Source organism: Arcanobacterium hippocoleae (assembly GCF_031456295.1).
GTDB lineage: Bacteria > Actinomycetota > Actinomycetes > Actinomycetales > Actinomycetaceae > Arcanobacterium_A > Arcanobacterium_A hippocoleae.
In genome coordinates this window covers 576715-692057 of the sequence record NZ_JAVDUJ010000001.1, presented here as the reverse complement: position 1 = coordinate 692057, position 115343 = coordinate 576715, and the positions used below count along the sequence as shown (strand labels likewise).

Sequence of the window (115343 nt, the reverse complement as noted above, 5' to 3'; positions counted from 1 at the left end):
TGAGGAGCTGCGTTCGTATGTGGCTGGGTATGAGGCGATTCCGGAGACGGAGCGCGGGATGGTAGTGGAGCTGCTTTCAGTCGGCAATCGGTCGGTGGAAGAAGTAATGACGCCGCGTACGGAAGTGGAATTTATTGATGCTTCTGATTTGATCACTGACGTGCAGGAGCGCGTTTCAAAGATGGAGCATTCGCGTTATCCGGTGCGGGCAAATTCAAATGATGACGATATTATCGGCTTTATTCACATTCGTGATTTGATTAACCCGGATCCGAAATTGCGGCAAGTGCGTGAACTTGTGCGGCCAGTACTTTTCTTCCCGGAAGGGAAGCCGGTACTTGCGGCACTTACGGAGATGCGTGCACAGAATGCGCATTTGGCGATTATCGTTGACGAATATGGTGGCACTGACGGGCTGATCACAATCGAGGACGTGGTGGAGGAGTTCGTGGGAGAAATCCGCGATGAATATGATCGTGAACTGCCAGTAAAGATTGAGATTGCTACCGGTGGGGAAGTATCTGGTTTATTAGGGCGTTCTGAGGTGCAAAAATATTTGGATATTGAGTTGCCGGACGGGCCTTTTGATACGCTTGCCGGTTTTATCGTGAATGAACTTGGGAAAATGCCGGAAGTTGGTGACCGTATTGAGAAGAATGGTGTCCGGTTCACTGTAAAAAAGCTCGATTCGCGGCGGATTGACCGGGTATTTGTGGAAGTTGTGAAACCGGTAGGGGAAACCGTCGAAGTCTAAAATTTATTTGTTTGTTTGCCTTAGTTGCAATGAAAGTGGTGTTTTTGCAGCGGTCAAGCCTGACCGTGATACAAAAACACCACTTCGATGCAAACAATAGTTGATGCCGCTGGGGATCCTGAAAAATACTGGATCCGATCTTCTGAGAAAACCTGCGGATCGCGTTTATGCTTCGATTTCCTGCACTAAGGTGGGGAGTCTGCCGACATCTTTCCGCGACTGTTTATCTGCGACTACCTGGAGTACTTGCTCTAAGCCTTTCCACCACGGATCGTATGGCAACCGCTCATCCATATCAATCATATCTGGCATATGCGTGACCGGATATGCATGCATTTTGCCTGCTAGTTGCCCTACGTAGAAGGATTTCTTCTGGTCAGCGGGTTTTGTGGAGTTTAGCGCGGCTGCAAGTTCATCAATCGCTTTATGCACCATCCGTACTGCCAGCGTACGGTCGAATGGGCTCGGGTTTCCGCCTTGCTGCAGATGCCCGATAATCGAGGCGCGGACATCAAATAAGCCGCCGCCTTCTTCTTCAAAAATTCGCCGCAGCAAATCAGTGGTGTAATATTCGGAAGCATTTTCGTTGCGTACTACGAGGTAGAGTTGGCGTCCGTTTTGGAAAGATTCCGTCATCCGGCGTGTATCTTCAGAAAGTTCAGCCAATGTGACCCCATTTTCGGCTAAGTAGACTTTCTCAGCGCCAGTGGAAATCGCGCTCATTAAAGCAAGATATCCATTCTTCCGCCCCATCGTTTCCACCACGAAGCAACGTTGTGAGGCAGATGCAGATTGCCGGATTCGGTCTATTACGTAGGCATTATTATTGATTGCAGTATCCACACCGATCGACATTTCCGCACCGGGAAGATTGTTATCGATCGAAGCGGGTACGCAGGCAATCGGGATCTCGAAGGCAGGGTAGCGGTCGCGTTCGTGCACCATCGAATATGCGGCCTTGTATCCTTTGAAACCGCCAATGATGAGCAGTGCATCAAGCCGTGCATCTTCAATCGCACGCGAAAGCTTATAATATTGGTCTACTGACGGGATCGTGCGGCGGGTGCCTAGCTCAGCAGAGCCGTCTTCTGCCCAGCCTTCGACGTCTCCCCATTTTAGCTCGTGTAAATCTCCGGCGAGTAGCCCTGGGAATCCGCCTTCGATGCCGATCATTTCAAAGCCGCGATCGATTCCGAGTTTGACGGCGGCGCGTGCTGCCGGATTCATGCCCGGTGCGAGCCCGCCGGCATGAATGATTCCGACCCGTGGTTTTGGTAGTGATTCATCCGATTGCGTAGGAAGTGGGGCGGAAATTGTTTCAAAAAGATCGATCATTTCGCGGTAACCGGTGCCGCGCGAGGCGATTGCTGCATCCCAGTTTTTTTCTTTGATATATTTCTTCACTGCCCGCGTATTGGCAATCGTTTCCATCATTGGCAGGCGCATTAGCCGATTTGAGCGGGTGCCGATGATCATTGGTTGTACTGATTCGTCAGCGTGGATCATTTCCCAGGCAGCGGTATAGCCAAGCAGGGTGGGCATCCAGCGGTCGTATGCTGAGGGGGTGCCGCCGCGCTGCACGTGCCCGAGAGAGGTTAAGCGCACGTCTTCGCCAAGTTCGGATTCGAGGAGCTCTTTCACCATTTGGGAAGTGATCGGCTTTCCTTCGCGGTCGATTGCGCCTTCGGCGACGATCACGAGTGAATCGCGCCGTCCGTGTGCTCGCCCAGTGCGCAGTTTTTCGCACATTTCTTCGCGCCAATTAGCAGCGGGGGGAAGCTCTGGAATGAAGACGTAATCGCAGCCGCCGGCAATTGCGCTCATGAGTGCCAGGTAGCCGCAATTACGCCCCATTACTTCGATGATGAAAGTACGTTGATGGGAAGCTGCTGTGGAGGCGATCGCATCTATTGCTTCGATGATCCGGTGTAAGGCTGAATCTGCGCCTACCGTCATATCGGTACCAACAAGATCGTTATCAATCGATCCCACTACACCTGCCAGGTATAGTTTTTGGTGGCGGGCACCAAGGCTTTCGGAGATTGCGCCTTCTGCGATCAGCTCTGCAAGGAGTTCTGGCCAAAGTTCGCGTAGTTCGTCAGCTCCGCTGAGGGTGCCGTCGCCACCGATCACGACCAGGCGGTCGATGCCTTTTTCGACTAAGTTTTGGACGGCTTTTTTGATTCCGGCGCGTTCGCGGAATTCGTCGCAGCGGGCGGTGCCGATCGCGGTGCCGCCGCTATTGAGGATATTGGAGACATCGCTCCAGGCGAGTTCTTCAATGAATTTTCCGCCTTCTACTGCGCCTTTCCAGCCTTCGCGGATTGCATATGGGGTTGCGCCTTCATGCACGGCAGTGCGGACCGCGGCTCGGAGCGCGGCATTCATTCCTTGCGCATCTCCACCGGAGGTGAGCACACCGATTTTTACACCAGTTGCTGGCTGGATGCTTTGATTTTTGAATACTGGATCGGTATCTGCTGAATTTTGTGTATTCACGGGAACTCCTCTTTGAATCGAGCGGAAGCAGTTTGCGCGAAATGCCAATAGCTGCCTTAATTGTACTGGATTTTTTGCTGCAGGGTCTGGGCTGAAATGAGTTTTAATCTTTTCTTCACAAAAAATTCACGAATCGCACTAAAGGCTTAGGTTCGCAGCGGAAGAGTGAGTAGAATCTACTTTGCGGGGTGCAGATATTTGATTCCCCGCGAATGCGGTGAAATTGTTGGCACGGATGCCACATAAAATGCATTTGAAAGGAATCGCAATGACGGATTTGCATAAAGTAGTGGTTTTGGCGCGCGGTTTGGGTACGCGGATGCGGAAAGCTGCTGCAGGAGCGGAGTTGACGGGCGCTCAGGCTGAGGCAGCATCTCTTGGCGCGAAGGCAATGATGCCGATTGGTCGGCCGTTTCTTGATCACTGCTTGCATGCTTATGCTGATGCAGGAATCACGGAAGCGTGTTTGGTGATTGGTCCAGAGCATCAGGGGGTGCGGGATTATTATGATTCACTGCAAACTACTCGCATCAAAATTTCGTATGCGATCCAGGAAGAGCCGTTAGGTACAGCGAATGCGGTGCTTGCTGCGAAGGAGTGGGTTGGCACTGATCGTTTTGTGATGGTCAATGGCGATAATTATTATCCGACGGAGGCTGTGCGTGCACTTGGTGCGACGAAGGGGAATGCCACGATTGGTTTTGATGCTGATGGGTTGGTGCAAAATTCGAATATTCCCGCTGAGCGGATTGCCGCTTTTGCAATTTTGCGTGCTGATGCGAACGGGGATTTTGCAGATATTATCGAAAAGCCTGCTCCGGAAGTGGTGGCAGCTCAGCCGAAGCCAATTTTGGTTTCAATGAATTGTTTCTGTTTTACGCCAGAGATTTTTGCTGCTGCGGAGCGGATTGTGCCCTCGGCGCGTGGCGAATATGAGATTGTTGATGCAGTGCGTGATTTGGTGGAGCATGGGCAGCGTGTGGAGATTGTGCGTTCGGAAGCTGGCGTGCTCGATATGTCAAACCAAAACGATATTAAAGCGGTGGAGCAAGTGTTGCAAGCACGCGAGGTAGTGCTTTAATGCCGCGGATTATGCGCTGGATCTAATGCGATTTTTGGGCTGCTGTAAATTACGGCGATGCAGCATCTCAAAAGAATAGTCAAACTTGAAAATAAACCAGATTTTAGCAGACTGTGATCTGAGAAGGACGAAAAGTAGGATGAAAGTTTTAGTTGCTGGTGGAGCAGGATTTATTGGTTCCCATACGGTGCTGTTGCTCTTGGAAGCTGGGCATGATGTGCTTGTGATCGATGATTTATCGAATTCTTCGGAGGAGTCGTTGCGCCGGGTAAGTGAGCTTACGGGGCGGATGCCGGGCTTTGTGAAGGCGAATGTGCGGGATCGGGATGCGCTTGATGCGGCTTTTGTAGATTTCCAGCCTGATGCCGTGATCCATTTTGCAGGCAAGAAGGCTGTGGGGGAGTCGGTGGAGTTGCCGCTAGATTATTACCGCGAGAATATTGGTTCGACGATCACTTTGCTGGAAGCGATGAAGGCTCATGGCTGCCGGAATATCGTTTTCTCTTCTTCCGCTACCGTGTATGGCGATGGTCAGCCGCCTTTTTCGGAGACGGATCCAGCCGGTAGCGCCACGAATCCATATGGTTGGACGAAAGCGATGAATGAGCAGATCTTGCATGATGCTACAGTGGCAGATGCAAATCTTGCTGTTGCAGCTTTGCGTTATTTTAATCCGATTGGTGCCCACGAATCGGGGAAGATCGGGGAAGATCCGGCGGATATCCCGAATAATCTGCTGCCGTATGTGGCGCAGGTAGCTACCGGGAAGCTTGCTCGCGTGGCGGTATTTGGTGATGATTACGATACTCCTGACGGTACTGGTACGCGCGATTATATTCATGTGATGGATTTGGCGCAGGGGCATTTGGCTGCTTTGGATCAGATTGATGGCCGTCCGGGATTCCATGTGTGGAATCTGGGTACGGGGAATCCGTATTCGGTGCTGGAGGTGATTCGTGCGTTTTCGAAGGCTGCTGGGAAGGATGTGCCGTATGAGATCGTGGGGCGCCGTCCTGGGGATGTGGCAAGTTCGTATGCGAATCCGGCAAAGGCGCGTGAGGAGCTCGGTTGGGAGGCGAAGCGGGATTTGGATCAGATGTGTGCTGATTCTTATCGGTGGCAATCGCGTAATCCGAATGGTTACCGGAGCTAAAATAATTGCCGGAAAATCTTTGTTGATTCCGAAAATGGAGGAGAATACTTAATGGTGAACCCAATCGATGCCACTACCACTGCAGCGTGGGGGAAGATCGGCGAAATTCGTGATCGGTTGAGTGTAGATTTTCGTAACTGGTTTGCGCAGGATCCGCAGCGTGCTGAAAAGTTGACTTTTACGGCTGCTGATTTGTATGTGGATCTCTCGAAGTCTTATCTGACGGATGAGTTGAAGGCTGCTTTGCTAGAGTTGGCGCAGGAGGTGAATCTTGCTGAGCGCCGCGAAGCGATGTTTAATGGCGAGAAGATCAACGTTACCGAGGGGCGCTCGGTATTGCATACGGCTTTGCGTCGTCCGAAGGGTGAAGAGCTGATTTTGGACGGCAAGAATGTGATTGATGATGTGCATGAGGTGCTTGATCGGATTTATGCTTTTGCTGATCGGGTGCGTTCAGGCGAGTGGCGGGGCGTGACGGGGAAGCCGATTAAGACGATCGTGAATATCGGGATTGGCGGCTCTGATTTGGGCCCGGTGATGGCTTATGAGGCGTTGAAGCCTTATGTTGATCCGAATTTGGAGTGCCGTTTTATTTCGAATATTGATCCAACTGATCTTGGTGAAACTTTGAAGGGCGTGGATCCAGAAACGGTGCTTTTCATTATTGCTTCAAAGACTTTCACGACGCTTGAGACGCTCACTAATGCGCGGCAGGCGCGGGCGTGGTTCTTAGCGCAGCTGGCGAAGGCGCATATTAGTGCTGATGGGGCAGTGGCGAAGCATTTTGTGGCTGTTTCAACGAATCTTGCGAAGGTGGCAGAGTTCGGGATCGATCCGGAGAATGCTTTTGGCTTCTGGAGCTGGGTTGGCGGGCGTTATTCGGTGGATTCTGCTGTTGGTACGGTGCTTGCGATTGCGATTGGTCCACAGGCGTTTAAGAATTTCTTGGGTGGTTTCCATGCGCTGGATACGCATTTCCGTACTGCACCGGCAGAGCGGAATATCCCGTTGCTGATGGGTTTGCTGAATGTGTTTTATGTGAATTTCTTGGGGGCTGCTACACATGCGGTTTTGCCTTATGCGCAGTTCTTGCATCGTTTCCCGGCATATTTGCAGCAGCTTACAATGGAGTCTAATGGTAAGCGGGTACGCTGGGATGGTAGTGAGGTTACTGCCGCTACTGGTGAAGTGTTTTGGGGCGAGCCTGGCACGAATGGGCAGCATGCTTTTTATCAGCTGATTCATCAGGGTACGCAGTTGATCCCAGCAGATTTTATTGCTTTTGCTACTCCTACGTATCCTTTGCGCGATGGGGAAAATGATCAGCATGAGTTGTTCCTTGGGAATTTCTTTGCACAAACGAAGGCGCTTGCTTTTGGCAAGACGGAAGCGGAAGTGCGCGGCGAGGGTACGCGTGAAGATATTGTGACGGCGCGAATTTTCCCAGGGAATAAGCCAACTACGTCGATTATGGCACCGGCTTTGACCCCGTCTGTGTTGGGGCAGTTGATTGCGCTTTATGAGCACATTACTTTTGTGCAGGGAATCGTTTGGGGGATTGATTCTTTTGATCAGTGGGGTGTGGAGCTGGGGAAGCAGATGGCTTCGCAGCTTGCTGATGCGGTGGCTGGTGATGCAGATGCGCTTGCGCAGCAGGATCAGTCTACGCGTGCTTTGATTGAGTATTACCGGAATTTCCGGCGTGATCTTTAGGCGGAAGTCTGGGCACGTGATTTGAAAAATGGATCCGCGTTAGCGAATTGCACTTTAGTACCAGGTGGATTTTTTGCTGGCGCGGTATCCTTAGAAAGTAAGTGGGAAACCACAAACACCTAACATAGGAGTTATTTAATATGGCATGCAATTGCAAGACACCAGTTACTGTTACCGTTACGGGTGCAGCAGGTAATATCGGTTACGCGCTTCTTTTCCGGATCGCTTCTGGAGCGTTGCTCGGCCCGGATGTGCCGGTGCGTTTGAATATGCTGGAGATTCCGCAGGGTTTGAAGGCTGCTGAGGGTACGGCGATGGAGCTGAATGATTGTGCATTCCCGTTGCTTGATTCAGTGAATATCTTTGATGATGCGAACCAGGCTTTTGACGGTTCTTCCGTGGGGCTGCTTGTGGGTGCTCGCCCGCGCACAAAGGGGATGGAGCGGGCAGATTTGCTGGAAGCTAACGGCGGTATTTTTGGTCCGCAGGGTAAGGCGATTAATGATCATGCAGCGGATGATATTCGCGTGTTGGTGGTTGGTAATCCGGCGAATACGAATGCTGTGATTGCTGCTGCGGCAGCTCCGGATGTGCCAAAGTCGCGGTTTACGGCGATGATGCGCCTTGATCATAATCGTGCAATTTCGCAGCTTGCTGAGAAGGTGGGGGCGCCGGTAGCTGATATTAAGAAGATGGTGGTTTGGGGTAATCATTCTGCAGATCAGTATCCGGATCTTTCGTATGCGACGGTGGCTGGCAAGCCGGCTCATGAATTGGTGGATGAGGCTTGGCGGAAGGATTATTTCGTGCCAACGGTTGCGAAGCGTGGTGCTGCAATTATTGAGGCTCGTGGTGCGTCTTCGGCAGCTTCGGCAGCTTCGGCAGCTATTGATCACGTATATAACTGGGTGAATGGTACTCCTGAGGGTGATTGGGTGTCTGCAGCGATTTTGAGTGATGGTGAGCATTACGGTATTCCTGCTGGGCTCGCTTTTGGTGTGCCGGTTACTTCTGAGAATGGTGAGTGGAAGATCGTGGAGGGTCTGGAGATTTCAGAGCAGACTCAGGCTGGTATTGATTATTCGGCTCAGAAGGCGCAGGAAGAGCTTGATGCGGTGCGTGCGCTGGGCTTGTTGAAGTAAGATCTACTGCTTGCGCCGGTATGCGGCGTTGATGGGTGGCTCGGAACTGATGAATGGTTCCGAGCCACCCTATTTTTTATTTTATTTACATGTATTTTTTACGGTATTTTTATACATTTTGCTCCTTCTGATATTTCTTAATTTTTCAACTATCTTTGTGAAAAAATCTTTGTTACATTGTGAAAAAATGTCTAGAACGTTCGTCCTATATTGTTAAAAAATACTGTTCTTGTGTTTTGTTGAATATTTCACATTGGCGTGAAAGTGTAGGTTTTAACTGGAAAATGGCGAAATGCCAGCATATTTGACTGTGATTTTCGATTGTAAAAAATGTACAAAAGGGATTGTTAAAAAATATTTTCGAGATAGTGAAAAAATAGCTTTCGTTTCGGTGGATCGATATGGGATACTAGTCCCCGGCGCATACTAAATATGTAAATCTCCGCATGCATCACATTTCGTAGAAGATGAGCATCCGGAGATGCGTATCTTCAGAATCATGTGAGAGGTAAATATGATTAAACACGCACGCAAAGTAGGTGTTAGCGTAATTGCTGCTGGCGCACTGCTTTTTTCGAGCGTTGCAGCTACTGGTGCTGCATTTGCGGTAAACCCGGGTATTACAACACAATCATCGGGGGGGGGGTGCCACTGCCCCGGCTTCGGTAATTGATGCTCAGAAGAAGGGTATTATCTTCCTGACCAAGTACGATGATGGTGCTGGTTTTAAGGATCCGACTGGTAAGAAAAGTCAGGATGTTAACGGCGCGAATCCGGTTAAAGGGGCAAAATTCAAGCTCTATAAAGTTTCAAATCTTGCTGAACTTAGAGGCGTTGATTATGTCCAAGGTGATGCTATTGATATCACAAAGAATGAGCAGATTGAAAAATTAGGAAAACTCAAAGCAGAGATAGTAAATGCGAATCGTTCTGCTTTTGGTGTTGGTAACGCAGTAGCAGAAGGAACCACTAATCATGATGGTGAACTTTTCGTTAAAAATACGAAAGGTTTCACGAATCTTAATTTGGGTGTGTACTTGCTCGAAGAGTCCGTTACTCCAGAAGGATTTGTTGGTTCTGCGCCATCTTTGATTTTCTTGCCTACCACTGATCCAGCCGATCGGAACAAGTGGATTATGGATGAAAGCAATACCAACTATGCAGTATATGTTTATCCAAAGAATTCAAAAGAAGACAATGTAAAGACTGTTGTGGATAGCAACAAGCAAGTCGGCGAAAAAATCAGCTATCAGCTCTCCTCATCTATTCCCTCCAGCGTAAAGTCAGTTCCTGAAGCGGAGCAGAAAAAAGGAAACGATGGTACAGAAGCAAAACTTGAATACACGCTTTCTGATTTTGCACTATATGAAAATCTTGATGAAAAGCTTCAGCTAGATGTAAACGATCAAATCACCGTAAAGTATGGCGCTGCTCCTGATCTCAAGCCTTTAAAATTGAATGATGATTACAAGATCACTTTCTATGAAGGAAAAGGTAATAAGCAAAAGCAAACGCAGGGACAAACTGCTGGTCAGAAGTTCGTTATCGTTCTCACTACTGCTGGTTTGAATAAACTTGGTGCAGCTGTGACTGCCAAAGACGCTGCGGATAACCAAAAGGTTGTGGTTGATTTCAAAGCGAAAGTAAATAGCCAAGGTATTATTCCAAATACTTTCTTCACTTTCAAGAACAACGGTGATTCAACACATCATGAGGATCCAAATGATCCAGGTGAAAATCCTCCTCCAGGAAGGGGTAACCGCTCTAATACTGTAGTTTCTGCATGGGGTCAAATCAAAGTTGTAAAGCGTGCAGAAAACGGTAACGGTGAATTGCTTGATGGTGCTGAATTTGCCGTTTACGGTGCTAATGAGAATGGTGAAATCGATTATTCTAAGCGCATTAATCTTGATGGCAATGAAGCTACTAAAAAAGACGTAATTGTAACTGGTTCAAATGCGGTTAGACAAGAAGGTGCACCTGATGCAGTTACAGGCGGTGAAAAAGGTGTAGCAAAGGTTACTGGTCTGCATGTAAATGACTTCGCAGATGACAACACCGCACAACCTACTAATCAATCGCCAAACTACTACCTCGTGGAAACGAAAGCTCCAACAGGCTACGCCTTAATTCATGAACCCATTAAGTTTAATGTAAAACTTGGAAATAAAGTTACTAAGACAACTACTTGGGAAACTGACGCGAATGGCGACATAATCTCAGGTACCGAGAAAAATCTTGTTGTATGGGAACCTGGGGCTGTTGATCCTAAAACAGGGATCGTTGAGTTAGAACTTACTAAGCCAGATACTAATTTTGAGACTGCCGCAGATCTCTCCGGTAAGGTTACTGTAATCAACATTAAGGATACGCCAAACCTCCCATTGACTGGTGGCGCTGGTATTGCAATCTTTGGTGTGCTCGGTGCAGCGATCGTGGCTGGCGGTATCTATGGTGCGAAGCGCAACTCCCGCAAAGAGCAGGAAGCCTAAACGCTAAAGCCCAAACTCAGCATTTTCACAAAACAATAATGCTGAAACGGTAATCGCAAAACTGTGGAAGCTGAGAGCTAAAACAGCCCTCAGCTTCCACAAACCTGCGAAACCAAAACACGTCAATCCGGTTATTCAGGAAATATCCAAACTCCGTAACCCGGAAAATTGCCTCCAAAGATAAATGGCGATAAAACAAAATCCTCGCTGCTGCATCAAAAGAATAAAACAGCAGCTTATAAGGCAAATATTGATCCCCGGCAAATCACAATGCCAAAGATGCGGCATGGAAGCATCCAAAAGATAACAGCAGCGTGCATCACCCAATCCTGCACGCATGACCGAAGAGAAACTTAACTGGTAAGAATCCCACAATGGCAGATATCAGCATTCGCGAGCAGCACCACACTAGCGCCGAAACAGCAGTCCAAAACGGCGAAAGCACAGCAGCAAAGACGCTCAAAAATGCGGAAAAAAACAGCGCAAAGAAGCGCGGAAAGAAAAACAATCTGCTCCCAATGCTTGCCGTAATAATCGGAATGATCGTATTCCTCTATCCCGTATTCGCTACCCAATGGAACAACCATCAACAACAACAAGTAGCATTAGAATACAAAAAATTCATCCAAAAATCAGACCCGGCAAAACTCGAAGCCGCCCTGCAAAAAGCACACGAATACAACCAATACCGGGCGCACGGGCCGATCCTCGATCCGTGGCTCTCACGCATCACAGACGATAACGAAAAATACAAAGAATATCTCTCCCTCCTAAACCTGAGCTCCACAATGGCGCGCATCGTCATCCCAGACATCCACGTTAACCTGCCAATCTTCCACGGCACCCGCCCCAACGCACTCGAAAACGGAGTAGGGCACCTCTTCGGCACCGACCTTCCAGTCGGCGGCACATCCACCCATTCCGTGCTCACCGCACACACCGGGCTACGCACCGCCACCCTCTTCGACAACCTGATCGACCTGAAAAAAGGTCAATCAATCTATATCGAAATATATGGGCAACGATTAAGATACGTCGTGAAAGACACCGAAGTAGTACTTCCCGAAGAAACCGATTCACTACATAAAATCACTGGAAAAGACATCCTCACCCTGGTCACCTGCACACCATACGGGGTAAACTCCCACCGGCTCCTCGTACACGCAGAACGCGCACCACTCGACGAAGAAAACGCGAAAATACTAGATACAGCCAGCGGATTCCACCTCCAATGGTGGATGTGGCTCTTCCTCGGCGGAGCCCTGATCGCGCTGCTCGAAGTGATCAACATCCTGCGGAAAAATCGCAAAAAACAAAAAGAGCGAAATGAACCAGAAGAAACAAAGCCAAACATCACGCAACAACCATTGCCAGGAAAAGAAAGTGCGGGAATCTAAAATGAACACCAGACGCTCACGCAAAAACTCCACTTTCATTGCGGCAGGAATTATCTCCGTCGGGCTGCTCAACCCACTCCAGCTGCCCCAAGCAGCAGCCGAAACGCCGCTGCAAAATACAGCCATCCAAGCAATACAAACAGCAACAGCCACAGGCGATGCGCGGCGACCAAATTTTGAGATCCCCTGCACAGATAGTTCACTACGCCTGCGCCTGCCACAACCAAACCCATTCGATCGCCTACCTGATAGTGCACTAAAAGAACCAACCGGCGCAGGATTTGAAATCACCCTCCGGCAAGTAGCCGGAATTAATCTAAACGATCACACCCAATGGGAAAAAATCCGCGAGCTCACCATCGCACAAGCAAACACACTCGGATTCATCGGCGAACCCCACACTGGTATCACCAACGCGCAGGCACAAGTAGAATTCAAACACCTGCCGATCGGAGTCTACCTCGTAACAGCCAAAGCCCCGATAGTGCCAGGTTATAAAATATCGCAACTAGATCCATTCCTAATCACATTGCCCTTAGCAGTAAATAACACGTGGCAATGCGCGGCAGACCTCACCGCCAAAACACACTACTCAATCCAGCCAGAACCAATCGCACCACCACCTACACCACCCACGCCACCCGCACCACCAAAACCACCCGGAAACCTTTCAAAAACAGGTGCAGCAGTCATGGGGCTAAGTGGCATTAGCGTAATGCTATTTGGCATCGGCGCAATGCTGCTAAAGCGGAGAAAAACGAATACTGATCAGCACACTACCCGTCAAGCCCTGCGCTGATCGCATCCGCAATCTCATCCACCACCTGCTGAAACTGAGCAGACACAGTAGAAATAGTCACTTCTTCACCATGATTAATTCCAAGCGTCATGATCTTCAGCAAAGAATCAGCTGGCTCCCCATTAAGTAACACTGCACCATCAGTAGCTGCTGCCATCTGCGCGATCCGCGCTGCCGGGCGAGCGTGCAGCCCCACAGAATCTGCCACAATAACCGTGCGGGCATATGTTGCCGATTCAGCAGCAGAAGCAGCAACGCCAGCAACCTGAGGTGCATTAAAGGAATCCGCCGCCTGCGCAGCAACCTGCGCACACTCTCGCAGCCCTTTACCAGACTGTGCGGCAACCGCAGCCGCAATCGTGCCCTCCACAAACGGTGCAGCAACAAAAAACGCCGCATCGTCAGCAATAAATTCGAGCACAGATTCAACCGTCATCGTGGCAGAACCAAGATCAGTAAGCACCAAAACTTCCTTGCCAGAATCAAGCTGCGCACTAATTGCTTCCTCAATCAGATCAAATGAGGTGCCGATCGCACCATCATCCCTGCCACCCACGGGAATCACATTCACATCACGCGCCATCTGCGCCGCAAGCTCCGCCAACCCTGCAGCGAGCTGCTTTGAATGAGACACAAGAATCAAAGATACACTCATAGTTCTGCCGCCTTCACTGCTGCAAACAAAATATAAGACGAAGAAGCTGCCCCCGGATCAAGATGCCCCACCGAACGCTCACCAAGATAGGAAGCCCTCCCTTTCGTCGCAAGCATTGGAATCGTTGCTGCCGCCCCAGTTTGCGCAGCTTGCGCAGCAGCTGCAAGCGTATCCTGAGGGGTAGCGCCAGATGCTGCCGCCGCCCGAGCCGCCACAGCGGCAGGTGCCCACACGTCAACCATCGTCTTTTCTCCCGCAACAGCCTTACCCCGATGCTGGATCCCGCCAAGAGCAGCTTCAATCATCGCTGCCACGGCGAATGAGTCAAGGGCTTCCGCTTCTACTTCTTTCGCTGCACGTAGAAAGGCAGTACCCAAAAGCGGACCAGACGCCCCACCCACCGTAGACATCAAAGTCTTCGCAACAAGCTTCAACACATCTGCTGGAGTACGCAAGGCATCGCCCGATGCATCAGCCGTATCCGCAGCAAGCAGCTGATCAATTTTTGCAAGCACCGCCTGAAAACCGCGATCAAGATTTTCGCCATGATCACCATCGCCAATTACTCGATCAAGCTCCACAAGCTCATCACGTTTCGCTGCAATCTCAGTGGCACAGCCTTTCATCCAGGCGATCGCCCAAGCAGTATTCAACTCTCCCATTTTCACATTCCTTTCCGATAAGCTGGGGTGGAAACTGGCGCATCAAAAAGCTCAAGCAGTTCCGCATCAAGGCGCAGAAGCGAGAGCGAAGCACCCTGCATTTCCAAAGCAGTAACATACGGTCCCACCAGTGAGCGCGCAATTTCAACGCCCGCCTCGGAAAGCCGCTGATGCACCCGCCGATACATAATATAAAGTTCGCTTAACGGCGTCCCGCCCATACTGTTTACCAGCACGATCACCTTTTCGCCAGATTTTAATTGCAGATCGTTAAGAATCGGGTCGAGCAACTGGTCAGTGATCTCATCTGCAGAACTCATCGGCACCCGCCTCCGCCCAGGCTCGCTATGAATCCCGATCCCGATCTCGATCTCATCATCTGCCAGTTCAAATGATGGCTTTCCCGCATGTGGCACAGTACAAGCGGTAAGCGCCACGCCCATTGACCGCACATTATCGTTTACCCGCTGCGCGATCGCCGTCACCGCAGCAAGATCATCGCCACGCTCGGCAGCAGCACCAGCGATCTTCTCAACCAGCATCGTGCCTGCCACGCCACGCCGTCCGGCAGTATAAAGTGAATCTTCCACTGCAACATCATCATTGATCACCACGGAAGCTACCGCAATATCTTCCATCTCGGCAAGCTCTGCTGCCGTCTCGAAATTGAGTACATCGCCAGTGTAATTCTTCACCAGATGCAAAACTCCCGCCCCACGATCGACAGCTTTTGTAGCCTCCAGAATTGGATCAGGAGTAGGTGAAGTAAAGACGGCACCCGGAACAGCCGCATCAAGCATGCCATAACCCACAAATCCGCCATGCAATGGCTCATGCCCCGAGCCGCCACCGGAAATAATCGCCACTTTACCAGCAGCTTTCGGCTCTTTGCGGGTAATAAAGGCGGGATCTGGATTTGCGGTGATGTAATCGGAGTAGGCGAGCGCAAACCCTGCTACAGACTCTGCTACCACATTATGTGGGTCATTAATCAGCTTTTTCATGGAGACACTCCTCATCGAGTTATTGCGATTAAATGCTTGCAGCCCTTGAGCTAAAGCTTTCAAGCTGGCGCGTGATGCAAGCCACACGCAACTTAAGTATAGCAAGGCAGGGCGCTACGCACTAGAGGGAAAAGTGGGCTAAGGCGGTAAGGAGCCGATCTCGTTCAGCCTTGCCCACCGATGTGATTACTGCTCTTGCTCTGCGGAAAATTTATCTTCAGAATTTTGTGAAATATTCAAATACAGTGATGCTTCGTGTTCGCGCAGCCAAGCTCGTAAATAAGGGATCGCAAAATCAACCTTTCCGTACGCAACTTGTGCAATAACACCTGCATCAATCAGACGTGCGCGGTACATCCCGGTGTATTGAGTATCTTTGCGCATACGTTTGGCAATATCTGCCATTGATGAGGGTCCATCATCTTGCGACATCGCGAGTAAAAACGTTTTATCCACATCGGAAAGATCATCAAAAGCAGGTGCGTGTACCGTTTGCCCGAGTCGGATTTGCGCCGCTGCAATTCCAGATTTTGCTGTGTTTACATCGATTGGAGCATCATCTGTAGCGCGCCGCCAGACATGATACCCGACCAGCTGAATTAAGAACGGGTAACCAAGCGTGGCTGCGGTAAGTAAATCAAGGGCTGCATCAGTAATCGTTCTGCCGTTTGCTGCAATTACTTCCGCGAAAGCCTCGCGCACTTCAAGAAGATCAATTGCGCCTAATTCAAGCGGAATTGCGCGCCGCAGAAAAGTAATTACCTCATCATGTAGCAGACGTGATGTGGAGCTGGGAAGCCCAGCAAAAGCTACCGCGATATTTTTTTCTTCACGAATCAGATGCTGCACAGCAGTAGCAATTGCTCTCAACTCTGTAGTCGAGGCTGCCTGTACTTCGTCGATTGTGAGAAAAACTCCCGCATCGTGATGCTTTCGATTCACATCTGCAATCCTTTTCGAGAGTGCATCACGCAAGGTAGTAGGAAGCAGCTTAGGCGAAAGCGAAACTTTCCCGAAATCTATTCCTATCGGATCGATATTCACGGTAGGCAATGTGATATCGGTAATTTTTCGCTTTGATTTTTCTTTTCCAACTAATGCTTCAAGGAGGCGTTCTGCAAGCCCCTCTCCAGCAGTTTCGTCAATCACGAACCAGTTTTGCTGCGCTGCAATTTTTCCCAATTCAGTGAGTAAAACCGTCTTTCCGGTGCCTCTGTTTCCGCTGATCCGGATGAGACGCCCAGGGCTGCCAGCGCCATCATTGATGCCATCGGTAAATTCCTCAATTGCATAATCACGACCGATGAGCACCGGTGGCATTTTCCCTGCTGTAGGTTTGAATGGATTTTTCATAATTTGTGCCTTTGCTGATTGTGCTAAGTAAAGAGAGTTGATTAGTTTTATATCTCTTTATATCTCTTTATATCTCTTTATATCTCTTTATATCTCTTTATATCTCTTTATATCTCTTTATATCTCTTTATATCTCTTTTATGGTTTGCTTCACAGCTGCTGATTTCTGCGCGATAGAAGTGCACCCGCTCTTCAAGAAAAACTCCGCCAATTTTGCAAAATGTATTGAAACACGTCAATCAACTATGCTTAAGTACATGAAAGAATACGAAGCTGAAAATATGCACCTTGCTGAAATGAAAACCCACGATGCGGCGCGAAATGAACATCGTGCAGTAGAAAAAGCAAGCACCCAAACAGGTTGCGGTGGCGGCTGTGGCTGCGGCGGGCACGGAAAGAAGCACGGCGTGCGCAGTGAAAACACTCCAGCAGATATTGCTGATGATTTCTCACACGGGCGCCCGCAGCTTGGGCTCCGCGGAAAATAAACACATTAATTCCAGAATTGAACTTTGAAAATTATGCAAATTTGGTATCAAGAATCAGACATCCCAGTTGATTACGAAAATACTGCCATCACAATTGGCATTTTCGACGGAGTACATCTCGGGCACGGGAGAGTGCTCGCACAGACGGTAGCTGTTGCGCGGGAAAAGGGATTAAAAGCGCTTGCGCTGACCTTCCAGCCACATCCGCGTCTCGTGCATCAACCGGATACAGATTTACATTTGATCACTTCGCTCGAAGACCGCTTAGAGCGGCTCGAAGCTGCCGGAATGGATGCAGTTTATGTACAGCATTATGATCTTCCATTCGCAGCCACTGAGCCGCGTGATTTTATTGAAAATCTGCTGGTAAAAACATTACGGGCAAAAGCGATTATCGTGGGGCAGGATACCCGTTTCGGGCGAAACAATTCTGGAGACGGAAAATTATTGCAGGAAATCGGGGCAGACCTCGGTATCGATGTGCACATCATCGCTGATTTTTGTGATGCATCCGGGAGGAGATGGTCTTCAACATGGGTGCGCGATCTGCTTGCCGCCGGTGATGTCGGGGGCGCTGCGAAAGTACTTGGCCGTCCACATCGGATTCGCGGTGTGGTCGAGCATGGGTTCAAGCGCGGGCGTGAATTAGGCTTCCCAACAGCGAATCTTTCCGGCGATAATTTAGGCGAAGTGCCAGCACAAGGAGTATACGCTGGTTGGCTGGTGCAGGAAGTGCCAGGCGCAAAAGCCGTGATAAAATTACCGGCAGCAATTTCGATTGGGATGAATCCGCAGTTTGCTGGTGAACGGGTGACGGTTGAAGCACACGTATTGGGCAGGGCTGATTTGAACTTGTACGGGCAAGAGATCGCGATCGATTTCATTGAATATTTACGGCCAATGCAAAAATTTGCCTCCGTGGCACAGTTGCTGGCGCAAATGGATGAGGATCTGCGCAAGTGCGCGCTCGTGCTTGGCGTGCCAGTATCGTGCCGGGTCAATCCGGCAGATGTGACGGCGAAATAAAATACGCCGAGAAATCAGCGCCAGAGACGTTCCCTTTTTTCTTGAGGGGGAGTTCACCTTTTTCCTGGTGGTTCTGGCTTGCTGTGCCGTGGTAGCATGGTGATGCCGTTTAAGCCGGCCACGGAGCGTCATCGCTTGGGAGAACAAGCCCCAGGCTCCGTGCAATTAGTGAAAAGGAGAATCATATGGCTCTCGCAAAAGAGACAAAAGATGCAATCATCAAAGAATATGCAACCCACGAGGGCGATACTGGTTCGCCTGAAGTACAGGTAGCCTTGCTTTCTGCACGGATCAAGGAACTCACCGAGCACTTCCGGACGCACCATCACGATCACCACTCACGTCGTGGTTTGATGTTGCTCATCGGTAAGCGTCGTCGGCTGCTTGATTACCTCGTGCAAGAAGATATCGAGCGTTACCGTTCCCTGATTTCCCGTCTCGGTTTACGCCGATAACGGAAGCAAGTCGGCCCTGCCTCCAAGGTAAGGGCCGATTTCTCATCTGAGAAAAATTAAGAAAACTCGCAAGAGAAAACGACATAAAGATCCTTACAGGTGATGCATTTACAGCGATTTGTAAGTAGATCTAAGAAAATAGCGGAAGTCCTGGCACGAGACTCGGTCCTCGGTCATGGTGTGCGAAACATTTATTCCAGTCTAGATACGCAAGCAATTAGTTGGCGAAAAGACGGTACTGGTGCAAATAATCAGGTTCGCGCTCGATTATCGATGATCGGTTTTCGGCAGGCAGAAGAGAAAAGAAGGCCCATGGAAGGTCCAGACGTAAAATACAGTGAAGCCATTATTGATAATGGCGAATTTGGTACCCGGAAGATTCGCTTCGAGACTGGCTTGCTTGCACGGCAGGCAGCTGGTTGCGCACTAGCATATCTTGATGACGAAACCGTCGTACTTTCAGCTACGGCAGTATCCTCACAGCCACGAGAAGGTTTTGATTTCTTCCCACTGACGGTTGATGTGGAAGAACGTTCCTACGCAGCAGGGCGCATCCCCGGCTCATTTTTCCGTCGTGAAGGTCGCCCAGGAACCGATGCAATCCTTGCCGCCCGTTTGATCGACCGCCCACTTCGCCCGGCATTCGTCAAAGGTTTACGCAACGAAGTGCAGGTTGTTGCAACGGTGCTCGCAATTCACCCAGACGATGCATACGATGTCGTGGCAATCAACGCTGCATCAATGTCTACCCAGCTTTCTGGATTGCCATTCTCCGGCCCAGTTGGCGGTGTGCGGCTATCCTTGATCGACGGGCAATGGGTCGCATTCCCGCGCTACTCTGAAGAACCACGCGCCACATTCACGATGGTAGTTGCTGGCCGTATCGTTGGCGACGATATCGCGATTATGATGGTGGAAGCTGAAGGCGGCGAGAATCTTGTTGAAAACGTTGCGAAAGGTGGCCTCACGCCAACTGAAGAAGTTGTTGCTGAAGGCCTAGAAGCAGCAAAGAAATTCATTCGCGTATTGTGTGAAGCACAATCTGAGCTTGCCGCGCAAGCAGCTAAACCAGCTGAAGAATACCCACTCTTCCCGCAATATGCAGAGGAAGAATTTGCAGCTGTCGGTGAGCGGATCGGCGATCGCTTCGATGCCCTTTGGGGAATCATTGATAAGCATCAGCGCGATGAAGCTCTCAATGAACTCACAGACACAATCGTTGGCGAATTGATCGCGCAATTCCCAGAGCGGGAACAGCCCTTAGCACTTGCCGTGAACTCACACTGGAAGCAAGCAATGCGCAACCGTGTACTTTCCACCGGTGAACGCATGGACGGCCGCACACCAGTAGAGATCCGCACAATCACAGCAGAATCTGGAATCCTGCCACGTGTACACGGTTCAGCTCTCTTCCAGCGCGGTGAAACCCAGATCATGGGCGTCACCACCCTCAATATGCTGAAGATGGAACAACAGATCGATAATCTTTCACCGATCACCGCAAAGCGCTACATCCATCATTACAACTTCCCACCATACTCAACTGGCGAAACAGGGCGTGTAGGATCACCAAAACGCCGCGAAATCGGGCATGGAATGCTTGCTGAACGCGCACTCGTGCCAGTGCTCCCGGCTCGTGAAGAATTCCCATACGCGATTCGGCAAGTATCGGAAGCACTCGGATCGAATGGTTCTACATCAATGGGCTCCGTCTGCGCATCAACAATTTCCTTGCTGAATGCTGGCGTGCCGCTCAAGGCTCCAGTTGCAGGTATTGCAATGGGTCTTGTTTCTGGCGAAATCGAAGGCGAACAGCGTTACGTTGCGTTAACCGATATCCTCGGTGCAGAAGACGCACTCGGCGATATGGACTTCAAAGTCGCTGGTACCCGTGAATATGTGACGGCACTCCAGCTTGATACGAAGCTTGATGGGATCCCAGCGCAAGTACTCGCCGGAGCGCTCGCACAAGCACGTGAAGCACGTTTCGCGATCCTCGATCTGCTGGAAGAAGCAGTGCCAGAAGTAGAAGAAATGGCAGAAACAGCACCACGGATCATTTCCGTGCAGATCCCAGTAGACAAGATCGGTGAAGTCATTGGACCAAAAGGCAAGATGATCAACCAGATCCAGGAAGATACCGGCGCTGAAATCACAATCGAAGATGACGGCACCGTATTCATTGGCGCAACGAACGGAAGCTCAGCTGAAGCTGCCCGCCAAATGATCAACGGCATCGCAAACCCACAAATGCCAGAAGTTGGCGAACGCTTTGTCGGTACAGTAGTAAAGACCACCACCTTTGGTGCATTTATTTCACTCGCACCAGGGAAAGATGGTTTGCTGCACATTTCACAGATTCGTCGGCTCGTAGGCGGAAAGCGGATCGAATCAGTTGAAGAAGTGATGAATGTGGGCGATAAGGTAGAAGTCGAATTGGCTGAAATCGATCCACGCGGGAAGCTTTCCCTGCACGCTGTATTAAGCGAAGAGCAGCTCGCTGCAGAAGCAACGGCAGAAACAAAAGAAAAAGAACACAAGGGCAAGTTCAATCGCGAACGCTCAGATCGCCGTGAACGCCGCCCGCGCGAACGCCGCCGCACCCGTTCTGCAGAAACACCAGCGGCAAACGAATCAGCAGAATCCGCAGACACCGCTGAGTAATTCTGTTGATCACAAGCAATCAGCGCTCGACGCTGAGATAAATTCGCAGGCAGGCCGTATTTGGTGAGATTTTCCGCCAAGTGCGGCCTGCTCGCTGATCACAATCCGCATCGCGCTACAACCCGCATTATTACGCGAAGATCCAGCCACAATAATCGCCCATCTTTTCAGGAGCTTGCAAAAATGACCTATGAGAAAATTTCGCTTCCCCTTGATACCTTCACCGATATCGAATTCAGTGAAGACGGAATCATCGGACGCCGCTCAATTTTACCGGGCGGAATTCGCGTGCTGACGGAAAAAGTACCCGGGCAGCGTTCAGCTTCCATCTCGTTCTGGATCGGTGCTGGATCACGAGATGAAGCACCAGGGCACGAAGGCTCCACCCACTTCCTTGAACACATGCTGTTCAAAGGCACAAAAACGCGCACTTCAGCCGATATCTCCCGGCTTTCCGATTTTCTTGGCGGTGCGATCAATGCAGCTACTTCCCGGCAATACACCTGCTACTATGGGCGCGTATTTTCAGCTGACATACCGCAATTACTTGCACTATTAGTAGATATGATCACCGATTCCACGCTAGAGATAACACAAATGGAGACGGAACGTTCGGTGATCCTCGAAGAACTTGCCGCCGCTGCGGACGATGTAAACGAATCAGTAGAAACAGCATTGCTGCCACTGGTCATGGGCGAGCATCAGCTGGCACGCCCCGTCGGAGGCACAAAAGAAACCGTCAATGCGCTCACACACGATTCGATGCTCGACCATTACCGCAAAAATTATCACGGAAAAGAACTGATCGTCAGTGCGGCAGGCGATATCGATCATGCTGAACTATGCCGGATACTGCTTGATTTACTTGCTGCACACGGCTGGGATCTAGCAGAAAAAGTAACTCCAAATCCGCGCAGACGAGTTGCAGATATTGTTTATACAAAAGAATCCAGTGAACTGATTTTGCCACATTCGAGCCGGCAAAGTGCCGTCGTGATGGGAATGCCCGGAATCGAGATCGCAAATGCACTCGAACCGGTGATGAGCATGTTCGAGATCATTCTCGGAGGCGGCACATCTTCACGGCTATTCCAAGAAATTCGCGAAAATCACGGGCTCGCATACTCGGTATATTCATGGAATCTGAGCTGGAACGAAGGCGGGATCTTCGCGATGGAAGCAGCTTGCGCTGAAGAAAATACAGAGCAGGTAGCGAAACTGATGCGGAACTGCCTACAACAGATCGCGCAAGACGGAGTGACGCAGGCAGAACTTGATACTGCCGTCAATCAAAAACGTGCGCAGCTAGTATTTGCTGCAGAAACGAACGGTTACCGGAAAAATCGGTTAGGATATGCAGAACTGTTCCGTGGTGAGCTGATGTCGATCACGGAAAATCTACGTCGCTCGCGCGAAGTCACTCCGCAGATGGTTCAGGATTTAGCGCAGCAACTCGCAGCCAGCCCGGCTGCGATCGTGCGTTCGATCCATGCGCCAGCATCAGCCGATGCCGAAGTTTAGAAAGTCGTCCACCAAAGATGCTGGGCGCATCTGCGCCCGTCAATTTCTAATTCACGCTGATACCCCAAGGGAGCAAACCCTGCCTGAGTAAGGCAATGAATCAGCTCCGCAGAATTTGCAAAAAGCCAAAGATACAGCTCAGTGCCAGGTTTTCCGGTGATTTCGCTAATTGCTGCAAGCATCCGTGCTTCATTTCCCTGCCCGAAATAGTGTGAATCGAAATCAAAATTTGTGATTTCAAATGCGCAACGGTTTGCGGGAAGATTTACAGCTGCCGGGTGGTCTACCGGGAAATCAAGTGGAGTAGTGGGAGCGAGTGCAGCCAGGCCGCAAATTTCTCCGTCTGTGATCGCAAGTAGCACACGGTAATCTGAACCCGGCAAATCGGTAAGAGTTTGCGTCCAGGCAGCAATAAAACGCTGTTCACTGAAAAGTTCTTGCGATGCTGGCGAAAGCGGAGCCGTCAAAGCGGCAACAATCGTCTGATGCATCACTTGCGCACTCAATCTGCCAATTTTTACAGCGTCTGCAACAGTTGCCATACGTACAAATGACGGACCTTTTCCCGAATTATCTGGTGCATTTGATCGTGCCAGTTCCATTGCAGATACCGTCCTTATTACAAAATGAATGAAGCGCAGATGACGTGAAAACCGAACGTATCGGCTCGCACCTATCGTAGTGCAAATCAAGCAGTATTGCCCACATTAGCAGTGAATCTTTCACCCGCTGGCGCATTAGCTCATCATCTGGCGCAAAACATGCAAGAATAGAAGGGTGAATGCGAAAAACTTACCTGCTGAACTTGAAAAAGATACTGTCCGCATCGTTCCGCTTGGCGGCATCGGGAACATCGGGCGAAATATGACTACCTTTGAATGCAATGGGCGGATCCTGATCGTTGATTGCGGTGTGCTTTTCCCTGAAGAAAGCCAGCCAGGCGTGGATTTGATCCTGCCAGATTTTACGTATCTGGAAGATCGCCTCGATGATATCGACGGGATCATTCTCACGCATGGTCATGAAGACCATATCGGCGCGGTGCCATACCTGCTGAAACTGCGCAATGATATTCCGCTGATTGGTTCACAGTTTACGATTGCACTGGTAGAAGCAAAACTTGCAGAGCATCGGATCAAACCATATTCACTGGTAGTGAAAGAAGGCGATATCGAGCAGCTGGGTAGCTTTGAATGCGAATTTATCGCCGTGAATCATTCAATCCCGGATGCGCTCGCTGTATTTATGCGTTCTACCGGCGGAAATATTTTGATCACGGGCGATTTTAAGATGGATCAGTTACCGCTTGATGGGCGAATCACTGATTTGCGTGCTTTCGCACGTGCCGGTGAAGAAGGCGTAGACCTCTTCATGGTTGATTCGACGAACGCCGAAGTGCCTGGATTTGTGCATTCGGAAGTTGAAATCGGGCCAGTATTGGAAAATATTTTCAGCCAAGCTCCAGGGCAAATCGTAGTTGCCTCCTTCGCTTCACACGTGCATCGGGTACAGCAGGTGCTTGATGCAGCGCATCAGCATCACCGGAAAGTATGCTTTGTAGGGCGTTCAATGGTGAAGAATATGGGGATTGCAGCTGAGCTGGGGATCCTCACCGTGCCCGAAAATACTTTGGTCGATCTTCGCGAGATCGAAGAGATCCCAGAGAATCAGCGTGTTTTTATGTCTACAGGTTCGCAGGGAGAACCAATGGCAGTACTTTCCCGGATCGCTTCTGGCACACATAAACGGATCAGTGTTGGGCCAGGAGATACGATCGTTTTCGCGTCATCCTTGATTCCCGGAAATGAAAATTCGGTTTTCCGGCTGATCAACGGACTCACCCGCTTGGGGGCAAAAGTAGTGCACCAGAGCAATGCTCGGATTCATGTCTCCGGGCATTGCGCGCAAGGAGAGCTGCTTTACGCATACAATATCGTCGAACCAGTAAACGTGATGCCAATCCACGGTGAACCACGGCATCTGGTGGCAAACGGATCATTAGCAGTGAAAACGGGTGTCCCGGCAGAAAATGTATTGCTTTGTGAAGACGGTACCGTCGTCGATTTGCACGACGGGGTAGCAAAAATCGTGGGTGAAATACCTTGCGGATATGTTTTTGTAGACGGCTCTTCAGTCGGAGAAATCGGCGAAGCTGAACTTACTGATCGCCGCACACTCGGGCAAGAAGGCTTTATCGCACTCTTCGCGGTAGTAGATTCACATCATCGGGAGATCCTTGCCGGCCCGCATATCCAGGCGCGCGGAATGGCTGAAGACGATTCAATTTTTGATGAGATCCTGCCTGATGTGCGTTCCGCATTGCAAAACGCGCTGGAGAAAGGCGCAGGTGATACATACCAGATGCAGCAAGCAATGCGCCGGGTGATTGGCAGGTGGGCGGCGAAGAGTCTGCGCCGGGCACCGATGATTATCCCAACCGTGATTGAAGCCTAATTTTTTGTCTCTGCGGCGTGCCCGTCGTGAGTACGTAAATGAAATACATACTGTGGAAGCAAGTATGCTAGAAAATATCTGTAGATGGGAGTGATTTTGGCTCGGGAAAAATTGAGCTCGAATCAGGATAAACCAGGCGGGCGCAAAAATGCGCACGCGAAACCAGCGTCTGCTAATGCCGCTGCGCGAGCAGCACGAAACCTTGGGCGGGCTGGCAATGCAGCGAATCTGCCTGCGCCGGAAAATGCTGGCCGGCAACATCATGACGGACTCGCAATTATCCTGCTCGCGATCGCAATTATGATCGCGATCGGAGAATGGTTTGGGCTAAAAGCTCCTGCGATAAACGTTTTACACCATATCGTTGCAGGTATTTTCGGTGTTCTTGCGGTCGCACTGCCGATCCTATTCGGAGCGCTTTCGATCAAATTTTTCCTGCGGAAACATCAAGAAACAAGCCGCCGCTGGGCGATTTCACTGATCGTCTTTACTGCTACGCTCACCGGGCTACTGCATATTTTCTTGGGGATGCCAGATCCACGGATCAATTTTGCTGCCATCGAAGCCGCTGGCGGTTTAGTAGGTTGGATCATTGGCGGTTCACTCAGTGCACTTTTTAGCCTCTGGGGTGCAGTTCCGATCCTGATCCTCGCTATTTTATATACCTTCTTATACGCCACAAATCTGCAGGTGCACGAGATCATTCAAGTGATACGCGCGCGGATACAGCGTGATCAACAACCAGTATCCATCGCTGAAACGGATCCTGCTGAAGCTACAATCGTGGCTGATCCTGCCGAAATTCCAGATCGCAATCAGGTCGGTAAAACGAAGCGTTTGACGATGCCGTGGAAGAAAGCAGAAACACGTGCCGCAAGAGCAGCTGACGAAGCCAAGAATCCAGATTCACAACAAACTCAAATACTAGGTGCAGCACAATCAGCTGCGGCAGAAAATACGCAGCTGCAAGCCACGCAGCCGGAAGCTGCTACCAGCAAAATCAGCACCCAAAATCTTCCAGATCCAGACGCTGTCGATTCGTCAGAAACATTCCAGATCCAGACCGCAAATGAAAGTGCACAACTGCAGCGGAAAGCGGCAGCAATTCCACTACGCGCCCCAAAGCCGGGAAACAGCGCTGCCAATACAAGCGGAAAACAACTCGAACTTTCCCCGAACGTAAGCTACACTCTGCCCGCATTGAATATGCTTGAGGCTGGCAAGCCGCATCTTGAGCGCTCGCCCGTAAATGAAAACGTAGTAGCTGCACTGACACGTGTATTTGCTGAATTTAGCGTGGATGCGACCGTCACCGGATTTTCGCGCGGACCAACAGTCACCCAATATGAAGTTGAGCTTGGGCCAGGCGTAAAAGTTGATCGGATCACGCAGCTTTCAAAGAATATTGCTTATTCTGTGGCTTCCGCTGATGTGCGGATCATTTCGCCAATTCCGGGAAAGTCTGCAATTGGGATTGAAATTCCGAATGCAGACCGCGAAGTAGTGATGATCGGTGATGTGCTTCGTTCACCAGCGGCAAAGAAAGAGACGCATCCGTTGATCGCGGGTGTCGGCAAAAATGTGGACGGCAAATATGTGCTTGCCAATCTTGCGAAAATGCCGCACTTACTGGTGGCAGGTGCAACCGGCGCTGGTAAATCTTCGTTCATCAACTCGATGATCACTTCGATCATGATGCGTGCTACCCCAGAACAAGTACGCATGATCCTTGTTGATCCAAAACGTGTGGAATTGACGATTTATGCTGGGATTCCGCACTTGATCACGCCGATCATTACGAATCCGAAGAAAGCTGCCGAGGCACTCGAATGGGTCGTGCGGGAAATGGATCAGCGCTACGATGATCTCGCCGCATATGGGCATAAACACATCGATTCGTTTAATGAAGCTGTGCGCAGCGGCAAATTACAGCCGCCGCCAGGATCTGAACGGAAACTTGCCCCATACCCATATCTGCTTGTGGTAGTTGATGAGCTGGCAGATCTGATGATGGTTGCTCCGCGCGATGTGGAAGCTTCAATTCAGCGAATCACTCAGCTGGCGCGTGCAGCAGGGATCCACCTGGTACTTGCTACACAGCGTCCGTCAGTGGATGTGGTGACGGGTTTGATCAAAGCCAATATTCCGTCACGGTTGGCATTCATGACCTCATCTTTAGCTGATTCGCGGGTGATTCTTGATGCTTCAGGCGCTGAAAAATTGATTGGCAAAGGAGATGCGCTATTCCAACCCTCAGGTGCATCAAAACCAATGCGAGTGCAGGGCGCGTGGGTGAACGAATCCGAGATCGAAGCGATCGTGAAGCACGTGAAAGCACAGATGCAGCCGCGCTATCGGGAAGATGTGATTCCGAAAGCGGAGAAGAAAGCTGTTGCCGATGAGATTGGCGACGATCTTGAAACTTTGCTGCAAGCAGCTGAACTGGTGGTAAATAATCAGTTTGGATCAACTTCGATGCTGCAACGTAAGCTGCGAATCGGCTTTGCAAAGGCCGGACGGATGATGGATCTGCTTGAATCACGCCAGATCGTTGGGCCTTCGGAAGGATCGAAGGCGCGAGAAGTGCTTGTCACTCCAGATCAACTCGATAATGTGTTGGCGTTTATTCGTGGGGAAGACGTGGATTTACATGCTGCGGCTGACGAGCCGGCAGAAACAGCAGGCGATTTTTTGCACGAGCAATCAGTCGATGAGCGTTATGCTGACGCTGACTTTGGGGATGTTAATGTGGCGCGTGAATCCGATCCGGAAAAACGACCTTTTGATGGTGGGGATCAAGGGCTGGGTATTGCAGAAGGCGGGATTACCGCCCCAACCGCTGACGAAGCCGCCGATGACGATACCACGCGCACAGTAATGTACCAAATGGATCCGCGCTATACTGCAGATCCGCTTGCAACGGCAAAAAGCGTGAATCAGCATCAAATCGCGCAAAATTATAATGATGACGACGGCGTTGCAGGGGAATCTGGTGAGGATGCATGGCAGCTCACTGGAAGAAACTAGCTAAAAGCTTGAAATGTGACTTTTGCAGCGGTGAATCTGGGATGCTTTGCGATAGATTTAAGCAAACAGCGCAAGTGCTGATGCAGACTGGAAAATCAAGATAAATGGATGGAGATGGGCAAAATATGAATCAGAATAAACCAAGAGTTCCGTTATGCAACATCGCAAATATCTTGACGATCATCCGGTTAGTGCTTGTGCCGGCCTTCATCGTCTCTTTTCTTGTGGATGATCCGGCGCATCGCTGGTGGGCGGTAGGAATTTTCTTTGTTGCCGCCTCTACCGATAAACTCGACGGCTATTTTGCGCGAGCTTGGAATCTGATTACGGATTTTGGCAAGCTCGCTGATTCAATCGCAGATAAGGCGCTGATAATTTCGGCATTGTTGCTGCTTTCGTGGCATGGCTATTTATGGTGGTGGGTCACGATCGTATTCATTGTGCGTGAGCTGGGAATCACTTTGCTGCGAATGAATCTGCGGAAAGTGAAAGTAATGGCAGCTGGCTGGCATGGGAAAGTGAAAATGGCAGCACAATCACTGGCGATCGGTGGTTTGCTGCTGCCGTGGCACGTATTTTTACCGCAGAGCTTGGCTGTTTTCCTTGTTTACGTCAGCTATTCGTTGATGGGGATCGCACTCTTCTATGCGCTGCTTTCAGCATTTGAATATGTGCGTGATGCGATGCGTTTGCTGAAAAATGCAGCACCGGAAAACCACTGACGAAGGTACTTGGCAGAGCCAATCTGAGGTGCAATCAGAATTGAGGAATTGGAATGTTGTTTGCAGACGAAGAACTAAGCCAACAGGTTGCCTCCGTCATTGCTCAGATCCGGAAGCGTAATGCTACGGTTAGTGTGGCTGAATCGTTGACGGGAGGGCTTTTGGCAGCTGCTTTCGTGGCTGTGCCAGGTGTGTCAGATATTTTCTGCGGAGGCGCAGTAACATATACAAATGAAATGAAAATAAAAGTGCTCGGGGTTGATTCAGAGCTCTTAGCATGTGGCGGTGCGGTTCAAGCAGAGGTTGCAGCGCAAATGGCCAGTGGCATTGCAAAACTTTATGGAACTGAGTTCGCCATCGCTACTACTGGGGTGGCTGGGCCTGGCGCGAGTGCAGGGAAAGCTGCTGGTACCGTCTTTATTGGGGTGAAAACTCCAGATGCAGTGACGGTTTGCGAATATCATTTTTCGGGAGATCGGCAGCAAGTGCGAATGCAGAGTGTTGCAGCGGCAATTTCGCTTATTTTTACTGAAATAGTGTCTAAATAATTTGCTTTAGCTAAATTTGGAGTGAAGTCGGAGGGCATTTTCAGGAAACTTTCAGCTTTTAATGGAAATATATTGGATATCGGAGGCGTTGTAATAAACGTGCAGCAAGATGTGCTTGCTCCTCCTCGAATAAGAAAGAGTGAACTGAATGAATATGAACACCGAACTTCGTCCAGAAACTGTGTTGCTTCGTCGCGAGTTGGGTGATGTGTTGCGTGAGTATCGGCAGCGTCAAGGCCGCACGTTACGCGAAGTTTCCTCAGATGCGCGCGTATCACTCGGATACCTCTCAGAAGTTGAACGTGGTCAGAAGGAAGCATCATCCGAGCTCCTCGATTCGATTTGCCACGCGTTGAATGTTCCGCTTGCACATGTGCTGCGGCTTGTAGCTGATCGGATGGATCGTGCAGAAGGTCGCATGACCCCAATGATGCGGCGGATGGCGCGGGTACAAATCCCAGATGCGATCCCAGATGCGGTAGTTGCTGCTGAGCTCGCAGCAATGAATCGATAATTTAACTGCTTTTATATTTTCAAATTGGGTCTGTCAATAGTTGATTGATAGACCCAATTTGTTTCCCAGCTGAGATAGCTGCATTTTAATCATATTTGGGTGAATCGAATCAGACTGGATGCTGTTATTCAGCTTTCTGAATCGTGGATCCGTATTTGCGTGCATTACAGGCATCCAGATTATAGTGTGAATCGATAACGTTGATCAGGATCAGATTTGAATGAGGGAGAGAGCTCATGACGTACACAGAATTTTGGGATGTGCTCAAACGAGTATTCCCAGACGGACGGGCGCAGTCAGTGGCGAGTGATCTTGTATTGCCGCAGCTTTCTTCACTTACCTGTGCGGAAGCTTTGAAAAACGGATATCAGCCAATTGAGGTTTGGAGGGCACTGATCGTGGAGCTTGATTTGCCTGCAGAATATGAGTACCTACACCGGATCAACCCGCGTGAAATGAAAAATTCAGACAACCGGTAAATCCAGCATGGAAGATGCTAAATTCCTGTATCTTTGAATCAATAGAAAAGATTTGGAATATACGTGTGAAGTATGTCAAAGAGAGGTATGCAATGGGGATCCAGGTTTCAGGAATTATTGATTCAGATAATGATCCAGTAAATTATCCATGGGAAGCCCCAAAGGCTGCAGGAGTTCTTTTAGAGTATAGACCTGAATCTGATGAACTAGATGCGCAACCAAAAGTTTCCTTCATTCCGATGCGTTTGGATCGTAAGCGTAAAGCGTCTGCAGCAACTGTTGAATTGAATTGTGGCGACAATACAGCTCAGATCATGAGTATTGAAAAGGCTGCTGACGAGATGGGGCATGCAAGTATTGGGTCGCGTTTTTTAGTAGTAGCTGTTGGATCAAATGCGAATCTGGAAGTTCTGGGAAATAAGTTTTCAAGACGACTGAATCGAAAAAACTTATTTATTCCATTTGCGCCGGCAGTCGTAACTAATCTAAGCGTAGGATATTTTGCGGATATTTCTGAAAGAGGATACATTGCAGCTACTGCTTTTCATAAACAAGATGCTAAGAGTCTCGTTTGGGTTGCGTGGCTAGATGAAGATGAGTTAGAAGCACTCGACAGTACAGAGCCGGGGTATAGCAGACGTCTAGTCAATGCTTGCGATTATCCATTAGAAATATTGTCTGAAGTTCCTGACGGAAATGGAACAATTCGGGATTTGCCAGAAAACACGAGTTATAGTGATTTAGTGGCGGAAAAGCCGGAAAATTATTTTATTTACGATGCTGATAGCGGTTTTATCGGAAAAGACGTAGATACTCCTCTGCTCAATAAGCAGAGTGATATTTTTGAGTGGCTATCTGGTATTAATTCAGAGCTTGAATTTTTGTTTGCTAAAGATCCGGGAAAAATTATTGATTTTTATTCTAAAGACTCAAGTGAAAACACAGTATGTCAAGTAAAAGACCGCGGTAAAAAGTTTCGTGAGCTGTTGCATAAGTATAACTTAGCACGAGAGACTTCCATCAAAGGAGTGCATCATACGCGAATATCGCATGACTTTGTCTATGGCAGAACATCCGATATGTATGGGAAGGAGTATGTGAGTAATGGAGAAGGTAGGTTTGGAGCTGTAAATGTTACAGAAAATGAATATCGCTGTATCGTCCTCCCTTCGAATAGCAAAAGTGATCGGCGTGGAGAACAAGTAGTATTTGTAAAACCGGAATTGGCAAGAGTTTTAGGTAGTCATGCTCTAATTGTGTTTAGAGCTGGTTACACAGAAACAGGTCGTCATTTTATTGTGAAAATTAGTGCTGATTCGACGATAGAAAACGATGCTATAGCGCATCTGGATCAAAAAGTGCGACATGCGATTGGAGTCCATTCAGGTGAGGCTGTGTCGCTTTTCCCCATTTCATCAAATGGATTTTTGAGTAGTTTTGTAGAAAATTTTAAAAATCTAATGCCAACTAGGTATCTTCCGGTGCGGGTGAGCTATGCTGATTTACTGAATGCTGAGAGTGATGTAGCTCTTGCGGATCCGCGAATTCTCTCGTATTTAGGTTTGGGTAATGGGGATATCCTAGTCTTGGAAGGCGTTGTTGAGGGGCGAATTAGGAGATTAAAACTGCGTATTGCAGAAGCAGACGCTAGATTTCTTGAAGAACGACTGCGATTATCTAAAGGTAGTGTATCTGCACGTTTTTCCTGTCCAGATACAGTTTTACGTGTTTATCCTGATCTTCCTCCGATATTTATTGACGAGCTTACAAGAAATTTGTTAGGAGTCTATGAGTGTCCGTTAATGCCGCTACGAGTGCGACCATCACGTCGTCAGAAGATACTTTTTGAATTACGCGAACTCATGTTGGTTTTGGCGATTTCTTTAATCGGTTTGGTATCTCTATCTGATTCTTTAATTATTAGTACTGCTTCGCTTGGGTTTATTACGGTTGTCGCAATTGTGATTTCTCTTGCACGAGTGCGTTCGCAAATTGGCATTTTGAAAAGACGTAGACCGTAGTTATGCGAATGGTTTCTGATGAGCTTTATAGAGAGTGAATAAAAATATTTTTCCAATTTTAATCGAACGAATGTTCGATGTAGGATGTTCATGTGCAATCAATTTTGGATGCATTTTCCACAACGGGAAAAAGCAAGGAAAATTCGGTGGAGGTCGGCCTTATGGTTGTACAAGATGGCGGCTCGGAGAGGGCAAAGCCATTAAAGACCTGTTCTGTAAGTCTGTGAACAAGCAAAGGAAATCTCATGGCAGTAAGTAAAGATGACAATCGTGCGAAAGCGCTCGAAGTAGCACTTGGGCAAATTGATAAAGCCTTTGGTAAAGGGTCGGCGATGCGTCTTGGCGATAAGCCTCCTGCTTCAGTGAAAGTAATTCCCACTGGCTCGTTATCTTTAGATGTAGCGCTCGGGATTGGTGGTTTGCCACGCGGGCGAATCGTTGAAGTTTATGGCCCGGAATCATCTGGTAAAACCACAGTGGCGCTACACGCAGTAGCAAATGCGCAAAAAGCTGGTGGAATTGCGGCATTTGTGGATGCTGAACATGCGCTTGATCCAGAATATGCACGTAAACTTGGTGTAGATACTGATTCACTGATTGTTTCACAGCCAGATACCGGCGAGCAGGCATTAGAAATTGCAGATATGCTGATTCGTTCCGGGGCGTTGGATATTATCGTCATCGATTCGGTTGCAGCGCTCGTGCCGAAAGCTGAGATCGAAGGCGAAATGGGTGATTCACATGTGGGCTTGCAAGCGCGCTTGATGTCACAAGCCTTGCGGAAACTCACTGGTGCACTTTCCGCTTCCGGTACGACGGCAATTTTTATCAACCAGTTACGGGAAAAAATTGGCGTATTTTACGGTAATCCAGAAACTACTACGGGTGGAAAAGCACTGAAATTTTATGCCTCAGTGCGTCTCGATGTGCGTCGCGGGGAAGCACTAAAAGAAGGTGCAAATCCGGTCGGCAATCGCACAAAAGTAAAGATTGTAAAGAACAAGATGGCTCCACCATTTAAGCAAGCGGAATTCGATATTTTATATGGTGAAGGAATTTCCCGTGAAGGTGGAATTATCGATATGGCGGTTGAAACCGGTATTGCGAAACGCTCGGGTGCCTGGTATACCTACGAAGGCGATCAGCTTGGGCAAGGGAAAGAAAAAGCGCGGCAGTTCTTAAAGGATAATCCAGAGATTTCAGCAGAAATTGAAATCAAAGTAAAACGGAAACTTGGCGTGGCTGGATTCCGGGACGAAGAAGTAATTTCAGAAGCAGAGAGCGTTTAAATCCCATCTGCATTGAGAGCAGTTTCCTTTTTCCTCCCGAGAGGTGATTAGTGAGCTGAATGAAATACGGCTGTTGAATATCGAAATCAAGTGCGGAGCTAAAATCCGATTATTTTAGCTCCGCACTCTGTAACCAGTAAACAAGTGTGTCAGCGATGGTGGAAACCCAGCTAATGCCAGGATCCAGCGCGTCACGCTGTGATGAGGAACCGTTCAATAGTGGTATGAATTGAGAAAACCGGTGAAATTATGGTTAATTACGCAGCAGCGGCAGATTTTAGCGATCACAAAAAGCGGAAAAAATATCGTTCAAGAGAAGAGATCGAAAAAAGGAAAGCTGAACTTAATTCACGCCGCAATGAAGATGATTGGAGGCAAGTAGCACGAGATGTGATTTATCGACAGTTAGCAATGATTGAGCGCAGCGAATATCAGCTATTACAAGCATTACGCAAACGCGATGTACCCGAAGAGATTGCGAAAGAAACAATTCAAAAGTTTGTCGCAGCTGGATTAGTTGATGATTTCCGATTTGCCCAAATCTATGTGCGCTCTCAGATCACAACGAAATGTGTCTCAGCTAAACATCTCAAATTTGAACTGCAAAAGCACGGTGTGAGCAGAGAAAATATTGAATTAGCATTATCGCAGATTGATCCAGCGAAAGAAGATGCAAGTGCAATCGAATTTGCAAAACGGAAAATTGCGGCAATGAAAAATCTTGATCGCGCAGTGATTTACCGCCGTCTCTCCGGGCAATTAGCAAGACGCGGATTCAATCCAAGCCAGGTAAGGCAGGCAATAAATGCTGCATTCATGGATCTCGACGGATCAGCACCAGAAGAATGACGATATTTGCAAACACCCAATAAATCAGTAAAACTGCTAATCAGTAAGATAAACAAGTGGTTATCGGACGTTGAATCAAAAATAGTGATGTGATTTTCCTGAAAATGCTAGGTGTAGCAAGTCGTTTCAGATGATAAAAAGTTAGACTATCGAAGATGAATATCCAAGAACTTCCCAAGACATATGCCCTAAAAACGCTCGGCTGCCAGATGAATGTACACGATTCAGAACGGCTTGCAGGTTTGCTCGATGAAGCAGGATATCTGCCTGTCGAGCTCGTACCAGCTGCCGGGGCGCGAGCAACTGATGCCGGAGATCAAGGTGCCGACGTACTAGTTGTGAACACCTGTTCGGTACGAGAAAATGCAGCCACAAAATTATTTGGAAACCTCGGTCAGCTTGCAGAAGTGAAACGGGAGCGTCCAAATTTCCAAATCGCAGTAGCCGGCTGTTTAGCACAGCAACTACGTGAAGGAATCGTGGAAAAAGCACCTTGGGTAGATGTAGTGCTTGGTACTCATAATTTAGATGTCCTCCCAGCTCTCCTTGAGCGTGCCCGGCATAATCATAAAGCTGCAGTAGAGATTGAAGAATCATTAAAAGTCTTTCCATCTACGCTGCCTTCGCATCGAGAATCTTCCTATGCTGCATGGGTTTCGATTGCTGTCGGCTGTAACAATACTTGTACTTTTTGCATCGTGCCTCATCTGCGGGGAAAAGAAGAAGACCGTCGGCCTGGTGAAATTCTCCAAGAAATTGAAGCAGTAGTAGCGCAAGGTGCGATTGAAGTTACATTGCTCGGGCAAAATGTTAATTCCTACGGAGTCTCCTTCGGCGATCGGGGTGCATTCGCAAAACTTTTGCGGGCAACCGGAGAAATCTCCGGGCTGGAACGAGTCCGGTTCACATCGCCGCATCCAGCTGCTTTTACCGACGATGTGATTGAGGCAATGGCACAAACACCGAATGTAATGCCGTCATTGCATATGCCGCTCCAATCAGGATCTGATCGAATTTTGAAAGCAATGCGCCGTTCCTACCGTGGAAAGAAATTCCTTGGAATTTTAGAACGCGTTCGCGAGCAGATTCCAGATGCGGCAATCACCACTGACATCATCGTTGGATTTCCTGGCGAAACTGAAGCTGATTTCCAAGAAACACTTGACGTAGTTGAGGCATCCCGTTTCTCCTCAGCCTTTACCTTCATCTATTCTCCGCGTCCAGGCACCCCAGCTGCGCAAATGGAAGATCAAATCCCGGCAGAAGTAGCAAGTGAACGTTTTAACCGGCTAGTTGCGCTGCAAAAACGAATCTCTACTGAAGAAAATGAAAAGCTCGTTGGCTCGAAAGTGGAAGTATTAGTGGCAGCTGGTGAAGGCCGGAAAGATGATGCTACAGCACGAATTTCCGGACGAGCAGCAGATAATCGCCTGGTACACGTCGCATTGCCAAAAGATCTTGCAACACAGCCGCGGCCAGGGGATCTCATTACTTGTGAAGTGACGCATGGTGCGCCATCATATCTACTTGCAGACTCCGGGATTAACGGCGGATTATTTGAAATTCGGCGAAGCCGAGCCGGCGATGCGTGGGAACGCGGAGAAGCGCGCAAGGCGCAACTACAGCTTGAAGCAGCTGGTAAAGCGCCGGTCAATCTTGGACTCCCAACAATCATGAAACGTCCAGGGCTCGCATAATGCTGCCGCACAATTTCGCCCAGCCAATATACTGCATTGTCGGTCCAACCGCTTCCGGAAAGACGGCACTTTCAATAGCGCTTGCAAAAGCGCTCGGCGGCGTTGAACAAGCAGAAATAATTTCAGCTGACGCAATGCAGCTATATCGTGGAATGGATATTGGCACAGCAAAAATCACTGCTTCGGAAATGTGCGGAATCCGGCATCATCAACTCGATGTGCTCAATGTGCGAGACGAAGCATCAGTGGCGAAATATCAAGAATCTGCCCGTGCAGACCTAGCGCAAATCGTGCAAAATGGGAAAATTCCAATTATCGTGGGCGGCTCCGGGCTCTACGTTTCAGCACTGCTCGACGAACTCGAATTTCCCGGGACTGACGAAAATATTCGCAAAGAACTAAATGAGATCTGGGAGAGTTTTGGGCTTGATCCGCTCATTAGTGAGCTACGCGAAAAAGATCCAGTAAGTGCGGCAAAAATCAACCTCGCCAATCCGCGGCGAGTAATCCGTGCCCTTGAAGTAGTACGGCTTACCGGTAAATCCTATACTCCAGTCTTTCCAAGGCATACTGCGCACTACTCAAACGTAGTGCAGATCGGTGTGCGAGTCGAAAAAGAAATCTTACACGAACGAATTTTGCATCGCACCGAAAAAATGTTTGCAACTGGACTGCTTACCGAGACGGAAAACTTACTCTCGCAAGGCTTACGAGAAGCAAGTACTGCTTCGAAAGCAACCGGATATGCGCAGAGCATCGCCGTGATCGATAATGAAATCAGCATAGACGAAGCAATCGCGAATACTGCCTTCGCAACACGGCGTCTGGCAAAGAAACAACGTACCTGGTTTGGTGCTGATCCGCGAATAAACTGGTTCGATTTCTCAAACAAAGAGAGATCAGCACACGAAAATGCAATACGGTACGCGATTGAACAGATACTAGCCAAAGTTTAACTTCACGATAAACTAACCGCCTGGCTGTAGGAGTCACGAATTGTAATCCGCAACGAAGAGACACTGCCAGATACGTGCAAAACTAGTATTCCTGAGGAAATCAGCGACGGAAAAGAATGCTTTGATTTTCCTAGGAGTTTTGCGGGCGCACAGAAATCACGCGAAATCCCTTTGCCGAACCAATCTTCTCCGTCAAAAAACCTTGCTCATTAAGCCAGATCAGCAGCGAATCTGCACCCAAATTCTTCTGCACTACAAAATAAGCAACACCACTAGAACTGAGCAAAGCAAGCCAACGCAAAAGCAACTCATGTAATTCCGCTTTGCCGATCCGAATAGGCGGATTTGACCAAATCAAATCCAATTTCATTCCAGAATCAACGAAAAAATCGTATAGTGCGGATTCAAAATCTACGGTACAAGAGATCCCGGCAGAAAGCAGATTTCGTTTACAAAGATCAATTGCGCGCTCATTTACATCAGCTGCAAAAATCTCCGCCGTCGGATAATTTTGCGCTAAAGCCAAACTGATTGGCCCCCAACCACAACCCAAATCCAACACTTTTGCGTCTGCCGGAAGAGTCGTAATGGGTACTTTTCGGAACAAGACAGCAGTACCTTTATCAAGACCATCATGCGAAAACACCCCCGGCATTGTGGTGACTGTAAAATCATGATTTTGAATCGTGACGATCCGCGTCTGCTCAACCTTTGCTGCTTGCGAAGTAGTGGAAAAGTAGTGCTCATTCATAACTCTAAGCATACCTGCCATTGAAAAAGGCGGCACAATTGTGTAGACGGTTTAACTTCGATACAGAAAATAAATTGTTATCGCGCACGGCATCCGCGAGTGTCAGTTAGCAACCTCTTGCACAGCAATAATGCAAGAATGTGCGGGGTGAGCAAATCTGAATCACTGCAGCGCTGCGGTGAAGCATGAATTTTCTGAATTGAATAGCTAAGAATTTGCGGCGCGGAAACAAGGCAACCGACTTGCGATATGGTCAATTCAAGGCACTCATGAGATAATTTTCAAAGAATCGAAGGAGCGAGCAATCATTAACGAAACACAGACACGGCAAGTGGAAGTACACAGCCATCGCGGTACGGCACTCCAGGCAGATCCCACCTATGACGGTTCATGGGCAGGAGATTCGCTCGAACGCGAGATCCGCTCATCGCTGCGTCGCGTCGCAGATTTGACGGCGCAGCGCGATGCGCAAATTGACGTCGAATATCGGCAATTACGGCTGGAAAAAGTAGTTTTAGCAGGCTTATGGATGGAAGGTGCTTACGAATCGGCCGCTGACTCCTTGCGCGAACTTGCAGCACTCGCCGAAACTGCTGGTTCACAAGTAATGGATGGCGTGATTCAACATCGGCAATTCCCAGATCCTGCCACTTACCTGGGAAAAGGGAAAGCCAAAGAGCTCGCTGAAATCGTGCGCAATAGTGAAGCCGATACCGTCATCGTTGATTCCGAACTTGCCCCTTCGCAACGCCGTGCGCTTGAAGATGTAGTAAAAGTGAAAGTAATTGACCGTACTGCACTAATTTTGGATATATTTGCGCAACACGCAAAATCACGCGAAGGTAAGGCGCAGGTTGAATTGGCACAGCTCGAATATCTGCTTCCGCGTTTGCGTGGTTGGGGTGAGTCGATGTCACGGCAAGCCGGCGGGCGAGTTGCAGGTGGTGCTGGTATCGGTTCGCGTGGCCCAGGTGAAACAAAAATCGAGCTTGATCGGCGGCGCATTCGTACACGTATGGCAAAACTCCGTCACGATCTGGCAAAGATGGCGCCAGCACGCGAAACCCAACGTTCCGCCCGGAAACGGAACAAGGTTCCGTCAGTGGTAGTAGTCGGTTATACCAATGCAGGTAAATCTTCACTCTTGAATCGGCTTACTGATGCAGGCGTACTTGTGGAAAATGCGCTTTTTGCAACCCTTGATCCGACGGTGCGGCGGGCAAAAACAAGTGATGATCGTGAGTATACAATTACCGATACGGTGGGTTTTGTGCGCCGTCTACCCACCCAGCTGGTGGAAGCTTTCCGCTCCACACTCGAAGAAGCTGGAAATGCAGATTTACTATTGCACGTGGTTGATGCGGCGCATCATGATCCGGTCGGGCAAGTGCAGGCAGTCCATGAAGTATTGCGTGAAGTGCCTGGCACACAGAATGTTCCAGAGCTGATTGTGCTCTCAAAACTCGATCTTGCCGAGCAAGTAGATGTGGCAGTTCTGCGGACGAAATATCCAAATTCGGTGGGAGTTTCAGCTGTCACAGGTGCGGGGATTGCGCAATTACAAGAGCGAATTGCACAGCTTCTACCGCACCCAGATGTGAAAATTGAAATTGTGATCCCATATACCCGGGGAGATTTAGTATCGAAAATCCATGCTGAAGGTGAAGTCCTCAGTGAAGAATTTCTGGCACAAGGCACCCGGATGGTTGCGCTCGTGCCACGACATTTGCAGCAAGTGATCCTCGCAGTCGGAGAGAATTACGCCAATGAACAATGACGCGTGTAATCTTTCAGATTTACACGATGCTGCACCAGAGACTGCAGCAGCCGGTGAGAACGGTACGCAAAATGCTGCCGCAATACAGCCGCCGGAGGGTAGCGAACAAACTGCAGTTGAACTGCTTGAACGCGTAGTTGCGCAAATCGGTGGAGCTCCGCGTAATGGGCAGATCGAAATGACTCAGCGCGTGAGTCAGGCAATTGCCAATCGTGAGCATCTATTAGTGCAGGCAGGTACCGGTACAGGGAAGTCTTATGGATATTTGGTGCCAGCAATGCTGCATGCCGTCAATACTTCAGAACGGGTGATCATTTCTACCGCGACGCTTGCGCTGCAACGCCAGATCATGACCCAAGATGCGCCTCTCGTGGCAGAAAAAGTGCAGGAGCTGACGGGAAGGAAGCCAAAAGTCGCATTGCTGAAAGGATGGAATAACTATGCTTGTCTGCGTAAAGTGACAGGCGGATATCCTGAAGATGGCGCATTCCTTTCACGGGCTGAAGGGGAATTTGGTGCTACTGCCACTGGGGCGGAAGTGATGCGTGCCCGCGATTGGGCGGCACAATCGGAGACGGGTGATCGTGATGATTTGATACCCGGTGTGAGTGAGCAGGTGTGGCGGCAAATATCTGTTCCGAAAAATGAATGTATTGGTGATAAATGTCCGCTGCGTGCAACTTGTTTTCCCGATTTAGCTCGCAAAAATGCGATGCGGGCAGATGTGGTAGTAACCAATCATGCGATGCTTGGGGTGGAGGCGAGTGCAAATCAAGTACTTCCGGAAGCTGACGTATTTCTCATTGACGAAGCACATGATCTTGTAGCGCGAGTAACGAATCAACTCTCTGTCAGCTTTCAGAAGTACGATTTGCTTTCGCTTGCCCGGCAGATGCGCCGAGCTGGGTTAGATGATGCTGATCTGGATGAGAGCGCAGATGAATTTAATGCGGTGATGGGCCAGCTTGGAGAAAAACGCTTGACGGAGTTGCCGCCCGAATTAACACAAGCTTTTGTGCGTCTTTTAGGGCGTACGCAGCAGGCTTTGACGGATATTCGCGAATTGAATGCGCGTGATGAAGAGATTGCGATAACCAAGCAAATTTTGCGTTCCCGGATGGTGGAAATGCAAGATTTATGCCAGCTTGTTTTGGGGGATGCAATTTCATCTGAGCGGCTCGTAGCGTGGATTTCACTTTCGCGTGATGACGTGCCAGCTTTTAACGGTGCTCCACTTGATGTCGCTAGTGATATCGCCAATCGCGTATTTATTGATCGGGCAGTAGTGCTAACTTCGGCGACTTTGCAATTGGGAGGCTCGTTTGCGCAGGTGGCGCGGAATGTGGGATTCTCCTTTCCGGATCAGCCGAGCTGGGATGCAATCGATGTTGGATCGCCATTCAATTATGCAGAGCAGGGAATTTTATACTTGCCAAGAAATTTACCAGCTCCCGGGCGCGATGGGCATGGTCAAGAGCAGTTGGCGCAAATGGTGGAATTAATCCAGGCTGCTGACGGAGGTGCGTTGTGCTTATTTACTTCGCATGCCGCGCTTGATCGGGCGGCACAATATTTGCGCGAGCAGCTGTCTGTGCCAGTGCTATGTCAAGGTGATGACCCGTTGCCGAGTCTGGTGGCAGAATTTAGTGCGGATCATGCTGCTTGCCTGCTGGGTACGCTTTCGCTTTGGCAAGGTGTGGATGTGCCGGGGCTAACGAATCGTCTGGTGATCATTGACCGGATTCCATTCCCGCGCCCTGACGAACCGCTCTTTGCAGCCCGCGCGGATGTTGTGAATCGGCGCGGTGGAAATGGGTTCATGGAAGTTTCGGCAGCTCATGCGGCATTGTTGCTTGCGCAGGGAGCGGGGCGTTTGCTCCGACGAATTACTGATATTGGAGTGGTGGCAGTGCTCGATAGCCGGATCGTGACGCAACGTTATGGTCGGTATCTGCTACGTTCAATGCCAAGACTGTGGATGACTGAAGATATCGAGATCGTGAAAGGTGCGCTGCGCCGTATCGCAAAGCAGTCTGACTGAAATACATTGTTGCAGCTGCAAGCTGATCGAGATTTTGGTGGAAAAATATTTCAGCCAGAGCTGGAGCAAATTTTATCTTTGGAAGATTCACAGTGAGCGTAGGACGGTGACTACTTTTCCCAGAATCGTTGATTCGTCGCCAGGGATTGGGGCGTACATGGTATTTTGTGGTAAAAGCCAGATGTGCCCATCACGTTTTTGGAATGTTTTCACGGTCGCTTCGCCATCGATCATTGCGGCTACGATTTCACCATTTTCAGCAATCTGCTGCTGCCGGATCACAACCCAGTCTCCATCGCATATTGCTGCATCGATCATTGAATCGCCTTGCACCTGCAACATGAAAAGTTCACCATTCCCGGTAAGCCGCCGCGGAAGTGGAAAAATATCCTCAACTTCTTGTGTGGCAAGGATCGGAGCTCCGGCGGCAATTGTGCCCACTAGTGGTACATTTACGGAATTTTGTGTATCTGGATGATATTCGCCAGCGAATTGCTCCGCAACTCTTTGGATTGGGGATTTTATTTCTGCGGTGCTTGGGCTTGCTGGCGTTGCGTGGTTCGGCGGGGTAGCTGTGAAGTGTTTTGCAGCATATTCTTGCCCGAGCGGTGTGATTTCGATCGTGCGTGGACGACGTGGATCGCGTGCAATCAGCTCAGCTTTTTCGATTGCGTCAAGTTGATATTTAACTGACGAAGGGGAAGCAAGCCCGACTGCTTCCCCGATTTCACGCACCGTTGGAGGGAAACCGTGTTTTTCAATCCCGGTGATTACAGCATGAAAGATGCGTGACTGGCGGGCTGTGAGTGGGGAGGGATTCTGTGTGCTCATATTTTCCTCTCATCTGCTGGTGGGGTTTCGTTGCAGATCTTGTTTCGCAACACGCCAAGATATTTGGGGTTAAAGCTGCAAAACTTGCGGTTTCCCAAAAAGCAAAGAAATTTCTGGGGAAGGCGATGTTTTACTTTAGTTGTAGTTAAGGATAGCGGAAAACGAGAGTTTATTCAAACATTTGTTCGGGTACTATTCGAACAAATGTTCTTTACAAGTTTCGTTTACCTAGCTATGATTAGAACAGAGGTTCGAGAAAGGGAATCAAATGACGGCAATCGCAATAAAACAAACTGCAGATTTTGCAGGGGCGAGATTGCGCAGTGTTGCACCGGTGCAGAGTGATATTTCCAAAGCGCATAAAAATACGCATAGCGTGCGGTATCGGCATTTGCGGATCGTTGATTTGGAGCGAAAATCTGAACAGCTTCAGATCGTGCGTCCTGATCGGCCAAGTTCGTTTGAATCGAATACAGTTTTTTCAAATATGCGAGTTGTAGCGCCTACTGATCAGGTGCCGCAGGAGAATCGGTGGGGGCAGAAAATATCTGTTGCTTCTCGGCGAATCGCATCTGATCCGCAGCAAAAGTCAGTGAGTGGCTTACAAGATTTGCCATTCGGTGTGGCCGGGTGCGATCCGGTTGGTCAAAAGCGAATGCAAATTAGTGCGAACTATGCTCATGGAGTGCGTTTTGCGCAGGCAGCAAAAATTAGTGATAGCGATTTGTTTTCGTTATTTTTACGGGGAATCTTCTTTGTACTTTTCCTAGTATTGCTAATGTTTGCATTTGGTATTGGAGTTTCCTTAGTAGAATCATTTGATTCGATTTATGCATCGCTTGATCCTGCGCAGCCGCAGGTGATCATTCGCAGTTAATTACAAAATATCTTTTTGATTTGATTTGTATTGCTTTGATCGGTATTTTGGGCGTTATGTATTGCCCGTTTTGTCACCATCCAGATTCGCGTGTCGTAGATACGCGCACTAGTGAAGACGGTACCGTGATTCGGCGTCGTCGTGAATGTCCTGAATGTAAGCGTCGTTTCAGCACTTCTGAGACTGCCTCACTAACGGTTGTGAAGCGCTCGGGTGTGAGCGAACCATTTAGCCGGCAGAAGATTATTGCTGGAGTAGGTAAAGCTTGCCAGGGGCGTCCAGTTACAAATGATCAGCTTGCAATTCTTGCGCAAAAAGTGGAAGAACAAATTCGTGCCTCGGGGCAATCTCAAATTGATGCTTATGAAGTTGGAATGGCGATTTTAGAACCACTTCGCGAACTAGATCAAATTGCCTACCTCCGTTTTTCATCAGTGTATGCGAATTTTGATTCGCTTGATGATTTTGCGGCGGAAATAGATCGTTTGCGGAATCTCTCGAAATAAGCAGGCTACAATCTCTAGTTCGCGTTAGTTCTTGGCGCTAATTGAATTAGCTTTTACTTTGATGTTCCTTCAGTTTGCGCCACTTTTTATTCATTTTCGTTGCTGTTCTTCCTTTTTTGCATCCGTTTGTGAAAGCTCGGTAGCGCTATGGTCAAAGTGTACTTCTGCTTTCGGATGCGTGTGATCAGGATTTATCTCGCCATGCTTCAGTGGCGAATTTGCTTTTACCCAATTTACAAATCCTTCCACTGAAATACCTTCAGTGTGCGCTTTATCGTCAATACTGGAATCGGCTGATTGTGAATTTCTTTCACTATTCCACCAATTGCGGAACCGCTCCAGCTGCGGGGCGTTGCTTTCGCTCCAAGCACGCCACTCTTCAGCAGTGCTATTAGTTTTTTCTTTGAGTGCTTGGAGATATGCTTCAAATGTCTGAGCTGCACTATTTGAGGCAGCTCCCAGTTTTTTTCGCCACTGCCCAGATACAAGCTCAAAATTTTCCAGCTGTTCTTTTACGCTTCGACGAAGTACTTTACCAATCTGCGAACGTGGAAGTTCGTCAAGGATCGCGATTGACTTCGGCATCGCATAATGCGAAAGACGTGATTCGGTCCATTGACGCACCTGTTCGAGAGTTACATTTGCGCCGGGTTCAAGTACAAGCGCGGCTACTACGCTTTCGCCGAAAGTACCATTTGGCATTCCGATCACCGCTACATCGGCTACGCCTTCAATTTCCCGCACCACTTTTTCTACTTCTGACGGGTAGACGTTAAAGCCCCCGTTGATAATCATTTCTTTGCGGCGATCTGCCATTACCAGGAAACCATCATCCCACTTTGCAAGATCGCCAGTGCGTAGCCAGCCATCGTGGAACGCGGCAGCCGTTTCGGTTTCATTTTCATAATAGCCAGGAAATACTTGCGGACCACGTACGAGAATCTCACCTACCTCGCCTTCAGCCAGTTCCTGGTTCGGGTTATCTGGATTTACCACTTTTACTTCCGTTGAAGGGATTGGCAAACCCAAAGTTGAAGGGCGACGCGCAGCAGAGAGCGGTGAAGCAGCAATAAGCGGGCTCGCCTCACTCATCCCGTACCCCTCAACAAGATACCCTCCTGTAGCTTCTTCCCATGCTGCAGCGAGATTCGGGTCGAGCGGCATTGCACCACTGCAGCTATAGCGCATTGAGCTTAAATCGATGCCGCCGCGTTTCTTTACCGCAGCCAAAATACGTTCGAACATTGGCGGCACCCCAGCAAAAAAAGTGATTGGATGGCGTTTGTGCCCAGCGAGAATAATATCCACATCGAAGGTCGGGGACATTACTTGCGTAGCTGCGAAATCGACGCAAACCACCAGCGAAAGCTCGAATCCGAATGCGTGGAAGAACGGCAAGACTGCGGCAACAGTTTCTGCTCCCTGACGGAATTCCTGCAACCACGCCTTTACTTGCGTTGAATTTGAAGTGAGATTGCGGTGAGTGAGTGCCACCGATTTAGGAATGCCAGTAGTGCCGCCGGTCTGGATCAAAATTGCGATATCGTCAGCAGTGCCGTGATCTACGGAATTTAGATTCATCGGGGTCGCATGCGAAACCTGATTATCCCAAGAATGTACCCCAGGCGGCACTTTCCCCCGCAGTTTAGCGCGTTGAGCGCGTGCTGCTTTCACCGGAAGTTTTAATAAGAACTGAGATTTCTTTGGCAAAGCCTTCGTGAGATTGACTGCAAGATAGGTGCGTCCACGCAGCGAATCTCCAGTGGTAATGCGCTCAATCGTCTGTTCCCAGGCAATTACGACGGTGGATCCAACGCGATCGATTTGCTCGTTGAGCTGCGCGGCAGGCGCTAGTGGATTATGCTCCGATGCGATTGCGCCGAGCGCAGTGATAGCGTAGACCGCAATATAATGCTGCGGGCAGTTTGGCAAAATAATGGAGACTACATCGCCTTTGCGCACGCCGCACATCGTAAGTGCGGTAGCTGCGCGCTTGATCTCGGAAAAGACTTCGGCATAGGTGTATTCCCGACCAAGGAAATCGATTGCGATATGCTGCGGAAAATCATGCACAGCTCGTGCGAAAATTTCTCCGAGTGTTAGGTCAACTTCCTTGATGGATGTGGGAACTCCTGGAGAGTAGTGCGCGTGAGCGCGTGCCATCATATTACTCAAGTCAATCTCCCAATCTGCTAATTTGCATTTAGTATTCCTGCGAGTTAATCCTAAATCACAGGTATGGATAAATGTTAATAAGTTGTTAGATGCTCCGAAACTGCTAATTCACTGGTTTAGTGATTGCGTGAAAAATTAAATTATTGTGGCGAATTTACAATTTCCAACACTTGCATTGATTTTGTAGCGCGGGTCATTGCCACATATAGATCCCCGCTTCCGCCAGCTAAAATTTGCTCTGGAGCGAGCATGATCACCGCATCAAATTCAAGCCCTTTGGCAGTACGTGCATTGATCACGCTAATTTGACCAGTGGAAAAAGCATTTTTTAGCTCGTGATCCAGCTCGTTGCTGAAAGTTGCCATCACGCGTGAAAGTAAACTATCGGGCGCGATAATTGCCAGTGTGCCGTATCCTGGACCATATTCACGCGTTAAATCTGCGATCTTGGCGGCAGCGATTTGCGTCAGCTTGCGCGCAAAATCGTGAGTGGTGATTTCGCTTTCCTGATATGCACCAGGAATATCACGCACGGCTTTTACCGGGGAGACAGGACTCCCGATCTCACGCATTTTAGTAGCTGCTGCGTCAAGAATTGAACGCGGAGTGCGGTAACTGATCGTCAAGCGCTTGATTTCGAGATTATCTGCGAGCCTGCGAAGCGTTTCGCTCCATCCTCCGGTAGGCGCGCCAGTCCGTCGCTGGTCTAAATCACCAACGATCGTCATTGAACGGCGCGGATTTCTCCGCGCCACCATCCGCCACTGCATTGCGGTCAGCTCTTGCGCTTCATCGATCACGATATGCCCATACGTCCAGGTGCGATCGTTGAGTGCTTTCTCGGCAAGTGATGCATGATCACTAGCAGCAGAGAGACGTTCATGAAGTGTTTGTGAATTGATGATCCCCTCACCCAGATTTAACGAGTTCATCGTTTGCGAAATATATTCACTTGTTTGTGCATTTTGTGCAGAACTAGCCAAACGAGTAGCACGCTGTGAAGCACTTTCAAACGGTCCAAGATATTGTGCTAATTCATCAAGCAGCGGGATATCAGCTGCACTGAATCCTGAATCCTTCTCGCGCTGCAAAGCTTCCCGTTGCGCAGGTGATAGCTCCGGGGCGATCCGGGCTAAAATCTCGGGCCATTTGAGGATATGCGCAAGAAGCCATTGGGGAGAAGCTGGCAACCAATGTAAATTGACCGCACGCCGGATTTCAGGGTCGGATGCAATATCGCTGATAATCCAGTCGTCGTCGGCGAGATTTACTTCGCGTGCAGCAGCAAGACGCTGTGCAAGGAGCTCCACAAGTTGCTGCGCATATTTCTCCCAAGCTTCGTTATGTGTTTTCCCGCTGCGTCGCGCACGTGCTTGAGCTGCCTCCACATCTGCTGGAGTAAGCAAAATTTTTGTGCCAGAAACGTTGAATGAGATCGTTTTCCGAAGTGGTTTTTGCAGTACTTCGCGCACTGCGCGGGCAGCAATTTTTGCCCAGATTTCGTCACTTTTGATCTTCGTAACGGTCAAGCTTTCAGTGATTGTTGGGATCACCCCAGGGAATAGCTCATCAATGGTACATGCAACCACATCTGATTCGCCTAGGGAAGGAAGTACCTGATCGATATATTGCAAGAAGCGCTTTGACGGACCGATGATCAGCACGCCGCTATGTGCAAATTGTTTCCGATAGGTGTAGAGCAGATATGCCGCACGATGTAGCGCAACAGCCGTCTTCCCAGTGCCCGGCCCGCCTTGTACGACCAAGATTCCTTTGGCTGAGGAGCGAATGATTTGATCTTGTTCGGCTTGGATCGTGGCTACGATATCGCCCATTTTTCCGTCACGGGCTTTGTTCATTGCAGCGAAAAGGGCGCCTTCGCCAGTCAGGTTAAGCGCTGAAGTATCCGTGTTGCTGTCAGCTAAAAGCTCATCCTCGACGTTTATCACCTTACGCATCCGTGTTTGGATATGCCGTCGGCGGATCACATCCATGCGGTGTTGCGATGTGGCTTGATAAAACGGTTCTGATTGTGGTGCCCGCCAATCCGTAAGGACGATGTTTTGCTGATGATCGCGCAAAGTGGTGCGGCCGATATGGATCGCTGGTGCGGTATGAAAATCAAGCCGACCGAGCACGAGCCGATGTTCAACATTTCGCAGCCGGAGAAGATTATTTTCATAGTGCGTGGCAAAAGAATCTCGTTCAGAGCGAGCTCCAGGAGTGCCCTGTGCTCCGCCGCGTCTAATGCCAGCCAGCTTTTGCTCATAGTGCTGTATTTGCTGATCCAGATTTTGGTATGCGGAATCAACAAATTCCTGTTCGCTCGCCAGCGCTTTGCAATGTGTCGCATTTTCTGCATGTTCCGAAGCGGTCACGAAATAACTCCTTAGCCATTGGTGCCCTGTATCAGCCGCAAATTTTTGCACTGCAGAGAATTTCGGCAGTGCGAGTGAAAGAAAATGCGGCTTTCTATTATCTCGCAGTTTTACCGCTGGGTCATCCTCTCTCGGGGTTGAGATGTTTCACAGCGGGATACGGAATCGTAATTGGAGAAAGTTTGATCCGTCAGCTAACAGCATTTAATTTGTGGCGATGCGGGTAGTGTGTGGGCGAGCTTTCTTGGTCTTTGTGGCATAGTGGCTGCGAAATAGACTACGATGAAATGAAGGTTTAGAGTGTCATGATTGCTCAAGAACGGAAGGGGCTGGAGCCGTTGAGTATGATCCAATACGAGAATACGCGTAATGATTTATCGGCAAAGTATCTCATTATCAATACCTTGGACTCGCTCACGGCTGCAGGGCAAGTGACGCAAGCGCTTGATGCCACAATTTCAGATCTTGATTCTGTAAAAATTGGGACCTTTCCGGCAGATGAACTTTTTGATTTTCGGGCCCAGCGTCCGATCGTCAATTATCGTGACGGAAAGCTGGAATCCTTGGTGCAGCCAGAATTACGGCTCAGTCTGGTTACTGATATTGAAGGAGAAAATTTTCTTTATCTTTCCGGGCAGGAACCCGATTATCGCTGGGAGAGTGTGAGCCGGGCATTATTGGATGTGATTAACAGATTCAAAATCGCTGATGTGATTTCTTTTTCCGCCATGCCAGCAACTATTCCGCATACACGACCAGCTGATATGCTGTTGCGTTCTACGCAATTACGCGAAAATGTAAAATATGTGCCGGGCAAAGCGGTGCACCCTGGCTCGTTATCCGATTATTTTGAATTTTATGCTGGGAAACATGGTGTGAGTGTGACGAATGTGCGTGTTCGCGTGCCATTCTATCTCGTGCAAATTGGCGAACCATTTCTTTCCGGTGCGCTCGCGGCAGTGCGGATGACAGCAGATTTAGGCGGGCCAAAGCTGCCGGTGGGGGATCTTGAACAATTTGCGGAGCGTGCGCTGGTAACGTATGGCGAGTTGATCGAGCAAAATCCAGATTTAAACGACTTGATTACGATGCTTGAAAGAGAGTATGACGCTAATCCAAGTGAGCAGGCATTTGCAACTTCAGATACTGAGCTGATGCAGGTGCCTAGTATGGAGGAAATTGGCAGAGCAGCGGAAAAATTCCTTGCTGTGCATGCGCAAAGCCAACTTGCGGATGTGATCGAGGAGCAGCCTTCGCAGCAGCAAATCTCATCTGAACAGTCGAAACGAAGCTTTGCCGGAAAACTTTTCGGATTTGATTTTGGTGTGCGTGCTTCTCGGCAATCACAGCAGGAGCAAGCAGCAAAAGATGATTCTGGATCGAGAGAGATTGAAAGTGAAGGTCGGCAAGACTCAGCTTCCGGCACTGCTGCAGGGGAAAATCCGCGAAATAAACGGCGTGGAAAGCATCATTGGTAAAATTCAGATCTCGCAATAGCAACGGTGGATAATGTCACGTGGTGTACGAATCTCGGATGTGAAACGTGATTGGGGCGATGATGATTCGGCGACCCCAATTTTACATATTGATATGGATGCGTTTTTCGTTTCGGTAGAACTACTCGATCAGCCGCACTTGCATGGGAAACCTGTAGCGGTGGGCGGGCACGAACGTGGAGTAATATCTGCTGCTTCTTATGCGGCACGTGAGTATGGTGTTAATTCGGCAATGCCAGTGGCGCGTGCAAAAAAGCTATGCCCAGATTTGATTCTGCTTCCTGTGAATATGGAAAAATATCGTGCGGTTTCTGCCCAGATCATGGCAATATTTGCGCAAGTTACTCCGTTAATTGAGCAAATATCTGTTGATGAGGCATTCATTGATGTAGGTGGTGTGCGAAAGCTATTTGGTTCTCCGCTGACAATTGCGAAATCATTGCGTGCACGTATCCGGAATGAGGTGGGAGTACCAGCATCGATTGGGATCGCGAATACGAAGCATTTAGCAAAACTTGCTTCCACTCATGCCAAACCAGATGGGCTGCTACTCGTCCCAGCTGCGTGTTCGCAAGAATTTCTGGATCTTCTGCCGATCAGTGCACTATGGGGTGTGGGAGAGAAAACTGCGCAACGGTTAATGCAGCGAGGTATTGAATCAGTAACTGATGTACATGCTGTGGGAGTGCGGCGGCTGCAGGCGATTGTTGGTCAAGCGGCTGGGGCGAAAATATATGCATTGGCAACGAACCAAGATTCACGCTCTGTGGTTGATTCTCGTGAAGAGAAATCGCTGAGTCGGGAGCAAACTTTTTTCGATCCAATTACTTCAATGCCAAAGGTGCACCGGGCATTGCTGGCGCAATCTGAAGAACTCGCTTGCCGTTTGCGCAGGGAAGGGCTACGGGCATTGAATGTCTCACTGAAAATTCGTACCGGAAAATTCGAGACGATCACACGTTCTCGTTCGCTGCAAAGCGCTACATTTTTAGGTCTGGAAATATATTCGGCGGCTGTGCATTTGTTTTCGCAGCTTCCTTTTCCAGCAAGTGGGATCAGGTTGATTGGGGTGCGGGTGGCAAATCTGCAAAGCCGGATGCAAGCAGTGCAGGATCCCTTAGACGCTGATCAGAGAAGTGAAGCTGCGGCAAGGGCGATCGATTCGGTGCGTGAAAAGTACGGTATGGAGGCTTTGAGTTTAGCTACTTTGTGCAATCGTGATGCAAAGCCGGAATTACCGTCAGGGGAATCGCGGGGATGAAACGGGCGGTTAAATGGTGTGCTACACGAATGCTTCCAGGATAGGATATCCTGAAAATACCTTTTCCAATCCAGCTAGGGGAGAACAATGGCTCTTTCAGAGTATGAACGCCAGATGCTTGCAGATCTTGAATCGCAACTGGGAGATACTGATGCGCAATTTGCAGATGCGCTTGCGCGTGAAAATGGTGTGCCAATGCGTTGGGCGGTGGCGGCGAAGAATCTGATTCTTGGATTGATTATTGCAGTAGCTGGCTTACTAACTGTGCTGGCTGGCGTGGCAACGGAATTTCTTATAATTGGTGTTGCTGGCGTGATTATTGTATTTGCAGGATTCTGGTATTTGAGTTTGGGCTTCCAGAAAAAGCCATTTCGGGGTGGCAAGCCACATCGTGGGCAGGGTCCGAAAGATGATCGTGCGGGTGGCTTTATGCAGCGGCAGGCTGAAGAGTGGGTGAAGCGGATGCAGGATGGCAACCGTTCCTGATGTCTCTGTGAGTGTTACGCATCGCGTTTTACGGGAGGGAAGCTAACTGATTCACAAGTAAATATTACGCTTTGAGATTGGCTCGAACCGCTTTTATTTGCGGACGGGCCTTTCTTTTACCCAAATTCGAGTCATTTTTCTAAAAATCCCTCCACCCTATTTTTTGGCTATAATTCAAGAAAACTATATATGAAACGCATTTATTTGAGCTTGCATGTGGCTCAAAGTGGAGTAAAGTGGAGTCTAAAGATCTCGAAAGGGGGAGTGCTGTGTTTTTAGGTACATATGAGCCAAAGCTCGATGACAAAGGACGCATTATTCTCCCGGCAAAATTTCGTGATCAGCTCGCTGGTGGATTGGTCATCACCCGAGGGCAGGAACGGTGTCTTTACGTTTTCCCAATGGCGACTTTTGAAGATGTGCTGGCAAAGCTACAGCAAGCTCCAATGACGTCAAAAGAAGCGCGTACGTACACGCGAATCTTTCTCTCTGGTGCAAATGATCAGATCCCTGACAAGCAAGGGCGTGTCACGGTACCGTCCATGCTTCGTGCTTACGCTGGTTTAGAACGGGACCTGGTGGTCATTGGCACCGGCGATCGCGTTGAAGTTTGGGCGCAAGATGCATGGAATGCATATTTGGGCTCGAATGAAGACGATTTTGCTGATCGTGAAGATGAACTTATCCCGGGAATCTTCTAAAACTTCATTCACAGGTGAGTGCATGTGTTTCTGTCACTGCTTTGCGGTGATTCCCCGACTGCAAGTCGGTGACGGAAGCAGGTGTACTGACCGCGAGCTGATCAGCTCAACTGCAAACTTTTCGAAGTTGATCGAAAAGTTTGCTTTTTGCCCGCAATCGCTATCGAAAACGAATTTGGAAGGTAAAAATGGCTCAGCAGCAGGTCCCAGCAGCGCATAATGCATTGCACCAACCTGTGCTTTTGCGTACGTGCGTGGAGCTGCTTTCGCCAGCGATTGCTACTCCGGGCGCGGTATTGATTGATTGCACTTTAGGAATGGGCGGGCACTCTGAGGCGATCCTGGCAGCAAACCCGCATGTGCAGGTAATTGGGATTGATCGTGACCGTGATGCGATCGAGCTGGCATCACAACGCCTGAAAAGTTTCGGATCGCGTTTCCAAGCTGTGCAAACTACCTATGATCAGGTGGCACAGGTGGCTGCAGAATTTGGGTGCAACGGTAAAGTCAATGCGATCCTAATGGATTTAGGTGTCTCTTCACTCCAGCTAGATACGCCACATCGCGGATTCTCTTATATCCATGATGCGCCATTGGATATGCGGATGGATCCGCAAAGCGGCGTGAGCGCGAGAGATTTATTGGCGACGGCTACTGTTGGCGAACTGACAAAAATTCTCCGCATTTACGGCGAAGAAAAGTATGCAGCGAAAATTGCCGGGCAAATCGTGCGGCAGCGAATGCAACGCCCGCTGGAAACCACAGGAGAACTGGTGGAATTGATTCGCGCAGTACTTCCCGAGAAAGCGAAACGTACTGGTGGTAATCCGGCAAAACGAACTTTCCAGGCTTTGCGGATCGCGGTAAATAATGAGCTTGAGATTTTGCAAAGCAGCATCCACGATGCGATTGCAGCGCTCGCAGTGAATGGACGGTTAGTAGTGGAATCCTACCACTCCCTTGAAGACCGCATTGTGAAAGAAGCGTTCAATAAAGGGCTCAAATCTACTACTCCTCCTGGTTTACCAGTGGAGTTATCCGATCACCAACCGTATTTGCAAGCGCTCGTCCGCGGAGCGATGAAGGCTGATGCGGCAGAGATCGAGCTGAATCCACGTTCGCGCTCGGTTCGTTTGCGTGGCATAGAGCGGATCCGGCTCACACCAAAACATTTACTTTTGCAGGATTCTCATCTCCAACAATCTGTTCGTCCAATAAATCGAGGAGGCGCCCGATGAATGCGCAATCACATGCAATCGCCCGGCGGAACTGGGCGCGTGCATCACGCCCAGTTATTGCAGTTCCAGGATTATCGGTCGTGCCAAGTCCGCTGCCTTCGCGGGGCTATTTTCGTACTGTTGCAGTGTGTACCGGAATTTTTGCGGGGGCGATCGGCGGTGCATTTGCCTTAAACACGGTGATGATTCAAGGCGCTTACGAGATCAAATCTGCCACTGTGGAGCTCAACGAGCTGCAATCAGGTTTGGAGGGATTACGCGAAGACGTTGCACGGCTAGAAACCCCGGCAGTGTTGCATGAGCGTGCGCAAAAATTCGAGATGGTGCCAGCAGAGCAAATCCGGTATATCGATTTAACAAGCGGGCTTGTGTCGGGTGCGGCACAAGCGAAAAAGTAAACTTAGTTTGGGTATTAGATGGATTCGGTTTTGCAAGATCGAAAGCAGAATTCTTCCCGGAGCGCTGATCCGATGCGCTTGGCGCGCGCCACTACGCATAAGCGATTGCGGGCAGTTATCGCAATCGTCTTAGTGATGGCGATTTTGCTCGTTGGAAGGCTGATCGTCTTACAGGCAGTGCATGCAGACGCATTAGCAAAAACAGCACATAAATTCCGTGCCCGAAATTATCAGCAGCAAGCTTTACGCGGCAATATCGTCGATAATGCCGGAGCCGTGCTGGCAAGCTCAGTGCCACACTATAATTTGCGCGTTGATCAGAAAGCGATTCAAGATTTTCAAGTTTATGACGAACAGGATCAACTGACCGGCACCGGAGCGGCGGCGGCAGCAAAGATCTTGGCACCATTACTCAAGCTTGATGAAGCCGAACTCGCTGGAGAACTGCATGGCGGAAAGACGAAAAATCAGTTTGCGCTGATCAAAGCTGGTCTTAGTGTGAAGGAAATGCAGGAAATCGAGAAACTCGCAATTCACGGCATTTTCGGTGAGCGTTATATGGAACGGGTGTATCCAAATGGTGCACTTGCCGGGGCGGTATTGGGATTTGTTGGCCGCACTGCTGAAAGCGATAAGTTAGTTGGCAGGGCAGGGATCGAACAAAAATTTGAAGACGTCCTTTCGGGTACTGACGGAAGTTTGCAGGTTGAGGTTGGGCCTGACGGCACGATTTTCCCCAATGCGCAACGCAATGAGGTTGAGCCGCAAGATGGGCGTACGGTGAAGCTGACAATTGACCGTGATTTGCAGCAGGTAACCGAAGATGCCTTGCGCGAATCAATTCAAAAGCATGGTTCAGATTGGGGTAGTGCGGTTGTGCTCGAAACCCACACTGGGCGCGTCTTAGCAATGGCAGATACGATGGCATATGATCCGAATAATGTTGGAAAGCAGAAGGTATCGTCATATACGGCAAATTCAATCGGCGCGGTGATCGAACCAGGTTCGACAGGAAAAACTATTACGATGGCTTCGGCGATCGATTTGGGAAAGATCAATCCATATACCCCATTTGTGACGGCTTCAACTTTCACCACTCCGGAAGGTGAAATTATCAAGGATTATGCTCCGCATGCCACCGCTAAGACCACTGTTGCAGCAATTCTGGCGCATTCGTACAATACCGGTACCGTGCAAATCGGGATGACGATGGATCGGAAAACTCGATATGAGTATTTGCAGGCTTTTGGTACCGGTCAGCGGACGGGAATCGAGCTTCCAGCGGAAGAAGCGGGGATCCTCAATGATTACCGAAAATGGGATCAGCGCACGAATTACACTACAATGTTCGGGCAAGGATATGCGGTCACGCCGCTCCAGCTTGCCGTCAGTGCAAATATTTTTGGCAGTGGCGGTGTAGCTCATCCAGTGCATATTGTGGATGGAATCTATGAAAAAGACGGACGCTACCAGCCGACCGTCCCAGGTACCCCAAAGCAGGTGATCAGCCCAGAATCTGCGAAAACAATGCTGAATTTAATGCACGAGACGACCAAAGATGGAGCTGGTGGCACTAAAGCCCGCGTGCCAAATTATAATGTTGCAGGCAAAACGGGTACCGCAGAAGTAATCAACGCTGCCGGGCAGCTTGTTGCAATCAACGGTACATACATTGGGCTGATTCCAGCTGAAGACCCGAAAATCGCGGTGGCGGTAGTGGCGCATACACCTGGTGGAAACGGCTATGGTGAAGTTATTTCTGCGCCAGTATTTGCCAAATTAGCACAGTTTGCGATGCGGAAGATGGGAGTTCCTCCGTCTTCACAAACGATGGTTGATTATCCGTGGATCGTGCGTTAAAGAGCTTAAGTAGCGGCATGAGGATGCGTGATCGTGAAGTGCGGAGGGAGACGCGTGCGAAGATGGAAAATGTGGACGTTTGGGACGCAAACTTGAAAGTGGTGTTGATTCGCGGAGAAAACTACTTGCAAAGTTAGAATATTTGTACTCGGTGCATTAAATAAATTCAGTATTTTCAAGAGATTAAGATCTGCGTGCAGATGAGACGTGAGGGTAAGGAAAGGCTGCAAAACTAATGGTAAATCTTTCAGTTGCAGAAGTTTTGCGAGCTGTTCAGGGGCAGCTGGCAGGAGCAGATGATGCTTTTAGGCAACTGCGAATTTCTGGTGTGGTGACTGATAATCGGCAAATCACTGGCGGTGAGCTCTTTGTGGCGATCACTGGTGAACGTACAGATGGAAACGAGTACGCGCAGGCAGCATTAGCAGCTGGTGCGACGGCAGTGCTCACTGCAAATCCGGCTCTTGCGCAAAAATCTGGGGCACCGCCAGAGCGCTTGATCTTGGTCGCTGATCCCGTATATGCGCTTGGGCAATTAGCAAAATCCTGGTTGGCGTACTTGCGTGCGCAGACCCATGCAGATTTGAAAGTAATTGGGATCACGGGCTCAGTAGGCAAGACCACCACCAAGGATCTCCTGGCGAAGATCTTGACGCATCGCGGGAATGTGGTTGCTCCGCCGAACTCTTTTAATAACGAAATTGGTTTAGCGCTAACTGTCCTGCGTGCCGATTTTCAGACAGCTTCACTGGTGCTCGAAATGGGAGCAGATCGGCTTGGCAATATCAGCTATTTAACCGATATTGCACCGCTTGATGTGAGTGTGGTGTTGGCGGTGGCGAAAGCGCATTTGGGTGCTTTCGGTTCGCTGGAAAATACGATTCAGGAAAAGGCGCAAATAATTCATGGTACGGCTCCTGACGGGATGGTGTTGCTCAACGCAGACGATCCGAATGTGGCGAAAATGAGTGCGCAAGCAAATTGCCAGGTGCAATATTTTTCGGCAATGCCAAGGAAAGAAAATGATCAGGATGATCCAAATCAGATTTTGGCGCAGGCTGTAAATATTTCCGCAAATGCTGCTCGCCCAAGCTTTACATTGCATTTGGCAGGGGAGAGTGCAGAATGTGAATTAGGTCTGCCAGGTCTGCATAATATCTCAAATGCATTGGCTGCAAGTGCAGTTGCTGCATCTTTGGGAGTCCCGTTTTTAGAGATCTGCGCCGAGTTAGGAACTGCGAAAGCAGGTAGTCCGCATCGGATGGATGTGCACCAAGCGGGGAAGATCCTGGTGATTGATGATGCATATAATGCAAATCCGGCTTCAATGCGTGCTGGTATTGCGGCATTCGGGCAGCTTGGCAAAAAATATCGGCGCAAGGTTGTAGTGCTGGGGCAAATGCTCGAACTGGGTGATGTGAGCAGCCAAGAGCATCAGGCACTTCTGCCGTCGCTACTCGCTGCAGATGTAACTGATTTATTCCTCGTGGGTGAAGCCGCCTTTGCGCTCACCCCGATTGCTCGGGAAGCAGGGATAAACGTAGTAGAGTATGTGTCAGTAGATTTGCTTCGCGCAGATATCCACACTGTGGTGGTTCCGGATACCGCAATTTTGTTCAAGGGATCAAATGGCACTCGTGTGTGGCAAATCGCTGCAGAAGTGATCAATGGAATGGATGAAGGGCTGAATAAATGATTTCAATTATTGTCGCGACGGCTGTCGCGCTGTTCATCACGCTCTTTTTTACTCCAGTATTCATCAAGCTTTTAGAGCGCAAGCATTATGGGCAATTCATTCGTGAGGACGGGCCGACTTCGCATCTGGTAAAGCGCGGTACCCCCACGATGGGTGGCGTGATCATTATTGGTGCTACCGTGCTTGGCTTTCTGGTGGGAAACCTTGTTTCGTTACGGATCCCCAGCGTTTCTGGATGGCTGATTATTTTCCTGCTTGTCGGTTTGGGGCTGATCGGATTCCTTGATGATTTTACGAAAATCAGCAAAGAACGTTCACTGGGATTAAGCCCACGTGCAAAGATGATCGGGCAAGGTCTGGTGGGGATTTTATTTTCCGTCGGGGCACTCCAATTTGCGAATGAACATGGGCAAACTCCCGCTACATTGCATATTTCGCTGGTGCGCGATACTCCCTTGACTCTTGGTTTCGCTGGGATCATTGCTGGTACGATCCTTTTTATTCTCTGGACAAATTTCTTGATCAGTGCGTGGTCAAATGCGGTCAATCTGACTGACGGGCTTGACGGGCTGGCAGCTGGTGCTTCGGCGATTGCCTTCGGATCCTATGCGATCATCAATATTTGGCAGTCATATCAACGTTGCGGTTCTGCTTTGCAAATCAGCCCGGGATGTTATGATGCTCGTGATCCACGCGATTTGGCGATATTCTGTGCTGCAGTAGTGGGGGCCTGCCTCGGATTTATCTGGCACAATACTTCTCCAGCAAAGATTTTTATGGGAGATACTGGATCGTTGGCGCTCGGTGGAGCGTTTGCCGGGATCTCGATCCTGAGTCAGACGGAAATGCTTGCAATTTTCATTGGCGGTTTATTCGTTGTGATTGTGATTTCTGATGTGATTCAGATTGGTTTCTTTAAGGCTACCGGCAGACGCGTCTTTCGGATGGCTCCACTGCATCATCATTTTGAGCTGAAAGGCTGGAAAGAAGTGACGATCGTAGTGCGATTTTGGTTGATTCAAATCTTCCTCTCAGCAATTGGTATCGGTTTGTTTTATGCAGAATGGTTGGCACGGCAATGAAATATTCAATTCCGGGGAGTGCAGCATTTAGCGGCAAAAGAATCGCCGTGCTGGGGCTGGGAGTTTCAGGACGGGCGTGTGTAGCAGCGCTCTTGTCTGTGACGGAAGCGGTTGTCAGCGTCTGGGATGCAAAAGAGAGTGCCGTCAGCGCATATCTTGACGATCCGCAGATCGATATGGCAATTTCTGCGGCAAAGCCGGAAGTGCTGATGCAAATGTTGCTTGGCTGGCAGCCGGAGATCGTGATCATCGCACCAGGATTTGCGCAACTCGGTTATGAGTGGACGGTCTTACGTGAAGCTGGGCTGCCAGTTTGGTCTGAGATTGAGTTAGCATGGCAGCTGCGTGCTGTGGCGGAAGACCAAACCTATGCGCCTTGGCTTTGCGTGACTGGAACAAACGGGAAAACTACTACTACTTCAATGCTTGCCGCAATTCTCCGCGCAGCTGGCTGCGGCACAGTAGCAACCGGCAATATTGGGGAGCCGCTGATCACGCAAGCGATCCGGACTGATGCTGATGCGCCGCAGGCATTTGCAATCGAGCTCTCTTCATTTCAACTTGCAGCTACTTATTCGATGTCTCCTGCTGCGTCAGTGTGCTTAAACTTTGCCGATGATCATCTTGAATGGCATGGCAACCGCGAGCAGTATTGGCAAGCGAAAGCAAAAGTATATGAGCATGTGCAGACGGCATGCCTGTATCCGGTAGGTGAGCAGCAAGTGCAGCAGATGGTCGACGCTGCTGATGTAGCTGATGGTGCGCGTGCTGTGGGGCTTGTGATTGGCACACCGAGCGTGGGTGAGTTTGGCTTGGTGGATGATATTATCGTCGATCGGGCTTTTTGTCGGAATCGTTTTGCCTCTGCGCAAGAGCTTTTTACGCTCGCCGATATCGCGCATTTGGCGCCGCAGGATGCACCCTTGCCGCTGCATTTGTTGAAAGACGCGATTGCGGCAGCAGCATTAGCACGCGCTGTGGGGATCGCGCCAGATTTTATTCGGCAGGCGCTGCGCGATTTTACGCTTGGACGGCATCGGATCGAACATCTTGGTGAGTTTGCGCAGATGCGGTGGATTGATGATTCGAAAGCGACCAATGCACATGCAGCAAAATCTGCGATCATGGCGCAGCCAGACGGCAAGGTAATTTGGATCGCGGGAGGTGTCGCAAAGGGTGCAAACTTTGCCGAACTCGCAGCAGCAGTAAAAGACCGGGTTTTCCATACAATCGTGATTGGTACAGACCAGGAACCTTGGGAAAGTGTACTGAGCAAAAATGAGATCCCGTATACGCTGATCCCAGATGGGCAAGAACCGATGAAAGACGCAGTGCAGGCGGCACTGGAATTAGCGCAACCAGGTGCGGTAGTGCTGCTTGCCCCGGCCTGTGCGTCATTTGATCAATTCTCCTCATACGCTGATCGGGGAGAAAAATTCCAGGCGGCAGTGCGCGCAATCAGTGCATCTGCACTCGCGGAGCTACCGCATCGTGATGGAATGCAGCTGCAAGAGGATGCATAATGCGCACGAATTATCTGCGTGAAAAGAACGGCAACGGCGTGAGTGGAAACCGATCTGCCATGCCGCAGCTCGGCGGTGATTTTTCCCGTTTTGCGGGGCTTGCTGAAGATCAATTTCCGCGTTCTCCAGAAATGGATCAGGTACAGCCGCCACGGCGTGATGCGGTGAATAATGCAGTGAATGTATTGCTTGCATGTACTGCAATTTTGCTTGCATTAGGTGTGCTGATGGTATTTTCAGCTACTTCTGCGATATCGATCCGTGCTGTTGATAACTCCGGTGGGGAAGTTGGCTTATTCTCGGTAGCGATCAAACATCTGCTTTTTACTACTGTCGGGATTGGTTTTGCGTTCATTCTGGCGCGGTGTGACTATCGTTTGCTGGAACGGTTTTCACATTTGTTTTTTGCGCTCGGTCTTGCTTTGCAGCTGGCGGTGATCCTCTTTGGTGTGGAAGTGCATGGAAATCGAAATTGGCTGGGCATTGGGGGAGTGCAAATTCAGCCGTCTGAATTTTTGAAACTGGCGATGGTGGTTTGGCTTGCGCATATGCTTGCGTTGATTTCTGGTCGTGCAGCGAAGAATTTCCGTTCTTTTGTGCCTGCGCTAGCTGGTTTTATTCTGGCTGTATTGGAGATCATTTTACCTGGCGATATGGGTACGGCTTTGATCGTGGTGATGATTGGCGCGGGGATGGCATGGCTTGCAGGAATTGGCTTGCGGGTGATTGGTTTCGGCGCTTTGGGTGCGATGATGCTTGCTGGCGTATTTGTGGCAATTGCTCCCTCACGTCTGGCTCGTGTTGCATCTTTTCTCAATAACCTTTGGGAGTTGCCAGATACACATGCACCAACTCAATCTGATTTTGCCCAATTTGCATTCGGCACAGGTGGAATAAACGGCGCCGGGATCGGTGCGGGAAAAGAAAAATGGCTTTCTTTGCGGGAAGCGCATACCGATTTTATTTTCGCGGTGATTGGTGAAGAAATAGGTTTGATTGGGACATTGATCGTAGTGAGCCTTTTCTTGCTGATGGGGTGGAGCTTTTTGCGACTTACGCTAAATAATCCTACGCGCTTTGGGCAATTGCTGACGGCAGGAGCAGGTTTGTGGATTTGCGGTCAGGGTTTGCTGAATATGATGGTGGTCGTTGGTTTACTGCCGGTATTTGGAGTGCCGCTTCCGTTCATTTCGCAAGGTGGATCAGCGATTATGGCAAATTTGATGATGGTCGGTGTAACAGTAAGCATTGCCCGTGGAGTGCCAGGAGTTCATGAAAACCGCAAAGTTAGTGCAGGTTTAGCTGCGCGGACAAAAGCAGTATTGAAGAATAGTGCAGGAGCAGATAAAAAGTGAGCCAAGATCAGAAGAACCCGCGTTCGATCGTTTTAGCTGGTGGGGGAACGGCAGGTCATGTGAATCCACTGCTGGCAACTGCGGGAGAAATTCAGCAGCAGAGCCCGCAAACACGATTGACGATTGTTGGTACTGAATACGGGTTGGAAAAAGAGCTGGTACCGGCTGCCGGGTATGAATTACGAACGATTTCCCGGGTACCTTTCCCGCGGCGGATCAATGCTGCTGCGTTAAAGTTTTTTTCGCAATTTCGAGATGCGATTTCCCAAGCGGGGGAAATTCTCGACGAAGTGCAGGCAGATACGGTAGTGGGCTTTGGGGGATACGTCTCACCGCCGGTTTATCTTGCAGCCCGGAAGCGTAAATTGCGAATTGTGGTGCATGAAGGTAACGCGCGCCCAGGTATTGCAAACCGGCTGGGGGCACGTTTTGCACAATTTGTGGCGCTTTCCTTTCAAAGTACGCCCTTGCGTGCCAAGCGCGGTAAAACGGTGCTGACGGGCTTACCGATTCGATTCGAAATTCGTGATCTCGCAAACACGTTACAGCAGCAAACAGCTGATGCGTTACGGAATCAGATGGCAGTAAAATATGATTTTGATCCAGCGCTCCCAGTTCTTGTTGTGACCGGCGGGTCGCTTGGAGCGCAGCATATCAATGAGGTCGTTGCGCAGTGTGCACAAGAAATTCTTGATCGTGGTTTTCAAGTTCTGCATTTAACGGGTAAAGATAAATCCGCGTCAGTGAAAGCGCAAATCGCGGGAGTACAGGGGAATTATCGAGTACTCGAATATGTTACGGAAATGAATGAAATTTACGCTTTTGCGGATTTGATTATTTCGCGTTCTGGAGCAGGGATGGTTTCTGAAATTTGTGCTTTGGGAATTCCTGCGGTGTTTGTACCTTTGCCGATTGGTAATGGTGAACAAGCTTTGAATGCGGCTGACGTGGTAGCTTCTGGCGGAGCAATTTTGATCACGGATGCGAATTTCACGCCGGATGAATTACGACGCCAGGTATTGCCGTTGTTGAATCACGATCTGCGAAAGCAAATGGCATCGCGGATGCGGCAGGTGACGCATGCAGATGCGGCGGGTCAGCTTGCTGCAATTATTTTGCAATAGGTTATTGTTGAATCATCAGGTATAAATTCAGATTTTACTGAGACAGAGTCGAGGGCAATTTTCTGTGCATCAGCGTAGCTGTTGATTGAGCTAACGATGCAATGCGTGGAATGGCACGCCTGGATTTGATGTGAGAGCGAAATATTTTAAGGGAAGCTGGGGGCAAGAACGATGCAATATCATTTCATTGGTATTGGCGGGGCAGGGATGTCGGTAGTTGCCGAATTATTGTTTGCTGCAGGAGCAAGGGTGACGGGTTCGGATCGGAGTGCTTCAACTTACACTGAGCATTTGGCAAAAATCGGGATCCTTGCACAAATCGGTCATGATGCAAAGAATGTGCCTGCAGATGCGGTTGTGGTTTATTCGTCTGCGATCAAATCGGATAATCCGGAATTGCAGATCGCGAAACAGCGCGGTCAAAGTATCATTCATCGTTCGCAGGCATTGGCGATTGCCAGCGAAGGTAAAGATTTTATTGCGGTGGCAGGAGCACATGGAAAATCTTCAACTAGCGCACTGATCGCATCTGCATTGGGAGATCTTGGGCTTGACCCCTCACGCGCAATCGGCAGCACACTTGCAGGTGGAATCTCTGGAGGTTACAGAGGCACAGGGAGCGTGATCGTTGCTGAAGCTGATGAATCTGATGGTTCTTTCTTAAATTACCGCCCCCGGATCGCAGTGGTGATGAATGTCGAGCCGGATCATCTTGACCATTATGGTTCGAAAGAAAAGTTTGCGCAGGCTTTTCTTGATTTTGCCAAATGTATTGTGCCCGGCGGTGTATTGATTTGCGGGATCGATGATGCGGGTGCCGCACAGCTTGCGCAAGCAGCTAGTGCACTTGGGATTCGAGTGCAAACATATGGGATAGGTGAAAAACCGGACTACAGTGAAAAACATGCACAATTGGATTTTGCAGATCCGTCAGCAAATTCGGATGATGCTTGCAGCAATTCGGCAGTTGTGCGAATTTTCGCTGCCGCTGGCAGTACCGAAATGAAACTTTCTTTGCAGTTGCCAGGCAAACATATGCTGCTCAACGGTGTCGGAGCGCTGTTAGCAGGGCTGGAATTAGGTATTTCAGCTCCGCAAATGGCACAAGGGCTGTTTGCGTTTCGCGGAATCGAGCGACGTTTTGAAATTCGCGGTGAAGTTGCGGGGATAAAAGTAATTGATGATTATGCACATCATCCAACAGAAATCTCAGCTACACTCACTACAGCACGGGAAATCTGCCCAGGGAAAGTGCACGTACTTTTCCAGCCGCATCTGTATTCGCGCACAACCAATTTCAAGCATGAATTTGCGCGCTCGCTGGCTTTAGCCGACAGTGTTGTGATTACACGTGCTTATGCAGCACGTGAAACGAAGGCTGACGGCGATGATGGTGATGTGATCGCCGAGCTTTTGCCCGGATCAAGCTTTCTGGCTGAGATGGAGGAAGCTGCACGGATGATTGCAACGAAGGCGGCTGCCGGTGATTATATCTTTACGATGGGTGCAGGTGATGTAACTGAGCTTGGTAGTGTGATTATGCAAGAATTGCGGACGAGGGAAAACTAAATGCGTGTACCGAAGCAGCCGCGAAAAAGATTTTCTGAGTCTTCGAAGCAGCTTCCTGATACATCAGTTACGGGAAATTTTGCGCAGCCTGCTGAGTTTGAGGTAAGTATGGCAGGTGGTGAAATCGCAAGTGCCGCCCCCACGAGCACAATGCCAGATTCTGTACCGACGGCTCCGTTAGTGAATCTGGCTCAGGAAGCTGAATATTCAGATGTAGTTGTGCGGAGTAACGCGCGTCAGGATCGATCTGATACTGATCTAGATCCGGACGATTTGAATCTTGCACAAGTACCGCTTACCGCGGCGGAAAATAAATCCGCAGTTGCAGAAGATGCAAAAGCACAGCGGTTGAAAGCACTGGTGCGAACTGTGCAAGATTTGCGGCAGAATCTCTACACAAAGTTTCCCATAAGGCGCAAGAGTGCGGTGCGAAAAAAGGTGCGCGGGCAGAAAAACCGGATGGGGAGAAAATACTTTGCGCAAGCACAGTCGGCGGTTTCCCTGGATGCTCGGATCGCGGAGAAAAAGCACGAAAGGCGGCGAGTTAGATATCGTCGAATCGGGATTTCTTTTGGCGCACTGGGAATTATTTTGGTGGCGCTTTGGATATTGCTTTTTGCACCATTTGCTCGGTTTGATCCAGAATCGGTCGAGGTTCAAGGCGCAACACCACCGTCAACGATCGATCCAGCGCAAGTAGCTAAGATTTTGCAGAATTATACGGGTGAGCCGCTTTTATTCTTGCGTAAATCTGGAATTACTCAGGAGCTGCAGCAGATCCCGGAAGTTGGCAGCGTGAATTTTGAAATATCCTTTGGGGCACCGGTGCGGATAAATTTAGAAATGGCGAAACCGGTGTTTTGTGTTCCACAAGGTGATAGTTGCCAGGCAGTTAATGCTACGGGGCAAAAGATGCGCGTGAGTGCAAATGATTTAACCAATATTCCGCGTTTAGGGCCCGTGCCTGAAAATAAAGATCAAGCACAAGTAGTGCAGGCTGCACTTGAGTTGTTGAATGTGATTGCACCAGATCTGCGTGCCCTGATTGCGCGGGTAGATTATTCACCAGCAGGGCAGTTCTCATTTCATTTAACCGATAACCGCACAGTTAATTGGGGGATTTCCGAATTTAATGATGTAAAAGCGAAGATCCTTCGTTCGCTGCTGACAGAACCAGGGAAAACCAGCTTTGATGTGTCTTTGCCAGAAGCTCCAGTTGCAAAATAATGTTGCGTGATCGTGGAGAAAAATTTTGACTTTTTCAACACGCCGACGAAATCCTCGAATTTTCACGCGATTCCCATTACCTTTTGCGCGAGATTATCAAGTAAATACTTCAAGTTCTACTTGAGGTTTTGGAAAGGCAAAGGGTAGCAATGGGAGTCTCAAAAAATGCTGCTGATATCAAAGTTATCGGCGTTGGTGGTGGCGGTGTAAATGCCGTCGATCGAATGATTCAAGACGGGCTTGCCGGGGTGGAATTTATCGCGGTAAATACCGATAATCAGTCATTGACAAAATCAGAGGCTGAAACAAAGCTTGATATCGGCAGAGATGTCTCTCAAGGGCTCGGAGCCGGTGCTGATCCATCTGTTGGGCGTCGTGCAGCAGAAGAAAATCTCGATTTGATCACACAAACGATTGGTCAAGCCGATATGGTCTTTGTGACTGCTGGTGAAGGTGGCGGCACTGGTACAGGTGCTGCGCCAGTGGTCGCCAAAGCTGCCCGCGATTCAGGCGCTTTGACGGTAGGCGTGGTGACCCGTCCATTTAGTTTTGAAGGGCCACAGCGTACGCGGAATGCGGATGCTGGTATTGCTGAACTACGCGCTGCTGTCGATACTTTGATTGTGATTCCAAATGATCGTTTGCTGCAGATTTCTGATAGTAAGCTGGGTGTGATTGAAGCTTTCCGGATGGCTGATGAAGTACTTCATTCAGGGGTGAAAGGAATTTCAGATCTGATCACGAAACCGGGCGAAGTAAATCTCGATTTTGCGGATGTAAAAGCAATCATGAAGGACGCAGGTACGGCATTAATGGGGATTGGTAGCGCAAGTGGCCCAGACCGTGCAGTAAAGGCTACCGAGAATGCGATTTCTTCGCCACTGCTAGAAGCGAGTATTGATGGGGCGCATGGCGTGCTCCTGGCATTCACAGCCTCAACAGATTTGAGTTTGCTCGAATTCTCAGAAGCTTCCACGCTTGTGAAAGAGTCGGTAGATCCAAACGCAAATATTATTGTTGGTTTAATTATTGATGAATCACTTGGTGATGAACTTCGTGTGACGGTGATCGCGGCCGGTTTTGATGAATCTGAAGATTACACGATGCCTGGTGAAATGCCGATCACGACTCCAGGCAAACATGCTCCGATGGGGAACGCTGCAGTACCGACGGTGCCGCAGCTCGATGAATACGATTTACCTGGCGGTGCGCCAGAACGAGTGGCACCACGTCCAATTGTGAACGGCGCGATAGCTACGCCTGCTGCTCCGCATGTGCAAGGGCGTGATTTTGAAACACCTTACCAGCCAGAGCAACCATTCAGGTACGAGAAGCCGGGGCGTCCGTCGATCGATATCCCGGATTTCCTGCTTTCTGATGACGAATAAAATTTTGTCACTTTGCAAAGTATTGAGTGGATGATTTACTAAGCCACCTTTCGGCGCCGCAGTTCTACCCGCTGACGGCGCCGAAAGGATCATTTAATTTCCGATACGCGAAATGCGAGGCAGGGTGTGACTCGCAATCCAGATTTGTTTCCTAGATTCTGAATCCTTAGTGTTTTGCAGATTTCTAATGGTGACGATAAAAGGGTGAATCAAAGACACACCGTAAAAATAATGCTTCATCCATGAAAGCTTCGCTAGCGTGGAAGATGTATTGAGCTAAGGAGTTCCAATGAGTTTTCTAGATCGGCTGAATAAGCAAGCAGCCTCTTTTGAAGATGAATACGAATATGAAGAGTCAGAGTTTGACGATTATCAGGAATCACAAGAAGTTGATGAATATGAGGAAGCTCCCGTAGGGCAATTGCATTCGGTAGCTGATGCAGAAATTTCACGTATAGTAACGCAATGGGTTGCATCCTATGCTGATATTCGTGATTTTGCGGAAGAGTTTCGCTCTGGTACTCCTGTAATTCTGAATCTCAGTGAGGCTGATAATGCGGATCGGGCACGCATTGTTGATTTTGCGCTGGGGCTCTGCTTTGGGCTTGAGGGCGCATTCTCGCGTGTATCTGAAGATGTCTTTTTATTGACTCCGAATTATGTGAAGCTTGAATCGCAGGGAAAGTCGAATCAACACGATTTCACTCGCTAATTCAATGCCTGGTGTTTTAATGTAGGGTAGATATCCTGAATGTATTTTACTGAGGGAATTAAACTTTATTATTTCATTTAGGCGGTGAACTCACAGTTTGAATTTTGTGCTATATGGTGTTTTATGGCTGCTTTCGCTGTATCATTTCGTGCTTTTAGCTCGTGTTGTATTAGATTTTGTGCAAATTTTTGCGCGTAGTTGGGAGCCGAAAGGTTTTGTTTTAATTGCTGCGAATCTTGTCTATCGATTGACGGATCCTCCACTAAGATTCCTGGGACGATTTATTCCACCGATTCGTCTTGGCATGATTTCCTTAGATGTGGGCTTTTTAGTGCTCTTTGTTGGACTTTTAATATTGCAGCGGATAGTTATTTTCGGGATTGGTTGAAAGTCCTGAAAATATTGGGTTTTGCAGATATTGTGATCATGAATTGCAGTATTTTTGATCCGAAATATAACATTTGTGTAGCGTTCTTTAACTTTTATATGGTAAGAAAGAGCATGTAAACATTTTGTACTGAAGTGACTGATGTGAAAGTTGCTCGCAGACAAGAAACCGCACTTAATAAGGAATACAAATGGCATTGCTGACAGAACACGATGTTGTAAATATGCGTTTTAAGGAGCCGAAGCGCGTAGAAGAAGGCTACGACCAGGATGAAGTCGATTTTTTCCTCGACCAGGTAGCTGAAACGATCGCACAGCTCACCAAAGAAAAGGCAGAGCTGGAAGCACAGCTACAAGGTACGCAGGCGCGCGTTACGGAACTTGAAACAGCAGCAGGGCACATTGCGCCATCAATGGGATCAGCAGAACCAACCGCAGCCAGCCAAACTGCTACATTTGCTCCGGTGCAGCCTGTTGAGCATAGCGATGATGCAAAGAATGCTACTGGCATGTTGGCATTGGCACAGCGTCTGCATGATGAATATATTGCCAATGGTAAGGCTGAGTCTGATCGGATGATTTCCGAAGCTGAGGCTGAGCGTACGCGGATCATCACTGAAGCTGAGGAAGTCCATAATCGCACAATGACTAAGCTTGAGGAAGAGCGTTCTGTAGTGGAGCGCAAGATTTCTGAGCTGCGTGAATTTGAGCGTGATTATCGTTCCCGTTTGAAGCATTACCTTGAGTCTTTGCTGCAGAATGTGGAGAGCGCAAACAGCAATATCTAAGTTTGCTTGTATTGATTTGATGTGGGCACTACCGTGATCAGGTAGTGCCCACTACTTTTGGACGAATAAGTAAAAATGCGGATCAAAGTGTGGCACAAGTCTATATTTTGTTTGGCTGCATGTTAGAATCGCCGTGTGCTGGGTGCTTCTCATAGCGCTAAGTACAAAATATGCTCAAACAAGGAGGTAAGAGCATGGGTGTTTTTTCAGGCCCAAGTAAAGACGATATTGAAGCGCTTCTGGCTGCGCGAGGAATCGAGAGCAAAAATACATATGTGGTAGTTCAACCTCATGATTCAATTCTCCGGCAGATTACTCGGCTGCTAATTTCGAATCTTGCAGCAACTATAGATGCGTCACGGATTAGGATTATTGCGTTCACCCCAAAAGAGCTGGTCGTCATCAATCCTAGCCGGCAAACCATCGGTGAACTCAAGGATTTAGCGGATAAGCATATTCAATCTTATCCGCTAGAAAAACTCGCTGAACTATCCCTTGATGATGGAAAGATTACGTGGCAATATCTCGGCAAGCGTGAAACCTGGAAAGTGCCTTTAGCTAACTCAGGGGTTTTCCATTTCAACCGGAATAATTTTCAGGAAATCAAAAAAATGCTTGGCGGAAGTACAAAATGAAAACCGAATTGCAAAAGTATTTGGGATCATTCGCGATATCGGGTTCGGAAATCTTTTCCCAAATAACAAGGCACTGCTGATTGAGTAGCTTGATCGGCAGGCTGTGAAAAAGATCTCGGCTGCAAGCGCTGTAGCCGGGATCTTTTGTTTTCTTCTTGCATTGAACTCTTTTCCGTCTTCAATGAAAGGGTGTGGCACTGATATTCTTAAAGCGTGAAAATAAGTAAGAAATCATGGTTAATTTCGCTGGTAATTGTGTTTTTGTTGGTGGCGCTCGATCAGTTCACGAAGCAGTTAGCGCTGATTTATCTTGCAGCCGGGCAGAGAATCGACTTCCTGGGTGATTTCCTCGGATTTAAGCTCATTTTTAACTCTGGAGCAGCCTTTTCTCTGGGAGCAGCAAGTACTTGGATCTTCACAGTTTTTGCGGTAATCGTGGTGTGTGCGATGCCTTACGTGATGCATAAAATGCAGGAAGTGAAGTATCAATACGTGCTTGCCGTGATTTGGGCTGGAGCAATTGGAAATTTACTTGATCGCCTGTTTCGTGAACCAGGATTCGGAGTTGGGCACGTAGTTGATTTTATTCGTTATGGCACATGGTTTATTGGCAATGTCGCCGATATTGCGCTGGTGGCGGGGATTGGAATAATCATCGTGATGCAATTCTTTGCGGAAGAGGAATCTGCTGTTACAGATCGTGAATTTGTGCAAGCAGATCCGTCATTACAAAAGGACGCATCATGACACTGCGCAGCTATCTTGTGCCGGAAGATTTCATCGGGATGCGGATCGATGCAGTTCTTTCGAGTTTCACTGGGATATCTCGTACAAAGTGTGCAGATTTGGTAGCTGATCAAAAGGTGTGGCTAGATGGGCAAGTAGTGGCAAAGTCTGCGCTGCGGATTTCAATGCAGTGTGTAATTGAGGTCGATATTCCTGCGCCACCTGCTGAGCAGCCACAGGAAACTCCAGTACCCGGGATGCAAGTGATCTATGAGGACACAGATATCATCGTGGTGGATAAGCCGGCAGGCGTAGCAGCACATGCGTCATTAAATTTTGAAGGCCCGAATGTCTTGGGCGCATTGCTTGCTGCTGGTGTGCAGCTTACTACTTCTGGTCCGCCGGAGCGAAAAGGAATTGTGCATCGCTTAGATGTAGGCACTAGCGGTTGTATGGTGGTGGCGAAATCAGAACAAGCATATACGGTTTTGAAGCGTGCTTTTAAGGAACGGACGGTAACGAAAATTTACCATGCTTTGGTGCAAGGTTTGCCTGATCCGCTTAGCGGCACGATTGATGCTCCAATCGGACGAGATTACCGGCATCAATGGAAAATGGGCGTACGTGAGAATGGGAAGCATGCAATCACACACTATGATGTGATCGAAGTAATGCCACGGGCAGCTCTGTGTGAAATACATTTAGAAACTGGCAGGACACATCAAATCCGAGTACATATGGCAGCGATCAAGCATCCCTGTGTGGGTGATGAAATGTATGGGGCTGATCCAGTACATGCGGCCAGATTACAGCTGCAGCGGCAATGGCTACATGCAGTGAAATTAGGGTTTTCGCATCCGATAACTGGGAAATACGTTGAGTTTAGCTCGTCTTATCCAACTGATTTGCACAATTCTTTGGAGCATTTGCGTACTGGTTTTGATCCGAATAATTTTTGATCATTTCGGAAGGGAAGTCTATTAATGGTTGAAGTTGTTGTGGCAGATACACCAGCGCAAGTAGCGCAGTGTTTTGAAATCCGCAAGGAGGTCTTTGTCGCAGAGCAGAATGTGCCGATTGCCGAAGAAATAGATGCTTTCGATGAAGCACCGTCAACAGTTCATCTCCTGGCAATCACTGCTGGAAATGCGCTGGGCACGATCCGGATTTTGCCTGATCAGCCAGGGCAAGTACATATCGGGAGGGTGGCTGTAAGAGCGCAGGCCCGCGGAATGGGAATCGGGAGTATGCTGATGGAAGCTGGGCAAAAATATGCGCTGCAGCATTTTGCTGATTCACGTGGACAAGTAGTAGTGAAGATTTCGGCACAATTACAAGCTTTGGGCTTCTATGCTGCCCTTGGATATGAGCTTACTGACGGTGCAATATATTATGACGCCGGGATCGAACACCGCGATATGATCTGGCGTTCTGCATCATGAATTTTAGCTCACTTGCTCTGTGATTATTTCGAAATATTTCGATTTTCCTTGATTTTGTGTTGTTTTATGAAAACTCACAAAGATTTCCCAGGAGGGGTGGTTTAGAGTATTACCATGGCTAATCAAGATTCATTTGCGCACCTGCATGTACATACAGATTACTCGCTGCTTGATGGAGCGGCGAAGATTGGTAAGCTCGTGGCGGAAGTTGCTGCACAAGAGCAACCGGCTGTGGCGATCACTGACCACGGGTATCTTTTTGGCGCTTTTGAGTTTTGGAAGGCAGCGCAAAAAGCTGGAGTCAAACCGATTATCGGAATTGAAGCATATATGACGCCTGGTACTTCACGTTTTGATAAAACGCGCGTTACCTGGGGGCGTGAGGATCAGCGTGGGGATGACGTTTCTGCTCGCGGTGCTTACACTCATATGACGCTCCTGAGTGAGAATAATACGGGGATGCACAACCTATTTCGGATGGGATCTTTTGCTTCTGTTGAAGGGCAAATGGGGAAATGGCCACGAATGGATCGTGATTTACTTGAGCGTTATCATCACGGGCTGATTGGCACGGCTGGATGTCCGTCAGGAGAAGTGCAAACGCGGCTGCGGCTAGGGCAGCATGAGGAAGCGTTGCGGGCAGCAGGAGAGCTCCAAGAAATTTTTGGAAAAGAGAATTTCTTTGTGGAGATTATGGATCATGGGATCGACATTGAACGCAGGGTGCAAAAAGATCTTGTCGCTCTGGCGCGGAAGATTGGTGCACCGCTGATCGCTACGAATGACTCGCACTATGTGAAGCGCGATGATGCACGGATTCAAGATGCAATGCTTTGTATTAATTCTGGATCGACACTCATGGATCCTGACCGCTTCAAATTTGATGGTGAAGGCTATTATCTTCGCTCGACTCAGGAGATGCGAAATCTTTTTGCAGAGTTTCCAGAAGCTTGTAATAACACCTTGCTGATTGCTGAGCGGTGTAATGTATCGTTTCAGACGACAGCTGAAGGAATTAACTATATGCCTTCATTTCCAGTGCCAGCTGGAGAAGATGAAACCTCGTGGTTTATTCGTGAAGTGCAGTCTGGATTGCATTACCGCTTTGGCGAGATTATCCCAGATCATGTGCAAAAGCGTGCTGATTATGAAGTAGAAATTATCGTTAAAATGGGATTTCCGGGCTATTTCCTGGTGGTTTCTGATTATATCCGCTGGGCACGAGAAAACGGGATCCGCGTTGGGCCAGGGCGTGGCTCAGGCGCTGGCTCAATGGTGGCATATGCATTGGGAATTACTCAACTAGATCCGATTAAACACGATTTGCTCTTTGAACGATTCTTGAATCCAGAGCGCGTCTCGATGCCTGATATTGATGTCGATTTCGATGATCGCCGTCGTGGTGAAGTGATTAAGTATGTTGAAGAAAAATACGGTAAAGATAAAGTGTCGCAAGTGGTTACCTTTGGTACGATCAAAGCCAAGCAGGCACTAAAGGATTCAGCGCGTGTGCAAGGCTATCCATTTGAAATGGGGGATCGGCTCACCAAAGCTATGCCACCGGCAGTGATGGGGAAAGATATTCCAGTTAACTCGATTTACGATTCGAAGCATGATCGTTATAACGAAGCTGTGGAGTTTCGGGGAGTTGTTGATAATGATCAAGATGCAAAACGTGTTTTTGATTTAGCTCTCGGTCTGGAAGGCTTGGTGCGGCAAACTGGAATACACGCCTGCGCAGTGATCATGTCATCAGTACCACTTACTGATGTGATCCCAGTGATGAAGAATCAAAAAGATGAAGCTATTTTGACTCAGTTTGAATACCCGCAATGCGAGGAATTAGGGCTGATCAAAATGGACTTTTTGGGGCTTTCTAATCTCACAATGATCAATGATGCACTTGCAAATATTGCTGAAAACGGAAAAGAAGTGCCTGATATTGATGGCATTCCATTAGATGATCCGGTTACTTTTGAATTATTGGGGCGTGGGGAGACTCTCGGGATTTTCCAGCTTGATGGCGGCGGCATGCGGACTTTGCTGAAGCAAATGAAAGCTGATACTTTTGACGACATCTCAGCCGTTTCGGCGCTCTATCGGCCAGGGCCAATGGGCGCAAACTCGCATACAAATTATGCTTTGCGGAAGAACGGACTGCAGGAAAAAACTCCGATTCATCCTGAGTTGGCGGAAGATTTGAACGATATTTTAGGCAATACGCATGGTCTGATCGTGTTTCAAGAGCAAGTGATGCGAATTGCCCAAAAGTTGGCTGGATTTACTCTCGGGCAAGCAGATGTATTGCGGAAAGCAATGGGAAAAAAGAAAGCCGATGTGCTGCAGCAACAATTTGCTTCTTTTGAAGCAGGAATGTTGAAAAATGGTTATTCCAAAGAATCTATCGATACTCTTTGGGAAATCCTTGTGCCGTTCTCGTCCTATGCTTTCAATAAGTCTCATTCGGAGGCGTACGCTCTGGTTTCTTATCAGACTGCATATTTGAAGGCGCATTTTCCGTCAGAATTTATGGCTGGATTACTTGCTTCCAATATCGGCAAAAAAGATAAAATTGCGGCGTATCTGGGTGAATGTCGCAGAATGGGGATTTCGGTATTAGTACCGGATGTAAATCAATCACGTGCAAACTATTGGGCAGTCGGTGATGAGATTCGGATTGGATTATCGGCGGTGCGTAGCGTTGGTGCGAATGTGGTGGATGGGATTATCGCTGCACGTGAAGAGCAAGGTGCGTACACCTCATTCCAAGATTTCCTGAATAAAGTGCCGCTGCAGGTGTTAAATAAACGTTCAATGGAGAGCCTGATCAAAGCTGGAGCTTTTGATTCTTTTGGGCATACGCGCAGATCGCTGCTTACGATATATGAAGAAGCTATTGATGGTGTGATTTCGCTAAAGAAAAATGAGGCGATTGGGCAGTTTGATCTTTTTGGCGGTGCTGGCGATACCACCGCCGGCGGGTTTGATGTAGTAATACCAGAGTTACCCGAATGGGATAAAAAGCAAAAGCTGAATATTGAACGGGAGATGATTGGGCTTTATGTATCTGATCATCCTCTTTCCGGATTAGAAAGCGTGATTGATCTAAATTCTGATACTTCGATCCTCTCGATCATCAGTGATGATGAACAGCAAATTGATGGACGAGAAGTCACTGTATGTGGTTTGCTCTCGTCGATGACTACCCGGCTATCGAAGAAAAATGGACGAGCATGGGCGCAGATAACTGTTGAAGATATGACTGGTTCAGTGGAAGTTAATGTTTTTCCAGCGACCTATAAAAATGTTTATGAAATGCTGATTCCAGATTCAGTGGTAGCGATAAAAGCTCGTCTTTCGGTAAGAGATGGGGCGGTGCAATTAAATGCGCGTGAGGTGAGCTTGCCGGCTACCGATATCGACGAAACTTCACCGCTAAAGATCCAGTTGCTGGAGCGAGTGTGTACGGCAGATTTAATGCAACGGTTGGCAAATCTACTTGGCCAATATCGGGGGCCGGCTCCCGTGCATTTGCACATCATTCAGCAGGGAAAGATCTCTGTAGTTGAAATCGCAAAAGAGTATAGTGTCGAAAAATCTGGTGGATTAATCTCAGATTTGAAAGTTCTGCTCGGGCGTGATTGCATTGTGGGGCACTAAAATGAGGCGCTCCACAATATTAAATTAGATACAGTCGAAAATAAATGAATTTTGACGGAAAACTATCTCAAGAAGATTTAGTTAGCTAAACTCCCAGAAGCACTTTCCGAAAGCAGCTTAAAATCACGGAATAATGCGGGATTACTCCGATACCACGCGAAGTGTTATCGGCTTGTTCAGCCCATCGTCGATAGTTACTTCATCACCATCTTGCAGCTGATGTGCTGGATGGATTTGAGTCTGACCATTTACAAGCACGCATTGGGCGTGAATCAATTCTTTTGCCTGGGCGCCATTTTCAGCAAGATTTGAAAGTTTTAAGAATTGGCTGAGGCGAATTGGGAGTCGAAGCTGATATTGATGCATGAGCTGCCTTTCTAAGTTTTAGCTACAAAATTCGATACAAATTTTCTGCGATTGATCGATTTGGATTTAGATCCAAAGTGCAGGAATTTAGAAGCTTAAAGCGTGTGATCCTGGCGGGATTCGTGATCAGTACAATCTGCGCACTGACCAAAAAGTTCAAGTGAATGAGACACTCGCGTAAATCCATGCTGTGCAGCTATTTGCTTGGCCCATCCTTCGAAATCGTTGCCAACTAAATCAACTGTTTTACCGCAACAACGACACACGAGATGATGATGGTGGGCATCTTCGGCGCAGTAGCGGAAGAGTTGTGTATCGGTGCCGTCAGGACGCAGCACGTCCACAATATGGCTCTCTGCCATTGCCTGTAAATTCCGGTACACCGTGGCAAGCCCGACTTCGATCCCGGTTTGCCGCAGCTGCTCGAATACATCTTGAGCAGAAAGGAAACCATTGTGATTACGCATTAATTCAATAATGGAAGCGCGCTGTTTCGTCATTCGTTGCATTCAAACCATCTCGTTTCTAAAAAAACTAAGATCACTATTATAAACTATGAAAACCTTGCGTTGATGCATCTGGGCATTTCGATAGTGCTTAGTTTACCGTGTAAATCAGCTTGATACGTGATGGTGTTGAAAATGCTGCAGAATATGCCGAATAATTGGGGTGCAAATCGCAAAGCTCAAGTACACGGTAAGCGCAAGGATGACAATTGTTGCTCCAGGAGCCCACGGTTTCACATATGTGATACTTAATCCTGTTACGCTTACAACAGCGCCAATTATCATTCCGGCAAGCATTGTACTTCGAAAAGATTTTGTGAATGTCTGGGCGGTGGCAATCGGAATAATCATCAGCGCTGATACGAGCAGCACCCCAACTACCCGCATTGCAATGGAAACAGTTAATGCAGCTGTTACTGAAATCAGAATTGAGAGTAGGCGTACTGGTAGTCCAGCTGCACGGGCGTATTGCGGATCATGGCAAAGAGTGAAGAGCGCCGTCTTTAATCCGAAACCAATAAGCAAGATGAAGATTGCGAGGAATGCAGATAGGCAAGTATCTTCGCTTGAAACCGTTGAAATTGAACCGAAAAGATAGCCATTTAGATTTGTCGTAGATCCGCCGGCAATTCCAATCAAAAGTACACCGCCGGCAATTCCGCCATAAAAAATCAAGGCTAAAGCGACTTCCCCTGATGCTTTTCCGCGTTCTCGCATCCATTCAATCAATAGTGCGCCGAGAATAGATGCGAAAACTGCTCCAGGAACAGCCCAGGATTCTTTATCGGCTACGCCAGCAGCATTCCCCGACAGCCAGCCGAGTGCTACACCAGTTAAGGCGATGTGCCCAATACCGTCACCAAGTAGTGTTAATCCACGTTGTACGAGGTAAGCACCAACAACCGGCGCAGAAATGCCCACCAACAGTGAAACAATCAATGCGCGCTGCATTAGCGCTGAAGAAAACATTTCGACAAGCATTACGCCTCATCCTTTGTGAGCTTGAGATCCTGTTGATTCATATTCTGATTATCCCCCCCCCGGAAAAATCACTACAGAGAGCCATGACGGGGTTTTCAAGTAGGATTGGAAGGAGCAGCTACAGATTTGCAACCAGGGTGCATAATTTTTTCGATGCGTCCCTGATCTAAGAAAATAGTGGTGTCGATAAATGGTGCTAACTCGTAAGTATCGTGGAGTACGGTAATCACCGTAGTGTGATCTTCATGCATCTTTGCCAAGAGCCCCACGATTTCATTTCGTGAGGAAGAATCTATGCCAGAGAATGGCTCGTCAAGAATCAGCAGCTGAGGCTGCTTTACCATTGCGCGTGCGATCAAAACGCGTTGCTGCTGACCTCCGGAAAAAGTCTGTAAAGATTCATTAGCACGACGCTCAAGCCCCACTTTTTCGAGTGCAAGCATTGCACGGGCTTTCCAATTGCGCGGTTTCCAAAGATGGTTACCAGAAAGCAAACCTGAAGCGACGGTTTCGAGCGCAGTAGCGGGCATGATGGAGGTTGCAGTAACGTGCTGTGGCGCATAGCCGATTTTCTGCCAGTCTTGTGAGTTTAACTTTGCTGCATTTTTCCCGAATAGTTCGAGTCTTCCTGCGCTTACTGGAAGAATATTCAAGATTGTGCGAAGGAGAGTGGTTTTTCCTGATCCGTTTGAACCTCGAATAGCTAAAAATTCTCCGCTTTGTACCGAAAAGTTTAGGCGATGGAGAATTTCAGTGGAATCAATTGCAACACAGACATCGTGTGCCTGTAAAAGTGGTTGGCTTGGTGTATCTGAAAGCATAGTTTAACTATATTTCTGCTTTTGTTTGTATCTGGATTTACGCTGTATGGATCTGAGTAAACCGGAAGAATTTTCGAATCGAATCAGAATCGCGTGATAACCGAATTGGTGTGCTGCACTTTCAAAGTAAAAGCACAGCACACCGATTTTTGCAATAAATACCAGCCTTTGCTGAGTTTTAGTGCGTTTTCAATTTCGGATGCTTCTTTAAGTGACGGATTTCAGGTTTCGCTTTTGCTTTGAAATTACTTGCAGCCTAGAGAATTTTGGAGCAGTTTGAAGTTTTCCCTCATCACTGCTATATAGTCCTTTTGGGAATCGCGTTGAGTAGCTGCCGGGTCAAGAATTTCAACTTTTGTACCAGTTTCGTTCGCGACGGCACTCGCGACCGTTTTTTCAGTATCTGAAGTAGCGAAAATGGTGTCAATATTGTACTGTTTTGCAGCTTCCTTGATTTGGTTGATGCGAGCTGGCGATGGCTCGATGTCCGGGTCGAAACCGGCGATGCCGATCTGCTTCAAATTATTCTGTGCTGCAAGATAGCCGTATGCGAGATGCGTAACGATGAAAGCATTTGTGCGGCATTGTTTCGTGGAAAGAGTATTCTTGAACTCGTTTGCGATTGTGTTTAGTTTATCGGCTACAGCCGTTGCATTTTCTTCGTATGTAGATTTGTTTGCATTATCGATTTTTCCGAGAGTATTTGCAATTACCGGAGCTGCAAGAGCCAGGCGGCTTGGATCTGTCCAGAAGTGCGGGTCATAAATTCCGTGGTTATGTTCATGTTCGTGTTCGTGTTCGTGATCATGTCCGTGTTCATGCTCGTGTTCATGTTCATGTTCGTGATCGTGTGCATGTTCGTTTTCATGTTCATGTTTTTCGGCATGATTTTGATTAGCATGAAGGTGCTCATCGTGAGTTTCACTTTCGTGCTGGTTGTCTAAATCCGCATCTACAGACGGTAATGATTCGGAGAAGGCAGCAATATCAGTCTGCTTGATCAGATTCACACTCTCCCCAATATTCACTGCGTTCTTCACAGCAGCATTTTCTACTGCTTTATCGACTGCGGCAGAAAGAGTTGCAAGATAAAACACCGCATCTGATTTCTCCATGTCTACAATCTGGGCGGGGGAAATTTCCGCATCGTGTGCAGAACCGGTTGGAGGGGTAAGGTCAATGACGGATACATTTTCACCACCTATCTCTTTTACGAGATAAGTAAGCGGATAGAAAGAGGTGGTAACTTTGAGTTTCGTGGCGCTAGTGTCGGACGGTGTGCTGTTGTCTGTTGTGCTGCAAGCACCCAGAGCATAAACGGCTGCAGCTGCTACAGCAATGAGACGGTATAAATTATTCTTCATGAGAATCATTCTCGATATAATTTGATGTGTTTCAAGATGTGCTCAGTTTTTTTGGCTTTTTGTGATGTATCTCTACTGATAATGCCTTTTAGTCCCTATTTGGAACTTCGGAAAAGACGGAGCCCTTTCGTAGAATGAGAGGTGAAATAAACTGCTACCGCCAGTAGCAGAAAATATGCCGTTCAGTGCGATGTAATGTGCAAGCAGTCGAGCGGCACAAACTGAGGAGAAGAGAATATGGGCAAGCCCGCCCCGTCCCGTCTGGATAATGTTATTTCACTTGCAAAACGCCGCGGTTTTGTATTTCCGTGTGGCGAAATTTACGGCGGTACTCGTTCGGCCTGGGATTATGGTCCGCTCGGAGTAGAGCTGAAAGAAAATATTAAGCGCCAGTGGTGGCGGACAAATGTAACAGCACGCGCAGATATGGTTGGCTTAGATTCCTCGGTGATCCTCCCGCGTGATGTTTGGGTAGCATCTGGTCACGTAGCTACCTTCTCTGATCCGCTCACCGAATGCCAGGCGTGCCATAAGCGTTTGCGCGAAGATCAATTAGTGGAAGAATATGCTGAGAAAAAGGGCATTGCTGAAGATGCAGTAGATTTGGCTGAAGTGCCATGCCCAAACTGTGGTAATCGTGGGCAATGGACTGAATCAAAGCCATTTTCCGGCTTGCTCAAGACCTTCCTCGGGCCAGTTGATGATGAAGCTGGTTTGCACTACCTGCGTCCAGAAACAGCACAGGGGATTTTTGTAAACTTCTTGAATGTGCTTACAACATCGCGGAAAAAGCCACCATTTGGCATCGGGCAGGTCGGAAAGTCTTTCCGCAATGAAATCACTCCCGGTAACTTTATCTTCCGCACCCGTGAATTTGAACAGATGGAAATCGAATTTTTCGTGAAGCCAGGTGAAGACGAGCAATGGCACCAAGATTGGATCGATGCCCGTCTGGCATGGTATGAAGACCTTGGCATTAGCCGGGATAATCTGCGGCTTTATGAGCATCCACAAGAAAAACTTTCCCACTATTCAAAACGTACCGTCGATATCGAATATCGTTTCGGATTCCAAAATTCAGAATTTGGCGAACTTGAAGGGATTGCCAATCGTACTGATTTTGATCTTTCCTCGCATAGTGAAGTATCCGGGAAGAAGCTTGAATATTTCGATCAGGCTTCCGGAGAACGCTATATTCCATACGTGATTGAGCCTTCAGCTGGTTTAACCCGTTCAATGATGGCATTCCTCGTTGAAGCATATTGTGAAGATGAAGCTCCAAATACGAAAGGTGGAGTAGATAAGCGGGTAGTGCTCAAGCTTGATCCGCGGTTAGCGCCAGTAAAAGCAGCCGTGCTTCCGCTTTCGCGTTCTGAACAGCTTTCGCCGATGGCGCGTGAATTGGCTGCAAAACTACGCAAACACTGGAATATTGATTTTGATGATGCGGGGGCTGTTGGCCGGCGCTATCGGCGGCAAGACGAGATTGGCACGCCGTACTGTATTACAGTGGATTTTGATTCGCTTCAAGATCAGGCTGTAACGATTCGTGACCGCGATACGATGGAACAAATTCGGATCCCAGTGGCAGAAGTTGAAGCGTATCTCGCAGGTAAACTCATTGGCTGCTGAATCCAAGCGGCGATAAAATATTCCTAAGATTGACGGTCATCCAAGTATTTCATAGTTACACAGAACATAGTTGGGTGGCCGTCATTGCGTATTTGTTTGCGCGATCACCGATCGCGTGTGAAAAATTCTGTATTTCTGCATAACTATGCATAGTGAAATGCGGGGTGAAGATCAAATCTGGAGACTTATGGTTCAAATTGGGGAAATCAACCTGCTTACACCGATGGTGCTTGCGCCAATGGCGGGCGTGACGAATCCGCCATTTCGGCAGCTTTGTCGCGAATTTGCAGAAATGGGTGGGAAAGCTGCTGGGGTAGAGCTTGCATCCGTGCGCACGCAAGGATTGGTGGCGCCAGCTGGTCTTTATACATGCGAAATGATTACCACGCGCGCATTGGTGGAGCGGATTCCTGAAACCATGAATATGGTGAAACCAGATATGGAAGATCCTGTACGTTCAGTACAGCTCTATGGAGTGCAGCCGAAAGTGGTGGCTGCTGCTGTAAAAATCCTGGTTCGTGAAGATCTTGCTGACCATATTGATCTTAATTTTGGTTGCCCGGTACCAAAAGTAACACGCAAAGGCGGTGGTTCTGCACTGCCGTGGAAGCATGATCTCTTTCGTGAAGTGGTGGCGCAAGCCGTACGCGCTGCTACTGAAACGAGCGCACTTGTCGGACGGAGCAAGCCAGTACCCGTCACTGCAAAAATTCGGATTGGAATTGATGAAGAACATGAAACATACCGGGATATTGCAAAAATTGCGCGTGAGGAGGGGATTGCAGCGCTCACCTTACATGCGCGTACTACCGCGCAGAATTATTCTGGGCTTGCACGGTGGGATGCGATTTCGATTTTGCAAAACGAGGCCGAAATTCCCGTATTTGGCAACGGCGATATTTTTGAAGTGAGCGATGCCAAGGCGATGTTGGAACAAACTGGTGCTGCTGGTGTAGTAATCGGGCGTGGATGCCAGGGGCGCCCGTGGATATTTTACGATTTAGCAGCAGCATTCCACGGTTCGCAAAGCTGCTATCAACCCACACTGGCGCAGGTTGCACAAGTTATTTTGCGGCATGCAGAATTATCGATTGATCATTTTAACGGTGATGAGAATCGTGCGCTGCGGGAGATGCGTAAGCACATGGCTTGGTATTTACGTGGATTTTCAGTTGGTGGAGAGCAACGCCATGCACTCGGCTTGGTTTCTACGCTGACGGAACTCCAGGAGCGGTTGAATGTACTTGATTTGCAGCAAGAATATCCGGATGCGGCGCATGGCCCGCGTGGTCGGGCAGGTACTGCGAAACGACCGCATTTACCTGATAAATGGTTGGAAAGCCATACATTATCTGCTGCACAAAGAGCTAAAATTCAAGAAGCTGAGATTGGGATCAGTGGCGGATAAAATTGTGAACGGCAAGGTTTACTAATCGAAGTCATTTGTGTGATGGCAAATATCAGTGAAAAATCGCGATGAGTGTGAGGCGAGATGAGTTATCAAGACGGATACACGAGTGAAGATCGGCAGCGTTTTGTCGATGAAGGAGAAAAAAATGCCTCTCGCACAGATTTTGAGCGTGATCGCGCGCGCGTCTTACATTCAGCGGCATTGCGCCGCCTGGGTGCAAAGACACAAGTGCTCGGTCCGGAGCAAGACGATTTTATCCGTACTCGTCTTACACACTCCTTGGAAGTGGCGCAAGTAGGGCGCTCTTTGGCGAAGAATCTTGGGGCTGATCCAGATATTGTGGAAACGGCTTGTTTAGCACACGATATTGGGCATCCTCCTTTTGGGCATAATGGTGAATATGCTCTTGATGAGCTGGCGCAAGCTTGCGGCGGATTTGAAGGGAATGCGCAGACACTGCGGGTACTTTCAAAGCTTGAGCAAAAACGTTTTGCGCCTAATGGTGAACCGGTCGGACTAAATCTTACCCGCGCAACACTTGATGCGGTATTGAAATATCCGTGGCGGCGCGGTGCTGGACCGACGGAAAAGAATGTTAAGAAATTTGGTGCGTATGAGGATGATGCACATCTTTTTCACTGGGCGCATTTAGAGCGCGGCACAACGCGCTGTATTGAAGCACAGATCATGGATTTTTCTGATGACATCGCATATTCGGTGCATGATGTCGAAGATACGATCGTGCATCATGCGTTAAATTCGTTAAAATTTGCAGATATTTTCACGGCGGTAAATTCGACGCATTTGCGTGATGCAATTATCTCAGCCACAATGCACTGGTATCCGGGCAATGATGCGAATGCCTTGGAAGATGCTTTTGAGCGGATCACACAAATGGAAGCTTGGCCCAATAGTTTCACTGGGTCTAGCCGCGATTTGGCGCAGTTGAAAGATTTTACTTCTGATCTGATTGGGCGCTTTATTTTTGATATTACTGAAGCGACAACAGCAGAATATGGTGACGGAAATTTAACGCGCTATCATGCAAGTATTGTGATGCCGTCAGCAACGAAATATGAAATTTTGCTCTTGAAAGGTTTAGCGGTTTATTTCGTGATGGAACCGCGTGAAAGTGAGCCGGTGTATTATGATCAGCGGACGATCCTATTTGATCTATATGATGTGATCATGGAATCTCCCACAACACGTTTGGAACCAGTATTTTCCGATTTTTGGCGTCGTGCAGAAGATGAAGCCCAAAAGCAACGTGTAGTGATCGACCAAATCGCTTCACTCACGGATCAGTCTGCCCGGGCATGGCATGCACGATATTGTGGGATGCTCCGCAATTAAAACAAATTACACTATGATCCAAAATAGGGCGAGGCAGTGATATCGCAGTGAAGGGCAGATAATGGCAGGCAAAATTAAACAATCCGTGATTGACGAAGTGCGTGAGCGTGCTCGGATAGATGAGATTGTGGGCGAATACGTGGCGCTAAAGCCTGCCGGGACTGGCGCCTTAAAAGGTTTGTGCCCGATCCACGGTGAAAAAACCCCTTCTTTTAGTGTGAGTGTACATAATGGTTTATGGCATTGCTTTGGCTGCGGGGCTGGCGGTGACGTTTTTAAATTCGTTGAAGAGATTGAATCAATCGGTTTTGCGCAAGCTGTTGAATTTTTGGCTCGCAAAATTGGTGTAGCACTCGAATACGAAGAAGGAAGTGAACGCAGCGAACAAAGTAATGAGGTTGATCGTGCGCGTTTAATAGACGCACATCGGATTGCTGTAGATTTTTATCGGGCGCAGTTAGCTGCAGGTGAAGGTGAAAGTGCCCGTAGTTTTTTGCATCAACGTGGTTTTGATGCGCAAGCCATCGCACATTTTGAGCTCGGTTATGCGCCAAATTCCTGGGATGGGCTGTTGCGAGAGTTGCGCAAAAAAGGTTTTACAGAAAAGGAGATCACCGTATCCGGACTCGTATCTACCGGTAATCGCGGACCTTATGATCGGTTTCGAGGACGAGTGATGTGGCCAATTTTCTCAATTACGGGCGAACCGATTGGCTTTGGGGCGCGAAAATTAAATGATGCAGAAGAAGGGCCGAAGTATCTAAATACGCCAGAGACTCCGATCTATAAAAAATCTCAGGTACTTTATGGTTTACATTTGGCGAAGAAGGAGATCTCTACACAACGTCAGATAGTGATTGTTGAAGGCTATACGGATGTGATGGCAGCGCATTTGAGTGGGATCACAAATACAGTGGCTACATGCGGCACGGCTTTTGGGGATGAACATACGAAAATCGTGCGCCGGCTGATTGGCGATGTGCAAGGTACTGCAGCCGGTGTGGTGCTGCAAAATGGTCGCGGGTTTGGCGGTGAAGTGATTTTCACTTTCGACGGCGATAGTGCTGGGCAAAAAGCTGCAATGCGCGCTTTTAAGCAGGATGCAAGTTTTGGCGCACAAACATTTGTTGCAGTAGCACCAAATAATCTTGATCCAGCAGATATTTGGCAGCAATATGGTGCTGCACAGCTGCGTGAGATGATTGCGGGTAGACGTCCGCTTTTTGAGTTTGTGTTACGTAATCTGGTGGCACAATTTCCACTTGATAGCATGGAAGGGCGGGTAGCTGCTTTGCGTGGTGGTGCTCCCGTCATTGCAAATATTAAAGATCATGTATTGCGGGCACAATATGCGCTGCGCTTGGCTGGTTGGCTCGGCTTGGAAGTTGAAACGGTCCAAAGTGAAGTTCAGACTTTAATCCAAGATGGTTTGCGGCAGATGCCGCAAATTACAGCGCAGCTGAGTGAGGGCATAAAAAATGAGGGGTTGACTCCTGCAAATCCGGTATTGCGTGAACTAGGTGAGATTACTGATCCAGTGGAACGGATCGAACATTCAGTTTTGCAAATCATGCTGCAGTTTCCGGGAATGGCGAATTTGGCAAATGCTGGTGAACTGACGGGGCAGGTGTTTACCACGCCGATTTATCGTTCAGTACATGATGCAATCATGATCGTGGGTGGTATTCCTGCTTTCAATCAGCACTATGCTGGGCTGATTGAGCAAGGAGTAAATGAGGCACAGGCGCAGGAGCGTGCGCAAAAATGGTTTCTTGCGCAAATCCTGATGCAGGCGTTTGAGCCAGTGCGTTCTGCTGTAGTGCAATTGAGTGTGGAGCCGATCCGTGAGAACCGTCCAGATTATTTATGGGCGTATGTGCGGGGAGTGATGATGGCTTTGATCCGGCAAGGCTTGGTACGTCAGATTGTGGAAGTGCGCACAGATCTGAATCGACTGCCTGAAACTGATCCGCGCCGTGATGAACTTTTTGCGATTTTAATGCAGCTTGAAGAGCGCAGACGGATGTTTTCTGAAGCCGATTCCTGAAAATGTGATTTTTCAGATTCGGTGTTTGTTTCACCTTTAGGCTATCCTTGAAGAGGTATTTTTTACTACCGCGCCCCCATAGCTCAGATGGTTAGAGCAGGGAACTCATAATTCCTTGGTCCCGGGTTCAAGTCCTGGTGGGGGCACTTCGTAAATATCCTTGTCGAATCAACAGATTGTGCGGCAAGGATATTTCTTTTTTCAATGAGAGCTAGGGTTATTTTTTGCTGATCTAGCTGCTTGTATATTTTACGAATTGAGCCGTTTTGGCTGGTGCAAGTTTTATTTTGCTGTGATTCTTCCGTTGTTTATGTCAGATATCGTGTGAAGTTTGGCATGTTTTTCGGGTATTGATCTTTATTGACGGGGTTTTATACGATAGCTGACAACTTCGTTTTCAACATTTTTGGTTTGTATCTACTTTCAGGAGTGCAGGTCAATTACTTGCAGGTAGTTAAGTGTTCTCTTCGGGGAGGGGAGGGAAGAAGAAAAGAGAGATTGACTTTTAAGCGTCTTGTATACCTTTAGGGTGTGTTGGAGTCAAATTTACGGAGGGTTGTTTTCATGTTCGGTAAGAGTAATGAAGATACTTATAGGGCACGGCATAAGGTTGAGGTTTCCCCGAAGTGTACAAAGCTTGGGGTGAAATCGGCGATGTTTGGAAGCTTGTTTGCTCTTGGAATCCCGGCGGGTTCGGCTAAGGCGGTCGAAAATCCTGCAAACGTTTTGACAGCAGAGTCGGTTAATGCGGTGGCAGCATCCTTGGAAAATGGTTTTACTGTAAGCCCTGCTAATCAACCGAGGAAACGAGGAAGACGAGCTGCAGCTCCTGCAAAGCTGCCAGATCCAGATGGAGGTTTCCCGCCGTCACGGAAAGAGCAAATCAAAAATGAAAATACCAGGTTCGTAGATGTTGATTTATATGAACTTGAATGGGATGAAAATATCACTTTGAATGGTGTGCCTGTTGGGAAAGTTTCTGGACGGGAAACTGATCCGGGTTTCATGAAGCTCTCCGATGGAAAATATGTGTACTACTACGATTTCAACACAGCTTCTACCCTAGATATGGGAGAGATCCTGAAGCGGATTAAGGCAGTTCCGAAAGATAAAGAAAAGAGTAAGAAACTCCCAACTTATTACGGACGTGACTATTTCAGGGCAAAGATAGTTGTGAAAGATTTTCCCTATAAGGGGGAGGGGCTTTTGTGGTCAGGAGCTGAAGAGATTCAGAATCATAACGGAGAGCCCATTGATGTTGTCTATTATTCAAAGAGCGGATACACGAATTATAAAGAAAATTTAGTTGGAACTAACTACGAGCGTTTTAACTCGATCGAAAAGAAGATCGTCGGCGATAAAGTATTCAACGAAGTCAGTGGAGCTAAGTATGAAGGTGAGATCGTAATTAGGCATCACACCATGATCTACCAATTCAAAGATATTGCGAAAAATTACAGTATCACGATTCAAGGTGTTGATCTTCGCGCTCCTGTAGTGGATTTAGCGAATACGGGGAAGACTCTTGGCCTGAGTAGTGGTGTACATATTGCGACGGCTGATTCGCTTGATACACAATTCAATAACTCGAAAATTGATGTATCTGATAATGTCACGCCAAAAAATAAGCTCCAAAGTCAGGCAAAGTTTAGCTTTGTTGATCCGCAAAATCCGCATAAAGAACTTACGTTACAAGAAGTGCAGGATGCTGCTAAGAAGGGTGGTTTCCCGAAGCATTATGATGTGAAAGTAGCTGTTACTGATGATGCTGGCTTTACTGCTAAGGCGAACGATAATAGCGCGGTTAAGCTTGCTGGCACATTGATTGTGGCGCCAGCTATTAAGCTGCCAAAAGAAACTGAGAAAGTGGTTGTATTAGATTCGGCTAGCTTAACTCCAGGAGATAAAGCTCGGATTATTGATGCAGTGAAAAAGGCTAATCCGCAAAATACTTTGCTAACTTTTCCAAGCACAAAAATAACTGTAGATCCGAATAATATTACGATTACTTATCCGGATGGGGGAAATTCTGTAAAAGTTCCCGTCAAGAAATTTATTGGGGAAATAAGGCAAACAGAAACTTCATCTGGGGACGCTAAATTCATGGATGCTGTTGGGGTGGAGACTGGTGGTCGGGCTGAGTTGGTGTTGAGTGGTGCGACTGATGTGGATGCTGTTGGGGTGGAGACTGGTGGTCGGGCTGAGTTGGTGTTGAGTGGTGCGACTGATGTGGATGCTGTTGGGGTGGAGACTGGTGGTCGGGCTGAGTTGGTGTTGAGTGGTGCGACTGATGTGGATGCTGTTGGGGTGGAGACTGGTGGTCGGGCTGAGTTGGTGTTGAGTGGTGCGACTGATGTGGATGCTGTTGGGGTGGAGACTGGTGGTCGGGCTGAGTTGGTGTTGAGTGGTGCGACTGATGTGGATGCTGTTGGGGTGGAGACTGGTGGTCGGGCTGAGTTGGTGTTGAGTGGTGCGACTGATGTGGATGCTGTTGGGGTGGAGACTGGTGGTCGGGCTGAGTTGGTGTTGAGTGGTGCGACTGATGTGGATGCTGTTGGGGTGGAGACTGGTGGTCGGGCTGAGTTGGTGTTGAGTGGTGCGACTGATGTGGATGCTGTTGGGGTGGAGACTGGTGGTCGGGCTGAGTTGGTGTTGAGTGGTGCGACTGATGTGGATGCTGTTGGGGTGGAGACTGGTGGTCGGGCTGAGTTGGTGTTGAGTGGTGCGACTGATGTGGATGCTGTTGGGGTGGAGACTGGTGGTCGGGCTGAGTTGGTCGATAAGCCGGATGCGTTAGTGCTTGCAGATGAGTCTGGTAGTTCTGTAGTTGCTGAGAAGCTGCCGCAAACTGGTGCGGATCAACGGGATGGTTTGTTTGGTGCAGCAGCTCTCGGTCTAGCCGGACTATTTTCGGTTTTCGGAGCACGGAAGCGTCGAGAGGAGCAGTAAACTTTCGTAAAGAGAACTCAGGTGTTTAATCACTGGATGAGCTCTGATATATCTTAAAAAGAGATGGAGTATTTTATTATGCTCCATCTCTTTTTAACTATTGCTATTGATAATAGCTACGAATTTACTAAACCCCTTATAGTTGAACTTGCTAGTAAACCGATCCGTCTCACAAGCAAATAAAGAATAGTATTTTGAGATTCTTAACTGATACATAAAGCGGTAATAGTGCGTAGTTAGACTTACTATGAGATTTAGATAATTTTTATCAGCAATTTTTAATTAGTTGCTTATTTTGTAGCAGAACTATTTGTTAGAGTAAACGCTATGAGTGAATCAGAAGTGGATCCGCAAGGTATTGAACTTACGAAACAAGCGGACGGAATAGTTGACGATCAGCAGGCGCAACCTGGTTTGTCTGCTGCAGATCTGGAGCGTCTGCGGCGGGCGCAAAAGCGAAATATGATTATCGCCATCATATTCGGGTTGCTTTTGGCTACGCTTGGATATTTTGCAGGCGCAAATATGCGGGCGCAGCATCATGATCGAAGCATGTCTGAAATGCGTGATGAAGTCTGCGTTGTGCAAACAATTAATTCTCAACGGATTTGATCCGCTAAATGCTGCTCTCCTTAGTCTATGATAGCTTTGCGGAGCCATCTCGTTCTGCGTAAAGCTTTATTGTGGAATTGCTCGTTGGAGAAAGGCAAATGCGATGCGAAGAAAATGGAATTTGCGTGCAAAGTTGAATCTATTGCGAGGCTCTTCGTCGGTACATTCTTTAGCTGCAAGCAATTATCTAAGCCATGACGGTAAAGTGCTCGGTACTTTGGATGCTACCGCTGATGCTTTCGAAATTTTCCGGCAAGAAAATGGCGTGTCCGTCAGTGAAAAAATCGAATGGGCTGATATTGCGAAATTGCGGTGGGTCAGTGAGCGCTGCGAATTGAGAATCACTTTTGTTGATCCGCAGTTTTCGGAACTGATTTTCCAGCTTCCTGAGAATCATAGTGAGAAATTTTTACATATTGTGCGTGAACGCGTTGAGCATTCATTAGTATGTCAGCTTTCACAAATATTGCCTTCTGGTAAAAAAGTGACGGGGCAGGTGCGGAGAAATGCGGACGGTACACTTTTTACGCAAATAGATGTTCCACATGAAATATCGCAAGAAGATGCAAATTCTGTCTTGTCTTTTGAAAATGAGCTCCGGCAAGAGGTCGGTTTGGAGATTGTTACGCTGGAAAATACTTTCCCGGAGACACCTGAGAAATCGGCTCTGTACTGTGGCGATACACACAAAGGAGAAAAATAAGCTCTCTGAAATTTGACGATGCAAAATTTTTTGCTAAAGTAATTAAGTCAATCCCGCGTAGCTCAGTGGCAGAGCATCCGACTGTTAATCGGACGGTCGTTGGTTCGAATCCAACCGCGGGAGCTGCAATACAGAAGCCAAGCCTTGAGCTTGGCTTTTTCGTTTTTTGTAAATATCTCCATTGTATGAGGTAAATGGAAAATCTGTTCGCTACATCTCATAAGTCACAGAAATATTTGTTGTGGTTACTGAAATAGCACTAAATCTGCTTTAACTTATGGAAGTAATGGTGAAATGGTAGCTCTTCATTCTAAGGCACGTTGTTTACATAATTCTTCACCCAAGCAGGTTAAAATTAAGCATGGCTTATTTTACGGATAATTCAAAAGTATCAGACAAAGAAATTCTCACTTGGACAACGTTTGGCGATGCTTCTCGCGAACTTGCACAAAATATTGTTGATTCTGATTTCACTCCAGATATTGTTGTTGCGATTGCTCGCGGCGGCTTAGTGCTTGCTGGAGCTCTAACCTATGCTTTGGGTGTAAAACTGTCCGATGCGGTAAATATTGAATTCTACACTGATGTGCATCAAACTTTGCCTGATCCAGTTCTCCTTGCACCGATGCTTGATATTGATTCGATCAAAGGAAAGAATGTGCTGCTTGTAGATGACGTAGCAGATTCTGGACGCACCTTAAAATTAACGGTCGAATTGCTGGCACAATACGATACGAATGTACGCTCGGCTGTGCTATATACAAAGCCTCGAACAATTATTCTTCCAGACTATTCCTGGAAAGATACAGATAAGTGGATTTCCTTCCCTTGGTCTGATCAGCCTCCAGTAACAAAAAGCGTTTTATAATTTCCTGCCCATATCTCAGCATTCCCGTAAATGATAGTTTGGGGATTGCTGAGATGTCGTCAATCTATGCGATAATAATTTCATGGCTTATCGTGAAATAAGAATTATTGGGGATCCGATTCTGCGTACCGTCTGCAAACCAATCATGGAAATTACTCCGGGGATTCGGGCATTAGTAGATGATTTAATGGAGACGGTTGACGAACCTGGGCGCGCAGGCTTAGCAGCAAACCAAATTGGGCAGTCATGGCGTGCTTTCTCTTACAATATTGACGGTAAAAAAGGATACATTCTTAACCCAGAAATCGTTGATATTTCTACTGAAGAATATCAAGACGGAGATGAAGGTTGCCTTTCCGTGCCTGAACTATGGTATCCATGCGAACGTGCCTGGTATGCAAAATGTGAAGGGACAGATTTAGACGGTAATAAAGTCGTGCTGGAAGGTGAAGAAATCTGGGCTCGCCTGATCCAACACGAAACAGATCATTTAGATGGTCATATTTATATTGACCGGTTAAAGCGTGCCGATCGGAAAAAGGCACTGCGAGAAATTCGTGAACGCGGATTTTGATCGGACGGGCTAAATAAAATATTCATCCGGATATCGAGATCTAGATCTTCGCCCAAGTTGCGTCACAAAGATGCATCTTGCCCAAATTCACGCTATCTTGTAATTAGCTACTCTTCCTTCAGCTTGAGTGTCAAGGGGAATTTCACTCAAATAGGAGGTAGCAGTGAATACACAATATACAGCACGTGGAATTCTTTTCATCCACTCGGTTACCCCGGCTGTTCAACCACATGTTGAATGGGCGGTATCAAGTGTGCTTGGATACTCCGTCCATATTGATTGGACAAAACAACCAGCGCTTCCACAAATGAATCGTGGCGAAATGGCATGGACGGGTGAAGTGGGTACTGGCGCAATGCTCGCCTCCGCACTCGGCGGTTGGGAGCATCTGCGTTTTGAAGTAACTGAAGAAGCCACACCAATATCAGACGGTGGTCGCTGGTCATGCACTCCCGGGCTAGGCATATTTTACGCGCAGACGGATTCGGTTGGGAACGTTGTGGTGCCCGAAAACAGAATCCGAGCCGCATTAGAACAATCCGGTTCAGATGCAGCCGAATTGCGGCGTCTTTTAGACGTGGCACTCGGGCAAGCATGGGACGACGAATTAGAAGTATTCCGCTATGCGGGAGCCGGAGCTCCAATACGCTGGTTACATCGCGTAGGCTGATTAAGGTAAGTAGAGATATCCACTCTTGAGATAAGCGATTCGATTTGCCAAGACGAATGATAATTCGGCACCGCAGAATCACAGTATTTCGCCCATCATCTCAGACCGCCAGATTAGGCAGAGATTCCTCCGACTCTGTAAACAGCGGCTGCGCACCATAAAACACAGATTTAGCGTGATAATAATCTGCGGGAAGATAAATCAAAGCGCTCAATCAGCACAAACAAATCGGCAATGAAGAAGCAAATCAGCAATATTTCAGAAGTGCTACTGAGGCAGCAAAAGGCTATTTGATTCCTAGTAAAGCAGCAAGATCAGCGGCAGTAGCGAGCTGACTTGCATTATCGGCGGGTAAATCTGCATTAGTAGCAGATAGTTCGGCACTGCCCAAAGCTGCATCAGCCTTCTGCGATGCAGCAAGGGAAGCATGATCTTCTGCAGCCGCCAGTTTTTGAGTAACTTGCGAATCAGCAATCAGATTCATGAAATCTTCTACATCCACTGCCGCGTGAATAGCCGCATCTTTGATTTCAGTTTTCGTCAGACGTTCTAATTCCACTGCCAATGCCCATTTTGAGACTAAATCGAGCCGCAAATCTGAATCCAACCTAGCTGCAGGATAAATTTCAGTTTCAGGGATCTCTGGTGAAATCTCAGCTAATGCGACGCGAATTTGCGCCAATGCTACTTGTGCCGTAGGGGAGAGTTGCGAAATATCCATAACGATAGCCTACCTGAATCACAATAATCTCTCAGATTATTTCCGAACAGACGAAAAGTAATAACGGAATATTACAAACGCTCAAATCTTGATTACTTCCTGATAGCAAAGCAGCAAAAAGATCTGCGCATGAGTTATCATCGGCACAGCATCCCTGCTGGAAGCTAGGCGACGAGCAAAAGATAACGATAGAATTAACACTAGGAGGAAAAATGGCACGTTACATTGAACTGCACCCAGAAAACCCGCAGGCGCGCAATGTGGAAAAGATCGTTGAGCGGATTCGTGAAGGGCAAATTGGCGCAATCCCAACTGATTCTGGATATGCTATCGTCTGCTCATTGGGGAATAAAGATGGAATCGAACGGATCCGGCAGATTCGGCAAGTTGGAGAACGGCATCATTTTACATTGCTGTGTCACGATTTTGCGCAACTAGGCAAACTCGTGATCATTGACAATGCATTTTTCCGGCTGATCAAAACACTTACACCCGGACCTTACACTTTCATTTTGAAAGGCACAAAAGAAGTGCCAAAAATAATGCTCAACCCAAAGAAATCAACCGTCGGAGTACGGATTCCAAAGCATACGATCACGCAAGCTATTGTGGAAACTTTAGGTGCGCCGCTCCAGTCTTCCACCCTGATTTTGCCTGGCGAATCTGTGCCGATGAGCGCAGGATGGGTAGTCCAAGACGAACTCTCCCATGCCTTAGATTTCATTGTTGAAGGGCCAGTGGTTTCAACTGAGCCAACGAGTGTACTAGATTTTAGTACCGGTGAATTAGTGATTGCACGCGCTGGCGCTGGCGATATTACACAGTTTCAGTGATATTTGAAAAAGAACATAGTGGCTGTGTAGTTTTTTGTACCTGTACAGTTCTCAGCTTGTTCTGATCCGAAAGTAAAATCCGAAAGCAGAAAATGAAAAAACTAAAAGCGATTTTGTTCGATCTTGACGGCACAGTAACTGATTCTGCCGAAATCGTGAGCACTTCAATGCAGGAAATGTACCTCGCACGCACTGGAAAACAGCTTCCGGTAGAGAGCTTTTACAAGTATCTTGGACCGCCGCTACCTTGGAGCTTTGCTGATTTAGGCGCACAGCCAGATGAAATTCCACAATGGATCGCGGAATATCGAGATCGGTATCTCAAGCGAATGCCACAAACTCCGTTATTCCCTGGCATAAAAGAGCTTTTAGCACAGCTTGTAGATGCAGGATATGCGCTTGGAGTAGCAACATCGAAGCAAACGAAATATGCGATCGAAGTCTGTGATTATACCGAAGTATCAACTTATTTCACCGAAATTTATGGTGCAAGTGCTGACGGGCGGTTAAGCAGTAAAGCATTAGTGGTCGAAAGTGCGCTTGCAGGATTTACTGAGCGGAAAATTATTGATCCCGCCCCAGAACTTGATTCCACTGGTTTTCGCACCGATGTGGTCATGGTGGGTGATCGGATTCATGATATCGCAGGCGCGAAAGAACATCAGGTGCGCACAATTCTTGTGGGATGGGGAAAAGCCTCGCAAGATGAGCGTGCACAAGCCTGGGCAATAGCGAATACTCCAGCCGAACTGATTCAGTTAATAAATTCGCTTTGAATTAGCATGTGTGCCGTGTAATTTTGAAAAAGAATTACACGGCACACAGCGTTTCGAAAATTACTGATTCATGATTTTCTGATCACTCTTCAGTTGTGCCAGGAACGCTATCCGCACCCGCAAATTGAGCCTGATAAAGTTTTGCATACGCGCCTTTTGCGGCAAGTAAGGAATCGTGTGTGCCTTGCTCAACTACATCCCCGTCAACCATGACGATAATCAAATCAGCATCGCGGATCGTGGAGAGACGGTGCGCGATGATAAATGATGTACGCCCGATACGCAGCTGATTCATTGCATTTTGGACGAGCATCTCAGTGCGGGTATCTACTGATGATGTGGCTTCGTCAAGGATGAGAATTTCGGGTTGTGAAATATAGGCGCGCGCGATCGTCAGCAGCTGTTTTTCACCGGCTGAAAGAACGGTAGCATCTGCATCGAGAACCGTGTTATAACCCTCTGGTAGCTGGCGAATTAACCGGTCAATCCCGGTAGCTTTTGCGGCCGCAAAAATTTGCTCGTCGCTGGGATCATCAGCACCAAAGGCTAAATTCTCGCGAATCGTGCCTTCAAAAAGCCAGGTATCCTGTAAGACGATCCCCATATGAGAGCGCAAATCGCTCTTCGCCATTGTGCGAGTATTAGTACCATCAAGGAGAATCTCCCCAGCATCAATTTCGTAGAAACGCAGTAATAAATTGATGAGTGTAGTTTTCCCTGCACCGGTTGGGCCAACAATTGCAATTTGCTGCCCAGGTTCGACCATCAAGGAAAGATTTTTGATCACCGGTTTACCTGATTCATAGGAAAAATTCACATTTTTGAAGCTAATGGCTCCTTTTTGCATCGCATTAGAATGTGGATCTGAAACATTATTTTCAACCTGTGCAGCTTTGATGGTGGCAGTGTTACTAGAATTGACTGCCAATAAATCTGCTTCCATTTCATCCGAATCAAGAAATTCAAAAATGCGTTCCGAGGATGCTGCACCAGATTGAATCAAATTCGCGACTTGCGCGATCGTGGAAATTGGCGAATTGAGCTGCTTCGAATAGTGAATAAAAGCCTGGATCGCACCGATCGACATTCGCCCTGAGAGCGCTAAATATCCGCCAAAAACTGCAATAATGACGAAGGAAAGATTTGAAATAAAACCCATGATCGGCATGGCAAGTTGTGAATAGAAATGCCCTTTGAATCCGGCAGCAAACAGTTTCTGATTCGATTTATCGAAGACAGCTGCGAAATCGTCTTCTAACCCGTAAGCGCTTACCACATCATGCCCGGCAAAACTTTCTTCAACAATCGCTGATACTTCTCCCGTCATCTTCCATTGCGCACGAAATTCTGGTTTCGATTTACGTAAAATTTTCACCAGGGCATACATTCCAAGCGGGAATACGATTAAAGAAAATAGCGCAAGACTCCATGAAAGCCAAAACATCATCCCCAGAATACCGATAATCATGAAGACCGATGCCAGTACGTTATTCAAAGTTTGCAGCAGCGTCTGCGTGATATTATCGATGTCGTTGGTGACACGGGAAATCAAATCACCGCGTTGATGGGAATCAATATAGCTCAGAGAGAGCCGATCGATTTTTTCCTGCGCTTTACGTCGCAATTGATAGCCGAGATCCTGCACTACGATCCGGATGTAAATTCCGGCAATGAAATCGGCGAGGGAAGAAACCGCATACGCTGCAATCACCCATAAGACCAATACTCCCAGGAAGGAAAAATCAAGAGCTTGCCCAGTTTTTACACTTTCGACAATCACATTTGTAGCGAGCCCAAGTAACATTGGGGCAGCTGTATTGCCGATCGCAAAAATCAGCAGGAAGAAAGTGATAAGCGCAATTCGGAGATAATCATTTCGCAGCATTCGCCCGAGTCGTTTGAGCGCGCCTTTCAAATCTTTCGACTTGGCAGTTGGGTCAAATGAATTGTGCGCCATTTACGCCTCCTCTAGTTGCAATTGCGACTGCACAATTTCCTGGTAAATTGCGTTTTTCTGAAGTAACTGTGTATGGGTGCCACGGGCATCGATCTTGCCGTGTTCAAGCACAATAATTTCATCAGCATCACGAATCGTAGCAATCCTTTGCCCAATGATCAGGACGGCAATATCGCCTAAATACTTACGCAAATTGTGGCGCAAACGTGCATCAGTAGCAAAATCGAGCGCGGAAAACGAATCGTCAAAAATAAGTAAACTCGCTGCACGTTTGCCTGAATTATCAGGTAAACAACGATAGATTGCACGCGCAATAGTTAAGCGTTGCCGTTGCCCACCCGAAAAATTTTGCCCACCGGATTCGACTGGCGAAAAAATCCCGTCAGTAAGTTTTTCCACAAATTCGGTAGCCGCTGCAGCAGCTAATGCAGTTTCCACTCTTTGTAAATCAATACGCCGCATTAATTCTGCCTGTTTTTGCGCCTTTTCTTCAGCTGTCGCATCGATATCGTCTGGTTCCATCACGATACCAGCCACATTACTTGCAATATTGCCCCGGAAGAGAAAAGCTTTTTGCGGGACGAGTGCGATTGCTGCCCGCAATTTTGCCAGATCAAGATGCTGTACGCTGATCCCGTTTACGCAAACCCGACCTGCACTAGCATCGATCAACCGCGGAAAAAGCTTGACAAGTGATGATTTTCCAGAACCTGTAGCGCCAATTACGCCCACAGTTTTTCCCGGTGTAAGCTGCAGCGAAAGATTTTCTAAGACGGGTTCCTCCGCCCCCGGATATTGCAAAGTCACATGCTCAAGTGTGAAAGTAAGCGATTTGGCAGGTAATTCTTGCGGCCTTTCTGGACTAACAATATTTGGGATCGTATTGCGGATTTCGGCTAAGCGTTTTGCCGAGATTTCTCCACGCGGATAAAACATCACAATCATTCCTGCCATGATTGCAGAAAAACTGATCATCATCAGATACGAAATATATGCAGTGAGTGTCCCCACTTGCATTTGACCAGATGTGATCCGAAATCCGCCAAACCATACTACCGAAGCTGAAGCTGCGCCAATGATCAGCATTGAAGCTGGAAAGAGGAAAGCCCAAAGCCACCCGATTTTCAACCAAATCTTGCGTAAAGCGTGATTCGCTTTATCAAATTTTTTCGCATTTACATCTTGCTTTACAAAAGCACGAATCACGCGCACACCTGTGAGCTGCTCACGTAGTAACGTATTGAGCCGGTCGATCCGTGATTGGGTAATTTCATACGTCGGAATTAGTTTTATTGCAACTACTGTAATAATTGCTGCAAGCGATGGCACCACTACCAGAAGCAATGCAGAAAGCTGCACGTCTTGTGATAATGCCATTACTACACCACCCACACCCATTAGCGGAGTTGAAAGCAGCATTGCAAAGCACATCATTACGACCATCTGTACTTGTGTGACGTCATTAGTGGTGCGTGTAATCAAGGTGGGTGCGCCAAAATGATGTTGCTCGGTTGCCGGGAAATGCTGTACTCGTGTGAAAATATCACGCCGTAAATCGCGCCCAAGTTCCATCGCGATCCGCGCAGTATAGTATGCGGCGCCAATCATAAAAGAAATTTGCAGCGCGGTTACAAGCAGCATGACTAAACCTTGCTGCCAAATCAATGTCGAATTTTTTGCTACGATGCCCTCATCAATAATGCGCGCATTGATTGCCGGTAAGACCAGATTCATCACTACTTGCATTAATTGAAAGAACAGTAGCAGCGCAATGGGGATTTTTTGAGATCGGAGAAATTCTTTTGCAATTCGAAAGAGAGTCATGTAAATATCCGCTTCTGGAAAAATATGAAAGATCAGTTTATAACAGCCTCAATTATTACATTTTCAATTCATGTTTAGACACTCAGAATTAACTTTCAGGTGAATCATCGGGAGCTGACGGCAAAACATCCAGGATCTGAATAGTTGCTGCGCTATCTGCCGATGCTGAACTTAGCGCCGGAAAACTTTGAACGCAACCGTAACCTGCAAGATGGCTGTATTCTAATAAATCTCAAAAAGGGCTTGACCAGGCGAGCAGAAAATCCGCACCCGGCCAAACCCTTTTTTAAGACGCAATCAGCTTCGGAAAATTGCTGCTAATTACGGTGAAGTTTTATGCAACTTCGTTTGGATCAGAAACTCCAGAAGTACCTGCATTCGGATTAAACAAATCGTACTTTTCAATTGCTTGCGCAACCACACCGCGATCCAGCTTGCCCTGATCGGCGAGAGCTTGCAGTGCGCGCACAACCATTGAAGCAGAATCGATCTTGAAGTGCCGACGTGCTGCAGCTCTCGTATCGGAGAAACCAAAGCCATTAGCACCGAGCACATAATAATCTCCTGGTACCCATGGACGAATTGCATCATGTACTTGTGCCTCCCAATCAGAGGAAGCGATGAATGGTCCTGCTTCACCCTTCAACTTCGTGGTGAGATATGCCTCGCGTGGAGCCTCATGCGGATACAGGAAATTGTGCTGATCTGCGGCGAGTCCGTCTTTGCGCAGCTCATACCAGGAAGTAACCGACCAAACACCGGCAGCTACACCCCAATCATCGCGGAGCATCCGGCGAGCTTCACGTGCCCAAGGCACACCAACGCCAGAAGACAGCAGTTGGACGCGTAATCCGTCACCTTCAGGTGCATCTACCTGATAGATCCCACGCAAAATACCGTCAACATCAACATTTTCTGGTTCTGCTGGTTGGTGAATCGGCTCATTGTAGACGGTGATGTAGTACATCACGTTTTGATCGCGTCCATCCGTACCATCGCCGTACATCCGCTGAATACCATCTTTCATGATATGCCGGATCTCGTATGCGTATGCTGGATCGTATTGCACCATTGCTGGATTAGTTGAGGCCAGCACGTGCGAATGCCCATCTAAATGCTGCAGCCCTTCACCTGTGAGGGTGGTCCGCCCAGCTGTAGCGCCGATGATGAAACCGCGTGCCATTTGATCTGCCGCATGCCAGAACTGATCGCCAGTGCGCTGGAAACCAAACATTGAGTAGAAAATATAAATCGGTACCATGGGTATGCCGTGCGTGGCATAGGAAGTACCAACTGCCGTGAATGCAGCATTTGAGCCAGCTTCCGTAATCCCGGTATGCATGATCTGACCCTGCTTTGATTCCTTATATGAAAGCAGCATCTCTGAATCGACAGCAGTGTAATGCTGGCCATGTACGTTAAAGATTTTCGCTGACGGGAAGAGCGCATCAAGCCCGAATGTGCGTGCTTCATCAGGAATAATTGGCACGATCCGCTGCCCAAAATCCTGATCCCGGACGAGATCTTTAATCAGGCGTACCAGTGCCATTGTAGTTGCCACCTTTTGCTTACCTGAGCCGCCTTTGAGCATTTCAAATGGCTTATCGGCAGGAAGCGTGACGCCATTTTCCACTACCCGACGTTCAGGAAGGTAGCCACCCAAATCGCGGCGACGTTCAAGCATATATTGCATCGCCGGATGATTTGAATCAGGCTTGATATACGGTGCATGATATGGATCTTCCAGTTGCTCATCGGTGAAATCAAGATGCAGCGTATCGCGGAGCAACTTCAAATCGTCAGAATTTAGCTTCTTCATCTGATGTGTGGCATTCCGGCCAGCAAAGTTCGATCCAAGCGAATAGCCCTTAATCGTATGCGCCAAGATCACCGTTGGCTGATCTTTATGCTCCATCGCAGCCTTATATGCGGCATAAACTTTGCGGTAATCGTGCCCGCCGCGCTTCAAGCCCCAAATCTTTTCATCCGACCAATCAGCAACCATCGCTTTAGTGCGCGGATCTCGCCCGAAGAAGTGCTCACGCACATATCCGCCATCATTTGCCTTGAAGGTCTGATAATCACCATCAAGAGTGTTATTCATGATATTTACAAGAGCACGATCCTTATCTGCAAGGAGCAGTTCATCCCATTCGCGCCCCCAAATCACCTTGATCACATTCCAGCCAGCACCCTTGAATGACGCTTCGAGCTCTTGAATGATTTGACCATTACCGCGTACTGGCCCGTCAAGACGTTGCAGATTACAATTCACAACGAAAGTGAGATTATCAAGATTCTGTGCTGCTGCAAGGTGCAGCACACCGCGAGATTCGACTTCATCCATTTCGCCGTCGCCCATGAAAGCCCAGGTGTGTTGCTGAGAGGTATCCTTGATCCCACGTTCATGCAGATAGCGATCAAACCATGCCTGATAAATTGCTGAGATCGGCCCAAGACCAAGTGAAACGGTTGGAAACTCCCAAAAATCGGGGAGCTGACGCGGATGCGGATAGGATGGCAAGCCCTTCCCGCCAGATTGCCGTGAGGCTTGCTGACGGAAAGTGTCGAGATCGGCTTCTGAAAGACGACCTTCAAGGAACGCGCGGGCGTAATTGCCTGGTGAAGAGTGCCCCTGGAAGAAAACGTGATCGCCACCTCCGGGTGCATCCTTTCCGCGGAAGAACCAATTGTGACCCACTTCGTAGAGTGTCGCTTGCGCAGCAAAGGAAGAAATATGGCCGCCGACGGCAACTCCTGGCCGCTGCGCACGGGTTACTTGGACTGCAGCATTCCATCTCACCCAGCGACGGAACTCTCGCTCAAGTTTTTCGTCTCCTGGATAGTACGGTTCATCATCTATCCCAATCGTATTTACATAAGATGTAACGAGATTCCCTGGAAGTTGCACGCCGCGCTCGCGCATGCGCCGCTCCATCGCAAGCATCAAGTAACGCGCACGCTGTGTGCCCTGCGCATCGATCAGCGAATCTACAGATTCGAGCCATTCACGGGTTTCTTCTCCATCCACATCTGGAATCTGGCTTAAAAGTCCATTAATTAGTGGCCGAATTGGAACTTCACTCACAATTATTCCCCTTCTATCTGACGCACGAGCGACCTAAGAAATTACAGTCAGCGCATATTGCGGTGAACATTCGTTGTTTCCTACTCGCTAATCTGTACACACTCCAATTTACCTGAGTTGAGCCTTCAGACCTATCTCGAACCGATTTTCATGATGGGAGAGCGGTCACATGAGTGAAAGTTTGATGACTCAGATCACAGATAATTCGACGATAGCAGGAAATGCTGTAAAGAGCATCACTTTGCAAAATATTATGCAGATCTGGTGGATTTAGCTTTAAGATTGTGTCGTAGCAAAATTGCCTGCAAAAGTGGGCAGGATTTGTGAACCGAAATAATAAACCTCAAACGCGCGAAAGGCGGCTCGATCACAGTGGCGCAAGCTCTTGCCGGAAATCCCTTCGGATTTCAAAAGGGTGATGTAATTCAGGAATTCGGTTATGACGAAGATGTTGATTTCCCCCTTCGCGATACACTTTCGCGGCTCACAGAAACTGAACTTGAAGATGAAGATTACCGCGGGGTAGCTGACGGTGTTTTAGCGTGGTGGCGCTCCGATGATGGAGATGTAGATGATCTCTCTGATTATCTGATGGACTGCGCACAATCCTTTGCCGACGGCGCAGGAATAATCTGGCTGATGGTGCCGCAATCGCAAAGTGAATTTGCTGTTTTTGCCAGTGACGTGAATGATGCAGCGAAAGCTGCCGGGCAGTCAGTGACCTCATCAAAGAATTTTAGTGCGCATTGGACGGCATTCCGGATTACTGCGCATGGGCGCTAAATAGCTCGATCGCGATGATGCTGTTTAGCGAGCTGTTCGTGAGCAAAGACTAATGGTGTGGGCTGCAGAAATATGCGCCCACACCATTAGTCTTTGCGTAAATCTGCTGCGGCTTACCGCACAATGATCACTGTGAGCTTGCGGGGGCCGTGTACACCATCGACGCGTTTTAATTCAATATCGGATGTAGCCGACGGGCCAGCGATCCAGGTAGTTGGACGAGTTGGGTGTGCACCAAGTTTCGCAACAGCCTGCGGGACCACTGCATAGATCTCTTTCGCTGCCAATACCAGCACATGTTGATCAGGTACGAGTGTGATTGCGCGGCGACCTTGATCAGGCTCACCATCAAGCATGATCGTGCCTGATAAGCTTACTCCGCAGCGTGATGCGGTGAGCACGGTTTGGATCGCATCAAGTTCGCTGTGGCTGAGTATTTCCCCAGTTTCTGGGTTGTCAATGCTTAATTTTGCGCCGCTTTCTTTTGCTGCGGCGATCCACTTTTGATTTAACCCGTGCGGTACAACCACGCTTTTTACATCTGCGAGTGCTGCAGTAATCGCCTGTGGCAATCCGCTTTCGTCAGTTTCAATCACGATCGCTTTGTAATCTTCTAACTTCTCCCGCATCTCTGCGATGACTTCAGCAGACCCCGGTGCAAATTCACCTTCCATTCGGTAATTCCGCGGAATTTCAGGTGCTGGTGCATTTTGCGAAAGCTGCAGCGCATCTCGAATACGATTGAAAATTTCGGTCTTTGCGTCCATTACTTTTCACCTTCCTGCTTTTCTTTCATTGTCTTTTGCGGGCGAGCAGGCTTCTTTGCGCCACATCCGCAGTGCCCGCAGGTGCCTTCCGAGGTGAGATTGCCTTGCGGCTGAAGAGCACCATCAGCCGCGTGTGTCTGTGCATACCAGTCGCGGTACGTTTGTGATGGTGGTGCTGGAAGATTGCGTGTAGTTGTCCATTGGGAAGCAGCTGGAGCGGGAATGTGCCCGATGAAGCCTTTCTTTCCGGCGAATAAGCGGCCAGCTTTCGCGGATCTGCCGGCTGCTCCAAAGATCTTTCCAGAACTCATAATCTTGGAGGAAGCTCCCATTGCTAAATCCCACGCTCCGGGGATACCGCCCTTATTCGCATCTTGATATTGCTTGCGTCGATCTACTAAAACTGACGGAATATCAATTTTTACTGGGCACGCCTCAAAGCAAGCGCCACACAAAGATGATGCGAAGGGGAGCTGTGATGCCGGATCTTTATGATCGACTGCGCCAAGCAGCTGTGGAGTGAGGATCGCACCAATCGGACCTGGATATACTGAACCGTAAGCGTGCCCGCCAACATGCTCATATACCGGGCATACATTCATACACGCGCCACAGCGGATACAGTGTAATGCTTGCCGTCCGATTTTATCTTTCAATACGTTTGTGCGGCCATTATCCATCAAGATCAAATGGAATTCTTGGGGACCATCGCCTGGAGTCACGCCCGTCCAGAATGAAGTGTATGGATTCATTCGCTCACCCGTGGCAGAACGCGGCAAGAGTTGGCTAAATACTTCGATGTCTTGATAGGTTGGCACAATCTTTTCGATCCCAACGAGGGAAATCAGGGTATCTGGCAGAGTTAAACACATCCGTCCATTACCTTCAGATTCGTAGATCGAAACAGTACCTGATTCAGCTACGATCATATTCGATCCAGAAACCGCCACTGGGGAAGAGAGGAATTTACGCCGGAGGTGTTCGCGCGCTGCCATCGTCAATACACGTGGATCTTCAGTAAGATTCTTTCCGGCTTCGCCCATGCGCTTTTCAAAAATTGCTTTTACTTCGGCGCGATTACGGTGGATCGCTGGTACCACGATGTGTGAGGGCATATCCTCAGAAAGCTGCACGATCAATTCCGCCAGATCTGTTTCCCAGGCAGCAATACCGCGCTCTTTCAAATATTCATTGAGGTTTACCTCTTGTGTGGCCATCGATTTGATCTTGATGACCTCATCTACACCTTTTGCGAGGATGATCTTGTGAATGATCTCGTTGGCTTCTTTGGCGTCACGTGCCCAGTGTACGATTCCGCCGCGGGCAGTTACATTCCGCTCAACTTGTTCGAGATATTTGGGGAGATTACTCATTACCTCATGCTTGATAGCTGATGCAGCATCGCGGAGATCTTGCCAATCTGGCATTTCTGCTACACGCAGATTCCGTTTATTCCGAATAGTGGTGGTGGCGTATTTCAGATTCCTGCGCAGCTGCGTATTTTTCAGCATTTCATGTGCTGCTTTCGGAAATTTTTTGCCCCAGCGCAAGGGATTCTCTGGAATCGGCACGCCTGGAGTCCAGCCAAGATTTTGTTCACTCATAATTATGCTCCCAACTTCGTTGTTGTTGCAGGTGCCTGCCACGGTTCGCTTTCTGTGCCTGCAAGTACTTCTGCTAAATGCATTGCTCGGATTCCAGCACGCAGACGGGAGAGTCCGCCGCCGATATTCATTAAACACGAGTAATCGCCAGCTACGATCACTTCTGCTTTCGTGGACATGATATTGGCAATTTTATCTGCCACCATTGAATAAGATGTTTCTGCGTTCTTGATGGAGAAAGTGCCGCCAAAGCCGCAGCATGATTCTTTCTCCGGCAGCTCTATCAGTTCAATTCCACGCACATTTTGCAGTAGTTTCCAGGGGCGATCGCCGACTTTCAGCATCCGCATTGAATGGCATGTGGGGTGATATGTGACCCGATGCGCGAAATATGCTCCGACGTCGTAAGTGTCTAATACTTCGGTCAAGAATAACGGCAAATCATATGTTTTTGCGGCGATCGCATCAGCTTCTGCTGCCAGCTTGTGGTGCCCGCGATCTCGCAGCACCATGCTTTGCTGATGCTTGATCGAGCCGGTGCAGGATGAGGAAGGAGAGACGATATAATCCCATTCACCATCTAGCACTGGTCGGAAGGTTTCGACATGGTTGCGAATCACGGGTACAGCTTCACTGTAGTATCCGGTGTTCACATGCATTTGGCCACAGCATGCCTGATTTTTCGGAAACACAACGGTGTGTCCCAAGCGCTCAAGCAAATGTGTGGTTGCTTGCGCAGCCTGTGGAAACATTGCATCCACAATGCATGTTGAAAACATTGCTATTTTCATTTTTATTCCTTTAGTTGAAATCTGTTTTTTCGATCGAAAGTCTGGGGCTTCCTGATGTAAGAGGAGATTATTCCACGATCAGGAAACTGAGTGGGCCAAGCGAAGCAAGCGTAATCAGCAATCCGAGTATTACGAGTAATCCGATCGACCAGGGCAAAGCTTTACGCAGCAATTCAGCTTCGCTGCCAGGAGTTTTAATTGCAGTTGCAGCGATTGCAAGATTCTGTGGTGAAATGATCTTGCCGATCCCGCCACCGATTTCATTTGCTCCTAAAAGCAGTGGGGTACTTAGACCAGCGTTAGTTGCAGCTGTCGATTGCAAGTTGCCAAAAAGCGCACCTGCAGAGGTAGCTGAGCCAGTGACAGCTGTACCGATCCATCCGAGCACCGGAGAAACGAGCGCGAATGCCGTGCCAGTTTGCGCAAGCCAAGTGCCGATTGCAACTGTTTGACCGGAAAAATTCATTACATATGCCAATGCCATCACTGCCATGATCGTAAGGATCGTGAGTCGTAAATCAAAAACCGTTTTTGCAAATACGCGCAAACCTGAGCCAATGGTGGCAGGGAATTGTTGACTGGCACTGGCAGCATAAACGATTGTGACGATCAGACCAGTAATCAGCAGCATTGTGCCCGGGCTGGAAAGCCATTGGAGATTGAAAATCGTGGAGGCTGACGGATTCCCAGCACTGTCAACTAAGTTGCCGTGCAAGCCGGGCCAGGCAAATTTGACATCTGTAGCGGCAAGCATCGCGGGAATATTCACTCCGATAGTCCAGAGTTTTGCAATCGCGAAAATCACTACTACCAGCCAATAGGGAAGCAGGCCAAGGATAATCCGTTTCCCAGAAAGCTTTTCCTGCACTTGCTTTGACTGAAAATCGGCTGGAGTGCGCGGCGTCCAGATCCGCATGAAACCTGCCAGCGCCGCAAAAGAAAGCAGCGAGGCAAAAACGGCAGTTAGCTCGTAGGAAAGATAATTTGCGGCGATAAATTGACCGCATGCCATTGAAAATCCAGCGGCGAATGCGGCTGGCCAGATTTGTGTTAATCCCCGTACTCCATCAAGAATCAAGAGCAACAAGAATGGGACGAAGAAGATCAGCAGCGGTGCTACGCGCCCCATTGTGGCGCCAACTACTTCCGGAGCGACGCTACCCAGACCAGCTACTGTAGTAGTGGGGATCGCCATTGCGCCAAAGCCCACATTCAAAGCATTGCCTACAATTACGGCGATCGCTGCTTTGATCGGCGGTAATCCGAGCGCATAAAGCATTGCACAAGTGATTGCTACTGGCGCGCCAAAGCCAGCTAATCCCTCCAAAAGACCGCAAAAAGCGTAGCCGATCAGGAGTGCCTGCACTCGCATATCGCCTTTCCCGACGAGTGAGAAAACAGTCTGGACATCTTTTTCACGTCCGGTAGCTTGGGTGAGATTGTAGAGCCAGACAGCCATGATCACGATATAGAGGATCGGGAAAAATCCAAACAGTGCACCCTGGCTGGCTGAGAGAAGGGCGAGTGTGGTCGGCATTTTGAATCCGAACATTGCGATCAAAACTGATACAAGCAGCGATCCAAGCGCGCACCAATGCGTTTTGATTTTGCAGGCACCGAGCATTACGAAGAACACGATTAGGGGGATAAAACCCACGATTGCGCTCAATGTGAGGGAATTGGCAATTGCGTCTACTGACGGTGTGAATTTGTCCATCTGGTTTCCTTGCACCTTTGCATCTAACTTAAGCTACTCTGCATCGCATATCTGGCTGATCTTGACAATCGCTGCGCAAGTCGAAGTAAACGATGCAGGGATGTAAAGACAATGTTATGGGGCTGTAAAGCAAAGCAGCAAACAAAATAACGGCAGACTTTAGTCACTAAAATACAAACACATTATTGTTACGGAAAATTCTGCGGTGTTCCGATAAACTACAGAAGGCTTTAGAACTGTTAGGATTGAGGAAATAAATTAACTTCCATCAATCCGATCCAGGAAGAGATTTCAAATGCCTTTAGTTGATCTTAATGATGCTGTTGAACTAGCCGAATATACCGATTTTGTGCGCAGTAGTGAGTACGGGCGCTTAACTCAAGATCCAATGTGGAGCAAAGTAAAAGCAAATTGGCAGCCGCATTTTGTTTATTTACGCGATCGCAATGGAAAGATTTGTGCTGCGATGAGTATCCTCACGATTCCAGCTATTGATGGCAAACAGTTTGGTTATTGTTGCCGTGGGCCAGTGGGAGATATTACGGATTTCACGCTCTTGCGCGAGCTTTTTTCCGAAGCACATAAACTTCTTGCGGCCAAGGATGTATTTCTGCTCCGTGCCGATCCGGAAGTGCTTTATCGTGCAGAGCTCAACGATGCCTTGCAAAATCACGGATTTACGATGCGGAATCGTGGAATCGATCCGCATTCGACAAGCCAACCACGGGTGAATATGCGGATCTCGATGGAAGGAATGAATGCGCAGCAGTTGCTTGATTTCTTCCAGGCGAAAACGCGCTACAATATCCGGCTGGCAGCCCGCAAAGGCGTACAGGTGCGTTGGTCACAGGAATTAGCAGATGTGGATCAGTTTTTTGAGACGTACCGGATTATGAGTGAACGGCACGGGATCACTCACCGGCCGCTTTCTTACTTTCACGGTTTAGCCAAAGCATTGGGTGATCACCTGCGGGTTTACCTTGCTTCGTACGAAGATGAAATCTTGAGTGCTGCAATCTGTGTAAATTACGGTGATGTAACGTGGTACATGTATGGCGGTTCAACCAATTCGCACCGCAATAAGATGCCGAATTATTTGATGCAATGGGAAATGATTCAATGGGCGATCGAACAGCGATCAAAGTATTACGATTTCGGCGGAGTGTATGTGCTAAATGATGAGGACGGGCTTTTCCGGTTTAAGCGGGGCTTCGTTGGTGCAGAAAATATCTCGGAGTACATTGGCGAAATTGATTATGTAATTGATCAGGAAGCATACGAAAAGTTTATTGCACGATAAAGACGTAGTTGACGCTCAGCGTGTGCGTAAAGATGGTGGTGTGCTTGCAGCTGATTTTCCTGTAGCACACCACCATCTTTGCATGATTTATTTTTGTTTTAGCTTTCTGGTGCTTAGAGCACTTTCTCCAGAAAGCTGATTAACCGTTCACTGGATGGGTGCGCAAAAAGTTCATGAGACGGTTTGTCTTCACCAATTTTACCGTCGTCTAAGAAAATTGTGCGATCAGATACTTCACGCGCAAAACGCATCTCGTGTGTGACAACGATCATCGTCATCCCGTCATTTGCCAAATCCTGCATTACCCCTAATACTTCGCCGATCATTTCTGGATCAAGCGCAGAAGTAGGCTCATCAAATAAGATCACTTCTGGTTCCATCATTAAAGCGCGCACGATCGCCACACGTTGCTTTTGCCCACCAGAGAGTTCTTGCGGATAAAATAGTTCACGCCCTTTGAGCCCTACTCGCTCCAGAAGGCGCAGCGCCTTCGCCTCAGCTTCTTCGCGAGTGATTCCCTTGATCGTACATGGGGCCATTGTTAAATTCCGCAGCACATTCATATTTTGGAAGAGATTGAATTGCTGAAAAACCATTCCAATTTTTTGCCGGTGCAAATTTATATCGGTGCTCTTTTCCATCAGATCCACACCGTCAAAAAGGATTTGTCCTGATGTCGGGCGTTCTAAGAGGTTCAGGCAACGCAAAAAAGTTGATTTTCCCGATCCGGACGGGCCGATGATCGAAACTAGATCTCCGCGATAGAAATTCGTAGAAATTCCTTTGATCACTTGCGTATCATCAAAATTTTTGACCAGGTTGCGTACCTCTAGAAATAATTCTTTTTCTGAATGCCCCGATTTTGCAACTGTTGGCGCTGGTACTGGCTGAGGCTGAAGTGTCATATTGATTCTTCTTCTGTGTTTAGATGAATATTTACGTATTGCTGGTGAGTTCGTGAGCTTATCGCGAGCGGTTCCGGGAACCGTATTTGAGCCGCTTTTCAGTATGGTTAATCAGCCGTGAGAAGCTGAAAGTGAGGATAAAGTAGATAATCAAAGCTATCCCCAGAGCAGGCAGAGTCTGATAGGTTGCAGCTACGACATCGTTTGTGCGGAACATAATATCGCCAATTCCGATCACTGAAACGATTGAAGATTCCTTGATCACGGTCACGAATTCGTTTCCTAAAGCCGGTAAAATATTGCGCATTGCCTGTGGCAAAATCACGATCCGCATTGCTTTTGGATGAGTTAAGCCGAGCGACCTAGCAGCTTCCAACTGCCCGGAATCAACAGCTTGAATCCCAGCGCGGACGATTTCGGAAACATATGCAGCCGAATTTAAGCTCATTGCGACGATCCCCGCAGCAAATCGATCGAAATCAGGAATGAACGAAATCTCTGGAAAATTAATTCCCAGCAAGGGCAGACCGTAGAAGATGAACGAAAGCTGTACGAGCAGCGGTGTGCCACGGAAAAATTCAACAAAAGCAGCAGCCGGCCAGCGCAGGATCTTCCAGTTACTCATCCGCATGAGTGTTAAGAATGTACCGAGAATGAAACCAAAAAACACTGAAAAAAGTGCAATGATCAGAGTTGAGCGAATGCCATCGACGAAAAATGGATAGTACTTTACTACCAGTTCCCACATGCTTGAAAAGAAGCTCATTGATTATTCCTAATATTTTAATTGTATTTGTGTAGCTGAGTGGCTTTTGAAACCGAAATGCTAAAAGTGCGCAATGCTCGATCGAATCCGGGATTACAGCCAATTGGCGGCAAACACTGCAGCTATAGTTTAGCCTGAAACTTTGGCTTTGCTGCAGTATTTACCGCCGATTTTTTGCGTGATTGATTACTCTGAGAGGCCGAGGCTTTCAGCCAATGCCACTGCTTCGTCATAAGCTTTTTGCCATGAACCGTCAGCGATCATTTTTTCAATCGTTTTATCAACCGCTGCTTTCAAAGCAGTATTTCCCTTTGCCATCAGTGCAGCTTTGCCCACATTAGCTGCTTCTGAGGTGAACTTGTAATCTGCTAATGCAAGTTTGCCGTTCGAGGTAGCTACGAGGGAATTTGCGACGGCCTCATCCGCTACGAGTCCTGCAATATTTCCATTCTGGATTTCGAGTGCGAGTGTTGGGTACTTATCTAGTTCAAACAGAATGGAATCTTTCAATTCCTCTTTTACTAAACCAGATTGGATTGAACCTTTTTGCGCGCCCACTTTCAGACCGGCTAAAGATTTTGGAGTCTCATATTCGGTAGCTTTATCGGCTGGTACTACAAGCTTTTGCACGGAAGCTTCATAATTCGTGGAAAAATCGACGACGCCAGCGCGTTCTGGAGTATTTGAGAAAGCAGCAATTCCCAGATCTACTTTTCCAGATTGTACTGAAGGAATAATGCCCTCAAATTTCATATCTACAATTTCCAGCTTCACACCCAAATCTTTCGCGATCTGCTCAGCCAGGGCGATATCTGCACCGACGAACTTGGCGTTCGCGTCCTTGAATTCATAAGGCGCATACTGTGCTTCGGTGCCCACTTTCAATACGCCAGCAGCTTTGATTTTTGCGAGTCCGTCAGTAGATTTTGATGCATTTGCCCCGCAAGCTCCAAGGAGGGTGAGGGTGGCAGCGGCTGTGAGTACGGTAAAAATCTTGTTCAGTTTGGTGAGTTTCATTTTGATCCTTTTCATATGCGTGGGAAGTAGCGGAGGTGATCGGAGCTGATTGCTGTTTTGCGGAAGAATTTTCCTTTATTGACGCAAGTGCAATGGAATATTGCGTCCGGGCAGGATTGTATTTTTCGCAGCTTGAATTTATTGGGCTCAAGCAACCCTAAATTCGCAATCGTGCAAGGCGTTCGCATGCAGCTTGCAATTTCTCAGCAGATTCAGTGCATGCGATCCGGATATGCCCAGCGCCGGAAGTGCCAAAAGATTCTCCTGCGGAGACTAAAATATGCGTTTGGGTAAAAATCTCCTGGGCAAGTTCGCGGCCAGTCAAACCAGCAGTATTTCCAGGGAAAAGATAAAACGTGCCATTTGGTTTCGCAAGTGAAAAATGTGGCATTTGCGCAATCTGAGCTGCTACCAGCTGCATTCTGCGGCCATATTCAGCTACATATTTCGTGCGTGTTTTCTCCCGGATCTGCAATGCTTTGATCGCTGCACGTTGAGAAATGGCTGGCGTGGAGTAAGCGAGTGAATCATTGACTGTGCCGATAGCGGAAATATATTCTGCAGCGGCAATTGCGTACCCAATGCGCCAACCAGCCATCATGAAGTTCTTTGAGAAAGAATTTAGCGTGATCGTCCGCTCGGCCATTCCTGGAAGTGTGCACAATGGGATAAAGGGTGTCTGACCGAAAATAAAGTCGGTGTAGATTTCATCAGCAATCACGATCAGATCGTGTTTGATTGCAATTTGTGCGATTATTTCAAGCTGATCTTTACTGTAAACCACGCCGGTCGGATTGGTGGGGTTATTGAAGATGATTGCTTTTGTGTTTGCTGTAATTGCCTGTTCGAGTGCTGCTGCATCGATTTGGTATCCATTGTTTGCGCTTAGTGCTACTTCAACGCTTTTCCCGCCGGCGAGATAGATTTGTTGGGCATAAATCGGGAAGTATGGTGAAAATATAATTACTTCTTCGCCGGGATTGAGTAAGGCGATCAGGGTTTGCGCCATCCCGAGAGCTGAAGATGGGGTGACGTGTACTTGCGCAGGCGTGAGTTGTACTTGAAAGTCTTCCTGCCAGTATTTGATGATCTGTGCAATTAATTCCGGATCGCCTTGCGGTGTGCCGTAATGTGTGTATCCGGCTGCGGCATCCTGGAAAGCTGCAGTAATAATTTCCTGGTCTGTAGTGAAGTCTGCATCGCCGATGGAGAGGTTGATGACGTCAGGGTACTTGTTGAGTGCTGCCACATCGAGGCTGAAGGTGTTTGCGCCAGCCCATTTCCGTGCAATTTTCGTCATTTCTCCTCCGTTCAAAGAATCTTTCGCGCATTAACAGGTTACTGAATAAGTATGCGCTTAAAGGTATAAACACGCAAGCCTGGGTTGGTATTTGTCTCAAAATGCGGGCGAACTTACATTGGGAGTGTTGCCTATATGTATTAGCGCATTTGATCTGGCGAGGATTAGAGGTGGTGTATGGGGAACTGCTCACATTATTGAGAACTATTCCCGAAAACGATTTTTCCTTCGTAAACTTGTATTGGGTGAATCTGTGTGCGAGACGGTTTGCCGCGCATGAAATCAGCGGTAGCAACAACTTGGCACACAGCTTAAATTTAAGTGAGTATCTGAAGAAACAAAAGTGAGGATTTGCATGCGCCGAAGAAGCCTTGCAGCGATAATTGCGGGCACACTGATGCTCGTTTCGTGCGCAGCTATGCCGCTCAAAAATGCGGCATTAGCAACGACTGGCGGAGGGCAAATTTCAGCGAAAGCTGAAAGTGCGCAACTGAAAATCGTTTCAAGTACCCCGATCATTGCTGATTTTGTGCAAAATGTGGCACCAGAAGCCGAAATCTCAACGCTCGTACCTCCAGGGGCTGATCCGCATACTTATGAACCTTCACTGGCTGCAATTCGCGATGTGGCGCGTGCCGATATCGCTTTTTCAAACCAGCTTCTGCTTGAAGAGCAATCCTTACTGAAAACCATTGATGCAAATCTTCCCGATGGTGCAAAGCATATCGGGCTCGGAAACGAAGCGGTAAAATTTGGTGCTCGGCATATCCAGCTTGTCGAAGACGCTTCACTTTCCACAGTTTGGCTTGGATTTCGTGTAGATGGTGCAGGCGGACAAAATGCTACAGTCGAAATTTCTGCGATCGAAGCAAACGGGCCGGGTGCACTCGCCGCATTCACTACCGGCACATTTGGTCAGCCAAGTGCCTGGATCACGAGCAGTGACGGTATTGACCCGAGTGAAGATCGAGTAGAATTGCCGACAAATGCGCATACGCATATGTCGTGGGGATTTTCTGCACCAGGAGAATATCAGCTGACCTTGAAAGCCGTCTTAAAAGATGGTCGCGCAAGCAAAGAACTGGGCGTTGATAAAGTCCGCTTTATCGTTGGAAAAGAGCCGCAAAAGGAAAATCTCCGGGTAATTGATTCCGGGCACGTTGATATTACCGCGAAGCTCGCTGGTGGAATTACTTTGCTCACGGACAATGAAAAAGGCGGCAAGGAATATTTGCAGCCAAGCGAGGTAGTCTTTGCAGTACCGTATTCATCCGTTACGACGATCCCGAGTCCAGAATGGGGCTTTCTTGCCCGTCCGGGGCAAGAAGCATTTATCCTTGCACAAGCGGTTGCCGGACGGCATGTGCATGGCGAAATAGATCCGCATCTTTGGCATGATGTGAAAAATGCAATCGCATACGTGGAAACAATTCGTGAAGAATTGGTGCAATTAGACCCACAAAATGCGAAACAATATCAGGAAAATGCAGAGCGGTACATTTCGCAATTACATCGTCTTGATCAGTGGATGAGCAGTGTGCTTGCTTCAATTCCAAGCAAACAGCGCACTCTCGTCACCACCCATGATGCATTCGGATATCTCGCGCGTGCTTACGGGTTGAAGATCGCAGGCTTCGTGGCGCCCAACCCGTCACTTGAGCCGTCAGTGCAACAACTGGCAAATTTGGCTCGCACACTACAAAATATCGGCGGACGGGCGGTATTTATTGAACCTAATGCGCGCACTCACGTTAATGAATTACTGGCCGTAGCACAGCAAGCGGATGTGAAAGTATGCACGATTTATGCAGATACATTCACCCGCGAAGTTGATAGCTATCTGAAACTGATGACGGCAAACGCAAAATCTTTGAAGGGCTGCCTGGATCCAGGCGCATTACCCGCCTGGGATTTTCCTACCGATCCAAAATTGGTGCAATGAAAATCACCGATCGCAGCAGATCATACAAATATTTAAGTAAAGAAAATTTTTATCGCAGTATGAAGATGAGGAAAGACATGAACGCTCGGAGAAAAGTAGCGGCATTATTCGCTGTAATGCTCAGTTTTACATTTGCTACCACACTTGCACAAGGGGCAGATGAAACGCCGCAAAATAATCAAAATAATGCAGTAGATCCGGCTTTGACCCAAACAGTAACCAGCGATGAACAAATCGTACCGCTTGGCAATCCAGTTGAGCTCAATGCCGGGCATGTAGATATGGGGCCGCTTTTAATTGACGGTAAATGGGATCTCTATGCTCGCGATGACACCACAGCCACCCCAATGTGGCGGAATGTCGAGGAAGTAGTTTTCCGCGTAGTAGATGCTGCGAAACAGCAGATCCCGAGCAATCCAGAATATCAATTTATTCAAGCTGACGGCCCGGTTTGGGTCATTCCACAGCAAGAGCTGCGCGGGGCTCTCTGGCTAGGCTGGAATACGCAATCGCCTGAGGTCGTAAAGCAAGTAAATGGCGGAGTGGATTTGATCTTTGAAGGGCATCAAGGCCCGGGAGATTTCCATGTATTCATCCAGGCAGGTAACTTTGCTGGACCGCAGCAATTATGGGATTCCACGAAAACTCAAGCGCAGCCAATTCACGTTGAACTAAATACACATACTCATGCAAACTGGGTATTTACGAAGCCAGGTGTGCATCTGGTACGGCTAACAGCACAAGCACAACTGCAAAATGGCGAAAAAGTTTCACAAACCAAGATTTTACGTTTTGCTGTTTCAGATCAGGCAGATGCCGAACGTGCCCTTGCTGAAAAATGGAATACTGAGCACACGGCTGATAGTGAAGTCAGCGCTGCACAACCGAGTG

94 protein-coding genes, 2 tRNA genes and 1 pseudogene (2 of these 97 only partly in view) are annotated in these 115343 nt (G+C 48.2%); 70 read left to right on the top strand and 27 right to left on the bottom strand.

All coding sequences use genetic code 11. The features are described from left to right. A protein-coding gene (locus J2S36_RS02975) for a hemolysin family protein (RefSeq protein ID WP_309955364.1) crosses the window boundary here: on the top strand, nucleotides 1-754 show its 3' portion. Its footprint begins 536 nt before the window's first position; only the last 754 of its 1290 coding nucleotides appear in the window; its start codon lies off the left edge, out of view; its stop codon occupies nucleotides 752-754. Nucleotides 755-919: 165 nt separating this feature from the next. On the opposite strand, the gene J2S36_RS02970 is transcribed toward J2S36_RS02975, so the two are convergent. Next, nucleotides 920-3253 carry a 6-phosphofructokinase gene (locus tag J2S36_RS02970; RefSeq protein ID WP_374717328.1) on the bottom strand — a complete coding sequence of 778 codons (2334 nt, stop codon included), beginning with the start codon at nucleotides 3251-3253 and terminating at the stop codon, nucleotides 920-922. A 268-nt stretch (nucleotides 3254-3521) separates the two neighbouring features. Here J2S36_RS02970 and J2S36_RS02965 point away from each other — a divergent pair, with 268 nt between their 5' ends. The 8 genes and pseudogenes from J2S36_RS02965 to J2S36_RS02930 all read left to right on the top strand — a co-directional run bounded on the left by J2S36_RS02965 (nucleotide 3522) and on the right by J2S36_RS02930 (nucleotide 13030). Continuing rightward, nucleotides 3522-4334 (top strand): nucleotidyltransferase family protein, encoded by an 813-nt coding sequence (locus J2S36_RS02965; RefSeq protein ID WP_309955362.1) that lies wholly within the window; start codon nucleotides 3522-3524, stop codon nucleotides 4332-4334. Nucleotides 4335-4473: 139 nt separating this feature from the next. Continuing rightward, nucleotides 4474-5487, top strand: a complete 1014-nt coding sequence (galE, locus tag J2S36_RS02960; RefSeq protein WP_309955360.1) for a UDP-glucose 4-epimerase GalE — start codon at nucleotides 4474-4476, stop codon at nucleotides 5485-5487. Between the two features lie 51 nt (nucleotides 5488-5538). After that, nucleotides 5539-7200, top strand: a complete 1662-nt coding sequence (pgi, locus tag J2S36_RS02955) for a glucose-6-phosphate isomerase (protein WP_309955358.1) — start codon at nucleotides 5539-5541, stop codon at nucleotides 7198-7200. Between the two features lie 140 nt (nucleotides 7201-7340). Further along, the gene (locus J2S36_RS02950) at nucleotides 7341-8342 is read left to right on the top strand and encodes a malate dehydrogenase (RefSeq protein ID WP_309955356.1); all 1002 of its coding nucleotides are present in this window, start codon (nucleotides 7341-7343) and stop codon (nucleotides 8340-8342) included. Between the two features lie 659 nt (nucleotides 8343-9001). Continuing rightward, nucleotides 9002-10531 (top strand): annotated as a pseudogene (locus tag J2S36_RS02945) (SpaH/EbpB family LPXTG-anchored major pilin); the annotation flags it as partial. A gap of 195 nt (nucleotides 10532-10726) precedes the next feature. After that, nucleotides 10727-10834 carry an LPXTG cell wall anchor domain-containing protein gene (locus J2S36_RS02940; RefSeq protein ID WP_309957460.1) on the top strand — a complete coding sequence of 36 codons (108 nt, stop codon included), beginning with the start codon at nucleotides 10727-10729 and terminating at the stop codon, nucleotides 10832-10834. Between the two features lie 374 nt (nucleotides 10835-11208). Continuing rightward, nucleotides 11209-12231 carry a class C sortase gene (locus J2S36_RS02935; RefSeq protein WP_309955354.1) on the top strand — a complete coding sequence of 341 codons (1023 nt, stop codon included), beginning with the start codon at nucleotides 11209-11211 and terminating at the stop codon, nucleotides 12229-12231. Between the two features lies 1 nt (nucleotide 12232). After that, nucleotides 12233-13030, top strand: coding sequence for a hypothetical protein (locus tag J2S36_RS02930; RefSeq protein WP_309955351.1), 798 nt, complete (start codon nucleotides 12233-12235; stop codon nucleotides 13028-13030). Here the strand turns inward: J2S36_RS02930 and dhaM are convergent. The 4 genes from dhaM to J2S36_RS02910 form a co-directional block, all read right to left on the bottom strand. Continuing rightward, nucleotides 13008-13685, bottom strand: a complete 678-nt coding sequence (dhaM, locus tag J2S36_RS02925; RefSeq protein ID WP_309955349.1) for a dihydroxyacetone kinase phosphoryl donor subunit DhaM — start codon at nucleotides 13683-13685, stop codon at nucleotides 13008-13010. The two genes, J2S36_RS02930 and dhaM, sit on opposite strands and share 23 nt — an antisense overlap. Continuing rightward, nucleotides 13682-14347: a dihydroxyacetone kinase subunit DhaL gene (gene dhaL / locus J2S36_RS02920; RefSeq protein ID WP_309955347.1), complete on the bottom strand. Its 666-nt coding sequence runs from the start codon at nucleotides 14345-14347 to the stop codon at nucleotides 13682-13684. Before dhaL ends, dhaM begins: the two co-directional genes overlap by 4 nt. A gap of 2 nt (nucleotides 14348-14349) precedes the next feature. Further along, nucleotides 14350-15351, bottom strand: coding sequence for a dihydroxyacetone kinase subunit DhaK (gene dhaK / locus J2S36_RS02915; protein WP_309955345.1), 1002 nt, complete (start codon nucleotides 15349-15351; stop codon nucleotides 14350-14352). A gap of 186 nt (nucleotides 15352-15537) precedes the next feature. Further along, nucleotides 15538-16704 carry an ATP-binding protein gene (locus J2S36_RS02910; RefSeq protein WP_309955343.1) on the bottom strand — a complete coding sequence of 389 codons (1167 nt, stop codon included), beginning with the start codon at nucleotides 16702-16704 and terminating at the stop codon, nucleotides 15538-15540. Nucleotides 16705-16961: 257 nt separating this feature from the next. Between J2S36_RS02910 and J2S36_RS02905 the strand changes: the two genes are divergently transcribed. The 5 genes from J2S36_RS02905 to J2S36_RS02885 all read left to right on the top strand — a co-directional run bounded on the left by J2S36_RS02905 (nucleotide 16962) and on the right by J2S36_RS02885 (nucleotide 22858). Beyond that, on the top strand, nucleotides 16962-17192 hold the full coding sequence (locus J2S36_RS02905; protein WP_309955341.1) for a hypothetical protein: 231 nt from the start codon (nucleotides 16962-16964) through the stop codon (nucleotides 17190-17192). A 33-nt stretch (nucleotides 17193-17225) separates the two neighbouring features. Further along, nucleotides 17226-18218 (top strand): bifunctional riboflavin kinase/FAD synthetase, encoded by a 993-nt coding sequence (locus J2S36_RS02900; protein ID WP_309957458.1) that lies wholly within the window; start codon nucleotides 17226-17228, stop codon nucleotides 18216-18218. Between the two features lie 185 nt (nucleotides 18219-18403). Further along, complete coding sequence (gene rpsO, locus J2S36_RS02895; RefSeq protein ID WP_309955339.1) at nucleotides 18404-18673, top strand: 30S ribosomal protein S15; 270 nt, start codon at nucleotides 18404-18406, stop codon at nucleotides 18671-18673. A 312-nt stretch (nucleotides 18674-18985) separates the two neighbouring features. Then, entirely contained in the window at nucleotides 18986-21337 is a 2352-nt protein-coding gene (locus J2S36_RS02890) for a polyribonucleotide nucleotidyltransferase (RefSeq protein WP_309955337.1), read from the top strand. 183 nt (nucleotides 21338-21520) lie between these two features. Further along, a complete protein-coding gene (locus J2S36_RS02885) occupies nucleotides 21521-22858 on the top strand; it encodes a M16 family metallopeptidase (protein WP_309955336.1) in 1338 nt (445 codons plus the stop codon). Here the strand turns inward: J2S36_RS02885 and J2S36_RS02880 are convergent. Then, a complete protein-coding gene (locus tag J2S36_RS02880) occupies nucleotides 22855-23460 on the bottom strand; it encodes a GNAT family N-acetyltransferase (protein WP_309955334.1) in 606 nt (201 codons plus the stop codon). The genes J2S36_RS02885 and J2S36_RS02880 overlap by 4 nt on opposite strands. Nucleotides 23461-23635: 175 nt before the next feature. Here J2S36_RS02880 and J2S36_RS02875 point away from each other — a divergent pair, with 175 nt between their 5' ends. From J2S36_RS02875 to miaA, 11 genes are all read left to right on the top strand, one after another. Continuing rightward, nucleotides 23636-25312 (top strand): ribonuclease J, encoded by a 1677-nt coding sequence (locus J2S36_RS02875; RefSeq protein WP_309955332.1) that lies wholly within the window; start codon nucleotides 23636-23638, stop codon nucleotides 25310-25312. A gap of 84 nt (nucleotides 25313-25396) precedes the next feature. Beyond that, entirely contained in the window at nucleotides 25397-28339 is a 2943-nt protein-coding gene (locus J2S36_RS02870) for a DNA translocase FtsK 4TM domain-containing protein (RefSeq protein WP_309955330.1), read from the top strand. Nucleotides 28340-28464: 125 nt separating this feature from the next. Continuing rightward, complete coding sequence (gene pgsA, locus J2S36_RS02865; protein WP_309955328.1) at nucleotides 28465-29061, top strand: CDP-diacylglycerol--glycerol-3-phosphate 3-phosphatidyltransferase; 597 nt, start codon at nucleotides 28465-28467, stop codon at nucleotides 29059-29061. A 53-nt stretch (nucleotides 29062-29114) separates the two neighbouring features. Continuing rightward, nucleotides 29115-29609, top strand: coding sequence for a CinA family protein (locus J2S36_RS02860; protein WP_309955327.1), 495 nt, complete (start codon nucleotides 29115-29117; stop codon nucleotides 29607-29609). 148 nt (nucleotides 29610-29757) lie between these two features. Then, entirely contained in the window at nucleotides 29758-30123 is a 366-nt protein-coding gene (locus J2S36_RS02855; protein WP_309955325.1) for a helix-turn-helix domain-containing protein, read from the top strand. Between the two features lie 236 nt (nucleotides 30124-30359). Then, nucleotides 30360-30602, top strand: a complete 243-nt coding sequence (locus J2S36_RS02850) for a DUF3046 domain-containing protein (protein ID WP_309955323.1) — start codon at nucleotides 30360-30362, stop codon at nucleotides 30600-30602. 92 nt (nucleotides 30603-30694) lie between these two features. Beyond that, on the top strand, nucleotides 30695-32623 hold the full coding sequence (locus J2S36_RS02845) for a hypothetical protein (protein WP_309955321.1): 1929 nt from the start codon (nucleotides 30695-30697) through the stop codon (nucleotides 32621-32623). Nucleotides 32624-32868: 245 nt separating this feature from the next. After that, nucleotides 32869-33912 (top strand): recombinase RecA, encoded by a 1044-nt coding sequence (gene recA, locus J2S36_RS02840; RefSeq protein WP_309955319.1) that lies wholly within the window; start codon nucleotides 32869-32871, stop codon nucleotides 33910-33912. A gap of 249 nt (nucleotides 33913-34161) precedes the next feature. After that, nucleotides 34162-34761: a regulatory protein RecX gene (locus J2S36_RS02835; protein ID WP_309955317.1), complete on the top strand. Its 600-nt coding sequence runs from the start codon at nucleotides 34162-34164 to the stop codon at nucleotides 34759-34761. Between the two features lie 155 nt (nucleotides 34762-34916). After that, a complete protein-coding gene (gene miaB / locus J2S36_RS02830) occupies nucleotides 34917-36458 on the top strand; it encodes a tRNA (N6-isopentenyl adenosine(37)-C2)-methylthiotransferase MiaB (RefSeq protein ID WP_309955315.1) in 1542 nt (513 codons plus the stop codon). After that, nucleotides 36458-37414 (top strand): tRNA (adenosine(37)-N6)-dimethylallyltransferase MiaA, encoded by a 957-nt coding sequence (gene miaA / locus J2S36_RS02825; RefSeq protein ID WP_309955313.1) that lies wholly within the window; start codon nucleotides 36458-36460, stop codon nucleotides 37412-37414. Before miaB ends, miaA begins: the two co-directional genes overlap by 1 nt. Nucleotides 37415-37544: 130 nt before the next feature. On the opposite strand, the gene J2S36_RS02820 is transcribed toward miaA, so the two are convergent. After that, nucleotides 37545-38165 carry a class I SAM-dependent methyltransferase gene (locus J2S36_RS02820; RefSeq protein WP_309955311.1) on the bottom strand — a complete coding sequence of 207 codons (621 nt, stop codon included), beginning with the start codon at nucleotides 38163-38165 and terminating at the stop codon, nucleotides 37545-37547. Between the two features lie 331 nt (nucleotides 38166-38496). On the opposite strand from J2S36_RS02820, the gene hflX reads away from it, so the two are divergent. Together hflX and J2S36_RS02810 are read left to right on the top strand one after the other, a co-directional pair. Beyond that, nucleotides 38497-39942, top strand: coding sequence for a GTPase HflX (gene hflX, locus J2S36_RS02815; protein ID WP_309955309.1), 1446 nt, complete (start codon nucleotides 38497-38499; stop codon nucleotides 39940-39942). Continuing rightward, on the top strand, nucleotides 39932-41983 hold the full coding sequence (locus J2S36_RS02810; RefSeq protein ID WP_309955306.1) for an ATP-dependent DNA helicase: 2052 nt from the start codon (nucleotides 39932-39934) through the stop codon (nucleotides 41981-41983). Before hflX ends, J2S36_RS02810 begins: the two co-directional genes overlap by 11 nt. An 87-nt stretch (nucleotides 41984-42070) precedes the next feature. Here J2S36_RS02810 and lexA read toward each other — a convergent pair whose 3' ends face one another. Continuing rightward, complete coding sequence (gene lexA / locus J2S36_RS02805; RefSeq protein WP_309955304.1) at nucleotides 42071-42814, bottom strand: transcriptional repressor LexA; 744 nt, start codon at nucleotides 42812-42814, stop codon at nucleotides 42071-42073. Nucleotides 42815-43082: 268 nt separating this feature from the next. Between lexA and J2S36_RS02800 the strand changes: the two genes are divergently transcribed. Beyond that, on the top strand, nucleotides 43083-43691 hold the full coding sequence (locus J2S36_RS02800; RefSeq protein WP_309955302.1) for a hypothetical protein: 609 nt from the start codon (nucleotides 43083-43085) through the stop codon (nucleotides 43689-43691). A 20-nt stretch (nucleotides 43692-43711) separates the two neighbouring features. Then, nucleotides 43712-44197, top strand: a complete 486-nt coding sequence (nrdR, locus tag J2S36_RS02795) for a transcriptional regulator NrdR (protein ID WP_445344342.1) — start codon at nucleotides 43712-43714, stop codon at nucleotides 44195-44197. Between the two features lie 90 nt (nucleotides 44198-44287). Here the strand turns inward: nrdR and J2S36_RS02790 are convergent, their stop codons facing one another. Then, nucleotides 44288-46363, bottom strand: coding sequence for an AMP-binding protein (locus tag J2S36_RS02790; protein ID WP_309957455.1), 2076 nt, complete (start codon nucleotides 46361-46363; stop codon nucleotides 44288-44290). A 149-nt stretch (nucleotides 46364-46512) separates the two neighbouring features. Next, complete coding sequence (locus tag J2S36_RS02785; protein ID WP_309955300.1) at nucleotides 46513-48750, bottom strand: HelD family protein; 2238 nt, start codon at nucleotides 48748-48750, stop codon at nucleotides 46513-46515. 305 nt (nucleotides 48751-49055) lie between these two features. Between J2S36_RS02785 and J2S36_RS02780 the strand changes: the two genes are divergently transcribed. The 23 genes from J2S36_RS02780 (at nucleotide 49056) to dnaE (ending at nucleotide 75504) form a co-directional block, all read left to right on the top strand. Next, nucleotides 49056-50228: a PAC2 family protein gene (locus J2S36_RS02780; RefSeq protein WP_309955298.1), complete on the top strand. Its 1173-nt coding sequence runs from the start codon at nucleotides 49056-49058 to the stop codon at nucleotides 50226-50228. 31 nt (nucleotides 50229-50259) lie between these two features. Beyond that, nucleotides 50260-51507 (top strand): DNA polymerase IV, encoded by a 1248-nt coding sequence (dinB, locus tag J2S36_RS02775; RefSeq protein ID WP_309955296.1) that lies wholly within the window; start codon nucleotides 50260-50262, stop codon nucleotides 51505-51507. An 87-nt stretch (nucleotides 51508-51594) separates the two neighbouring features. After that, on the top strand, nucleotides 51595-51993 hold the full coding sequence (locus J2S36_RS02770) for a DUF3040 domain-containing protein (RefSeq protein WP_309955294.1): 399 nt from the start codon (nucleotides 51595-51597) through the stop codon (nucleotides 51991-51993). A 269-nt stretch (nucleotides 51994-52262) separates the two neighbouring features. Further along, complete coding sequence (gene mraZ, locus J2S36_RS02765) at nucleotides 52263-52694, top strand: division/cell wall cluster transcriptional repressor MraZ (protein WP_309955292.1); 432 nt, start codon at nucleotides 52263-52265, stop codon at nucleotides 52692-52694. 188 nt (nucleotides 52695-52882) lie between these two features. After that, complete coding sequence (gene rsmH, locus J2S36_RS02760) at nucleotides 52883-53932, top strand: 16S rRNA (cytosine(1402)-N(4))-methyltransferase RsmH (RefSeq protein ID WP_309955290.1); 1050 nt, start codon at nucleotides 52883-52885, stop codon at nucleotides 53930-53932. Next, nucleotides 53929-54330 (top strand): cell division protein FtsL, encoded by a 402-nt coding sequence (gene ftsL, locus J2S36_RS02755; RefSeq protein WP_309955288.1) that lies wholly within the window; start codon nucleotides 53929-53931, stop codon nucleotides 54328-54330. Before rsmH ends, ftsL begins: the two co-directional genes overlap by 4 nt. Before the next feature lie 18 nt (nucleotides 54331-54348). After that, complete coding sequence (locus J2S36_RS02750; protein WP_309955286.1) at nucleotides 54349-56190, top strand: peptidoglycan D,D-transpeptidase FtsI family protein; 1842 nt, start codon at nucleotides 54349-54351, stop codon at nucleotides 56188-56190. Nucleotides 56191-56425: 235 nt separating this feature from the next. Then, nucleotides 56426-57886 (top strand): UDP-N-acetylmuramoyl-tripeptide--D-alanyl-D-alanine ligase, encoded by a 1461-nt coding sequence (locus tag J2S36_RS02745; protein WP_309955284.1) that lies wholly within the window; start codon nucleotides 56426-56428, stop codon nucleotides 57884-57886. After that, on the top strand, nucleotides 57883-58968 hold the full coding sequence (gene mraY / locus J2S36_RS02740; protein ID WP_309955282.1) for a phospho-N-acetylmuramoyl-pentapeptide-transferase: 1086 nt from the start codon (nucleotides 57883-57885) through the stop codon (nucleotides 58966-58968). The genes J2S36_RS02745 and mraY overlap by 4 nt, the downstream gene beginning before the upstream one ends. After that, complete coding sequence (murD, locus tag J2S36_RS02735; protein ID WP_309955279.1) at nucleotides 58965-60491, top strand: UDP-N-acetylmuramoyl-L-alanine--D-glutamate ligase; 1527 nt, start codon at nucleotides 58965-58967, stop codon at nucleotides 60489-60491. Before mraY ends, murD begins: the two co-directional genes overlap by 4 nt. Further along, a complete protein-coding gene (locus J2S36_RS02730) occupies nucleotides 60491-61846 on the top strand; it encodes an FtsW/RodA/SpoVE family cell cycle protein (protein ID WP_309955277.1) in 1356 nt (451 codons plus the stop codon). Before murD ends, J2S36_RS02730 begins: the two co-directional genes overlap by 1 nt. Next, the gene (gene murG / locus J2S36_RS02725) at nucleotides 61843-62970 is read left to right on the top strand and encodes an undecaprenyldiphospho-muramoylpentapeptide beta-N-acetylglucosaminyltransferase (RefSeq protein ID WP_309955275.1); all 1128 of its coding nucleotides are present in this window, start codon (nucleotides 61843-61845) and stop codon (nucleotides 62968-62970) included. The genes J2S36_RS02730 and murG overlap by 4 nt, the downstream gene beginning before the upstream one ends. 171 nt (nucleotides 62971-63141) lie before the next feature. After that, a complete protein-coding gene (murC, locus tag J2S36_RS02720) occupies nucleotides 63142-64539 on the top strand; it encodes a UDP-N-acetylmuramate--L-alanine ligase (RefSeq protein WP_309955273.1) in 1398 nt (465 codons plus the stop codon). Then, nucleotides 64540-65766 carry a cell division protein FtsQ/DivIB gene (locus J2S36_RS02715; RefSeq protein WP_309955271.1) on the top strand — a complete coding sequence of 409 codons (1227 nt, stop codon included), beginning with the start codon at nucleotides 64540-64542 and terminating at the stop codon, nucleotides 65764-65766. It abuts the gene before it with no gap. A 149-nt stretch (nucleotides 65767-65915) separates the two neighbouring features. Next, nucleotides 65916-67154, top strand: a complete 1239-nt coding sequence (gene ftsZ / locus J2S36_RS02710; RefSeq protein ID WP_309955269.1) for a cell division protein FtsZ — start codon at nucleotides 65916-65918, stop codon at nucleotides 67152-67154. A gap of 289 nt (nucleotides 67155-67443) precedes the next feature. Next, on the top strand, nucleotides 67444-67866 hold the full coding sequence (locus tag J2S36_RS02705; protein WP_309955267.1) for a cell division protein SepF: 423 nt from the start codon (nucleotides 67444-67446) through the stop codon (nucleotides 67864-67866). Between the two features lie 106 nt (nucleotides 67867-67972). Further along, the gene (locus tag J2S36_RS02700) at nucleotides 67973-68254 is read left to right on the top strand and encodes a YggT family protein (protein ID WP_309957454.1); all 282 of its coding nucleotides are present in this window, start codon (nucleotides 67973-67975) and stop codon (nucleotides 68252-68254) included. Between the two features lie 190 nt (nucleotides 68255-68444). Beyond that, on the top strand, nucleotides 68445-69041 hold the full coding sequence (locus tag J2S36_RS02695) for a DivIVA domain-containing protein (RefSeq protein ID WP_309955265.1): 597 nt from the start codon (nucleotides 68445-68447) through the stop codon (nucleotides 69039-69041). A gap of 194 nt (nucleotides 69042-69235) precedes the next feature. After that, the gene (locus J2S36_RS02690; RefSeq protein ID WP_309955263.1) at nucleotides 69236-69676 is read left to right on the top strand and encodes a hypothetical protein; all 441 of its coding nucleotides are present in this window, start codon (nucleotides 69236-69238) and stop codon (nucleotides 69674-69676) included. 213 nt (nucleotides 69677-69889) lie between these two features. Continuing rightward, nucleotides 69890-70423, top strand: coding sequence for a signal peptidase II (gene lspA, locus J2S36_RS02685; protein ID WP_309955261.1), 534 nt, complete (start codon nucleotides 69890-69892; stop codon nucleotides 70421-70423). Beyond that, nucleotides 70420-71361: an RluA family pseudouridine synthase gene (locus J2S36_RS02680; protein ID WP_309955259.1), complete on the top strand. Its 942-nt coding sequence runs from the start codon at nucleotides 70420-70422 to the stop codon at nucleotides 71359-71361. The genes lspA and J2S36_RS02680 overlap by 4 nt, the downstream gene beginning before the upstream one ends. Nucleotides 71362-71385: 24 nt before the next feature. Further along, entirely contained in the window at nucleotides 71386-71844 is a 459-nt protein-coding gene (locus J2S36_RS02675; protein ID WP_309955257.1) for a GNAT family N-acetyltransferase, read from the top strand. A gap of 114 nt (nucleotides 71845-71958) precedes the next feature. Beyond that, nucleotides 71959-75504, top strand: coding sequence for a DNA polymerase III subunit alpha (dnaE, locus tag J2S36_RS02670; protein ID WP_309955255.1), 3546 nt, complete (start codon nucleotides 71959-71961; stop codon nucleotides 75502-75504). A gap of 141 nt (nucleotides 75505-75645) precedes the next feature. On the opposite strand, the gene J2S36_RS02665 is transcribed toward dnaE, so the two are convergent. The 5 genes from J2S36_RS02665 to J2S36_RS02645 all read right to left on the bottom strand — a co-directional run bounded on the left by J2S36_RS02665 (nucleotide 75646) and on the right by J2S36_RS02645 (nucleotide 79542). After that, on the bottom strand, nucleotides 75646-75870 hold the full coding sequence (locus J2S36_RS02665; RefSeq protein ID WP_309955253.1) for an RNA-binding S4 domain-containing protein: 225 nt from the start codon (nucleotides 75868-75870) through the stop codon (nucleotides 75646-75648). A 95-nt stretch (nucleotides 75871-75965) separates the two neighbouring features. Beyond that, complete coding sequence (locus J2S36_RS02660) at nucleotides 75966-76379, bottom strand: Fur family transcriptional regulator (RefSeq protein WP_309955251.1); 414 nt, start codon at nucleotides 76377-76379, stop codon at nucleotides 75966-75968. Between the two features lie 105 nt (nucleotides 76380-76484). Next, complete coding sequence (locus J2S36_RS02655) at nucleotides 76485-77357, bottom strand: metal ABC transporter permease (protein ID WP_309955249.1); 873 nt, start codon at nucleotides 77355-77357, stop codon at nucleotides 76485-76487. A gap of 95 nt (nucleotides 77358-77452) precedes the next feature. Next, the gene (locus J2S36_RS02650; RefSeq protein WP_309955247.1) at nucleotides 77453-78178 is read right to left on the bottom strand and encodes a metal ABC transporter ATP-binding protein; all 726 of its coding nucleotides are present in this window, start codon (nucleotides 78176-78178) and stop codon (nucleotides 77453-77455) included. A gap of 245 nt (nucleotides 78179-78423) precedes the next feature. Next, nucleotides 78424-79542, bottom strand: coding sequence for a metal ABC transporter substrate-binding protein (locus J2S36_RS02645; protein WP_309955245.1), 1119 nt, complete (start codon nucleotides 79540-79542; stop codon nucleotides 78424-78426). 237 nt (nucleotides 79543-79779) lie between these two features. Here J2S36_RS02645 and J2S36_RS02640 point away from each other — a divergent pair, with 237 nt between their 5' ends. The 12 genes from J2S36_RS02640 (at nucleotide 79780) to J2S36_RS02585 (ending at nucleotide 92361) form a co-directional block, all read left to right on the top strand. Next, entirely contained in the window at nucleotides 79780-81174 is a 1395-nt protein-coding gene (locus J2S36_RS02640; RefSeq protein ID WP_309955243.1) for a glycine--tRNA ligase, read from the top strand. 187 nt (nucleotides 81175-81361) lie between these two features. Further along, the gene (dusB, locus tag J2S36_RS02635; protein WP_309955241.1) at nucleotides 81362-82582 is read left to right on the top strand and encodes a tRNA dihydrouridine synthase DusB; all 1221 of its coding nucleotides are present in this window, start codon (nucleotides 81362-81364) and stop codon (nucleotides 82580-82582) included. Between the two features lie 84 nt (nucleotides 82583-82666). Further along, entirely contained in the window at nucleotides 82667-83938 is a 1272-nt protein-coding gene (locus J2S36_RS02630; protein WP_309955239.1) for a deoxyguanosinetriphosphate triphosphohydrolase, read from the top strand. Between the two features lie 61 nt (nucleotides 83939-83999). After that, nucleotides 84000-85985, top strand: a complete 1986-nt coding sequence (gene dnaG / locus J2S36_RS02625) for a DNA primase (RefSeq protein WP_309955237.1) — start codon at nucleotides 84000-84002, stop codon at nucleotides 85983-85985. A gap of 72 nt (nucleotides 85986-86057) precedes the next feature. Beyond that, nucleotides 86058-86131 (top strand) — tRNA-Ile (locus J2S36_RS02620). Nucleotides 86132-86549: 418 nt separating this feature from the next. Continuing rightward, nucleotides 86550-88934, top strand: a complete 2385-nt coding sequence (locus J2S36_RS02615; protein WP_309955235.1) for an LPXTG cell wall anchor domain-containing protein — start codon at nucleotides 86550-86552, stop codon at nucleotides 88932-88934. Nucleotides 88935-89261: 327 nt separating this feature from the next. Further along, nucleotides 89262-89546: a hypothetical protein gene (locus J2S36_RS02610; protein WP_309955233.1), complete on the top strand. Its 285-nt coding sequence runs from the start codon at nucleotides 89262-89264 to the stop codon at nucleotides 89544-89546. Nucleotides 89547-89649: 103 nt separating this feature from the next. After that, entirely contained in the window at nucleotides 89650-90249 is a 600-nt protein-coding gene (locus J2S36_RS02605) for a hypothetical protein (RefSeq protein WP_309955230.1), read from the top strand. A gap of 51 nt (nucleotides 90250-90300) precedes the next feature. Then, a tRNA-Asn gene (locus tag J2S36_RS02600) sits at nucleotides 90301-90372 on the top strand. Nucleotides 90373-90610: 238 nt separating this feature from the next. Next, nucleotides 90611-91117, top strand: a complete 507-nt coding sequence (locus J2S36_RS02595; protein ID WP_309955228.1) for a phosphoribosyltransferase — start codon at nucleotides 90611-90613, stop codon at nucleotides 91115-91117. Nucleotides 91118-91199: 82 nt separating this feature from the next. Continuing rightward, on the top strand, nucleotides 91200-91691 hold the full coding sequence (def, locus tag J2S36_RS02590; protein ID WP_309955226.1) for a peptide deformylase: 492 nt from the start codon (nucleotides 91200-91202) through the stop codon (nucleotides 91689-91691). A gap of 163 nt (nucleotides 91692-91854) precedes the next feature. After that, on the top strand, nucleotides 91855-92361 hold the full coding sequence (locus J2S36_RS02585; RefSeq protein WP_309955224.1) for a DUF3145 domain-containing protein: 507 nt from the start codon (nucleotides 91855-91857) through the stop codon (nucleotides 92359-92361). A gap of 286 nt (nucleotides 92362-92647) precedes the next feature. Here J2S36_RS02585 and J2S36_RS02580 read toward each other — a convergent pair whose 3' ends face one another. After that, on the bottom strand, nucleotides 92648-93082 hold the full coding sequence (locus tag J2S36_RS02580; protein ID WP_309955222.1) for a hypothetical protein: 435 nt from the start codon (nucleotides 93080-93082) through the stop codon (nucleotides 92648-92650). Nucleotides 93083-93294: 212 nt separating this feature from the next. Between J2S36_RS02580 and J2S36_RS02575 the strand changes: the two genes are divergently transcribed. Both J2S36_RS02575 and J2S36_RS02570 read left to right on the top strand, forming a co-directional pair. After that, entirely contained in the window at nucleotides 93295-93915 is a 621-nt protein-coding gene (locus tag J2S36_RS02575; protein ID WP_309955220.1) for an L-threonylcarbamoyladenylate synthase, read from the top strand. Between the two features lie 92 nt (nucleotides 93916-94007). Next, a complete protein-coding gene (locus J2S36_RS02570; protein ID WP_309955218.1) occupies nucleotides 94008-94691 on the top strand; it encodes an HAD hydrolase-like protein in 684 nt (227 codons plus the stop codon). Between the two features lie 82 nt (nucleotides 94692-94773). On the opposite strand, the gene J2S36_RS02565 is transcribed toward J2S36_RS02570, so the two are convergent. The 3 genes from J2S36_RS02565 to aceE form a co-directional block, all read right to left on the bottom strand. Continuing rightward, the gene (locus J2S36_RS02565; protein ID WP_309955216.1) at nucleotides 94774-96648 is read right to left on the bottom strand and encodes an ABC transporter ATP-binding protein; all 1875 of its coding nucleotides are present in this window, start codon (nucleotides 96646-96648) and stop codon (nucleotides 94774-94776) included. Then, nucleotides 96649-98472 (bottom strand): ABC transporter ATP-binding protein, encoded by a 1824-nt coding sequence (locus tag J2S36_RS02560; RefSeq protein WP_309955215.1) that lies wholly within the window; start codon nucleotides 98470-98472, stop codon nucleotides 96649-96651. A 334-nt stretch (nucleotides 98473-98806) separates the two neighbouring features. Next, complete coding sequence (aceE, locus tag J2S36_RS02555) at nucleotides 98807-101560, bottom strand: pyruvate dehydrogenase (acetyl-transferring), homodimeric type (RefSeq protein ID WP_309955213.1); 2754 nt, start codon at nucleotides 101558-101560, stop codon at nucleotides 98807-98809. Between the two features lie 372 nt (nucleotides 101561-101932). Here aceE and J2S36_RS02550 point away from each other — a divergent pair, with 372 nt between their 5' ends. Next, nucleotides 101933-102343 (top strand): DUF3052 family protein, encoded by a 411-nt coding sequence (locus tag J2S36_RS02550; protein ID WP_309955211.1) that lies wholly within the window; start codon nucleotides 101933-101935, stop codon nucleotides 102341-102343. Nucleotides 102344-102456: 113 nt separating this feature from the next. On the opposite strand, the gene J2S36_RS02545 is transcribed toward J2S36_RS02550, so the two are convergent. The 4 genes from J2S36_RS02545 to J2S36_RS02530 all read right to left on the bottom strand — a co-directional run bounded on the left by J2S36_RS02545 (nucleotide 102457) and on the right by J2S36_RS02530 (nucleotide 107222). Beyond that, entirely contained in the window at nucleotides 102457-103110 is a 654-nt protein-coding gene (locus J2S36_RS02545; protein ID WP_309955209.1) for a LutC/YkgG family protein, read from the bottom strand. Beyond that, entirely contained in the window at nucleotides 103110-104714 is a 1605-nt protein-coding gene (locus tag J2S36_RS02540; RefSeq protein ID WP_309955208.1) for a LutB/LldF family L-lactate oxidation iron-sulfur protein, read from the bottom strand. The genes J2S36_RS02545 and J2S36_RS02540 overlap by 1 nt, the downstream gene beginning before the upstream one ends. Nucleotides 104715-104716: 2 nt before the next feature. Continuing rightward, nucleotides 104717-105505: a (Fe-S)-binding protein gene (locus tag J2S36_RS02535; protein ID WP_309955205.1), complete on the bottom strand. Its 789-nt coding sequence runs from the start codon at nucleotides 105503-105505 to the stop codon at nucleotides 104717-104719. 67 nt (nucleotides 105506-105572) lie between these two features. Next, a complete protein-coding gene (locus tag J2S36_RS02530) occupies nucleotides 105573-107222 on the bottom strand; it encodes an L-lactate permease (RefSeq protein WP_309955204.1) in 1650 nt (549 codons plus the stop codon). Nucleotides 107223-107517: 295 nt separating this feature from the next. Between J2S36_RS02530 and J2S36_RS02525 the strand changes: the two genes are divergently transcribed. Then, nucleotides 107518-108522 carry a lipid II:glycine glycyltransferase FemX gene (locus tag J2S36_RS02525; protein WP_309955202.1) on the top strand — a complete coding sequence of 335 codons (1005 nt, stop codon included), beginning with the start codon at nucleotides 107518-107520 and terminating at the stop codon, nucleotides 108520-108522. A gap of 113 nt (nucleotides 108523-108635) precedes the next feature. On the opposite strand, the gene J2S36_RS02520 is transcribed toward J2S36_RS02525, so the two are convergent. The 4 genes from J2S36_RS02520 to J2S36_RS02505 all read right to left on the bottom strand — a co-directional run bounded on the left by J2S36_RS02520 (nucleotide 108636) and on the right by J2S36_RS02505 (nucleotide 112510). Beyond that, entirely contained in the window at nucleotides 108636-109427 is a 792-nt protein-coding gene (locus J2S36_RS02520; protein WP_309955200.1) for an amino acid ABC transporter ATP-binding protein, read from the bottom strand. A gap of 58 nt (nucleotides 109428-109485) precedes the next feature. Further along, a complete protein-coding gene (locus J2S36_RS02515) occupies nucleotides 109486-110193 on the bottom strand; it encodes an amino acid ABC transporter permease (RefSeq protein ID WP_309955198.1) in 708 nt (235 codons plus the stop codon). Between the two features lie 186 nt (nucleotides 110194-110379). Next, nucleotides 110380-111210, bottom strand: coding sequence for an ABC transporter substrate-binding protein (locus tag J2S36_RS02510; RefSeq protein ID WP_309955196.1), 831 nt, complete (start codon nucleotides 111208-111210; stop codon nucleotides 110380-110382). Between the two features lie 157 nt (nucleotides 111211-111367). Then, nucleotides 111368-112510: an aminotransferase class I/II-fold pyridoxal phosphate-dependent enzyme gene (locus J2S36_RS02505; protein ID WP_309955194.1), complete on the bottom strand. Its 1143-nt coding sequence runs from the start codon at nucleotides 112508-112510 to the stop codon at nucleotides 111368-111370. Nucleotides 112511-112865: 355 nt separating this feature from the next. On the opposite strand from J2S36_RS02505, the gene J2S36_RS02500 reads away from it, so the two are divergent. Further along, a complete protein-coding gene (locus J2S36_RS02500) occupies nucleotides 112866-114452 on the top strand; it encodes an anchored repeat ABC transporter, substrate-binding protein (RefSeq protein WP_309955192.1) in 1587 nt (528 codons plus the stop codon). A 77-nt stretch (nucleotides 114453-114529) separates the two neighbouring features. Continuing rightward, nucleotides 114530-115343: the 5' portion of a choice-of-anchor M domain-containing protein gene (locus tag J2S36_RS02495; protein ID WP_309955189.1), read on the top strand. 161 nt of this gene lie beyond the right edge of the window; 814 of the gene's 975 nt are visible here — the first part of the coding sequence; the start codon lies at nucleotides 114530-114532; its stop codon lies off the right edge, out of view.

What these genes read in the sequence shown, in the direction of transcription:
- ftsZ (WP_309955269.1), top strand. Translation starts at nt 65,916, where the DNA reads ATGGGAGTCTCAAAAAATGCTGCTGATATCAAAGTTATCGGCGTTGGT.
- J2S36_RS02845 (WP_309955321.1), top strand. Translation starts at nt 30,695, where the DNA reads ATGGGGATCCAGGTTTCAGGAATTATTGATTCAGATAATGATCCAGTA.
- ftsL (WP_309955288.1), top strand. Translation starts at nt 53,929, where the DNA reads ATGAATGCGCAATCACATGCAATCGCCCGGCGGAACTGGGCGCGTGCA.
- J2S36_RS02510 (WP_309955196.1), bottom strand. Translation starts at nt 111,210, where the DNA reads ATGAAACTCACCAAACTGAACAAGATTTTTACCGTACTCACAGCCGCT.
- dinB (WP_309955296.1), top strand. Translation starts at nt 50,260, where the DNA reads ATGTCACGTGGTGTACGAATCTCGGATGTGAAACGTGATTGGGGCGAT.
- dhaL (WP_309955347.1), bottom strand. Translation starts at nt 14,347, where the DNA reads ATGGGAGAGTTGAATACTGCTTGGGCGATCGCCTGGATGAAAGGCTGT.
- J2S36_RS02965 (WP_309955362.1), top strand. Translation starts at nt 3,522, where the DNA reads ATGACGGATTTGCATAAAGTAGTGGTTTTGGCGCGCGGTTTGGGTACG.
- miaA (WP_309955313.1), top strand. Translation starts at nt 36,458, where the DNA reads ATGCTGCCGCACAATTTCGCCCAGCCAATATACTGCATTGTCGGTCCA.
- J2S36_RS02750 (WP_309955286.1), top strand. Translation starts at nt 54,349, where the DNA reads ATGGATTCGGTTTTGCAAGATCGAAAGCAGAATTCTTCCCGGAGCGCT.
- dhaM (WP_309955349.1), bottom strand. Translation starts at nt 13,685, where the DNA reads ATGAGTGTATCTTTGATTCTTGTGTCTCATTCAAAGCAGCTCGCTGCA.
- def (WP_309955226.1), top strand. Translation starts at nt 91,200, where the DNA reads ATGGCTTATCGTGAAATAAGAATTATTGGGGATCCGATTCTGCGTACC.
- recA (WP_309955319.1), top strand. Translation starts at nt 32,869, where the DNA reads ATGGCAGTAAGTAAAGATGACAATCGTGCGAAAGCGCTCGAAGTAGCA.
- J2S36_RS02715 (WP_309955271.1), top strand. Translation starts at nt 64,540, where the DNA reads ATGCGTGTACCGAAGCAGCCGCGAAAAAGATTTTCTGAGTCTTCGAAG.
- J2S36_RS02905 (WP_309955341.1), top strand. Translation starts at nt 16,962, where the DNA reads ATGAAAGAATACGAAGCTGAAAATATGCACCTTGCTGAAATGAAAACC.
- J2S36_RS02860 (WP_309955327.1), top strand. Translation starts at nt 29,115, where the DNA reads ATGTTGTTTGCAGACGAAGAACTAAGCCAACAGGTTGCCTCCGTCATT.
- J2S36_RS02910 (WP_309955343.1), bottom strand. Translation starts at nt 16,704, where the DNA reads ATGAAAAATCCATTCAAACCTACAGCAGGGAAAATGCCACCGGTGCTC.
- J2S36_RS02560 (WP_309955215.1), bottom strand. Translation starts at nt 98,472, where the DNA reads ATGACTCTCTTTCGAATTGCAAAAGAATTTCTCCGATCTCAAAAAATC.
- J2S36_RS02515 (WP_309955198.1), bottom strand. Translation starts at nt 110,193, where the DNA reads ATGAGCTTCTTTTCAAGCATGTGGGAACTGGTAGTAAAGTACTATCCA.
- J2S36_RS02615 (WP_309955235.1), top strand. Translation starts at nt 86,550, where the DNA reads ATGTTCGGTAAGAGTAATGAAGATACTTATAGGGCACGGCATAAGGTT.
- J2S36_RS02680 (WP_309955259.1), top strand. Translation starts at nt 70,420, where the DNA reads ATGACACTGCGCAGCTATCTTGTGCCGGAAGATTTCATCGGGATGCGG.
- J2S36_RS02520 (WP_309955200.1), bottom strand. Translation starts at nt 109,427, where the DNA reads ATGACACTTCAGCCTCAGCCAGTACCAGCGCCAACAGTTGCAAAATCG.
- J2S36_RS02800 (WP_309955302.1), top strand. Translation starts at nt 43,083, where the DNA reads ATGACGGCAATCGCAATAAAACAAACTGCAGATTTTGCAGGGGCGAGA.
- J2S36_RS02655 (WP_309955249.1), bottom strand. Translation starts at nt 77,357, where the DNA reads ATGCTTGTCGAAATGTTTTCTTCAGCGCTAATGCAGCGCGCATTGATT.
- dnaE (WP_309955255.1), top strand. Translation starts at nt 71,959, where the DNA reads ATGGCTAATCAAGATTCATTTGCGCACCTGCATGTACATACAGATTAC.
- murC (WP_309955273.1), top strand. Translation starts at nt 63,142, where the DNA reads ATGCAATATCATTTCATTGGTATTGGCGGGGCAGGGATGTCGGTAGTT.
- J2S36_RS02525 (WP_309955202.1), top strand. Translation starts at nt 107,518, where the DNA reads ATGCCTTTAGTTGATCTTAATGATGCTGTTGAACTAGCCGAATATACC.
- J2S36_RS02595 (WP_309955228.1), top strand. Translation starts at nt 90,611, where the DNA reads ATGGCTTATTTTACGGATAATTCAAAAGTATCAGACAAAGAAATTCTC.
- dhaK (WP_309955345.1), bottom strand. Translation starts at nt 15,351, where the DNA reads ATGAAAAAGCTGATTAATGACCCACATAATGTGGTAGCAGAGTCTGTA.
- J2S36_RS02935 (WP_309955354.1), top strand. Translation starts at nt 11,209, where the DNA reads ATGGCAGATATCAGCATTCGCGAGCAGCACCACACTAGCGCCGAAACA.
- J2S36_RS02810 (WP_309955306.1), top strand. Translation starts at nt 39,932, where the DNA reads ATGAACAATGACGCGTGTAATCTTTCAGATTTACACGATGCTGCACCA.
- J2S36_RS02835 (WP_309955317.1), top strand. Translation starts at nt 34,162, where the DNA reads ATGGTTAATTACGCAGCAGCGGCAGATTTTAGCGATCACAAAAAGCGG.
- J2S36_RS02900 (WP_309957458.1), top strand. Translation starts at nt 17,226, where the DNA reads ATGCAAATTTGGTATCAAGAATCAGACATCCCAGTTGATTACGAAAAT.
- J2S36_RS02500 (WP_309955192.1), top strand. Translation starts at nt 112,866, where the DNA reads ATGCGCCGAAGAAGCCTTGCAGCGATAATTGCGGGCACACTGATGCTC.
- J2S36_RS02605 (WP_309955230.1), top strand. Translation starts at nt 89,650, where the DNA reads ATGCGAAGAAAATGGAATTTGCGTGCAAAGTTGAATCTATTGCGAGGC.
- J2S36_RS02640 (WP_309955243.1), top strand. Translation starts at nt 79,780, where the DNA reads ATGGGCAAGCCCGCCCCGTCCCGTCTGGATAATGTTATTTCACTTGCA.
- rsmH (WP_309955290.1), top strand. Translation starts at nt 52,883, where the DNA reads ATGGCTCAGCAGCAGGTCCCAGCAGCGCATAATGCATTGCACCAACCT.
- murD (WP_309955279.1), top strand. Translation starts at nt 58,965, where the DNA reads ATGAAATATTCAATTCCGGGGAGTGCAGCATTTAGCGGCAAAAGAATC.
- J2S36_RS02665 (WP_309955253.1), bottom strand. Translation starts at nt 75,870, where the DNA reads ATGCATCAATATCAGCTTCGACTCCCAATTCGCCTCAGCCAATTCTTA.
- J2S36_RS02855 (WP_309955325.1), top strand. Translation starts at nt 29,758, where the DNA reads ATGAATATGAACACCGAACTTCGTCCAGAAACTGTGTTGCTTCGTCGC.
- rpsO (WP_309955339.1), top strand. Translation starts at nt 18,404, where the DNA reads ATGGCTCTCGCAAAAGAGACAAAAGATGCAATCATCAAAGAATATGCA.
- J2S36_RS02575 (WP_309955220.1), top strand. Translation starts at nt 93,295, where the DNA reads ATGGCACGTTACATTGAACTGCACCCAGAAAACCCGCAGGCGCGCAAT.
- dnaG (WP_309955237.1), top strand. Translation starts at nt 84,000, where the DNA reads ATGGCAGGCAAAATTAAACAATCCGTGATTGACGAAGTGCGTGAGCGT.
- lexA (WP_309955304.1), bottom strand. Translation starts at nt 42,814, where the DNA reads ATGAGCACACAGAATCCCTCCCCACTCACAGCCCGCCAGTCACGCATC.
- J2S36_RS02770 (WP_309955294.1), top strand. Translation starts at nt 51,595, where the DNA reads ATGGCTCTTTCAGAGTATGAACGCCAGATGCTTGCAGATCTTGAATCG.
- J2S36_RS02570 (WP_309955218.1), top strand. Translation starts at nt 94,008, where the DNA reads ATGAAAAAACTAAAAGCGATTTTGTTCGATCTTGACGGCACAGTAACT.
- J2S36_RS02885 (WP_309955336.1), top strand. Translation starts at nt 21,521, where the DNA reads ATGACCTATGAGAAAATTTCGCTTCCCCTTGATACCTTCACCGATATC.
- J2S36_RS02630 (WP_309955239.1), top strand. Translation starts at nt 82,667, where the DNA reads ATGAGTTATCAAGACGGATACACGAGTGAAGATCGGCAGCGTTTTGTC.
- J2S36_RS02705 (WP_309955267.1), top strand. Translation starts at nt 67,444, where the DNA reads ATGAGTTTTCTAGATCGGCTGAATAAGCAAGCAGCCTCTTTTGAAGAT.
- J2S36_RS02675 (WP_309955257.1), top strand. Translation starts at nt 71,386, where the DNA reads ATGGTTGAAGTTGTTGTGGCAGATACACCAGCGCAAGTAGCGCAGTGT.
- J2S36_RS02565 (WP_309955216.1), bottom strand. Translation starts at nt 96,648, where the DNA reads ATGGCGCACAATTCATTTGACCCAACTGCCAAGTCGAAAGATTTGAAA.
- J2S36_RS02950 (WP_309955356.1), top strand. Translation starts at nt 7,341, where the DNA reads ATGGCATGCAATTGCAAGACACCAGTTACTGTTACCGTTACGGGTGCA.
- J2S36_RS02930 (WP_309955351.1), top strand. Translation starts at nt 12,233, where the DNA reads ATGAACACCAGACGCTCACGCAAAAACTCCACTTTCATTGCGGCAGGA.
- J2S36_RS02880 (WP_309955334.1), bottom strand. Translation starts at nt 23,460, where the DNA reads ATGGAACTGGCACGATCAAATGCACCAGATAATTCGGGAAAAGGTCCG.
- dusB (WP_309955241.1), top strand. Translation starts at nt 81,362, where the DNA reads ATGGTTCAAATTGGGGAAATCAACCTGCTTACACCGATGGTGCTTGCG.
- J2S36_RS02870 (WP_309955330.1), top strand. Translation starts at nt 25,397, where the DNA reads ATGGGAGTGATTTTGGCTCGGGAAAAATTGAGCTCGAATCAGGATAAA.
- J2S36_RS02730 (WP_309955277.1), top strand. Translation starts at nt 60,491, where the DNA reads ATGCGCACGAATTATCTGCGTGAAAAGAACGGCAACGGCGTGAGTGGA.
- J2S36_RS02580 (WP_309955222.1), bottom strand. Translation starts at nt 93,082, where the DNA reads ATGGATATTTCGCAACTCTCCCCTACGGCACAAGTAGCATTGGCGCAA.
- miaB (WP_309955315.1), top strand. Translation starts at nt 34,917, where the DNA reads ATGAATATCCAAGAACTTCCCAAGACATATGCCCTAAAAACGCTCGGC.
- pgsA (WP_309955328.1), top strand. Translation starts at nt 28,465, where the DNA reads ATGAATCAGAATAAACCAAGAGTTCCGTTATGCAACATCGCAAATATC.
- pgi (WP_309955358.1), top strand. Translation starts at nt 5,539, where the DNA reads ATGGTGAACCCAATCGATGCCACTACCACTGCAGCGTGGGGGAAGATC.
- galE (WP_309955360.1), top strand. Translation starts at nt 4,474, where the DNA reads ATGAAAGTTTTAGTTGCTGGTGGAGCAGGATTTATTGGTTCCCATACG.
- J2S36_RS02660 (WP_309955251.1), bottom strand. Translation starts at nt 76,379, where the DNA reads ATGCAACGAATGACGAAACAGCGCGCTTCCATTATTGAATTAATGCGT.
- J2S36_RS02890 (WP_309955337.1), top strand. Translation starts at nt 18,986, where the DNA reads ATGGAAGGTCCAGACGTAAAATACAGTGAAGCCATTATTGATAATGGC.
- J2S36_RS02650 (WP_309955247.1), bottom strand. Translation starts at nt 78,178, where the DNA reads ATGCTTTCAGATACACCAAGCCAACCACTTTTACAGGCACACGATGTC.
- J2S36_RS02540 (WP_309955208.1), bottom strand. Translation starts at nt 104,714, where the DNA reads ATGAGTGAACAAAATCTTGGCTGGACTCCAGGCGTGCCGATTCCAGAG.
- J2S36_RS02535 (WP_309955205.1), bottom strand. Translation starts at nt 105,505, where the DNA reads ATGAAAATAGCAATGTTTTCAACATGCATTGTGGATGCAATGTTTCCA.
- J2S36_RS02790 (WP_309957455.1), bottom strand. Translation starts at nt 46,363, where the DNA reads ATGATGGCACGCGCTCACGCGCACTACTCTCCAGGAGTTCCCACATCC.
- mraY (WP_309955282.1), top strand. Translation starts at nt 57,883, where the DNA reads ATGATTTCAATTATTGTCGCGACGGCTGTCGCGCTGTTCATCACGCTC.
- J2S36_RS02745 (WP_309955284.1), top strand. Translation starts at nt 56,426, where the DNA reads ATGGTAAATCTTTCAGTTGCAGAAGTTTTGCGAGCTGTTCAGGGGCAG.
- J2S36_RS02545 (WP_309955209.1), bottom strand. Translation starts at nt 103,110, where the DNA reads ATGGACGCAAAGACCGAAATTTTCAATCGTATTCGAGATGCGCTGCAG.
- J2S36_RS02610 (WP_309955233.1), top strand. Translation starts at nt 89,262, where the DNA reads ATGAGTGAATCAGAAGTGGATCCGCAAGGTATTGAACTTACGAAACAA.
- J2S36_RS02645 (WP_309955245.1), bottom strand. Translation starts at nt 79,542, where the DNA reads ATGAAGAATAATTTATACCGTCTCATTGCTGTAGCAGCTGCAGCCGTT.
- J2S36_RS02820 (WP_309955311.1), bottom strand. Translation starts at nt 38,165, where the DNA reads ATGAATGAGCACTACTTTTCCACTACTTCGCAAGCAGCAAAGGTTGAG.
- J2S36_RS02850 (WP_309955323.1), top strand. Translation starts at nt 30,360, where the DNA reads ATGACGTACACAGAATTTTGGGATGTGCTCAAACGAGTATTCCCAGAC.
- J2S36_RS02505 (WP_309955194.1), bottom strand. Translation starts at nt 112,510, where the DNA reads ATGACGAAAATTGCACGGAAATGGGCTGGCGCAAACACCTTCAGCCTC.
- J2S36_RS02690 (WP_309955263.1), top strand. Translation starts at nt 69,236, where the DNA reads ATGGGTGTTTTTTCAGGCCCAAGTAAAGACGATATTGAAGCGCTTCTG.
- J2S36_RS02780 (WP_309955298.1), top strand. Translation starts at nt 49,056, where the DNA reads ATGATTGCTCAAGAACGGAAGGGGCTGGAGCCGTTGAGTATGATCCAA.
- J2S36_RS02530 (WP_309955204.1), bottom strand. Translation starts at nt 107,222, where the DNA reads ATGGACAAATTCACACCGTCAGTAGACGCAATTGCCAATTCCCTCACA.
- J2S36_RS02695 (WP_309955265.1), top strand. Translation starts at nt 68,445, where the DNA reads ATGGCATTGCTGACAGAACACGATGTTGTAAATATGCGTTTTAAGGAG.